107 protein-coding genes, 2 pseudogenes and 3 riboswitches (1 of these 112 running past the window's edge) are annotated in these 115343 nt (G+C 41.2%); of the genes and pseudogenes, 37 read left to right on the top strand and 72 right to left on the bottom strand.

The annotated features are described in order from the left end of the window. Both EBQ12_RS05520 and EBQ12_RS05515 read right to left on the bottom strand, forming a co-directional pair. A protein-coding gene (locus EBQ12_RS05520; protein WP_024719533.1) for a PTS sugar transporter subunit IIC crosses the window boundary here: on the bottom strand, positions 1-938 show its 5' portion. 373 nt of this gene lie to the left of the window's left edge; the window shows 938 of its 1311 coding nt (coding positions 1-938); the start codon lies at positions 936-938; its stop codon lies beyond the left edge, outside the window. 89 nt (positions 939-1027) lie between these two features. Further along, positions 1028-2986 (bottom strand): BglG family transcription antiterminator, encoded by a 1959-nt coding sequence (locus EBQ12_RS05515; protein ID WP_125589305.1) that lies wholly within the window; start codon positions 2984-2986, stop codon positions 1028-1030. Positions 2987-3124: 138 nt separating this feature from the next. Here EBQ12_RS05515 and EBQ12_RS05510 point away from each other — a divergent pair, with 138 nt between their 5' ends. Continuing rightward, positions 3125-3322: a hypothetical protein gene (locus EBQ12_RS05510; RefSeq protein ID WP_125589303.1), complete on the top strand. Its 198-nt coding sequence runs from the start codon at positions 3125-3127 to the stop codon at positions 3320-3322. A gap of 47 nt (positions 3323-3369) precedes the next feature. Here the strand turns inward: EBQ12_RS05510 and EBQ12_RS05505 are convergent, their stop codons facing one another. The 6 genes from EBQ12_RS05505 to EBQ12_RS05480 all read right to left on the bottom strand — a co-directional run bounded on the left by EBQ12_RS05505 (position 3370) and on the right by EBQ12_RS05480 (position 9082). Then, positions 3370-3795 carry a YwqH-like family protein gene (locus EBQ12_RS05505; protein ID WP_024719536.1) on the bottom strand — a complete coding sequence of 142 codons (426 nt, stop codon included), beginning with the start codon at positions 3793-3795 and terminating at the stop codon, positions 3370-3372. A 284-nt stretch (positions 3796-4079) separates the two neighbouring features. After that, positions 4080-4346, bottom strand: coding sequence for a YwqI/YxiC family protein (locus EBQ12_RS05500; RefSeq protein WP_008345634.1), 267 nt, complete (start codon positions 4344-4346; stop codon positions 4080-4082). A gap of 37 nt (positions 4347-4383) precedes the next feature. Further along, positions 4384-4797 carry a YwqH-like family protein gene (locus tag EBQ12_RS05495; protein ID WP_125589301.1) on the bottom strand — a complete coding sequence of 138 codons (414 nt, stop codon included), beginning with the start codon at positions 4795-4797 and terminating at the stop codon, positions 4384-4386. A gap of 295 nt (positions 4798-5092) precedes the next feature. Then, positions 5093-6499 carry a Na+/H+ antiporter NhaC gene (nhaC, locus tag EBQ12_RS05490; protein ID WP_017358666.1) on the bottom strand — a complete coding sequence of 469 codons (1407 nt, stop codon included), beginning with the start codon at positions 6497-6499 and terminating at the stop codon, positions 5093-5095. 143 nt (positions 6500-6642) lie between these two features. Beyond that, entirely contained in the window at positions 6643-8064 is a 1422-nt protein-coding gene (aspA, locus tag EBQ12_RS05485) for an aspartate ammonia-lyase (RefSeq protein ID WP_017368335.1), read from the bottom strand. Positions 8065-8092: 28 nt separating this feature from the next. After that, complete coding sequence (locus EBQ12_RS05480; RefSeq protein ID WP_017358664.1) at positions 8093-9082, bottom strand: asparaginase; 990 nt, start codon at positions 9080-9082, stop codon at positions 8093-8095. A gap of 206 nt (positions 9083-9288) precedes the next feature. Here EBQ12_RS05480 and EBQ12_RS05475 point away from each other — a divergent pair, with 206 nt between their 5' ends. Beyond that, a complete protein-coding gene (locus EBQ12_RS05475; protein ID WP_017368336.1) occupies positions 9289-9636 on the top strand; it encodes a helix-turn-helix domain-containing protein in 348 nt (115 codons plus the stop codon). A gap of 51 nt (positions 9637-9687) precedes the next feature. Here EBQ12_RS05475 and EBQ12_RS05470 read toward each other — a convergent pair whose 3' ends face one another. The 5 genes from EBQ12_RS05470 to EBQ12_RS05450 form a co-directional block, all read right to left on the bottom strand. Beyond that, positions 9688-10143, bottom strand: coding sequence for a helix-turn-helix domain-containing protein (locus tag EBQ12_RS05470; protein WP_017368337.1), 456 nt, complete (start codon positions 10141-10143; stop codon positions 9688-9690). A 96-nt stretch (positions 10144-10239) separates the two neighbouring features. Then, positions 10240-10767 carry a YfjD family protein gene (locus tag EBQ12_RS05465; protein ID WP_017368338.1) on the bottom strand — a complete coding sequence of 176 codons (528 nt, stop codon included), beginning with the start codon at positions 10765-10767 and terminating at the stop codon, positions 10240-10242. Between the two features lie 21 nt (positions 10768-10788). Beyond that, on the bottom strand, positions 10789-11547 hold the full coding sequence (locus EBQ12_RS05460; RefSeq protein WP_017368339.1) for a hypothetical protein: 759 nt from the start codon (positions 11545-11547) through the stop codon (positions 10789-10791). A gap of 12 nt (positions 11548-11559) precedes the next feature. Then, positions 11560-12756, bottom strand: coding sequence for a DUF6861 domain-containing protein (locus tag EBQ12_RS05455; protein ID WP_017358662.1), 1197 nt, complete (start codon positions 12754-12756; stop codon positions 11560-11562). A 4-nt stretch (positions 12757-12760) separates the two neighbouring features. Then, positions 12761-13084: a WXG100 family type VII secretion target gene (locus EBQ12_RS05450; RefSeq protein WP_017358661.1), complete on the bottom strand. Its 324-nt coding sequence runs from the start codon at positions 13082-13084 to the stop codon at positions 12761-12763. Between the two features lie 226 nt (positions 13085-13310). On the opposite strand from EBQ12_RS05450, the gene pepT reads away from it, so the two are divergent. Both pepT and EBQ12_RS05440 read left to right on the top strand, forming a co-directional pair. Further along, positions 13311-14543 carry a peptidase T gene (gene pepT, locus EBQ12_RS05445; protein WP_017368340.1) on the top strand — a complete coding sequence of 411 codons (1233 nt, stop codon included), beginning with the start codon at positions 13311-13313 and terminating at the stop codon, positions 14541-14543. Between the two features lie 288 nt (positions 14544-14831). After that, positions 14832-15011 carry a hypothetical protein gene (locus EBQ12_RS05440; protein ID WP_008345664.1) on the top strand — a complete coding sequence of 60 codons (180 nt, stop codon included), beginning with the start codon at positions 14832-14834 and terminating at the stop codon, positions 15009-15011. A gap of 79 nt (positions 15012-15090) precedes the next feature. On the opposite strand, the gene EBQ12_RS05435 is transcribed toward EBQ12_RS05440, so the two are convergent. After that, the gene (locus tag EBQ12_RS05435; protein ID WP_017368341.1) at positions 15091-15768 is read right to left on the bottom strand and encodes a DUF3298 and DUF4163 domain-containing protein; all 678 of its coding nucleotides are present in this window, start codon (positions 15766-15768) and stop codon (positions 15091-15093) included. A 161-nt stretch (positions 15769-15929) separates the two neighbouring features. Between EBQ12_RS05435 and EBQ12_RS05430 the strand changes: the two genes are divergently transcribed. The 5 genes from EBQ12_RS05430 to EBQ12_RS05410 all read left to right on the top strand — a co-directional run bounded on the left by EBQ12_RS05430 (position 15930) and on the right by EBQ12_RS05410 (position 22085). Next, positions 15930-16787 carry a MurR/RpiR family transcriptional regulator gene (locus tag EBQ12_RS05430; protein WP_206428012.1) on the top strand — a complete coding sequence of 286 codons (858 nt, stop codon included), beginning with the start codon at positions 15930-15932 and terminating at the stop codon, positions 16785-16787. A gap of 200 nt (positions 16788-16987) precedes the next feature. Then, the gene (garR, locus tag EBQ12_RS05425; protein WP_041091244.1) at positions 16988-17881 is read left to right on the top strand and encodes a 2-hydroxy-3-oxopropionate reductase; all 894 of its coding nucleotides are present in this window, start codon (positions 16988-16990) and stop codon (positions 17879-17881) included. 6 nt (positions 17882-17887) lie between these two features. Further along, positions 17888-19309: a four-carbon acid sugar kinase family protein gene (locus EBQ12_RS05420; protein ID WP_125589297.1), complete on the top strand. Its 1422-nt coding sequence runs from the start codon at positions 17888-17890 to the stop codon at positions 19307-19309. Positions 19310-19359: 50 nt separating this feature from the next. Beyond that, positions 19360-20679 carry a gluconate:H+ symporter gene (locus tag EBQ12_RS05415; RefSeq protein WP_125589295.1) on the top strand — a complete coding sequence of 440 codons (1320 nt, stop codon included), beginning with the start codon at positions 19360-19362 and terminating at the stop codon, positions 20677-20679. Between the two features lie 81 nt (positions 20680-20760). Beyond that, positions 20761-20873, top strand: a riboswitch (SAM riboswitch). A gap of 87 nt (positions 20874-20960) precedes the next feature. Then, entirely contained in the window at positions 20961-22085 is a 1125-nt protein-coding gene (locus EBQ12_RS05410; RefSeq protein WP_048002481.1) for a 5-methyltetrahydropteroyltriglutamate--homocysteine S-methyltransferase, read from the top strand. Between the two features lie 54 nt (positions 22086-22139). Here EBQ12_RS05410 and bglH read toward each other — a convergent pair whose 3' ends face one another. The 11 genes from bglH to EBQ12_RS05355 all read right to left on the bottom strand — a co-directional run bounded on the left by bglH (position 22140) and on the right by EBQ12_RS05355 (position 34551). Continuing rightward, entirely contained in the window at positions 22140-23558 is a 1419-nt protein-coding gene (bglH, locus tag EBQ12_RS05405; protein ID WP_125589293.1) for an aryl-phospho-beta-d-glucosidase, read from the bottom strand. After that, positions 23530-25437 (bottom strand): beta-glucoside-specific PTS transporter subunit IIABC, encoded by a 1908-nt coding sequence (locus EBQ12_RS05400; protein WP_125589291.1) that lies wholly within the window; start codon positions 25435-25437, stop codon positions 23530-23532. Before EBQ12_RS05400 ends, bglH begins: the two co-directional genes overlap by 29 nt. Before the next feature lie 325 nt (positions 25438-25762). Beyond that, positions 25763-26596, bottom strand: a complete 834-nt coding sequence (gene licT / locus EBQ12_RS05395) for a BglG family transcription antiterminator LicT (protein ID WP_017358647.1) — start codon at positions 26594-26596, stop codon at positions 25763-25765. A 224-nt stretch (positions 26597-26820) separates the two neighbouring features. Further along, positions 26821-27636 (bottom strand): YwqG family protein, encoded by an 816-nt coding sequence (locus tag EBQ12_RS05390; RefSeq protein ID WP_125589289.1) that lies wholly within the window; start codon positions 27634-27636, stop codon positions 26821-26823. Between the two features lie 173 nt (positions 27637-27809). Beyond that, entirely contained in the window at positions 27810-28265 is a 456-nt protein-coding gene (locus tag EBQ12_RS19685) for a methyl-accepting chemotaxis protein (protein ID WP_255201823.1), read from the bottom strand. Positions 28266-28798: 533 nt separating this feature from the next. Further along, on the bottom strand, positions 28799-29533 hold the full coding sequence (locus tag EBQ12_RS05380) for an energy-coupling factor transporter transmembrane component T family protein (RefSeq protein ID WP_024719222.1): 735 nt from the start codon (positions 29531-29533) through the stop codon (positions 28799-28801). Next, entirely contained in the window at positions 29523-31121 is a 1599-nt protein-coding gene (locus tag EBQ12_RS05375) for an ABC transporter ATP-binding protein (protein ID WP_125589287.1), read from the bottom strand. Before EBQ12_RS05375 ends, EBQ12_RS05380 begins: the two co-directional genes overlap by 11 nt. Next, positions 31096-31695 (bottom strand): ECF transporter S component, encoded by a 600-nt coding sequence (locus EBQ12_RS05370; RefSeq protein ID WP_019743666.1) that lies wholly within the window; start codon positions 31693-31695, stop codon positions 31096-31098. Before EBQ12_RS05370 ends, EBQ12_RS05375 begins: the two co-directional genes overlap by 26 nt. Continuing rightward, positions 31692-32378, bottom strand: coding sequence for a thiaminase II (tenA, locus tag EBQ12_RS05365; protein WP_125589285.1), 687 nt, complete (start codon positions 32376-32378; stop codon positions 31692-31694). The genes EBQ12_RS05370 and tenA overlap by 4 nt, the downstream gene beginning before the upstream one ends. A gap of 87 nt (positions 32379-32465) precedes the next feature. Further along, positions 32466-32569: riboswitch (TPP riboswitch) on the bottom strand. Positions 32570-32625: 56 nt separating this feature from the next. Then, positions 32626-33753 (bottom strand): hypothetical protein, encoded by a 1128-nt coding sequence (locus EBQ12_RS05360; protein WP_008345703.1) that lies wholly within the window; start codon positions 33751-33753, stop codon positions 32626-32628. 141 nt (positions 33754-33894) lie between these two features. Next, positions 33895-34551 carry a type 1 glutamine amidotransferase domain-containing protein gene (locus EBQ12_RS05355; protein ID WP_125589283.1) on the bottom strand — a complete coding sequence of 219 codons (657 nt, stop codon included), beginning with the start codon at positions 34549-34551 and terminating at the stop codon, positions 33895-33897. 224 nt (positions 34552-34775) lie between these two features. Between EBQ12_RS05355 and EBQ12_RS05350 the strand changes: the two are divergent. Then, positions 34776-34970 (top strand): annotated as a pseudogene (locus EBQ12_RS05350) (hypothetical protein); the annotation flags it as partial. 143 nt (positions 34971-35113) lie between these two features. On the opposite strand, the gene EBQ12_RS05345 reads toward EBQ12_RS05350, so the two are convergent. The 11 genes from EBQ12_RS05345 to EBQ12_RS05290 all read right to left on the bottom strand — a co-directional run bounded on the left by EBQ12_RS05345 (position 35114) and on the right by EBQ12_RS05290 (position 45797). After that, positions 35114-35485, bottom strand: a complete 372-nt coding sequence (locus tag EBQ12_RS05345; RefSeq protein WP_007498006.1) for a DUF1304 domain-containing protein — start codon at positions 35483-35485, stop codon at positions 35114-35116. Beyond that, the gene (locus tag EBQ12_RS05340) at positions 35482-35745 is read right to left on the bottom strand and encodes an ORF6C domain-containing protein (RefSeq protein ID WP_008345710.1); all 264 of its coding nucleotides are present in this window, start codon (positions 35743-35745) and stop codon (positions 35482-35484) included. Before EBQ12_RS05340 ends, EBQ12_RS05345 begins: the two co-directional genes overlap by 4 nt. Positions 35746-35952: 207 nt before the next feature. Continuing rightward, positions 35953-38334 carry an immune inhibitor A domain-containing protein gene (locus EBQ12_RS05335; RefSeq protein WP_099496956.1) on the bottom strand — a complete coding sequence of 794 codons (2382 nt, stop codon included), beginning with the start codon at positions 38332-38334 and terminating at the stop codon, positions 35953-35955. A gap of 189 nt (positions 38335-38523) precedes the next feature. Next, positions 38524-38817 carry a putative quinol monooxygenase gene (locus EBQ12_RS05330; RefSeq protein WP_008345714.1) on the bottom strand — a complete coding sequence of 98 codons (294 nt, stop codon included), beginning with the start codon at positions 38815-38817 and terminating at the stop codon, positions 38524-38526. A 25-nt stretch (positions 38818-38842) separates the two neighbouring features. Continuing rightward, complete coding sequence (locus tag EBQ12_RS05325) at positions 38843-39481, bottom strand: nitroreductase family protein (protein WP_025208240.1); 639 nt, start codon at positions 39479-39481, stop codon at positions 38843-38845. 13 nt (positions 39482-39494) lie between these two features. Beyond that, positions 39495-39938, bottom strand: coding sequence for a MarR family winged helix-turn-helix transcriptional regulator (locus EBQ12_RS05320; RefSeq protein ID WP_045033720.1), 444 nt, complete (start codon positions 39936-39938; stop codon positions 39495-39497). Between the two features lie 547 nt (positions 39939-40485). After that, positions 40486-41787 carry a pyrimidine-nucleoside phosphorylase gene (locus EBQ12_RS05310; RefSeq protein WP_035702607.1) on the bottom strand — a complete coding sequence of 434 codons (1302 nt, stop codon included), beginning with the start codon at positions 41785-41787 and terminating at the stop codon, positions 40486-40488. A 24-nt stretch (positions 41788-41811) separates the two neighbouring features. Further along, entirely contained in the window at positions 41812-42993 is a 1182-nt protein-coding gene (locus EBQ12_RS05305) for a NupC/NupG family nucleoside CNT transporter (protein WP_017358632.1), read from the bottom strand. A gap of 167 nt (positions 42994-43160) precedes the next feature. Next, complete coding sequence (deoC, locus tag EBQ12_RS05300) at positions 43161-43832, bottom strand: deoxyribose-phosphate aldolase (RefSeq protein WP_125589281.1); 672 nt, start codon at positions 43830-43832, stop codon at positions 43161-43163. Positions 43833-43916: 84 nt separating this feature from the next. Then, a complete protein-coding gene (locus EBQ12_RS05295) occupies positions 43917-44861 on the bottom strand; it encodes a sugar-binding transcriptional regulator (RefSeq protein WP_125589279.1) in 945 nt (314 codons plus the stop codon). Positions 44862-44921: 60 nt separating this feature from the next. Next, positions 44922-45797 carry an aldose 1-epimerase family protein gene (locus EBQ12_RS05290; RefSeq protein WP_125589277.1) on the bottom strand — a complete coding sequence of 292 codons (876 nt, stop codon included), beginning with the start codon at positions 45795-45797 and terminating at the stop codon, positions 44922-44924. A 239-nt stretch (positions 45798-46036) separates the two neighbouring features. Between EBQ12_RS05290 and EBQ12_RS05285 the strand changes: the two genes are divergently transcribed. Further along, positions 46037-47860 carry an acyltransferase family protein gene (locus EBQ12_RS05285; RefSeq protein WP_125589275.1) on the top strand — a complete coding sequence of 608 codons (1824 nt, stop codon included), beginning with the start codon at positions 46037-46039 and terminating at the stop codon, positions 47858-47860. A gap of 95 nt (positions 47861-47955) precedes the next feature. Here the strand turns inward: EBQ12_RS05285 and EBQ12_RS05280 are convergent, their stop codons facing one another. From EBQ12_RS05280 to EBQ12_RS05270, 3 genes are all read right to left on the bottom strand, one after another. Beyond that, positions 47956-49227: an MFS transporter gene (locus EBQ12_RS05280; protein WP_125589273.1), complete on the bottom strand. Its 1272-nt coding sequence runs from the start codon at positions 49225-49227 to the stop codon at positions 47956-47958. Positions 49228-49447: 220 nt separating this feature from the next. After that, positions 49448-50545: a saccharopine dehydrogenase family protein gene (locus EBQ12_RS05275; protein ID WP_125589271.1), complete on the bottom strand. Its 1098-nt coding sequence runs from the start codon at positions 50543-50545 to the stop codon at positions 49448-49450. Continuing rightward, positions 50542-51249, bottom strand: coding sequence for a class I SAM-dependent methyltransferase (locus EBQ12_RS05270; RefSeq protein WP_125589269.1), 708 nt, complete (start codon positions 51247-51249; stop codon positions 50542-50544). The genes EBQ12_RS05275 and EBQ12_RS05270 overlap by 4 nt, the downstream gene beginning before the upstream one ends. Positions 51250-51374: 125 nt before the next feature. On the opposite strand from EBQ12_RS05270, the gene EBQ12_RS05265 reads away from it, so the two are divergent. After that, positions 51375-52382, top strand: coding sequence for a helix-turn-helix transcriptional regulator (locus tag EBQ12_RS05265; protein WP_125589267.1), 1008 nt, complete (start codon positions 51375-51377; stop codon positions 52380-52382). Between the two features lie 35 nt (positions 52383-52417). On the opposite strand, the gene yidA is transcribed toward EBQ12_RS05265, so the two are convergent. Beyond that, complete coding sequence (yidA, locus tag EBQ12_RS05260; RefSeq protein WP_060781573.1) at positions 52418-53230, bottom strand: sugar-phosphatase; 813 nt, start codon at positions 53228-53230, stop codon at positions 52418-52420. Positions 53231-53541: 311 nt separating this feature from the next. Between yidA and EBQ12_RS05255 the strand changes: the two genes are divergently transcribed. Both EBQ12_RS05255 and EBQ12_RS05250 read left to right on the top strand, forming a co-directional pair. Then, positions 53542-53901 carry a MerR family transcriptional regulator gene (locus tag EBQ12_RS05255; RefSeq protein WP_007498034.1) on the top strand — a complete coding sequence of 120 codons (360 nt, stop codon included), beginning with the start codon at positions 53542-53544 and terminating at the stop codon, positions 53899-53901. Positions 53902-54045: 144 nt separating this feature from the next. Further along, positions 54046-55029: a Gfo/Idh/MocA family protein gene (locus EBQ12_RS05250; protein WP_125589265.1), complete on the top strand. Its 984-nt coding sequence runs from the start codon at positions 54046-54048 to the stop codon at positions 55027-55029. A 41-nt stretch (positions 55030-55070) separates the two neighbouring features. On the opposite strand, the gene EBQ12_RS05245 is transcribed toward EBQ12_RS05250, so the two are convergent. After that, entirely contained in the window at positions 55071-56585 is a 1515-nt protein-coding gene (locus tag EBQ12_RS05245; RefSeq protein WP_125589264.1) for a methyl-accepting chemotaxis protein, read from the bottom strand. Positions 56586-56903: 318 nt separating this feature from the next. Here EBQ12_RS05245 and EBQ12_RS05240 point away from each other — a divergent pair, with 318 nt between their 5' ends. Beyond that, positions 56904-58241, top strand: coding sequence for an amino acid permease (locus EBQ12_RS05240; RefSeq protein ID WP_007498042.1), 1338 nt, complete (start codon positions 56904-56906; stop codon positions 58239-58241). Positions 58242-58261: 20 nt separating this feature from the next. Here the strand turns inward: EBQ12_RS05240 and EBQ12_RS05235 are convergent, their stop codons facing one another. The 8 genes from EBQ12_RS05235 to EBQ12_RS05200 form a co-directional block, all read right to left on the bottom strand. After that, the gene (locus tag EBQ12_RS05235; protein ID WP_430384047.1) at positions 58262-59362 is read right to left on the bottom strand and encodes a DNA alkylation repair protein; all 1101 of its coding nucleotides are present in this window, start codon (positions 59360-59362) and stop codon (positions 58262-58264) included. A 108-nt stretch (positions 59363-59470) separates the two neighbouring features. Beyond that, on the bottom strand, positions 59471-60799 hold the full coding sequence (locus EBQ12_RS05230) for a GntP family permease (RefSeq protein ID WP_008347326.1): 1329 nt from the start codon (positions 60797-60799) through the stop codon (positions 59471-59473). Between the two features lie 24 nt (positions 60800-60823). Continuing rightward, the gene (gene gntK / locus EBQ12_RS05225) at positions 60824-62368 is read right to left on the bottom strand and encodes a gluconokinase (RefSeq protein WP_048002496.1); all 1545 of its coding nucleotides are present in this window, start codon (positions 62366-62368) and stop codon (positions 60824-60826) included. Between the two features lie 185 nt (positions 62369-62553). Then, a complete protein-coding gene (locus tag EBQ12_RS05220; RefSeq protein ID WP_206428015.1) occupies positions 62554-63387 on the bottom strand; it encodes a MurR/RpiR family transcriptional regulator in 834 nt (277 codons plus the stop codon). A 116-nt stretch (positions 63388-63503) separates the two neighbouring features. Continuing rightward, the gene (locus EBQ12_RS05215) at positions 63504-64439 is read right to left on the bottom strand and encodes a nucleoside hydrolase (protein WP_125589260.1); all 936 of its coding nucleotides are present in this window, start codon (positions 64437-64439) and stop codon (positions 63504-63506) included. A 93-nt stretch (positions 64440-64532) separates the two neighbouring features. Further along, the gene (locus EBQ12_RS05210; protein ID WP_025208255.1) at positions 64533-65015 is read right to left on the bottom strand and encodes a DUF1433 domain-containing protein; all 483 of its coding nucleotides are present in this window, start codon (positions 65013-65015) and stop codon (positions 64533-64535) included. Between the two features lie 60 nt (positions 65016-65075). Further along, complete coding sequence (locus tag EBQ12_RS05205) at positions 65076-65555, bottom strand: DUF1433 domain-containing protein (protein ID WP_048001200.1); 480 nt, start codon at positions 65553-65555, stop codon at positions 65076-65078. An 81-nt stretch (positions 65556-65636) separates the two neighbouring features. Beyond that, positions 65637-66143, bottom strand: coding sequence for a DUF1433 domain-containing protein (locus tag EBQ12_RS05200; protein ID WP_035704010.1), 507 nt, complete (start codon positions 66141-66143; stop codon positions 65637-65639). A gap of 129 nt (positions 66144-66272) precedes the next feature. Here EBQ12_RS05200 and EBQ12_RS05195 point away from each other — a divergent pair, with 129 nt between their 5' ends. The 3 genes from EBQ12_RS05195 to EBQ12_RS05185 all read left to right on the top strand — a co-directional run bounded on the left by EBQ12_RS05195 (position 66273) and on the right by EBQ12_RS05185 (position 69939). Then, positions 66273-67757: a lipase family protein gene (locus tag EBQ12_RS05195; protein WP_125589258.1), complete on the top strand. Its 1485-nt coding sequence runs from the start codon at positions 66273-66275 to the stop codon at positions 67755-67757. A 12-nt stretch (positions 67758-67769) separates the two neighbouring features. Beyond that, positions 67770-68180, top strand: coding sequence for a hypothetical protein (locus tag EBQ12_RS05190; RefSeq protein WP_024720438.1), 411 nt, complete (start codon positions 67770-67772; stop codon positions 68178-68180). Positions 68181-68262: 82 nt separating this feature from the next. Further along, on the top strand, positions 68263-69939 hold the full coding sequence (locus tag EBQ12_RS05185; protein WP_041508025.1) for a hypothetical protein: 1677 nt from the start codon (positions 68263-68265) through the stop codon (positions 69937-69939). Positions 69940-69954: 15 nt separating this feature from the next. Here EBQ12_RS05185 and EBQ12_RS05180 read toward each other — a convergent pair whose 3' ends face one another. After that, positions 69955-70854: a LysR family transcriptional regulator gene (locus tag EBQ12_RS05180; RefSeq protein ID WP_025208260.1), complete on the bottom strand. Its 900-nt coding sequence runs from the start codon at positions 70852-70854 to the stop codon at positions 69955-69957. 171 nt (positions 70855-71025) lie between these two features. On the opposite strand from EBQ12_RS05180, the gene EBQ12_RS05175 reads away from it, so the two are divergent. From EBQ12_RS05175 to EBQ12_RS05140, 7 genes are all read left to right on the top strand, one after another. Beyond that, positions 71026-72021 (top strand): LacI family DNA-binding transcriptional regulator, encoded by a 996-nt coding sequence (locus EBQ12_RS05175; RefSeq protein ID WP_125589256.1) that lies wholly within the window; start codon positions 71026-71028, stop codon positions 72019-72021. A 172-nt stretch (positions 72022-72193) separates the two neighbouring features. After that, a complete protein-coding gene (ganS, locus tag EBQ12_RS05170) occupies positions 72194-73459 on the top strand; it encodes a galactooligosaccharide ABC transporter substrate-binding protein GanS (RefSeq protein WP_035703994.1) in 1266 nt (421 codons plus the stop codon). Positions 73460-73604: 145 nt separating this feature from the next. After that, complete coding sequence (locus EBQ12_RS05165; RefSeq protein ID WP_045033662.1) at positions 73605-74843, top strand: carbohydrate ABC transporter permease; 1239 nt, start codon at positions 73605-73607, stop codon at positions 74841-74843. A gap of 1 nt (position 74844) precedes the next feature. Continuing rightward, positions 74845-75687: a galactooligosaccharide ABC transporter permease GanQ gene (gene ganQ, locus EBQ12_RS05160; RefSeq protein WP_007497274.1), complete on the top strand. Its 843-nt coding sequence runs from the start codon at positions 74845-74847 to the stop codon at positions 75685-75687. Positions 75688-75698: 11 nt separating this feature from the next. Beyond that, a complete protein-coding gene (locus EBQ12_RS05155) occupies positions 75699-76907 on the top strand; it encodes a glycoside hydrolase family 53 protein (protein ID WP_035703992.1) in 1209 nt (402 codons plus the stop codon). Positions 76908-76930: 23 nt separating this feature from the next. Beyond that, positions 76931-78997 (top strand): beta-galactosidase, encoded by a 2067-nt coding sequence (locus EBQ12_RS05150; protein ID WP_125589254.1) that lies wholly within the window; start codon positions 76931-76933, stop codon positions 78995-78997. Positions 78998-79292: 295 nt separating this feature from the next. Further along, entirely contained in the window at positions 79293-80621 is a 1329-nt protein-coding gene (locus EBQ12_RS05140) for a CitMHS family transporter (RefSeq protein ID WP_125589252.1), read from the top strand. A 43-nt stretch (positions 80622-80664) separates the two neighbouring features. Here EBQ12_RS05140 and EBQ12_RS05135 read toward each other — a convergent pair whose 3' ends face one another. The 7 genes from EBQ12_RS05135 to EBQ12_RS05105 all read right to left on the bottom strand — a co-directional run bounded on the left by EBQ12_RS05135 (position 80665) and on the right by EBQ12_RS05105 (position 87427). Then, on the bottom strand, positions 80665-81093 hold the full coding sequence (locus EBQ12_RS05135) for a DUF4064 domain-containing protein (protein ID WP_048002505.1): 429 nt from the start codon (positions 81091-81093) through the stop codon (positions 80665-80667). Positions 81094-81119: 26 nt separating this feature from the next. Further along, complete coding sequence (locus EBQ12_RS05130; protein ID WP_008347358.1) at positions 81120-82070, bottom strand: ABC transporter permease subunit; 951 nt, start codon at positions 82068-82070, stop codon at positions 81120-81122. Further along, positions 82067-82996 (bottom strand): ABC transporter ATP-binding protein, encoded by a 930-nt coding sequence (locus EBQ12_RS05125; RefSeq protein ID WP_099496972.1) that lies wholly within the window; start codon positions 82994-82996, stop codon positions 82067-82069. Before EBQ12_RS05125 ends, EBQ12_RS05130 begins: the two co-directional genes overlap by 4 nt. A gap of 328 nt (positions 82997-83324) precedes the next feature. Continuing rightward, on the bottom strand, positions 83325-83663 hold the full coding sequence (locus EBQ12_RS05120; protein ID WP_017359922.1) for a zinc ribbon domain-containing protein YjdM: 339 nt from the start codon (positions 83661-83663) through the stop codon (positions 83325-83327). A gap of 93 nt (positions 83664-83756) precedes the next feature. Then, positions 83757-84896, bottom strand: coding sequence for a glycerate kinase (locus EBQ12_RS05115; RefSeq protein ID WP_125589250.1), 1140 nt, complete (start codon positions 84894-84896; stop codon positions 83757-83759). 29 nt (positions 84897-84925) lie between these two features. Beyond that, entirely contained in the window at positions 84926-86197 is a 1272-nt protein-coding gene (locus EBQ12_RS05110; RefSeq protein WP_039962847.1) for a GntP family permease, read from the bottom strand. Between the two features lie 117 nt (positions 86198-86314). Next, on the bottom strand, positions 86315-87427 hold the full coding sequence (locus EBQ12_RS05105; RefSeq protein ID WP_017368391.1) for a CdaR family transcriptional regulator: 1113 nt from the start codon (positions 87425-87427) through the stop codon (positions 86315-86317). A 161-nt stretch (positions 87428-87588) separates the two neighbouring features. Here EBQ12_RS05105 and EBQ12_RS05100 point away from each other — a divergent pair, with 161 nt between their 5' ends. The 4 genes from EBQ12_RS05100 (at position 87589) to EBQ12_RS05085 (ending at position 92661) form a co-directional block, all read left to right on the top strand. Next, positions 87589-88239 carry a TetR/AcrR family transcriptional regulator gene (locus EBQ12_RS05100; RefSeq protein ID WP_008347371.1) on the top strand — a complete coding sequence of 217 codons (651 nt, stop codon included), beginning with the start codon at positions 87589-87591 and terminating at the stop codon, positions 88237-88239. A 69-nt stretch (positions 88240-88308) separates the two neighbouring features. Continuing rightward, positions 88309-89562 (top strand): MFS transporter, encoded by a 1254-nt coding sequence (locus tag EBQ12_RS05095; RefSeq protein WP_008347373.1) that lies wholly within the window; start codon positions 88309-88311, stop codon positions 89560-89562. Next, positions 89559-91886, top strand: a complete 2328-nt coding sequence (locus EBQ12_RS05090) for an FtsX-like permease family protein (protein WP_125589249.1) — start codon at positions 89559-89561, stop codon at positions 91884-91886. Before EBQ12_RS05095 ends, EBQ12_RS05090 begins: the two co-directional genes overlap by 4 nt. Positions 91887-91899: 13 nt before the next feature. Beyond that, complete coding sequence (locus EBQ12_RS05085; RefSeq protein ID WP_008347378.1) at positions 91900-92661, top strand: ABC transporter ATP-binding protein; 762 nt, start codon at positions 91900-91902, stop codon at positions 92659-92661. Positions 92662-92692: 31 nt separating this feature from the next. Here the strand turns inward: EBQ12_RS05085 and EBQ12_RS19430 are convergent, their stop codons facing one another. Then, complete coding sequence (locus EBQ12_RS19430; RefSeq protein ID WP_019743644.1) at positions 92693-92905, bottom strand: hypothetical protein; 213 nt, start codon at positions 92903-92905, stop codon at positions 92693-92695. 414 nt (positions 92906-93319) lie between these two features. Between EBQ12_RS19430 and EBQ12_RS05075 the strand changes: the two genes are divergently transcribed. Next, positions 93320-94498: a response regulator aspartate phosphatase gene (locus tag EBQ12_RS05075; protein ID WP_008347380.1), complete on the top strand. Its 1179-nt coding sequence runs from the start codon at positions 93320-93322 to the stop codon at positions 94496-94498. 92 nt (positions 94499-94590) lie between these two features. Here EBQ12_RS05075 and EBQ12_RS05070 read toward each other — a convergent pair whose 3' ends face one another. The 5 genes from EBQ12_RS05070 to EBQ12_RS05050 all read right to left on the bottom strand — a co-directional run bounded on the left by EBQ12_RS05070 (position 94591) and on the right by EBQ12_RS05050 (position 101019). Further along, the gene (locus EBQ12_RS05070) at positions 94591-95439 is read right to left on the bottom strand and encodes a PRD domain-containing protein (protein ID WP_125589247.1); all 849 of its coding nucleotides are present in this window, start codon (positions 95437-95439) and stop codon (positions 94591-94593) included. Between the two features lie 31 nt (positions 95440-95470). Then, a complete protein-coding gene (locus EBQ12_RS05065) occupies positions 95471-96937 on the bottom strand; it encodes a glycoside hydrolase family 1 protein (RefSeq protein ID WP_025208280.1) in 1467 nt (488 codons plus the stop codon). Between the two features lie 4 nt (positions 96938-96941). Then, positions 96942-98801, bottom strand: a complete 1860-nt coding sequence (locus EBQ12_RS05060; protein ID WP_125589245.1) for a beta-glucoside-specific PTS transporter subunit IIABC — start codon at positions 98799-98801, stop codon at positions 96942-96944. A gap of 344 nt (positions 98802-99145) precedes the next feature. Next, positions 99146-100024 carry a hypothetical protein gene (locus EBQ12_RS05055; RefSeq protein ID WP_125589243.1) on the bottom strand — a complete coding sequence of 293 codons (879 nt, stop codon included), beginning with the start codon at positions 100022-100024 and terminating at the stop codon, positions 99146-99148. 101 nt (positions 100025-100125) lie between these two features. Then, the gene (locus tag EBQ12_RS05050; RefSeq protein WP_047946699.1) at positions 100126-101019 is read right to left on the bottom strand and encodes a hypothetical protein; all 894 of its coding nucleotides are present in this window, start codon (positions 101017-101019) and stop codon (positions 100126-100128) included. 182 nt (positions 101020-101201) lie between these two features. Between EBQ12_RS05050 and EBQ12_RS05045 the strand changes: the two genes are divergently transcribed. Further along, positions 101202-101753: a PadR family transcriptional regulator gene (locus tag EBQ12_RS05045; RefSeq protein ID WP_125589241.1), complete on the top strand. Its 552-nt coding sequence runs from the start codon at positions 101202-101204 to the stop codon at positions 101751-101753. A gap of 4 nt (positions 101754-101757) precedes the next feature. Beyond that, on the top strand, positions 101758-102246 hold the full coding sequence (locus EBQ12_RS05040; RefSeq protein WP_125589239.1) for a DUF4188 domain-containing protein: 489 nt from the start codon (positions 101758-101760) through the stop codon (positions 102244-102246). A 10-nt stretch (positions 102247-102256) separates the two neighbouring features. Here the strand turns inward: EBQ12_RS05040 and EBQ12_RS05035 are convergent, their stop codons facing one another. Then, entirely contained in the window at positions 102257-102880 is a 624-nt protein-coding gene (locus EBQ12_RS05035) for an NUDIX hydrolase (RefSeq protein ID WP_052320578.1), read from the bottom strand. 170 nt (positions 102881-103050) lie between these two features. Between EBQ12_RS05035 and EBQ12_RS05030 the strand changes: the two genes are divergently transcribed. Further along, positions 103051-103257 (top strand): helix-turn-helix transcriptional regulator, encoded by a 207-nt coding sequence (locus EBQ12_RS05030; RefSeq protein ID WP_008347396.1) that lies wholly within the window; start codon positions 103051-103053, stop codon positions 103255-103257. Further along, positions 103254-103934, top strand: a complete 681-nt coding sequence (locus EBQ12_RS05025) for a DUF3169 family protein (RefSeq protein WP_125589237.1) — start codon at positions 103254-103256, stop codon at positions 103932-103934. Before EBQ12_RS05030 ends, EBQ12_RS05025 begins: the two co-directional genes overlap by 4 nt. 47 nt (positions 103935-103981) lie before the next feature. Here EBQ12_RS05025 and EBQ12_RS05020 read toward each other — a convergent pair whose 3' ends face one another. Continuing rightward, entirely contained in the window at positions 103982-105328 is a 1347-nt protein-coding gene (locus tag EBQ12_RS05020; protein WP_125589235.1) for an amino acid permease, read from the bottom strand. 162 nt (positions 105329-105490) lie between these two features. Continuing rightward, positions 105491-105570, bottom strand: a riboswitch (glycine riboswitch). A gap of 276 nt (positions 105571-105846) precedes the next feature. Here EBQ12_RS05020 and EBQ12_RS05015 point away from each other — a divergent pair. The 3 genes from EBQ12_RS05015 (at position 105847) to EBQ12_RS05005 (ending at position 109615) form a co-directional block, all read left to right on the top strand. Further along, positions 105847-106863: a LacI family DNA-binding transcriptional regulator gene (locus EBQ12_RS05015; RefSeq protein ID WP_125589233.1), complete on the top strand. Its 1017-nt coding sequence runs from the start codon at positions 105847-105849 to the stop codon at positions 106861-106863. A gap of 649 nt (positions 106864-107512) precedes the next feature. Beyond that, positions 107513-108694: an MFS transporter gene (locus EBQ12_RS05010; protein ID WP_024720467.1), complete on the top strand. Its 1182-nt coding sequence runs from the start codon at positions 107513-107515 to the stop codon at positions 108692-108694. An 18-nt stretch (positions 108695-108712) separates the two neighbouring features. Further along, on the top strand, positions 108713-109615 hold the full coding sequence (locus EBQ12_RS05005; protein WP_125589231.1) for a quinate/shikimate dehydrogenase: 903 nt from the start codon (positions 108713-108715) through the stop codon (positions 109613-109615). 46 nt (positions 109616-109661) lie between these two features. Here the strand turns inward: EBQ12_RS05005 and EBQ12_RS05000 are convergent, their stop codons facing one another. The 7 genes and pseudogenes from EBQ12_RS05000 to EBQ12_RS04970 form a co-directional block, all read right to left on the bottom strand. Continuing rightward, complete coding sequence (locus EBQ12_RS05000; protein WP_125589229.1) at positions 109662-110855, bottom strand: MFS transporter; 1194 nt, start codon at positions 110853-110855, stop codon at positions 109662-109664. A gap of 282 nt (positions 110856-111137) precedes the next feature. After that, the gene (locus EBQ12_RS04995; RefSeq protein ID WP_065461421.1) at positions 111138-111614 is read right to left on the bottom strand and encodes a YxiF family protein; all 477 of its coding nucleotides are present in this window, start codon (positions 111612-111614) and stop codon (positions 111138-111140) included. A gap of 327 nt (positions 111615-111941) precedes the next feature. Continuing rightward, positions 111942-112361, bottom strand: a complete 420-nt coding sequence (locus EBQ12_RS04990) for a hypothetical protein (RefSeq protein ID WP_125589227.1) — start codon at positions 112359-112361, stop codon at positions 111942-111944. Positions 112362-112518: 157 nt separating this feature from the next. Then, complete coding sequence (locus EBQ12_RS04985; protein WP_035390066.1) at positions 112519-112881, bottom strand: hypothetical protein; 363 nt, start codon at positions 112879-112881, stop codon at positions 112519-112521. Positions 112882-113324: 443 nt separating this feature from the next. After that, positions 113325-113911 (bottom strand): annotated as a pseudogene (locus tag EBQ12_RS04980) (pre-toxin TG domain-containing protein); the annotation flags it as partial. A gap of 224 nt (positions 113912-114135) precedes the next feature. Further along, positions 114136-114453, bottom strand: coding sequence for a hypothetical protein (locus EBQ12_RS04975; protein WP_017359949.1), 318 nt, complete (start codon positions 114451-114453; stop codon positions 114136-114138). A 21-nt stretch (positions 114454-114474) separates the two neighbouring features. Next, on the bottom strand, positions 114475-115343 hold an 869-nt coding region (locus EBQ12_RS04970; protein WP_241215621.1), incomplete at its 5' end, for a pre-toxin TG domain-containing protein.

Genomic DNA, 115343 nt, shown 5'->3' with positions numbered 1-115343 from the left:
AAAATGGCGATCAACAGACCAATCGTCACACCCGAACCACCAATGCTCATATACACATCCCAAAATGGCATCGTGATAATATTTGGAATCTCTTTGCCCTCTTGAAATGCTGTCATATTCACTGCAATTGATCCTAATAACAGCGGCTCGCGAATCGGTTTAATCATTTGGTTGCCATGAATACCGATCACCCAGAAAAATTGAGCCACAAACATTAACGTTAAAATACCAGGCAGTCCCTGCACAACACTTTCAAGTGGACGCTGCACGACGTTATACACCGCTTCATGCAAATAAATGCCTGTCACACGGTGAAACGCAAATCCGAATGAACTAATGATCGTAATCGTAATAATTGATGGGAAAAGTGAAGAAAAAGATGTCGCCACATTTGATGGAACAGAATCTGGCATCTTAATTTGCAGCCACTTCACCTCGGTAAGCTTACAAAAGATTTCTACAGAGACGATGGCAATGATCATACCCAAAAATAAGCTTTTTGGATCGGAGAATTGCCTCGCCAGCACATCGACAACCTCACGCATCGATCCATCGACTTCAAGAAGAAGTGTCGTCGGAATAACGGATATAAATGAAATCAATGCCATTAATCCTGGGAATAATGATTTATGTCCATTGATTTTCCCAAGCTCAATCCCGATGAGGAACACAGCCCCGATCGTTAAAAAGTTCAGCGTGGCATAATTGATTGCCTTCATAATTGGCTGAAGCTCTGCTAAAAACCTGAATATCTCAAAATGGGCAAGCCCCGTTTCCGGGCTCATGATCATATTTGCGACCAGTACAGCAAATGCCCCCGTAATGATAATTGGCATTAATGTGACAAATGCTTGCTTAATCGCCATAATATATTTCTGATTTGTAATACGATAAGCGACATGTCCCATGACGTCGGCCGCTCTCTCTTTAAAGCTCATGATCCGTCTCCCCCTTTACAAAAACTCGTGATCATCCTCCTTTTTGATGTTATTTTAAAAGCGCTTTCATTAACATCCAATCTTTTTCCTCACAGATGCGGAAATGGGTATCCTTTTTTTTCATCTGGCTGTTCCAACACGTGCAGCGCCGCCGTCAGTTCTTCAAATGAAGCAGCTTTGATGATTTGCTCCACCACTTCCTTCTGCTCTGTCAAACGCACAAGAAATTGATAAAGTGACTGCAATTCTTTCTGATACGTCTTCTGTATACTTAACAAACAGACGACCTGTACCCGATCGTCGCCCCACAGCACTGGTTTTCTCAACGTACAGATCGCACAAAACGTATCATCTGTTGCCGGTTTGATTGGGTGAGGGATCGCGACCAAATGACCGAACGACGTAGGTGACACTTCCTCTCTTTCCAGCAATAGCTGTTCAAAATCATCCGGGATTCGGTTTTGTTCCTGCAATACATTCACGAAAAATTGAAGAACCTCTTCCCTTGTTTGTAGATCTTGCTGAAAAAAAGTCATCTTCGGACTGATATATCGCAAGACACCCATTTCTTGTGACCCCTGCACAAATCGTTTCAGCCTCAACATATCGTCTTCACTGAGGATCGTATGTACATCAATCACTGGCACAGGTAGTGTGTTCTGAAGCGGGATGGTACTAATGATCAAATCGATACTTCTCAAGTCATACGACAAAAGGTCACTGACACTTGCAGTTCCAGCAATCTCTAGCCTTTCGCTAAAGGCGGCCTTCAGCTTATGGAGAAGAAGCTGACTGCTCGCGACACCCGTTGCACACACAATCAAGCATTTTTTTCTCACAGTCTGAGTTTTTGTCCGCTCTATGGCAGCACCAATATGCAGCGCCAAATATCCGATTTCATCTTCATGAATCTCTACATTCTCTTTTTCCTTCAGCCATCTTCCCATATAGACACCTGCTTCAAAAGCAATCGGATAATGCCTTTTTATGTCTGATAAATAGGGGTTACGGATGTTCATATCATATCGGAACCGATGAATCGCTGATCTCAAGTGAAGACTTAGTCCCACAATCAATTCCTTGTCTGTCTGAATATCAAGTGACATGTGCTCTTCGACATAACCAAGTAATTGGTGAGTTAAACGGAAATGCTCTTCATCTAGCATGTGAAATAGCGTGTGGCCCGTTTCTCCATACGCCATCATTTTTGCCCCCATTAAATGAATCGCAATATAGGCCATTTCAGATAATGGAAAATCTATACCGAGTACGTGACGCATATCTTCTGCCATTTGCCTCGCCACTTGAAAAGCGGGCTGTGTTTGAATGTCTTTGAGTTCTCCTTCCGGCATCATCACCAATTTTTTCTCTTCAATTCGTTTGCACGCAATGGCGATATGTGTCACTAAGTTGCTTAAACCGATCTCTGAGACATGAAGGCCGCTTGCCTTTGTACGTGAACGCACCATATCTTGAATCAATTGATACGTTTCTTCAGGTAAAAGGGCAGGGTTCGGATGCTCTTGCTGAAACACATGCTCAGCTAGACAATACCTTAATTTCATTTCATCTCCAGTCAGCCTCAGTCCATATTTAGGTCGGTGTGCAACAGAAAGTCCATGTAAAGAAAATAGATGCTTGACTGCTTTCAGGTCATTTTTCACAGTAGATTCACTCACAAATAATTCCTCGGCCAATTCATCTAATTTCATATAGTCTTCGGACAACAAAAGCCTTCTCAATAAATAAGAGATACGATCCTCCGGCTGATTTGGAATGACTTGATTCTTTTTTTCATTTCTTTCTCTCATTGAGTTTTTCAAAAAAGTACGAAATGCTCCATAATCTTCGACAGTCAATGTATACCCTGCTCCACGTTTCATATGAAGTGTTGCCCCATGTGCTTCTAACACTGATTTAAGCGCTTTCATATCTGTTCGAACTGTTCGTGATGTGACGCCTATCAGGCGTGCAATTTCTTCACCTGTCAGCTCCTGCTCTGCCTGCATTAACCGCCTCAACAGCTCCTCCTGACGTAGAGATAACATAGACTTCCCCTCCCTTGGTCAATTACTTTTGCCTATCATCATAAACGAAAATAGAACTCTTTGCCCAGTTTTTCTTTCCGACCGGGAACTTTGTTATGGATCAAACGTATGAATATGAAACAAGAGGAGGGATACATCATGTTTGTTATCATCATCATACTAGCTTCTTTAGGCGCCATTACCGCCCACATGTTTACACCAAAAGATAAGCGTTCATCTTCTAAGCATTCTGCACATCACAGTTCAACAACCAGTAACTATACTGATTCGTATACACATCACGCTTCTGATACCTCCTGCGGTGGTGATTCAGGTGGTAGCGGCGGATGTGACTAAACCCAAAAAAACAGCCGCTTGTTCAGCCGGCTGTTTCGTTTATTTTATTAAAGAGCTTTCCAGCCCCGTTCAATTAAATGTTTGACATCCTTTGCAAAATCCTCGCCTTTTTCCATCACATCTTGGGCTCTTCCTGCAAAATTACTAGCGACAGCGAGTTCCATTTTTTTTAACTCAAAGTGCATAATTTTTTGGTCTATCTCCGTCATATAGGTTTCATACTCATTGTTCACAATGTCGTGCAGCACGTGATAGGCTTCTTTCCGATGACGGTGAAAGTCCGTTCCTCTCTCACCTTTCCATGACGAATCTAGAGCAGGCTTCTTGATTTCCTTTATGTCAGACTGCGCAAGATCTTGTTCTGTTCGAATATTACTTTTGGCTGTCTTTAACCGAGAGATCATTTCGTCAAATTCTGCACGTTTGTTTTCAATTCCCATATGCAGATGGTGCAGCATCTCGGATAAACTCATGTCATCCACCTCTATTAGACCTCATAAGAAAGCACGGCGTCAGTGTTTTTGAAACCGGGCAGATCATCTGCTTTTTCCAGTCCTGACATTTCTATCGTTCGCTTTCATTAAGTATAGTATAAGGTGAAAAGCCTTAGGCTTAAATAGGGAAAAGGTGTCCTTTTAACATGGTGTTTGGAAGAAAAACGGAATAATCTAAGGTCATAAATCCCGAATTATATATGAGTCTTTACGACTATATTTTACATCGTACTCAGCTACGCTATCAATAAAACGATTGGGGCTTATGATTTTGCCGCAATCGCTTCATCCTGTTCTTTTAGCGTCTTCACATTTGAGCGTGTATCCTGAACGTTTTTGATTAAGGCTTCTTTAAAGCTTGAGACCATTTCGCCCACCTCTGCTTCACGTGCCGTCCATTTGGTTACAAATTCAAGGCTGTTTTCACCAGCTTTATCTGCTGCTTTTTTCATTGTTAAAGCTTCAACTGCTTGGGAGACTTCATCTAGTTTATCCATCACTGTTTGGTAGTTTAACTTAATTTGTCCCATTATGATATCCTCCAGATTGGTTCAGCATGAAGCTCGCTTACAAGCTGCTCCATGCTTTTGAGATCAAGCGTTTTGCGTCTTCTCCTTTTTCAGCCAAACGTGCGGCATCTCCAGCTAAAGAGCTGGCAAAGGATAAGGCAGCCTGCTCTGCTTCTAGTGTACTGATTTTGAATTCGATTCGGCTCACGTAGCGTGGATATTTATCGCTTACGATCGTTTGCAACGCATCATGCGCTTCATTTCGTTCTGATTTGAAATCTTGGCTCCGCTCACCTTTCCAAGAGGCCCCAAGCTTTGGCTGCTTGATTTGTTTTAGGTCTGTTTCTGCGGCATCTTGTTCACGTTCAATCTTACTTTTTGCCTTTTTGAGTCGAGCAATTTTCTCTTCGATCTCTGCCTTTTTATTTGAAATGCCACCGTTAAGGGCAGACAGCATATCCGATAAGCTCATATGGGTTCCTCCTCCTGTCAAAAATAAAAACGCTGCTTAGAGTCCCTCTAAACGAGCGTAATGGTGAATCGCACTTTTTCCAATATTGTTATTATAAGGTTCAAAGACTCATGTTTGAATAGGGATTTGTGCCCTTTTTATGGTATAAATATGCTTTCAATCTGCTTCACACCACACCTTAAGCCCTCTTTTATAGGGGGTCAAAATACACAACCACCCTTCTGGAAACACACATAGTCTTACGGTCCTAGGACAAACAAAAGCCGCCCGGGGGAGGGGCGGCTTTTGCAGTGGCTTATGATGCCGATTCTTCTGAGTCTTGTTGATTTTTCACGTACCAAATGAATTTCCCTGTATATCCGTAGATGATGGCAAGACCAATGGCAACAAAGCTCAGCCACATAAATGGTAAATAAGAGAATGTCGAGACGCCTAGAATCCCTGCCATGTAAATTCCGTTATCTGACCATGGAACCATACCAGACGTAAGTGTTCCACCAACCTCAGAGTTTCTAGATAACACACGTCTGTCTAATTTTAATTTGTCATAGCTTTTTTCCATGATTTTTGGTGTAAGAATTAATGAGACATACATTGCACAACCAAAGATATTCGCAAAGAATGCTACTACAAGTGTAGACAGTGTCACATTTCCTGCATTGTGCAATTTTTTCTCGAATGTTGCGACGATCACTTTTAACACGCCTAAGTATTCAAGAACTCCACCAAAACCAAGTCCAAGAATAATGACCACTAGAGATCCTAACATATTGACAATACCGCCACGGTTCAACAGTGTATTTAAGAAATCTACATCTGAATTAATAGAGAAGCCGTTATAAGCTGTACCAAGCGCATCAGCTGGGTTCATTCCTTGGAATGCCATCGCCCAGACTGCCCCAAGCAGTGCACCAATTGCGATAACAGGCATTGACGGTTTTTTCAATACAAGTAATAGGACAACAATGACTGCCGGAATGATCATCCAAATATTAATCGTGAATGTATCCTGCAATGCTTGTTTCAAAAACTCTACTTTATCTTGATCAATATTTCTTCCACCATACATAAATCCAGTAATTGTAAACATAATAGCCGTAATAACAAAGGCCGGTATGGATAAAACCATCATGGCTCTTACATGCGCCAGCACGTCCACTTTTGAAAGAGAGGAAGCGAGCACAGTACTATCAGATAGAGGAGATAATTTATCACCAAAATAAGCGCCAGATAAAACAGCCCCAGCTACGATCGGTAATGGGATACCCAATCCTTCACCAATCGCAATCATCGCAATACCTGCCGTTCCAACTGTACCCCAAGACGTACCAGTAGCAACAGACATAATAGAACAGATAATCAGTGTAGCTAATAAGAAGATATTAGGATGAATAAATTCCAGTCCGTAATAAATTAACGTGGGTACAACACCGCCAGCAATCCATGTACCAACAAGTGCACCTACTGCAATTAAGATTAAAACAGCCTCTAATCCATTCGATATCCCTTTTGTGATCGCATTTTGAAGGTCTTTGTACGAATGCCCTAAACGAATTCCTAAAGCAATAACCATAAACCATGAGATGAACAATGCTAGCTGAATATCTAATTTGAAGTAAAGAGTGAATGATAAAACAATTGCTAAAAATAAGCCAAGTACAGACACGACTTCTAAAATAGACGGTAGACGTGGTGTTTTCATTTTGCTTCCTCCCTTTGTGCGTGCGTTAAGCGTTTTCAAAATATTGTGAAAAAAGTGTGTCAATTCGAAAGAAAGTGAATTGCCTGTTTTTCTCTTTTTCACAGGCAATTCAACATATTAATAAAATAAAATTTTTGATATTATCATCGCTCTAGGAGCTCTGCACCCGCAATGCCAGGCTTTGTCATCTCGTAAGGATTCAAAATAATATCAAGTTCTTCTTCTGTTAACACATCATTTTGCAGGCAAAGATCTCTGATCGATTGTCCTGTTAAAATGGCTTCTCTTGCGATTCTAGCCGCGGCTTCATAGCCTAAGTGAGGGTTTACCGCAGTAATGACACCTGCACTTTTTTCGACATATTCTTTCAAACGTTTTTCATTTGCTTCGATGTCCGCTAAACAGTGATCTGTGAATGAGCGGAATCCGTTATTCATTATACTAATAGATTGAAGCAAGTTAAAGACCAGAACAGGCTCCATCACATTTAACTCAAGCTGGCCTGCTTCAGAAGCAAGACAGATGGTGTGGTCGTTCCCAATGACCTGGAATGCGATTTGGTTAATGAGCTCTGCCATGACTGGATTGACTTTCCCAGGCATAATGGATGATCCCGGCTGACGGGCTGGCAATGCAATCTCAGCAAGACCTGCACGTGGGCCAGATGCCATTAAGCGAAGGTCATTCGCAATTTTAGACATGTTCATCATGCATACTTTTAAGGCAGCAGATACTTCTGTGTATGCATCTGTATTTTGCGTCGCATCTACGAGGTGCTCTGCGCCTACTAATGGCAGTCCAGAAATATCAGCAAGCTTCTTCACTACGATTTCGATGTAGCGAGGATCTGCATTGAGGCCTGTCCCAACAGCTGTCGCACCCATATTCACTTCATATAAATGCTGTTTTGATTGGTTGATTCGTTTAATATCACGGCTGAGCACACGGCTGTATGCTTCAAACTCTTGTCCTAAACGGATCGGAACAGCGTCTTGTAAATGAGTACGCCCCATTTTGATGACATGATCGAATTCTTTTGCTTTCTTTTGAAATACGTCATGCATGGCCTGCATCGTCTCAAGTAAAATGTCTAACTGCTTGAGCACTGCAATATGGATCGCCGTTGGGAACGAATCATTTGTCGATTGTGACATGTTCACATGTGTGTTTGGACTTAAATGAATGTATTCGCCCTTTTGATGTCCCATGATCTCGAGGGCTCTGTTTCCAATGACCTCATTGGCATTCATATTCATAGACGTTCCTGCGCCGCCTTGAATCGGGTCTACGATGAAATATTCATGGAATTTGCCTTCAATCACTTCATCTGAAGCTTGAACGATCGCATTTCCAATTCCTTCATATAAACGTCCGACTTCCATATTGGCTTGAGCTGCTGCTTTTTTGACAATGGCAAATGCTCGAATGAGTTCTTCATGCATGCGATATCCTGTAATCGGGAAATTCTCTTTTGCACGAAGCGTTTGAACACCATAATACACGTCTGCGGGAATTTCTTTTTCACCTAGAAAATCCTTCTCGTAACGATAAGTTGCTTGAACCATCTCGTATGACCTGCTTTCTATAGAATAGTTAAATCACTAAATCTTCTGCGATTGGCGTTTCCATAATCTTTTTCACTTCTCGTGGATCTGTTGTTTTACCTAATGCCCACATGAGCTTTGGCACGATGGCTTCTGTGTTCATGTTTCTTGAACGAGCAACCAGTTCTTGATTGATTTTACGTCCTACTTCATACACACTCATGTCTTCTCCTTCTTCGAGACACTGAGTGGTGATCACAACAGAAATGCCTTCTTCCAGCAATTCGTTGATTTTTTCTAAAAGATTTCTTCCTTCGAAAGGAATTCCGCCGCTGCCGTAGCTTTCAATGACGACTCCTTTGTACAAACCTTTGATTGAATCTAAAAACTCAGGCTTCAGTCCTGGATGCAGTTTTAATAAACAAACGTCTGTGTTCAAGGATGCATCTAATTTAAGCGGTTTCATTGATGATCTTTTTACTTTGCTATTGTATTCAATTTGATGATTTTCAATCGATGCAATATATGGGTAGTTAATACTTTCAAATGCATCGTAGCTTTTCGTTCTTAGTTTGATTGCGCGAGTTCCTTGAATGACTCTGCCATCAAACACGACGTATACGCCGCCAACACCGTCACATGCAAAACGAATCGCATCTGTAATGTTTTTCTTCGCATCTGTTTTCTTAAACGTAATTGGAATTTGTGACCCTGTAATGACAATTGGCTTATCAGGATTTTGCAGCATATACGATAGTGCTGCTGATGTATAGGCCATTGTGTCCGTACCATGCGTGACGACAAATCCGTCATATTGATCATAATTTTCATAAATGGCTGTTGCGATATCAACCCAGTATTCAGGCTGCATATTGGTACTATCTATACTCATTAGGGACTTTGTGTCCATTGTGTAGTCTGCATTAATTTCGTTTAAATAGCTTAAAAGGTCCTCAGCTTTAACACCTGGAGCTAAACCATTTTCACTTTCTACAGATGCAATCGTCCCACCAGTGGTTAAAAGCAATAATTTCTTCAACAGGTCCACCTCTTTCAGTAAAATTACTTCGTTTGTCACACATATTATAAGCCAGCTTGTGCTATTCTATAATATACGCTTTACGCGTACCTTCATTGCCATTATAGTCACATAACGCGAATTAATCAAGAAATTATTACGCATAACGCGTACACTCTTTGTCAAAATATGATATACTGTTGTTGTATATAAAGGAGCGTTCATGTATGATACTCGATCGTTTAACCACCCTTAGAAAAAAGAAAAAATGGTCTCTCCAGCATACGGCAGATCGCCTAGGTATCGCCAAAAGCACCTATGCCGGTTACGAATCTGGGTACCGACGACCTTCGCTTGAAGCAGTGAAACTGCTGGCTGATTTGTATGATACGTCCATTGATTTTTTACTTGGTAGAACGGACGAGCCAGAGATACAACGCAAAATCTCTGATATCAAAATTGAGCTGACGGAAGCAAAAGAAGGAACCATCCATGTAGACGGCGTTCCACTAACAGATGAAGAAATCAAACAGCTTGTTGCCTTTATTCGGGCGAAAAACACTCTGAAAGTATAAACAACACAAAAAAGAGAGGTCCCTGTCATAGAGGTACCTCTCTTTTTCTGCTTACGACAGCTCACTTAATTCCTCTAACCGCCGCTTCGCTTCTTCTTTATTAAAGGAACTATAATAGCGATAATTCTCATCATCTAAGATGCGGTAATGCTGGCTTAGTACATTTTGCTGGAGACGAAACGTACCTTTTTTCACAGACGTCCGCCACCAAACCTTTCCGCCAATCGTACGTTCAACAGATAAATGCAATTCATCGTGGGCGACGACTTCCAAAATCTCAAGCGGATCATCCCCAAGTGTCCCTTTTAAAATGTCACTATCCCTGAATAATGCACATACGGCCGCAGATTGCGTCCAGTTGAGGCGAAGACGATTCTTTTCTACCTGCTGCAAATGCCGTTTGGATAGCCCAAGCACCTCAGCCATGCGGTCCTGTGTATAGTCTTTTTCTTTTCGAATTCGTGCCATTTGTTCTGTGACGAGGTCAATTACCATTTCTTTGTCCATCTCTCATCACCTCTTGATTGTTCAGTCTTTACTGACATCATACACGATTTCTTAAAAAAAGTGGCGTCTCACATCATGGAATGATGGCGAAAACATCTATTGATTCTGCTTTTCACCATGACCATGCTGCTGTTTCCAATTCTCTTGGGCAGTCTCATGTAAATATGGATAAATGTTTTGTTTCACCGTTTGCTCAAATACTTCTTCATCTAAAATACTGTACGCCGGAATCTTGATCAATTTCCCATCAAATTTCCGAATAAGCACATCCATGAACAGAAATCCCCTGATACTGTAACGATGCCTGCGCATATCAATAGATTGAATGTCTTGAAAAGGGATTGTTTGTTGCCGATATAAAACAGCGCCATTCTCTCCTCGCTGAATGCGAAAAATCACATTTCCCCTCTTCGTAAAAGCCGGAAGAATCATCAAAAAAGAGATCCACCCATAGACAATGCCTAATAATCCGCCTAAAAATAAAAACAACGTATAATTCGATTCAAATGTAAGAGCTTCCGAAAATAACCAAATACCGATGATGCCAAATCCGCCCGTTGCTAAGAATGCCCATACTCTTAGAAAGGGTCTGCTCCTCACTTCTATTACTTCACTTGGATTCAAGCGTCATTCTCCTTTTCTCCATTAGAATATAGAACGTAATCCGTCTCTATGAGCCGTCTCTATCCGAAATTCATTTTCCTTCATGCCCGACACTAGCCAAGAATGCTTCTGCCCCGGAATAACAAATATCATAGACTCTACATCCGGCGTATTATTTTTATCATAAGTGACCTTCATCAAAGAATCCATTTTTCCTTTTCTGACCCTTACATCAGAAACAAATGCCCTCACAAGCTCTTGGTTCTCTGCTTTATTTAGAAAAGAAGGCCAATCATCATTCCCTTGACTGGCTTGTTCTAACAGCAGTTCAAATTCTTCTGCCTGCAAATTGATGACTGGTGTGAGGTGTTCACTCATGTGTATGTTCAAAAAGGTTGTCACTTGCTCCACAGTCTGCTGATCGTCTTTTAGTTTGTGAATCTGATGCACTTGTTGATCATAAAGCGTATGATGCGCATACACACCTGCCTGAGTCGTATGAAAGGACGTACTGACCTCTTCATCTAATGCTCCAAACCTTGAAGCTTTCACGGTATGTGATGCATCGTTCATGGCTTGAATGAAATGCCGGTATTTTTCTTTATAACGGTATTGTCTATTTCGAAATTCCAGCACGTCTTTTGCCAGCAAAGAGCGACATGCAATTTCAAATAAAAATCCAAGACGTTCATCCTCTACATCTGGATAATAGGCTTCCTTTAAAGACATCCCTTGCTCAAAATAGCCTTCACTGTAAAAACTAAAGATGAGTTCCTCGATACTTAGACTTAGCTGATCCAACTTGATCTCTCCTTATCCAAAAGAAAATGCGCCCTTCAAGAAATCACCTGCACCTTTCAACAGCGAATCTGCGGTTTCTTTTGTTTTTTCTATTCCTTTATGTATCACCTGATTTGCTTGATCAATGGTGTCATTGACTGCTTTAACACCTTGACCTGCCAGTTCAAATGCTTTTTTTCCTTTATCGACAACCGCATGAATTGGGTCTTTTAATTTCACTGCGACCTGTTCTGCAAAACCAGAAGTAAGCTTGGCGACTTTTTCACCAATAAAGCCACCTACTGCTGATCCTATCGCACCGCCAACGACTGTTCCAATCGGTCCTGCAAAGCTTCCAAGAGCGCCGCCCACCACGGCACCTGCAACAGATCCGCCTGCAATAAAGACCGTATTATTCACTGCATTTCCAACAGCCTTTGCATTTTCACGCTTGAGAACTTCTGGCTGATCCCCAAATTCCGCATAGTTCTCCGCAATTTTCAGACCGCAGCCAACCGTTTCTGTTGCACCCGTGACGACCGTTGCAATGATGGCATTTCCTTTCGCAAACCTTGCACCATTTTTCAGAACAGACTTGATGCCAGCTGTGTCCTTCCAATTAATACTTCCTTTTGTGAAATCACGTACACTGTTCGTGAACGCAACTGTATCGCTAGGATAAAATTTCGTAAATTTCTTATGGACCAGGTCAGCCATCGACCAATTGGATCGTTTTAATAATTCTTTTTTACTCAGCCAAATCCTTGCCAACCGGTCAAATCTCGTTCCTTCTACCCGTCCGGTCACATCAAGAAGGAGCTTTGAATGCTGCGCAGCATAGCGGCCATTTTCTTTAATAAAGGTCGTCATGCCAAGTCCATAGTATTTTGCCTGCATCATCACAATACCAGCTAGGCTCGTGAGTGTACCATATTGATCATACAGACTGTACATTTTCCTTAAAATATCATCAGCTTCGACCATTTTATCCGTTGCATGACGAATGGCAATGTCGTCACTGCTCAATTTGCTCATTAAGGCTTGTCCAGAACCCCATGCATCTCCTACTCCAGAAAAACAGCTTCGATAACGGGGATCACAGCCTAGGATGAGGCCATCCAGTTCACTATGTAAATCGTGGTGCTTTGTTTCAATGGCCGAAAGCTCTCCTACAAAATCATTCGCCAGCCCTGTCAGCTGATCTGGATCTACTACAATGTCACGCGCCATCACATCATCTCCCTTCTCGGTTTCTTTCTCTCCGTTCTTCTCGCCTTTTTCGCTCAAGCTCTTCCATTCTGGCGATTTCAGCTTTACGTTCCTCGATTTTGACAGCAGCATCCCGCAGTTCCTGACTTGTTTCAAGCAAGTCCTTTTCAAATTGATCATAGCGTGCCACTGTTTCCTCAAAGCTTTGATCAAATTTATCTCTTGCTTCCCCTTGCCAGCCTGATCCAACTGCCTTCAGCCGATTCTCAAGCAGCTGCTTCGACTGCCGAATGCCATCAGCAGCTTCCTGGAACTTTTGAGCGAGTGCAAGTGTTTGACTAGAATCCAACTTTCGCACCCCTTTCTCCCAAATTAACGTACAAATGGATGATTTTATATGTCCTCATTATAAATAAAAAGACACCCAAAAAAATCACCCTAAAGAACCATTCAGCACATCGCAAAATAAAAGTAGGTCTTTTTCCTCTCTAATTGTCAGAGAAAGCCTTTCTTGTTATGAAGCGCATTCAAGACATGATAAAATGAACATATTCTACAAAAGGAGTGACGTATTGATGAAAGAGGAAATGATCCAGCGATTCACAAGTTATGTAAAAGTGGATACACAGTCTGATGCAGACATAGAGAGCTGCCCATCCACTGAAGGACAGCTGAACCTAGCAAGGCAGCTTGTTGAAGAGATGAAATCCATCGGCATTCAAGAAGTGACAATGGATGAAAACGGTTATGTCATGGGCACGATCCCATCTAACACAGACAAAGAAGTGCCAACCATTGGCTTCCTAGCTCATATCGACACAGCCACTGACTTCACTGGCAAGAACGTGAAACCGCAGATTCATGAGAACTATCAAGGCGGGGACATCACGTTAAACGAAGATCTACATATCGTATTATCTCCAGCACAGTTTCCAAATTTACAAAAATACCAAGGACATACGCTCATCACGACTGATGGCACGACCCTGCTTGGTGCAGATAACAAAGCTGGTATCGCAGAAATTATGACCGCCATGCATTACCTGATTGAGCATCCAGAAATCAAGCATGGAAAAATTCGTGTCGCCTTCACACCAGATGAAGAGATCGGCAGAGGACCTCACAAATTCGATGTTGATGCCTTTGGCGCTTCTTATGCTTATACGATTGACGGCGGCCCGCTAGGAGAGCTTCAATATGAAAGCTTCAACGCCGCAGGTGCAAAAGTATCAATTAAAGGAAACAACGTCCATCCAGGGACAGCAAAAGACAAAATGGTCAGTGCTGCAAAGATCGGCATGCTCTTTCACAACAAACTTCCTTCAGATGAATCTCCAGAATACACAGAAGGATACGAAGGCTTTTTCCACCTCACGAGGTTTGTAGGAGAAGTAGAAGAAGCAGAGCTGCAATATATTATTCGTGATTTTGATAAAGAGAAATTCAACAAGCGCAAAGCACTGTTTGAAAAAATCGCAAACGACTTAAAAGCAATCTACGGCGAAAACAGCATCACCCTTAGCATTCAGGATCAATATTACAATATGAGAGAAAAAATTGAGCCAGTCAAACATATCGTAGACATCGCTCATGAAGCCATGGAAAACCGCTCAGTGACACCTGTCATTGAACCAATCCGCGGCGGTACAGATGGCTCACAGCTTTCATATAAAGGACTTCCAACGCCAAACATCTTTACTGGCGGGGAAAACTTCCACGGTAAATATGAATTCATCTCTGTAGAGAACATGCTGAAAGCGTCAGAAGTGATCGTGGAAATTGCACGTTTATTTGAAGAAAAAGCATAAACATGTTTACAACCGTTCCTGTTCGGGAACGGTTTTTTAATAAAAGTTTACAATTTTCTGAAACTTTTATGACACTTAATCGTACTAATAGAGACAACCCCAGAAAAATTCTTCTTGACGAGTGAAATAACTGGAAATATAATAGTTAAAAACAACCAGTATTTTAGACCTAAAAAAGCAGCCAGAATAAACCTTTAGAACTAAACGCTATTTGCTAACTATTTTCAGTTATAAACATCACTCACCCTGTCTACACTTAAAGAATAGGATGAATTGGAGGAATGTCATATGATGATTTTATTGATTATCGCTTCACTTTGCTGCTACTTACTATTCTCTTTCAAAAAAGATAACCGCACCCAAAAACGAAAAAGCGCAGAGCTTTCGGAGTTTGAAATCTTTCGTATGCGCCGCCACTACAACGGCAAACGCCGTCACCCACTAAACGATGCACCCAAACAAGTATAAATGTAAAAAGAAGAGCCTCATCACCAGGGGCTCTTTTTATGTATAAAAAAACGACCAAATTCATGGCCGTTTCTCTTGTTTATTTATACACCTTCGCAGGTACTTGAATCATAGGAATTCCTACATAGTACGGTGAAATTTCATATGGCTGGAAGACAACAGCGATTCCCTTTTTCGTGAAGTAGTACTGCGTGTCGTAGCCGATTTGAATATCGCTTTTTTTCAGATTCGCATAGAATTTACTTTTATGCTTCTTTGTGTAGTTATAGATATAATCTCTTACTTTTGTACGCTTTTTCTTTGTTTTTACCACATCTGTAAAGTACAGTTGCTTTGTTTTTTTCTTTGTTAACACATAGTTCATGCTCGTAACCATCGTATCCCCGTGCATACTACCGTCATTCATGTAATCATAGTTTAGAATACTTAGTTTCTTCCCATTGTTAAATTTCGTTTTAAACGATCTCTCGTATGTGATCTTCCCAATACCTTCTTTTTTCGCTTCGTCCTTTAAGAACAAATACGTAGAGTAGGAAAATGCGATATCTTCTTTTAAATCATGGTTGATGGTTTTCATATGCGCTTTACTAAGGTTTTTCACCTGTGCATATTTAAACGTTTTTTTCTTTTTATAATAGTGTGTACTTACTTTTGCTTTTTTCACTTGTTTGGCATCCGCAGATCCAACTGGCGCAAACAATGAAACAATCAGCGAAAAAATGAGCAGGCTGATCGTTAGGCCTTTTTTCATTGTCATAGTAAAAACCCCCATTTTTGTCTATTACCAATTGAGTATACCATGACAAAAGAACCAAAAGAAGTGTTCTTTTCCATATTATTCTTTATTTTTCATGTGAGGTTTGTTTACCGTTTTCATAAGTTCCTGTATGCTTAAGATAGAATGTTAGATGAAGTGTGGTGTTTATCATAGAAGAGAATATTTTCAGTCATATCCGGACAACATTTCATAGTTTGTCCCCTACCCAGAAAAAGATTGCCAATTACATTTTACAAAACCCTCAGAAAGTTGTGCTTCATTCGATTAGTGCACTCGCTACTGAATGCAACACAAGTGAAACGACGATCTTCCGTTTTCTGCGAAAAATTGGCTATGAGTCCTATCAAGTGTTTCGTGTCCATGTCGCGCAGGATATTGCGACCAATACGCCTCAATCTATATACGGCGAGATCGAAGCATCTGATAGTGTCGCAGATATTAAACATAAGGTCATAGAGTTAACAACCAACTCTATTCAGGATATGAAGCATATTTTAGAAGACCAGGCTGTGACACAATTTATTGAGCAAATGAAACAGGCTCATAAAACCGTCTTCTTTGGAGCAGGTGCCTCCAGTTTTATTGCCGGAGATGCCTATCATAAGTTTCTCCAGCTTGGCTTTGAAGTGAGTCTATGTAGTGATCCTCATATGATGAATATGATTGCAACACATGCAACGGAACATGATTTTATCGTCGCGATCTCACATTCAGGGGAAAGTAGAGAAATCCTTGACGCCGTGCAATTTGCAAAGGAAAAAGGTGCAACGGTCGCCTCGATTACGAGCTATCCAAAATCAGAGCTCGCCAAGAAATCCGACTTTCATCTGCTCAGTTCATCGAGGGAAACAACCTATCGTTCTGACTCAATGATTTCTCGTATTAATCAGCTTGTGATTATTGATGTTTTGTACGTCGCAGCTGTTTTAGAATTAGGATCAAATGCGATCGACAACGTCAAACGTTCTCGATTAGCTGTAGCTAAAAATAAAACATAATCGACAATAGACCGGAGCTGTTTCCGGTCTTTTTTTTGTGACTTTTCTCATATTTTCCGTTGACACATTCCTATTTCGTCATGTACATTAAATGAACAATAGTTTATTTCCTACTATTAATTTAAATAGACAGTATATATACTAACAAAAAGAAAAGAAAGCGCTTTTTGTAAGGGGTTTCTAAATAGGAGGCGGACAAAATGGCAAAGCAAATTGGATTCATTGGATTAGGCATTATGGGGAAACCTATGGCACTCAATCTATTAAAAGCCGGTCATACTGTGACTGTTTTCGATATTCATACAGAAGCTGTTCTAGCATTAAAAGAAGTGGGCGCAAATGCCGCTGCATCAGCTGCTGAGGCAGCATCTGAAAGCGATATCATCATCACGATGCTTCCAAAAGGTGAGCATGTAGAAGCAGTTGTAGCAGGTGAACAAGGCATATTGGCTACAGCAAAACCTGGCACGATCATTATAGATATGAGCTCTATTTCACCTGTTACTTCTAGAGCTTTAGCGGCACTGGCAAAACAGCATCAGGTCGAATTTATCGATGCTCCTGTCAGTGGCGGAGAGCCAAAGGCGATAGACGGGACACTTGCGATTATGGCGGGCGGAGAAGAAGAGATCTTTGAACAAGTAAAGGATGTCCTCTATGCCATGGGCACAGATGTCGTATTAGTTGGTTCAAATGGAAGCGGGACAACCGCTAAGCTTGCGAATCAAATCATCGTCAACTTAAATATCGCTGCCATGTCCGAAGCACTCGTCCTTGCCGCTAAGTCTGGCATTGCGATTGATAAAATGTATGAAGCCATCCGAGGTGGACTGGCAGGAAGTGCTGTACTCGATGCGAAGGTTCCTCTCATTTTAGAACGAAACTTTGAGCCTGGCGGACGTATTGACATCAACTTAAAGGATTTAACCAATGTCATGGAAACTGCCCACGATATCGGCGTTCCTCTCCCGCTTTCTAGTCAGCTGCTAGAAATCTTCCACGCCCTCAAAGCGGACGGAAAGTCTGGACTTGATCACGGCGGAATCGTTCAATATTACGAAAAAATGGCTCATGTTGAAGTGAAGAAAGGATGAGGTTCTATGAAACAAAGCATTGAGTTACTAAATGCCATTCCGAAAGCGGATTCAGACCGCATTCAATCAGCATACGAACAAGCACTAAACCATTTTCACCATAAAGTGATTGTATTAGACGATGACCCAACAGGCATTCAAACCGTACACGGCGTCTCTGTTTTCACCGATTGGTCAGAGAAAAGCATTGAAGCTGGTTTTCTTGAAGACAGCCGTATGTTCTTTATCTTAACCAACTCTCGCAGTATGACAGAGAAAGAAACGGCGGTTCTTCATGAAACGATCGCATCAACGATTGTGAAAACGGCTGAACGGCTTGATCAAGATTTCATCATTGTCAGCCGGGGAGACTCCACCCTACGTGGACACTTCCCGCTAGAGACTGAAATTCTCAGAACGACCATTGAACAGCAAAGCTCCCGCCAATTTGACGGCGAAATCCTTCTTCCCTTTTTTAAAGAAGGCGGTCGCTTTACGATTGGCAATATTCACTACGTACAGGAAGGTCACGAATTAATTCCTGCTGGTGACACAGAATTTGCATTGGATCGTACATTCGGATTTCAATCTTCTCACCTCGGAGAATGGATCGAAGAGAAATCAAACGGATCGTTCACTAAGGAAAACACTACTTATATTTCTTTAGAAGATATCCAGGCTTTACGTATTGAACAAATCAAGGATCAGCTGATGACCGTGAAGGATTTTCAAAAAGTGGTTGTCAATGCAGTGGACTATGACGATGTCAAAGTCTTTGTCGTTGCCCTCATAGATGCTATCAAAGCAGGTCAGCACTTTCTATTTAGAAGTGCGGCCGCTCTCACAAAAGTGCTTGGCGGTGTTGAGGATCAAGCACTTTTAGCTAGACAAGACTTAATACAGGAAGAAAGCACGCACGGTGGCCTCATCATGGTCGGTTCCCATGTCAAAAAAACAACCGAACAATTGCGAGCGCTGCAGCAAAATAAAGACATTGCATTTATTGAATTTGATACACACCTCGTGTTAGAACCTGAAGCATTTCAAGAGGAAATGGACCGCGTGATTCAACAAACTGAAAGGCTTTTAACAACCGGGCAATCGGTTGCTGTTTATACAAGGAGAGAACGGCTTGATCTTGGAGACAATCGCCGAGAGGAAGAATTGAAGCTCTCTGTTCAGATTAGTGATGCGGTGACAAGCATTGTCCAGCGCCTCTCCATTCGCCCTAAGTACCTCATTGCCAAAGGTGGAATCACCTCAAGCGATATTGGAACAAGAGGACTCAGCGTCAAACGTGCGACTGTCGCAGGTCAAATCAAACCAGGTATTCCCGTTTGGCAAACAGGAGAAGAAAGCAAATTCCCATTCATGTCTTATGTGATTTTCCCGGGAAATGTTGGCTCAAAGGATACGTTAAAAGAAGCAGTAGACATACTTGAAGGATAAAGCAGAGGGAGCGTTCACGCTCCCTGATGCAGCACAAAGGAGGAAAGATCATGTCGTTAGTTTTTATCGGACTTGGCGTTTTGTTATTACTTTTACTCATGGTTGTCTTTAAGTTAAACGCTTTCATTTCGTTGATTATTGTCTCTTTAATCGTTGCCGTTTTAGAAGGCATGTCACCACTTGAAGCGATTGTTTCAGTCGAAAAAGGGCTTGGAAGTACACTCGGCCATCTGGCGTTGGTTCTTGGCTTTGGAGCGATGCTTGGTAAATTGATGGCTGATTCTGGCGGTGCTCAGCGTATTGCCATGACACTCATCGACCGCTTTGGTATCGGGAAAATCCAATGGGCGACGATGCTGACTGGATTTGTTATCGGAATTGCTCTATTTTATGAAACCGGATTCATTATTCTTATTCCATTAGTCTTTACCATTGCTCAAGCCGCAAGACTTCCTGTGTTGTATGTGGGAATGCCGCTCGTCGCTGCACTCATTACCACACATGGCTTCCTCCCTCCTCACCCAGGGCCGACAGCCATTGCCAATGTATTTGAAGCCAACATGGGACAAACCTTATTGGTTGGAATTATTTTAGCCATTCCTGCTGTTTTAGTAGGCGGACTTCTGTTTACGAAACTATTTAAGAAAGACCAACTGCATGCACACATTCCAAAGGACTTGTTTAATCCAAAGGAATTTACAGAAGAGGAAATGCCAAGCTTCGGCATTAGTATTTTCACCGCTATTTTACCTGTATTGCTCATGACATTCAGAGCATGTTTAGAAATTTTCTTCCCGTCCTCCCCGCTGCTACCGGCGGCTGAGTTTTTAGGTGAGCCGGCGATTGCCCTATTAATCTCTGTGTTGCTTGCCATCTACACATTTGGTCTTGGCAGAGGAAAGAGCATGCAGGACGTCATGAAGTCGATTACGGATTCAATTGGCTCCATTGCGATGATTCTATTGATCATTGCTGGCGGCGGCGCCTTTAAACAGGTGCTCATTGACAGCGGTGTTGATCAATACATTGCAGGGATTATGCAAGGAAGCACACTGTCTCCTCTGCTCCTCACTTGGCTGATTGCAGCTGTCCTTCGTGTCTCTTTAGGGTCAGCAACTGTCGCGGGTCTCACAGCAGCTGGCATTTCTGCACCGCTAATTGGTTTGACGGGAGTCAGCCCAGAATTAATGGTGATTGCAACAGGCGCCGGCAGTATAACATTCTCTCATGTGAATGATGCAGGTTTCTGGATTTACAAAGAATACTTTAATTTGTCGATGGCTCAAACTTTTAAAACGTGGACATTGATGGTGACTGTTCTATCACTTGTTGGATTAGCCGGTGTTCTCGTCGCTGATTTGTTTATGTAGGAAAATAAATAGGAAAAACCATTGACTTTTTCTCGAAAAGATTGAATAATTGTGTTTATTAAGAAAATTGAATCAAAGGTAACCTTATTAAGAGTGGTGGAGGGACTGGCCCTGTGAAACCCGGCAACCGCTGTTCCTAGGAACAGAATGGTGCTAATTCCTTAAGCAAGCTGAAGCTTGTTTGAAGATAAGGCAGAGATCTCACAGTATATGATGCTCTTCCTTATCCAAGGAAGAGCTTTTTTATTTGATTTATAACCTGAAGAAAGAAGGGATTCAGCATGACACAAGTACAAACCATTGGTAAGAAAACAACAAAGCCGCCATTTCGCGCAGATCAAGTAGGGAGTTTACTTCGTTCTGAACGCATCAAAGAAGCCCGCAAGCAAAAAGCAGACGGTACACTGACAGCAGAACAGCTCAGACAAATTGAAAACGAAGAAATCACTCGTATTGTAGAGAAGCAAAAGGAAATTGGATTAGAGGTTGTCACAGATGGAGAATTCAGACGTGCATGGTGGCATTTTGACTTTCTAGAAGGGCTTGATGGGGTCGAAGGATTTGAAGCAGACCAAGGCATTCAATTCCACAATACGACGACAAAAGCGAGAGGCATCAAAGTAACAGGTAAGATAGATTTTACTGATCATCCAATGCTGGAGGATTATCGCTTCCTTCACAGCATAGCGGGTGATCATACGGCTAAAATGACGATTCCAAGTCCGAATATGCTCTTTTTCCGTGGAAAGCTTGAAGAAGGTGTGTACGACAGCTTAGATGATTTTCACCATGACGTGGCACAAGCTTATAAAAAAGCCATTCGTGCTTTTTATGATGCAGGCTGCCGTTACTTACAGCTAGATGATACAGCTTGGGCTGTGTTCTTTTCTGAAAAAGGACATGAACAAATCAAAGCCTTTGGCCGAGAAGAAGATGAACTGCGTGAGTCATTTGCGAAAACAATCAATGAAGCGGTTGCCGATCGTCCAGAGGATTTGGTGATCACTATGCACATTTGCCGTGGTAACTTTAAATCAACGTGGGCAGCTGAAGGTGGTTATGAAGCAGCGGCAGAAACGATTTTTGCGGGTCTCGATTTGGATGGTCTCTTCTTAGAATTCGACGATGACCGTTCTGGCGGATTTGAACCCCTGCGTTATGTGAAGAATCCAAACCTTCAAATCGTACTAGGTCTTGTCACTTCAAAGTATGGGGAACTTGAACCCGTTGATCAGATCAAAAGACGAATCGAGGAAGCAGCTCAATATGTGGACATCAACCAAATCTGTTTGAGCCCACAATGCGGATTCGCTTCAACAGAGGAAGGCAATTTGTTAACAGAAGAACAGCAATGGGAAAAGCTGCGTCATGTGATTGAGATTGCGGATCAAGTGTGGACATCATAGTCCACTGACAATAAAAAGAGACAAACCGTTTGATCAGCGGTTTGTCTCTCTTTTTTATGCGTCTAAATGCTTTCCATTTGTCGCAATCACTTGTTTATACCAATCAAAGCTTTTCTTTTTCTTTCTATCTAATGTACCTTTTCCTTCGTTATCACGGTCGACATAAATGAAGCCGTAGCGTTTTTTCATTTCAGCTGTTGATGCGCTGACAAGGTCAATTGGGCCCCAGCTTGTATAGCCGATCAGATCAACGCCGTCTGCGATCGCTTCTCTTGCCTCAAGCAAATGGCTTCTGAGGTAATCAATTCGGTAATCGTCTTGAATGGAGCCGTCTTCTTCTACTTGATCCACAGCACCCAATCCATTTTCTACGATAAACAATGGTTTTTGGTAGCGGTCATATAGTTGATTTAGTGTTGTACGAAGTCCTTTTGGATCAATTTGCCAGCCCCAATCACTTGCTTCTAGATAAGGGTTTTTCACGCCTTCAAATAGGTTGCCACCAGTAACTTGTCCAAGAACCTCTGGATCTGTACTTGTCACAAAACTCATATAATAGCTGAAGCCAATATAGTCGACTGTATGGTTTCTTAGAATGTCTTCGTCACCGTCTTGGAACTCAATGTTGATGTTATTTTCCAGGAAATAACGTTTCATGTATCCAGGGTAATAACCTCTTGCCTGTACATCTGAGAAGAACAATGTTTTACGATCTTGTTCAATCGCAGCAAACATATCTTCTGGTCTTGAGCTGTACGGATAAGTTGTCATCGCTGCAATCATACAACCGATTTTCGCATCAGGAATGATTTCGTGTCCTGCTTTAACAGCTAGAGCACTTGCAACAAATTGGTGATGCGCTGCTTGATATTGAATGCTCTTCTCGTCTTCGCCTTCTTCAAATACAAGGCCGCCCCCTGTGAAAGGAGCATGTAAGACGACGTTAATTTCATTGAAGGTCATCCAATATTTCACTTTATCTTTAAAGCGAGTGAATAATGTTTTAGCGTATGTTTCATAAAGACCCACAAGCTTACGGTTTCTCCATCCGCCGTAGTTTTTCACAAGTGCAAGTGGCATTTCATAGTGAGAGATCGTGACAACTGGCTCAATTCCATGCTTATGCAGTTCATCAAATACTTTTTCATAGAAAGCGAGGCCCGCTTCATTCGGTTCCGCATCGTCGCCATTTGGGAAAATACGTGGCCAAGAAATGGATAGTCTGAAGCACTTGAATCCCATTTCTGCAAACAGGGCAATATCTTCTTTGTAGCGATGATAGAAGTCGATCGCATCATGATATAAGTTAAGGTCTTTCATTGATTCGTCAAATGGGTGCATAATACCGTGTGGTGATATATCGGCTGTCGACAAGCCTTTTCCATCTTTGTTATAAGCGCCTTCAATTTGGTTGGCGGCTACTGCGCCGCCCCATAAGAAACCTTTAGGAAATGTTTTTTCTAAATTCGTCATGTTGAATGCCCTCCTCATTTTCTTCTACACTGACTGTAAGCAATGTCTCTTTTACTGTAATCGCCCCATCTGTTTTCGCATTAACTTGTGCATAATCATTTGTGTTGGTGACGATAATTGGCGTTGTTACATCATAGCCTTCTTGCTGAATGCCCTCGATATCAAATTCAACTAGCAGATCTCCTGCTTGAACAAGATCACCTGACTCTACATGACTTGTGAAATGTTTACCGCCAAGTTTTACTGTATCAATCCCCACATGGATCAGAAGCTCTGTGCCTTGATCACTCTTTAAACCAATGGCATGTTTCGTTTGGAAAATGGTTTCAACCTTGCCGTTGAACGGGGCTACTACACGTCCAACTGTTGGGACAATGGCTGTTCCTTTACCCATGATTTCATTAGAGAATGTTGCATCATTTACTTGATTGAGCGGCTTTAGTTGACCTTCAAGCGGGCTTTGTACCACTTCATTTTGAAGCGCTACTGTATCTTTCTTTTCTTCTGGTTTGTCTGCTTTTGTATCATCTTTCACTGGTACATCTTTGAACCCTAGAACAAGTGTCATGATGGTTGCTACAACAAAGCCGATCACTAATCCAATGATGGAGTACACAAATGTCGGTCCAATGAACGTTGGGAGACCTGGAAGACCTGCTGATCCTGATATCACATATGACTTTACTTTGAAGATAGACATGAACACGCCGCCTGCTGCTGCACCAATGAGGGCTGCAAGGAACGGTTTTTTCAATCGCATGTTCACACCATACATAGCAGGTTCAGTAATACCCATTAACGCAGTGATACTTGTAGACATCGCCAATGATTTGAATGTTTTGTTTTTTGATCTTAAGAAGACACCGAATGCTGCGCCTGCTTGTGCCATATTCGCTACAAACATCATTGGAAGAATGAAGTCAAAACCGTTTAATGTAATGTTGTTGATCATAATTGGAAGTAGTGCATAGTGCATGCCCGTAATGATCAATGGTGACATAAAGCCACCGATTAAGAGTCCGGCCAAAATACCTGCATGTTTGAACAATAAATCAATTCCACCTGAAAGGCCATTTCCGATAATACCACCAAGCGGTCCAACCGCGATGAGCATAACTGGTACCACGACAAGAAGTGTAACTGTTGGAACAAGAATGATTTTTAGTGATTTCGGACTATATTTTTCCGCGAATCTTTCAACATATGAGCCGAGCCAGATAGTGAGTAGAATTGGAATCACCGATGAAGAGTACACAACGGCAACCACTGGTAGCCCTAGAAATTCTGTATTTCCTGCGCCTAGTAAAGCCGTTAACTGCGGGTGCAGTGCGGCTGCTGCAATGGCAGCGGCGATATACTGATTTGTGCCAATTTTTTTGGCTACGCTTACAGCAAGCAGAATCGGTAAGAAGTAAAAGGCTCCGTCTCCGATAGCTGTTAAAATCGCATATGTGCTGCTTTTATCTGAGATCCATTGGAACGTCAGCATTAATGCCAAGATTCCTTTGATCATACCAGCTCCAGCGATGGCTGGAAGAATCGGTGTGAAGACACCAGAGATAAAATCGAAAAGCTTTGAAATCACATTTTGTTTTGATGCTTCTTCTGAATCGCCTGACTTTACATCTGTTGATAACCCAGAATCAGCAATCATTGCTTGATAGACGTTTGATACGTCGTTGCCAATAATGACATGGTATTGACCGCCGCTTTGATTCACGCCCATGACGCCGTCTGTTGATTGCAGCTTCTCTTTATCCGCTTTGCTTTCATCGTATAAGTTGAAGCGGAGCCTTGTCATACAGTGCGTGACATGCTTAACATTCTTTTCACCGCCGACAAGCTCTAGAACTTCTTTTGCTGTTTGTTTGTGGTTCATTGTGTTACCCTCCAATCGTTGATTTCATCTTGATATAGAAAAAACCTAAACATCCATTAATGCCCGAAAAATAGCGATTCAGACATTAATCGATATTTAGGTTTTGCCTGCTTAACCAGTAACAATCCTTCATAGCGATTGATCGTTATTCAATTTTATAAGCCTTTAGATACAAAAAAACCTAAATCATGCCTTATCAAAGATAGGGACAATGATTTAGGTTTTGCCTGCTTGACCAGTAACAATCCTAAAAGATTGTGGGTTATTGAGTTTATAGTTATAAATTAGCATGTTAATTTTGATATGTCAACGCTTTCTTTTTGATTTATTTTCTTTTTATGACTCGATCGATGTGCAAAGTTAAGTATAACATCTCATCTTCTATGAGACTTCGGTTGTATTCTTTTTGAACATAGTCATTAATTTTCTCCGCACATTGAAAAGCGGCTGTATTTTTTTCCTTTACCACTTCATACAGAAACTCATTTTGATTTTCCATTTGTGTTTCGTTAAACAGACGCTGTCCAAAAAACTTCAAATGCGTGACAAAACGGAAATAATTTAATGATTCTTCGTCCAAATCAATTTGGAAATGATACTTTACGATGTTCAAAATATCTTGAATCAGTTTTGTAATTTGAATGACATTCGGCATTTCCTCATTCAGTTCTGCATTGACAATATGCATCGCAATAAAGCCTGCTTCATCCTCGGGAAGATGGATGTTGAGCTTGTCCTGTATGATCCGAATCGCTTCTACACCACACATGAATTCCTCTTTGTACAGCCGTTTGATTTCCCAAAGCAAGGCATTTTTTATGTCCATTCCTTTTTGATGACGTTCAATAGCAAAGGTAATATGATCCGTTAATGTGACATAGATGCTGTCATTTAAATTTTTGTTAAGGGTCGTTCTCGCGTAATCGATAATTGCCTCACACACTTGCATATACTCGATCGGAATATCATAAAGCAGGGTTTTGAATTTTTCTGATATATCTTTATTTTGAATGGAAAATACTTTTTCGATACGTTCTTCGTCAATCGGGTCTCCGCTTTTCTTTTGAAACGCAATCCCTCTACCCATAATGACCAGCTCATGCTGCTCGTCATCATACGCACTGACCACATTATTGTTGATTACTTTCGAAATGATCAATTGATCCCCCCCAGTACATTCCGCTTTTTCGAGCATTTCATTGTTGATTGATATGTCATTTTATTATTATTTTCAAAAAAGAGGACTTTAAGATGATTTTACATTTTTTTTTGATACGGTCAACTAGAAAGAATGACATATTACCTCTCAGAAATGACGATTTAGGGGCAAAAAGGCTAAAAATAGACAAAAAACACTCTTCAAAAAGAGTGTTTTTTACAAAATTAGGAGCAATCCCAGTTATAGACGACATTTTCGAAATGTTTTCGTTTGAGGTCTTCTGGTTTGATAAAAAAGTTAGCAATGCCGCAATCTCCCCATAACATGTCCACTTCATCATCTGAGTCAATTTGCAATAATAGCACACTATGTTCTTGGTCTACATAGGTACGCGGGTCTTCTTGTGTAAAACCTGGGTATCCGCCTACTTTGTGGCCAAAACCACTTGCTGTCTCATAAAATTCATCTAGTAAAGTATCTGCTTCATCACCATCAATACCAACAGCATCTTCGAATAGATCCCAGCTTCGCTTTCCTGTGACTTTTTCAAAGCGGAAATCTTCTACACTGATCGTTTCGCTTGATAATTCACCTGTAATCGCGCCTTCCTTCGTAACTGGAAAATAAAAATCGTCAGGAATTTTCACGAATGAAAAATCAGTCAATAAGTCTTCTTCAGCTAAGAAAGATTCCTCAATAAATTTGATCCGAAAATCTTTTTGCTCTGTTTTTTGGTCAATATTCATCCCATAAAGATCATCATGTACAGAAATAAACACTTGCAAAAGTCCTGTTTCTGGGTAATCTTTCAGTTTTGGCAGCTGGCCGAAATTGATTTGTGCCAGCAACTTCATAGGATGGCCTTCTCCATCAACGGGATATTCGTCGTTTTTTGGGAAATAAGGATCACCTGCTATTTTGCTGTCATATGGTCCTGTTTTTCCTTGTTTTATCTGTAATTGAATCAGTGGTTTTTCAGTTTGATCTAACAATGGACGGTAAGGCGCAAGTACTTCTTGCAGCTTTGCTGATTGTGTCAAGATGGGCTTCCTCCTTATGTATAGGTCTAATGATCAAAACAGGTCTCTCTTTTTCTATCATACAGAAGTGTAACTTCCCTGTCAGTGAAAAACCCGTCAATATCATGACAAAAAACTCACTTCAACACGTTAAAAAACCTCCGATATGGCTGGAGGTTTTGTGATTCGTTTATTTATTTCACTTGATAATTGACTAAGTCTGTTGCCAATGATTTCATCGTTTCGTTCGTTTCGTGCAGCCCCTCAATAATTTTTGTGAAAGTGCCAACGAGTTCTGCTTGATGTTCAGAAGAAGCCACGATTTGTGCTATTTCTTCTTCCATTCCTTTGATAGAGCCTTGCACATCTTTTAGCGCTGTTTCAATATCAGTCGTTGCCTGCTTCGCGTGAGTAGACAGCTTTCTCACTTCTGTAGCAACCACCCCAAAGCCTGCACCTGCTTCACCGACTCTTGCAGCCTCAATGGATGCATTGAGTCCAAGTAAGTTCGTTTGATCAGAGATACCTTTGATGAGATTAGACACTTGGTTGATTTTAGAGGAATTTTCGACAGTGGTTTTTGTATTTTGTAGAATTTGTTCACTTGTCGCTTGTAGTTCCTCTGAATGTGCAGCCACTTGCTGTACCATCGCGACTAGTTTTTCGGAAGCATCGTTACTTTCCGTCATAATGTGTTCTAATCGTTGTTGATTCGTTTGGTCATATGCTACACAGAAGGCAGCGATCACTTGACCATTGTCATCTTTAATCGGGACGGCGACGATGTCCATAGGAATTCCGTACACCTCTTTAGGAATCTGGATAAACGATGGCTCTCTCCCATTTTTCAACATCGAAAAGTTTTGGAACCCGGGAGCTACAACATCCCCAGCTTTAAACCCTAAGTCAATGTTCCCGTGCTGCTGATAATAAAGAACCTTCTCTTTCCCTAATACAGAAAAGGTTAGCTGCTCTCTCATAGCTAGTCCAACGATTGGTAAAGCGTCTATTATGTTATCAATTCTCTGTGACATTCGCTCACGTTCATCCTCTCTTTTTCTCAGTACACTCTCTTTATCGGTTCTTTATATGATCTATTACAGCCTGCAATGTGTACTAATATCAACCAAATGACCTAAGACATATAAAACAGCCACATTCCATCAAGAGAATGTGGCTGTTTTTAAAAGAAGAAGATGCATATCAACACACTAATGACGATGAAAAAAAGATACATGCAGTCGATCCATGAAGTGCTGATGACATGATAATACGTTCTCTCCCTCGTCCCTGTGAAGCCTCTTGCTTCCATCGCAATGGCTAGTCGTTCAGATTTCCGTACGCCTTGCGTGAAAAGAGGGAGTGCATAACGTATAAAGGCTTTCCAACTGTTTTTTTGCTTGTAACCTCTAATTTTATGTGCAGCCTTCATTTGCTTCAATTCACTTTGAAACAACGGGATAAACCGGAAGCCTGCCAGCATCCCATATGCCCATTTGGGTGACATTCGGCATTGATGGATTAAGCTCATCATAAAGGCCGTCAAATCAGTTGTTGATGTAAAAAGGAGACCAAATGTCACAAAGCCAAGCATTCTAAAAGAAATGGTCAGCCCATTTCTTAAACTCTCCTCTGTAATATGAAACCATGCCCACTTCCAAACTGTATGATCTCCCTTGCCAAAGGCCGCGATCATCCAAAACACGAGAATGAAAAAGAGCAGATAAGGTACAAGTCTGGTGATGAGGTATTTCAAATTCCAGCCGCCTAGGACAAGTCCAATTCCAAGTGCAAACAGCCAGATGATGAATGTCGTTTTAGGATCAGAAATCGCCATCAGACAGCACATCGCAAGGAGATGGGCGAGTAATTTCATGACTGGATTTACAGTGGATAGAAAGGAGTGATTACTTTGCAATCGTCATCACTTCCTTTCTTTCAGCCATATAGCGATAATGTAACGGCACTCTCAGCTCACAGGAAGTGACAAGTTCCTGATGAGAAAATAAATCAAAAGGCGTACCATCATAAACATGCTCCCCTTGATGAAAAACAAGAACCTGATCAGCGCACTCATCAACGAGTTCCATATCATGTGTGACCATGATAATGGTGGTGCCTTGTCGTTGACGTTCTTTTAAACGCCGGATTAACTCCCTCGCCGTTTTCTCATCCTGCCCGAAGGTCGGCTCATCTAAAATGAGAACATCCTGATCAAAAAGAAGCATCGTGGCAACACTTAATCTTCTTTTTTGTCCTAGACTTAAGGTGAAAGGATGCACGTCTCTATGCTTCTCTAGACCGAACTCTGCCAATAGCTGATTCGTTTTTTCTTGCACCACAGACTCTGGCCAATTTCGCTGTCTCCCACCAAATGCGATTTCATCAAACACTGTGTCCTGTATAAATTGAAGTTCTGGATTTTGAAATACAAAGCCTGCTTTTTCATATAATGTTCGGTCAGACCACTTTTTCAGGTGTTTTCCTTTTAAGAAAATGTGACCTTTCTTTATTGGTTCTAAACGGATGACATGTTTAAGAAACGTACTTTTTCCGCTGCCATTCTCACCAATGATCGCAACCCAATCTCCTGCTTTTATATTAAGGTGCAGGTCATCTATAATGCTTTTTTTCCCGTAGCTTAATTGTAGATGATCTGTGCGAATAATGACCTCTCGATCTGTTGATGACAATTTCTCATGACGTTCTTTTCTCGCCTCAAAGGTTTGCAAGAGTGTTTGACTCAGTGGATGAAACGAATCTTGTACGATAGTGGACCATTTCTCGGGAAATATTTTCGGACGCCAAATGCCGGCTTCTTTCATTTCTCCCTCAAATGTGTTCATCACGTCTTTTGGCGTTCCATCTGCTATGATACGGCCTTGATGATCTAATAAGATCACCCGATCCATCCACTCGATGACACCGTCTAACACATGCTCCACAAAAATCATCGTCTGATTCTGTTCAGCTGAAAGCTGCTGAAGTAATTGAAATATCTCCATTCTTCCTGCTGGATCAAGCTGTGCAGTCGGTTCATCAAAGAACAGGACATCTGGCTCTAATGCTAGTAAACAAGCAAGCGCCAACCGCTGCTTCATTCCGCCAGATAAGGTATGAATATCTGTGTTTGGGTCGACATCCAGCTGTACCTTTTTCATGAGATGTTGAATCATGTCATCCATTTGTTCTCGAGGGACAGATCGATTCTCTAAGCTAAACGCAATTTCTTCATTGACTCGGTGCATACAAAACTGCGAATCTGGGTCTTGAAACATGACACCAGTATGCCTTTGCCGCATCACTTCTCCCTGTACTTCAGCTTCCATATGCTCTGGAATAATACCAGCAAGCACAGAAATCAGCGTAGATTTCCCGCTTCCACTTGGTCCTAATATCAGCACCTTTTCCCCCTTTTGAATAGAAAGAGATACTTGATGAAGAACGGGATTCGGCTGTTCATAAAAACGGACAGTGAGATTACTGCACGCGAGAAATGAATCCATGCTGGTCACCCTTACTTCGTTTTTCTTTCATGATGGCATATTGATTCAGCACACCTGTTTTAGATAAAGCATCCACCACAACCTTTGCCAAGCAACCGCCGAGTAACATACCGCTGATGACTTGAGTGACAAGTGTCATGAGTAACACTTGAGGTGTGTAATAGCCGAATCCATTGGCAATGAGGCTATATGCCATTGCCCCTACTGCTGCAAAGGCACCAGACAACATGAGTGTCCACATACGATATCGCTTATAGCCAAATAGAGCGAAGGCGATTTCTGCTCCAAGTCCTTGGCATACACCAATCAAAAGCGCAGAAAGACCGAAGTGGCTGCCTGTCAGTAATTCCACGGCGGCGGCAGCTGTTTCTGCGATGAGAGCAGCGCCAGGCTTTTGGATAATGTAAGCAACGATTGGACTGGCAATGACCCAAATTCCGAACATGATGTTGCCTCCTGCTGGACCGACAAGGGCTGTAATCGGTAAATAAAGAGTCGACCACCCTAAATAGATGACTCCGCATGCCACAGATAAAATGACAGCAAGAACGACTTCTTTCATCTTCCATGTCATGAAGAATGCACCTCCATTTGGACAGGCCACTCTTCGACAGTAAAGGCCATGTCCCAGAATTTATACTCAAGCTGACAGCTTAAGATGAAGTGCTGTTTCATTTTCTCCTTTTCCTTCTCACTTGCTTCTTCCGCCCACTGATCAAGCCGTTTGCAAAGCTCCACTGTAACAGAGTCCGTTAACCCGCCATAAAACGTGATCCACTCATAGAATGGATGGGCAGGATCGGGCTCTACATCTCTGAGCATTCGTTTGCCTATTTCCCAATAGGTCCAAGGGCAAGGGAGCAAAACCGCAATGATTTCTCCTAGCGTCCCTTCCTCGGCGACTTGCAGCATGTGATGAATATAGTGATGAGCACTTGGCGCCAAAGATGCACCTTGCAGTTCATCATAAGCTACACCTGCCACCAGGCAAAGGTTTTGATGAGGATGTGTCTCACTATCAAGGACAAAAGCCATTTGTTGATGGAAAAAGGTAATGTCCTCTCTGTCTGTACATCTGCTAATGGCTGCCGCATAAATTTTAATAAAGGCATTTAAATATTCTGCATCCTGTTTGACATAATGAATGATCTGTTCCTTTTCGAGTTCTCCTGCTGCAAGTCCTCTCACAAACGGATGCTGATAAATCGCTTCAAATAATGGTTCTGCTTCTTGCCTTAATTGCGTTGAAAATGTCATAAAAAAAGCCTCCTCTTTTTCAGTTGAATAAATGAAAAAGCCACCCCAAATGGAGCGGCCTTCTTATCGATTCAATCATGAATAAGACAAGGTCCTGCTCCACTTCCCTCCGCTAGTACAAACTAGATCAGGTTCAAAGGGTCCAAGATTTTCTCTTGTCTCAGTCATACATGACTCCCCTAGTGGACTTTTGTCATTTAATTATCTTTACTCTACACATGTGGCGATTTGATGTCAACCGCCGATCTTAATTCAATGTATTGATCGTTGGCAGCTTCTCGATCCCTGCTGCATAGTAGAAATTAAGGACACTGAAGAAATCAATTGGCTTTCCTGTCTTTAAATCAACAGCCAAAATATGATCGCCGTAATTTGTCAGGTCATCAATGTCTAAACGCCTTGGCGTTGTCTTTCCGAGAGTATCAACAAAGCTGCTATGGTAGTACTGCCCACTAGCAAACGATGATTCATGATACATAAATAATGTCTCCACATCTAAGTAGACAAGAATGGCCTCAGAGGAACTCGCATATGGAGCAGAGTACGATACTGGTGCCGAAATACTTTTCACTTTTACACTGTCAACGGAATGCGTTCTCTGTTGATATTTTCCATCATATGAGAAATAAAATACACGCTCCCATTTATAATCGGCGGTCTTAGATTGTTTGTTATACACTTTTGTACCATTTGCGAAAACATCCCCATTAGCATACGAAGCAACAAAGTATTGCAATGTTGATGACAGGGATTCAGCACCTGTGAAATTTGGTGGGTTTTTTGCATTCACCTGTAATGTATATGAGTCTCCAAAGTCTCCACCGCTAGTAATACCAAACGCATAATCACCCGCTGGTAAATTGCTTAACGCAAGCAGACTGCCTGCCGGTTGAATCAGATCCGTTGGATAAGCTTGTCCTTCTTCATAATCAATAACAAATAACTGAACGAAATAATCAGCATTTGGAGAGGTAATCCTGCTGATGAGCGCCTGAGGGGACGATGTACTTAAGAACCATAAATCAACTGGATCTTCCTCGTTTAAAACTGCCGATTGATTAATGGCTAGTCCATCAATAGAGCGAACGGCAGACGTGCGCATCTTTCCATCTGCAGCCGCTTTTCGTTTAATACTTATTCCCTTTTTCTTATCTACTTTAAATGATTTTTTTACTTCCTTCTGTTGAACCGCAGTCCCTTTATCCTGCTTTTCAAACGACTCTTGCACTTGCTGAATGGCTTTTTCAGTCAGTGGCGATACTTTCTCACTTGATTTTGGTGCATCTTCTGCTTTGATTGCTGGTGAAAATAAACCTGTTGTGACCAATAAAATAGACAGTAAGGCGGCGGTGATTTTGACATAAAATGCTCTCACAGGAACATCCCCTTTTCCCTAATTTGGGTTTTTTACCCTGTGATTATTTTACCATTTTTCTAATACTTGTTTTGGACTTTTTTAGGAAATTTTTATAACAAAAAACCAGCCGTATGAGTCACGACTGGTTTATTTGATGATTTATGCAATGGTTTTGACAAATAATCGTGCTGTTTCTGCACTTGATCCTGGATTTTGTCCAGTAATGATTTGTCCATCTACAACAGCGAATGGCGAAAATGCATCGCCTTTTTCAAATGCTGCCCCTTGCTCGAGAAGTTTTGTTTCCAATAAAAATGGAACTTTAGATGTCAGCTGAACAGCATCCTCTTCTTCATTTGTGAATCCTGTTATTTTCTTGCCGTCGATAAATGATTTTCCATCACGATCCTTCACATCAACAAAGGCAGAAACGCCATGGCAAACTGCCCCAACGGCTCCATTTTTGTCTGAAATCGCTAAGATCGCATCGGCAACCAGTTGATTGGACGCAAAGTCGATCATTGGCCCATGTCCTCCAGCAAAGAAAATGCCATCATACTCAGCTGGGTTTACATCGGTCAGTGCCTTTGTGTCTTGAAGTAATTCATACACATCTTGATATTGTGCTGGAACTCCTTCAGGAATTGAATTTTTATCGATCGGTACTGTTCCACCTTTTATTGAAACAATATGCACGTTGAGTCCATTTTCTTTAAAAATATGAAATGGCTCGGCCAATTCTTCTAGCCATAAGCCTGTAGGGTGTCCGTTCATTTCTGAGCTGCTTGTTGATACTAATAAGACGTTTTTGCTCAACTTTATCATCCTTTCTATTTATCATGTGGCTATTTTATATTTTGCACAATTAAATATCAAGCAATCAGACTTAGATACAACTCTTTATGTTATACCCGATTTTTTAAAAAATATAGCCTCACTTCAAATCTAATCATTCTGTCACATTCTATTGACAGGGAATTTCATGTAAAATTGTGATGAAATGATATAATATGAGAAACAATTGACAGACCTCTTGCGCTAGAGGGAATTTAAAAGGAGTGGAAAAAGAGATGAAAACCTATTCGATTGTGATGATTATCATCACGCTCTGTATCATATTGGCTGTCTTTTTAATGAATCTTACGGGCGTCATGTATGGAAAAATCATATTGGCTGTCGCTGTTGCCCTTTGTCTTACGTCCATTATTCGTTTGATGGGAATGCGTAAAAGATAAAAGCCGCCCTCTGGGGCGGCTTTACCGTGTAGACAAACCCTCGCATTCGGTGTCAGTCCTGTGCTTCAGTGCTTACCAATGTCAAATTCGCTCCGATGCTCGTCCTTCCTAAACTGCAAAGGTTTTCTATCACGCTGATAGGATTATATAGCCAGGATAAGTGCAATTAATGCAAGAAAAGCTGGTAACCCTTGTTTGATGATAATCGATTTATTAGACGTCACACCGCCAAATACTGCTGCGATGAACACACAAAGAACGAAAAATAGCTGAATCATATATCCTACGGTATTCGAACCAAGAATGAGCCCCCAAATGAGTCCAGCAGCTAGAAAGCCATTGTATAGCCCTTGATTAGCAAACATCACTTTCACATTTGGATCCTTTTGTAAGTGTTCAGGCAGATTGAACGATCTTTTCGCCATTTTTGATTCCATAAAAAACATTTCTAGTAACATGATGACAATGTGCTCTAAAGCGACAATTCCTACTAAAATCATTGCTAAAATATTCAATTTAGTGAATTCCTTTCTGATAGACGGTCTCGTATTTGTATTTTGTCCGTATATAAATCAAAGTCTTGGATTAGCTCTAACGCCTCATGAAAACGACTTTGTGGAATGTCTTTCATTTTTCTTACACCAAATTCCTTTTTAATAAAAGCCATGATGGTATTAATATGAAGCTTACCGTGGCCATCATACTCTAAATGGCTGCAAAAAGTCTGCATCGTCCCTCGAATCACCTTTAATTGCTTGGCAGTGACACAACTCATTGGTAACGCTCATCCTTTCTTGGTTTTTTAACAACTAAAAAGAACATTGAATGAAAGAAAAACCTTCCAATCTCTATTATATAATGGTTTCATTCGGATATCAAAATAAAAAAGAACAAACATTCGACCAAAGACGAGTCATACGCTAAAAATCCATGTCTTAACGTATCAAAAAGCCGGATTCATGGATAGAATCCGGCTTTTTGTTTAGTTGCTTTTAGAAATTAATACCTTTCCAACAGAACGGTCCTTACTTTGTCCGACGACTTTAAAGGATAGGCCGTATGTTGGCACATCACGTCCTGCATCAGGGTTATTTGGATTCACATAGTTCTTTTTATCACTAAATGTACGCGTTGGGCGGATATAGCGATCCTCTAAGGTTAAGCCTGTTGTCGCTGTATAATCAATATTCAGCTTCGTGCTTGGATTCAAAGAGAATGCTGCATCATGTACTTGGAAACCTGTCGCTGCAATAGAGCCGTCACTCCATTTCAACACTTGTTGATCTGCATCTACGACTCCAAGGAAGCCGTTCCCTGGATGTTTTCCAACCCAGTTATCACTGTACGATTGATCGACGTACCACACGACCAAACCGTTATTATAGCTCATCAGACTTGCTCCTCGTTTGATATGCTTTAAGCCTTTATCGACATCAGCATAAGAGCGCCATTCTAGTAAATAATACTGAGCGGCATATTGTTTTCCATTAGATTGAGAGAATCCATTAAAAGTGAACGTGGACGTTCCCTCGGCATCATCTGACCACACTTTTGATCCATCTGCTGTAATCTTTAGATCATCTACAAATAAACCTGGCAGTGAATATCCTGCATCGGTTGTATAGCGGAATTGAAGATCGATCTTCTTCCCTGCATAAGCAGAAAGATCAAAGGATGCATCTACCCAGCCATCTGATTTTCCATCGATGCCATTGCCTTCATTCGCTCCTGCCTCATTTCGATCATTCGTAATATTACCAGCAATGGTTGTCCATTTGTCTGTCCCAGCTTCACGAACTTCTACATACGCATAGTCATAATCTTCTTCGATATCGTACCATGCTTTAAACGTAAGCTCGGCTTTGCTTCCCTTCGACAAATCAATCCCTGATGTCGTCATGGTAGCATTCAAATTGTCACCTGTTCCGCTGAAGTATGAATATTGCCCTTGTGCAGGCTGAGTGACCACAATCTCTTTATCTGGCAAATCGACTCGAACCGCATCATGGTTGGTTCCTTTTGTTGCTGCTTCATCGATTAAAACTGTTTTGCTTTTTGTTAATGTCTTACCATCAATGGTTTTTCCAGAAAGCCAGTTGCCGCCATGCAAGTTTTGAAGCATTTCTTTTGCATATGGACTAAAACCTGTTGGTTCCGTACCAGGTACTTTACCTGCCCAGCTTCCGCTTGACATGATAGACCAATAAGAAACGGGCTCTCCTCTGCCTGTGTATTGTGTATCGTATTCATCAGGCAGACCAAGATCATGTCCAAATTCATGTGTGAACACGCCTGCTGCGCCATCTTCAGGCTCAATCGTATAATCTAGAGCGCCTAACTTTCCGCCTTGACCCACTTCTGATTCAGTGTTTGGAATCTCAAATACATCACCAAGTGACCAGCGATGCGACCAAATCGCGTCAGAGCCAAGCTGTCCGCCGCCAGCTTCTTCACCTACGCCAGCATGTACAACCATGAGGTGGTCAATGATACCGTCCGGCTCATTATAAACACCGTCCCCATCCATATCATAGCGGTCCCATTGATCATATTCACCAAGGTCAATGTTTGGATCCTTTGCCGCTGCTTCGAGGGCTTCTTTCACCAATTCGCGCGGTCTGCCGTCACTTCCTGATTCGTCTGGTACGTTCCCGCCATAATATGCTGCTTCATGCTTGGCTGTATACCATCCAGCTACTGTTCCACTAATCGTGTAGCTTCCACCGGACTGCTTTTCATAATACTGCTTCATAGATACTTTTCTTTTACCATCTGGACCAATGTAGCCATTTTTTCCGAAAAGCATATCTTGGTAGTGCTGCTGATCGTACTTGTCATAGTACATATCAGTCTCTTCTTTTTTAATACTATTATGCTTATAATCTTTAAAATCTACTAATAAGACCAAAACTTTATCATTACGGACGTCGCCTTTATATTTTTCCTTTTTCACCGGCTTTACTTGATTGCCTTCTTTTCCTTTATGCTTCTTTAACTTTTTCTTTTTGGCTAGTTTATTATGTACATTTTGTTTGTATTCTTTTAGGAATTCAGGTTCTTCTGTTAAGGTACTTGCGCTTTGTTTCATCGCTGCTTCTTCTTTTTTCTTTAGGTAGTTCTTTAATGCTTTTTGGGTTTCTGCCTCATTGGCATTCTTTTTGATCTTTCCTTGTTTTTTCAAGGCTTTGATGAGGCGGTCTTCATTGACAACACTTGCGTCGAATGGAATACCTGAATAATGACCACCATCTGAGGATGTTGACTTTTCTGAGGTGTGGGCAGATAGAGGGGTGCTGAAAGCTGTCAATGTGCCTAAACTGAGGACAGCTGTTAGTGCGATGCTCGTCCATTTCCCTTTTTTCATATTGGTTCCTCCCTAATTTGGTAATAAATAATATCTAATTCTAGCATATTCCAATATACTTAAGTCGAAAAACATTTTATTTTCAGAAACTTTGTGGAAAATGCACAATACGAGATTGAAATAGGTGGAACGAATTGTCGAAAATAAAAGAACCCTAGGCTATAAATGCCTAGGGTGTTTGTTGTTTTTCTATGAAAGCTGCTCTCCTTGATATGCAACAACATCAAGTGGAGCGGCTAAAAATTCTTTTGCCTTTGCGACGAAAGCTTGGAAATGTGCACTTGCATTATGGCTTTGAACCGCTGCTTCATCTTTCCACACTTCTACCATTAAAAAGGTGTTTTCTTTCTCTGTATCCTTGAAAAGCTTGTAGGACACATTGCCTGCTTCTTCCTGTGAAGCTTTCATTAAACCGTTGATTTCTTCTAGAAATACGTTTTCTTTCTCTGGATGAATGGTCATCCCTGCATGAATAATAATCATATGATCGTCTCCCTTTTTTTAAAAATTATTTCCACTCTGTGATGCGATCGATCGGTAAACGGTAAGAAGCATAACCTTCGTCAGCTGCTTTCCCAATGGATAGAAGCATAACTGGTACATAGCGCTCTTTATCCCAGCCGAATGTTTCAGCGATGACTTCTTTGTCATATCCGCCAATTGGGTTTGTATCATAGCCATGCGCACGAGCAGCAAGCATCAGTTGCATTGACACAAGTCCACCGTCAATTAAGATCGTTTCACGATTCACTTGCTCTGGAAGAGCTTCAAAATGTGCAGTTAATGCAGCAATTTGTCTTTCTTTTACTTCCTGCGGCATGTAGCCATGTTCTACTGCTTTTGAATAAATTTCTTCTAAGTATTCATTGTTTTTCATATCTGCAAACACAGCGATGACAGCTGATGATGTAGCTACTTGTGTTTGGTTGAATTTTGCGAGTGGTGCAAGCTTTTCTTTTCCTTCTGGGCTGTCAATGACCATGAAGCGCCAAGGCTGTGCATTCACTGATGATGGTGCTGTTGTTGCCTCTTCTAAAATCTCCGTCATTTCTTCTTTGCTAATTTTCACTGCTGGATCATAGTTACGAATGGAGCGGCGCCCTTTCATAATATCCATAAAATCGTTTGTTTTTAATGTTGTAGCCATGTGTAACACTCCTTTAGGTTGTTTGAATCTTTTCTATGTTTTGTTGTATACGGATGAGCACATCAGTGAGAAGCTTTCGTTCTTCATCACTTACGTTTTCAAGCATTTCTGAGATAAATCGTTCTTTTTCTTTTTTAGAAGCTTCGATTCTTGTTCTGCCTTCATCTGTCAGACGAACAAGCGTGACTCGATTATCTTCCGGCTTTCTTCTGCGCGTGACCATTCCTTTTGTTTCTAACTGTTTTAAGTGACGCGTCACAGCCGCACTATCAATATTTACTTTTTTCTGCAAATCGGATTGGCTGATTTCGTCGGCTTGGAATAACAGTGATAGCAACTCCAGTCTTGATTGGCTGATGCCCGTGCATGCTTCGAACTTCACACCCATCATACGGTTCACGCACTGCAAACGATATAATACCTCTGCTTCTTCAGAGCAAAATGCAGTCAATGCCATCCCCTCTTTTCTATTCAGATCAATTAGTTGATATATCAATCATTGACTCGTCAACTAATATACACCCATTGTTTCATGATTGCAAGAGGTTTGTTTCATAAAGTGAAATTTTTTATTTCAATCAAAAAAGACGAGCTTTTGCTCGTCTCAGACAGTAGACAAAGGGCTAAAATGTAGTTTATTTTAGCCCTTTGTCTTCTTTTCAGCATGAAAGAAAACCTTTGCAGTCTAGGAAGGACGAGCAATGGAGCGGAATGAATTTGACATTCGTGAGAACCAGCGCGCAGGACTTACACCGAATGCGAGGGTTTGTCTTCACGCTGGGACGAGCTTTTGCTCGCCTTAAGAACTTGGTGTCGATGTTGGTCCCACATAGTAGCTGATAAATCCAATGATCATCAAGACTACAAAAATAAAGAGAATGAGTTTGAGCATTCTCATGGTTTATCCCCTCCCATTCATCTAACTTATCATATCTAGAAGAAGCGCTACCTAAAATTTACATAAAAAAAGACAAAAGCGATTCATCACTTTTGTCTTCTTCTCTTTATTCTGTAATCACTGTATGAATCAAAGTCGGAGCATCAGCATGGTCATCAATGCGGATGTTGTCATAAATTTTCTCCATGACATTCGCTACATCCTCACGATTTGCATGCAGCGTCACGAGAGATTCGCCTTTTTCTACACGATCGCCTACTTTTTTGTTAAGCATGATGCCAACAGATAGGTCGATATCGTCTTCTTTTGTTGCGCGTCCTGCTCCAAGAATCATCGCTGCAACACCAATTTCGTCTGCGACGATTTCAGCGATCACTCCTGATTCTTTTGCCGGCACTTCGATTTGATAAGGTGCTTGTGGCAGTTTTTCCGGTTGATCTACAATCGAGCCGTCTCCACCTTGGTTTTCTAAAAATTCCTTGAATTTCTCAAGTGCTTTGCCGTTTTTCATGACTTCAATTAGCTTTTCTCTTGCTTCATCAAGTGTCTCTGCTTTTTTCGCAAGAACGACCATTTGACTTCCTAATGTGAGCACAAGCTCGTTTAAGTCTTCAGGGCCTTCGCCTTTAAGCGTGTCAATCGCCTCTTTCACTTCAAGGGAATTTCCAATCGCTAATCCTAGCGGCTGAGACATGTCTGAGATGACAGCCATCGTTTGTCTGCCAACATTATTTCCGATACGAACCATTGCTTTTGCAAGCTTCTCAGAGTCTTCAGGTGTTTTCATGAAAGCACCTGCGCCTGTTTTCACGTCTAATACGATTGCATCTGCGCCAGCAGCGATTTTCTTACTCATAATCGAGCTTGCAATGAGCGGGATGGAGTTAACAGTTCCTGTTACATCACGAAGGGCATACAGTTTTTTATCAGCAGGTGTCAGGTTGCCTGATTGTCCAATGACCGCTACTTTATGACGGTTCACCAGCTCGATGAACTCGTCTTTTGTAATTTCAACGTGGAAGCCTTTGACTGCCTCTAGCTTGTCGACAGTTCCACCCGTATGTCCAAGACCACGCCCAGACATTTTTGCAACAGGTACATCAAGTGCTGCAACAAGAGGAGCGAGTACAAGCGTTGTTGTATCGCCTACACCGCCTGTTGAATGCTTGTCTACTTTAATGCCGTCGATAGCAGACAGGTCAATTGTGTCCCCTGAGTTTGCCATAGCGAGTGTTAAATCTGCACGTTCTTGATCCGTCATATCTTGGAAGAAAATCGCCATCGCCAAGGCACTTGCTTGGTAGTCAGGAATTGTTCCGTCCGTATAACCTTTGACAAAGAAAGAAATTTCCTCTGAAGATAATTCTTTTCCGTCACGTTTTTTCGCAATGATATCTACCATTCTCATTGTTTTCACCATTCCTTTTTTAGTTTAGTAAATCAAACCGACAACGCCTGCTGTTAAGAAGCTGACGAGTGTTGCACCGAATAACAGCTTTAATCCAAAGCGTGCGACAACGTTTCCTTGTTTTTCATTTAAGCCTTTCACTGCTCCAGCAATGATACCGATAGACGAGAAGTTCGCAAATGACACAAGGAATACAGAAATGATCGCTTCTGTACGAGCAGTGAAATGAAGACCGTCGCCAGATAGAGCAAGCATCGCTACAAATTCGTTAGATACCATTTTGGTCGCCATAATACTTCCTGCTTGTACCGCTTCACTCCAAGGTACACCAACAAGGAAAGCAAATGGTGCAAACACATATCCAAGTACATCTTGGAAAGAAACACCGATGGCAGCTGTGAAAATACCATTAATCATCGCAATTAATGCAACGAATCCAATCAACATCGCAGCCACAACAATGGCTACTTTGAAACCATCCATAATGTATTCGCCGAGCATTTCGAAGAAAGATTGTCTTTCTTCTTCTACGACTTCAAGCATGTCTTCGTCTTTAGACACTTCATATGGATTGATGATAGACGCAATAATAAATCCACCAAATAGGTTCAGCACAAGTGCTGTAACAACGTACTCCGGTTTAATCATTTGCATATACGCACCGACAATGGACATTGATACAGTCGACATCGCAGATGCACACAATGTATAAAGACGCTGTTGAGGTAATAATCCAAGCTGCTTCTTAATGGAAATGAACACTTCGGATTGACCTAAAATCGCTGACGCTACGGCGTTGTAAGATTCTAGTTTCCCCATTCCATTGACTTTACTAAGCAAATACCCAATTCCGCGTACGATCAGCGGAAGGATACGCCAATGCTGCAGGATACCAATCAAGGCAGAAATGAAGACGATCGGCAGCAAGACATTGATAAAGAAAGTTGACGCATTATCATTCATTAAACCACCAAATACGAAGTTGATCCCTTCACCAGCATAGCCTAGAAGCATTTGAAATCCTTTTGCAAAGCCCCCGACTAGGAAGTTCCCAACACCTGTATTGAGCAGAATATAACCTAAAATAAATTGCAGTACAATCATGACAATGACTGGACGGAATTTCACTCGCTTTTTCCCGTTACTTGCCAGCCATGCAATGGCGAGAATCACCAGCAAACCGATAATACCAATGACGTATTTCATGTTTTTCCTCCTTGAATGAATTCGTTTACATTAATGTGCTTGTATGGAACAAACCCTATTTCGCAAACAAATTGCGGAAGAAAATCCCAGAAATGAGATCCTTCCGCATATGACTTTTTCATCATCTAATGAGTCATGATTGTTATCCTACCATAGGATCGTATGAATTAATAGTCTTTAGAAGGAGCTGATTGATCCCCTTTAATAATGGAAACGCCTGCACTGGCACCAATACGGGTTGCGCCTGCAGCTGTCATCGCTTCTACGTCTTCTTTTGTTCTTACGCCGCCTGATGCTTTGACACCGATGTCAGGTCCAACTGTTTTACGCATTAATGCGATGTCCTCAGCTGTTGCACCGCCTGTACTAAATCCAGTCGATGTTTTGACGAAATCAGCGCCAGCTTTTACAGAAAGTTCACAAGCTTGTACTTTCTCTTCATCCGTGAGTAGACAAGTTTCAATGATGACTTTCACTAAGGCTTTGCCTTTTGCTGCGTCTACAACGGCACGAATATCTTGTTCAACTGCATCATATTCGCCATCTTTCAATGCCGCAATATTGATGACCATGTCCACTTCAGTTGCACCGTTTTCAATGGCATCCTTTGTTTCAAATGCTTTCACTGCTGTTGTGTTTGCACCTAACGGGAAACCGATGACTGTACATACATCAACGCCTGTTCCTTCTAGTTCTTTCGCCGCAAGAGATACCCAAGTTGGGTTCACACAAACGGAAGCAAATTGATATGTCTTTGCTTCTTCTAGTAACTGCATGATCGCACCTTTAGATGTATCTGGTTTTAGTGCTGTATGATCAATGAGCTTTGCTATTGTCATGATTCACACTTCCTTTTAAATATGATACTTTCATCTTAAATGACTATTGAACAATTGTAAATATAGTTATGAAATTTTGTTCATCTATTTTGTGACATTTAAAAGAGCTCTTGCTGTGTGCTGATCGATCACCAATACGTTCGCATATTTTCCTCTCAGCGCCCCATGGATAGAGGCAACCTTTCGATGTCCACCAGCCACAAGAATGGAGCGCTCTTTTGTTCTCAAATCATCCAGCTCCACACCGATTGTGCGATTGTTAATCGCTTCACTGCAAATGCGTCCTTCTTGATCATAAAAACGCGAACAGATATCTCCGACACTGGATGTCTTGAGCAGCGCCTTTTCTTCTTCACGGAAATAACCGAGTCTAAACAAAAGCGCCTCATCTCTTACCGTCCCAACAGTAAACACAGCGATATTTGCCTGTTTGCCCATTTCAATAATGCGCTGGATATGTCTGTCCTGTTCGACCATCTCTTTAACGGCGGCACTATCGAACACAACAGGCAGCGGCAAATAGCGTGGTGCCGTTTGAAAAGCTGATGCAAACAGCTGGATCGTTTCTGCAGAATATGTATTCACATGTGAATGGCTGATTCCACCTTTCAGCTGAACAACTTCTACCCCTTTTACCTGTTTAGGTTGCATCTTTTGAGCAATTTGATACATCGTGGTGCCCCAGCTCACTCCAACAATATCGCCGTCTTTCACCGTATTTTGAAGATAATCTGCACCAAACCGGCTCAAGTAATCCGTAATCGTTGGATAATCGTCCTTTGGTGAAAATACCACATGAGCCTCGAGCAGATCATATTTTTCTTTCAGCAATAAGGACAGCTCATTTAAATCCTCAAATGGGTCCATCACTGTAATCTGGACGTACCCTTTTTCCTTCGCATACTGAAGCAGACGAGACACCGTTGGCCTCGACAGGTCAAGCTGCTTGGCGATTTCCTGCTGACTGTAATCAGATAAGTAATAGAGCCTTGCTGCTTCAATACTTAATTGCTGTTTGTCCCGATCCATTCGTACGCCTCCTTTTTTCCTCTATCATAACAAATTGTTCACTTCACCATGCACAAATGTTCATTTAAAGAAAATGGTGTAAGCTGCGTGAAAGGTCTCTTGCTTCTCTAAGGTTTGAATGCCGAATTTCTCCTTATACTGCCCATTTGTCCCTTCCATATCAGCGATCCCATACCAAGGCTCAATACAAACAAAAGGAGCCATTGTTCCCTTTTCTTGATCATATGGAGACCAAATACCAACGAACGGAAAACCACTGAGATCGACCTCAACGCCGTGACCTGCTTGAGAAATCAATGATACTTGATCAATATGACTAAAGATCATTGCATCGTTCTGAAAAAGTTCTGGGCGAAGTTGAATCGGCTCAAACTCAACACCTTTCTCCTTCTCTCTCACAAGTGAATCATGAAGTTCATATTGGACTGGATCATGTTCGGTGGAAGGTGCCAATGTGAGTGAATAATCAGCTGTCTGCTCGCCTTCAACAAGCGGGACATGAAATGCCGGATGCCCGCCAATCGAGAAATACATCGTGCCATCTCCTTCATGAACAATTTCCCAGGAAATCGTTAGTCCATTTTCCGACAGTGCATAACTGATGCGCGCTGTAAATTCATACGGATATTGTGACGTGTGACGGCCATTTGATTGATATTGAAAAACCACCTGATCTTTTGCTTCTTCAAATAGTTCAAAATCAACATCACGCAAAAATCCATGCTGCGAGAGTTGATACGTTTGATCGTCTATCTTGTATTGATCATCCTTCAACCGTCCGACAATCGGAAATAAGACGGGCGACACCCTGCCCCAATAAGCATGGTCACCAGACCACATATATTGACGTCCACTTTCTTTATGAAGCACCTCTCTCACCTCGGCACCTCTCTCATTGATTTGAACCAATAACAGATCATTTTCAATCGTTTTCATTCAACACATCCCCTTTCCTTCTTCTTTTATTATGACAGGGATTTTCGGTTTGAGTATAAAAATAAGAATCCCTCAAGCCTTAGATTGTTTCTTCATATAAAAAAATTTTAAAAAAGACAGAAATTCGCCAACAAAATGTAATGCTGATTCGTCTAATCTTATATAAAATAAAAGAATCGTTGTTCTTTTGGAGTGACAACAAAAAAGACGCGTTTGACATTGATGGGGGATTCTTTTTCATGAACAGCAAGGAAAACCGTTTACGTTACATATTAGGATTAGATGGGCTGAGAGCTGTTGCCGTATTGGCGGTCATTGCTTATCACTTACATATTGAACCCGCAAGCGGCGGGTTTCTTGGCGTTGATTTGTTTTTTGTGATTTCTGGTTACTTGATTACAACCATCTTGCTGCATAAGCAGGATTTGGGCTATCAAGAGCTTCTGCCTTTTTGGATGGGCCGCATCAGAAGGCTGCTTCCAGCTGCCTACGTCATGATTTTTTTAATCGTCAGCTGGTGCGCCATTGCTGGTTCAAATGCATTAATGTCCATTCGTGGCGATGCCTTATCGTCCTTTTTTTATGTGAGTAACTGGTGGTATATTTTTCATCAGCTCTCTTACTTCGACAGCTTCAATGCTGTATCTCCACTAAAAAATTTATGGTCTTTGGCGATTGAAGAGCAATTTTATCTCATTTGGCCGGTACTGTTGATTGCTGGACTGAAATGGGTGAAAAATAGATCCCATCTTCCTATGATTACCTTTGGTCTGGCACTTGTATCTGCGTTATGGATGGCCATTCTCTATTCACCGGATACTGACCCAAGCAGGATCTATTATGGAACAGACACACGTGCGTTTGCACTCCTCATCGGGTGCAGTCTTGCATTTGTCTGGCCCATGCACAGACTTTCCAGCAGAAAATTACTTCCTGTCGGCAGACGTATGTTACAAATAGCCGGATTCGGTTCGATGGTCATTTTCCTCTTATGTGTTTATGCAGTCGACGAATTTGACGGCTTTCTCTACCAAGGCGGTATGCTTTTATTCTGTTTGAATGCAGCGATCTTAATTGCGTGTGTCTGCCATCCTGCCAGTCTTATTGGGAAATGGCTGTCTTTTCAACCACTCGTTTGGCTCGGAAAGCGGTCTTATGGCATCTACTTATGGCATTATCCAATTATCGTGCTGACCACACCGGTCATTGAGATTGGACAGCCTTCTATAGGACGTGTCACATTGCAGCTCATCGCAATTCTACTCATATCAGAGGCTTCCTATCGTTTGATCGAACAGCCGATTCGTAAACTCGGGTTTAGACACTATTTTGCCTCTTGGTCGATTTGGAAAACAGGAATCAAGCAATGGTCTATGTCCAATAAAGTGTTTCTTGGGATTGCCGCAGTCCTTTTGATTTTATTTACCATTGGCATGTCTAGCTCGTCTCATACATCCCCACATGCCAAGGAAGTAACACAAATTAAGACAGCGCCCCAAAAGGCAGGCGGTCAGACAGAATCAAAAGTGAAGAAAAAGAAAGACAAACATGAGAAAAAAGCAGCCGATCCTAAACAATTTCACCAAGTTCTTGCCATTGGTGATTCCGTCATGTTAGACATTGCTTCAAATTTAGAAAAGGCCTATGAACCCATCACCATTGACGCAAGGGTCGGAAGGCAAATGAACGAAGCCATCCGCATCGCCCCTCAATATGCTTCTTTTAACAAGGCTGATGCCGCTGTTATTATTGAGCTTGGCACAAATGGTTATTTTACAGAGGGGACTTTGACTTCATTCATTCAACATTTCTCGAAGGCACATATTTTTCTTGTGAACACTCGCGTTCCAAGATCTTGGGAAAATGATGTGAATGCAGTCATTGAGCGTGTGGCCAATCAACATCACAATGTGAGCTTAGTCGATTGGCATTCAGCCGCTACCGGACAGCCATCCTATTTTCAGCCAGATGGTGTTCACCTTTCCACAAAAGGCTCTGACACATTGACTGAGCTCATTAAAGCCAGTATCAAGAAAAAAGGAGATGTGTCCTCAGCATCATAAGAAGACTAGCATCCTGTGAAGAGAGATTCAAAAAAGACATGCTTTCCTATGATTGGAGGCATGTCTTTTTTGTGATGGATGAGCACAGAGCTGCATTATGTTTTACTTTTAAAAGACCAAATGATGACAGGGATGAGAATTAACGATAAAATTCCTCCGCTTAAAGATAATGTAGCATAACTCGTATTCGCAACGACCATTCCTGAAAGGGCACCGCCAGAAGCACCTGCTAACGCAACAAAAACATCGAGTGTTCCTTGGGTTTTTGCCCGGGATGATGGTTCTGTAGCATCCACTATTTGAGCAGTACCACTAATTAAACCAAAGTTCCATCCCAATCCAAGTAAAGACAAAGCAATGATTAATAGAATCATTGAATCACTTGGTGCGAATGCTGCCAATAAACCAGCAAGTAACAATGTGATGCCCGACGCTATGCTCATAGCTGTTCGTCCTAGTTTATCTACAAGTACACCCGTGATAGGTGAAGGAAGATACATAGCACCTATATGAAAACCAATCACAATGCCCACTTCGGCTAATCCATGACCATGATGCTGCATATGCACCGGTGTCATGGTCATGAGTGCAACCATGACAATTTGAGTTAAGATCATAACCGTGGCACCTACTGTAAGCCCTTTTTTATCTATTTTTTTATCAGCAGCATCTCGTTTATTTCCATGCCCATGTTCTGCTTTGTAAGCTGCTATTCTTCGGGCAATGTCTAACGGATCAGGACGCAGTAGAATAAAAAGGACAAGACCAGCTACAATTAGTGATGCTGCTGATAAAATAAAGGGACCAGCAAGTGCTGGAACACCAATTGATACTGCAAATTTACCCATCACTTCAACTAAATTCGGACCTGCTACTGCTCCAAATGTTGTCATGACCATTGTTGTACTAATGGCAGTTGCACGCTGTTTAGAATTCGCTAAGTCCGTTCCAGCATAACGCGCTTGTAAGTTTGTGGATGTTCCTGCGCCGTAAATGAAGAGCGATGCAAATAATAAAATGACACTATTCATCATAGCTGCCAGCACAACGCCAATTGCTCCGAGTCCTCCAGCAACAAAACCTGTCGATAAACCGATACGTCGTCCATAACGTTGCGAAAGTTTTCCTACAATGAAAGCTGACCCAGCTGACCCCAAAGTAAATAAAGCGATTGGAACTCCTGCATACGCTTCAGTCCCAAGCATTTGTTGCGCTAAAAGAGCACCTACCGTAATTCCTGCGGCTATTCCAGCCCCTCCAAATATTTGCGATAGACTGACAACGAACAATACTCGTTTATATAATTTTTTCAATTTTTGGGGTGAATCTATATAATTCTTCACTACATCTTGTTCTGTATCTAGCACTTGTAAACACCCACTTGAGATTTATTTTCCAAATATAATCATTATGTCAGTTCAGTCTACAATCCTCGATTTGAATCTCTTTCACCTCTCGGCCATTTACATGGAGAGCAAGCTGTTGTTTTCGGATCATAGACACCTTGTTTTTAAATGGATCATGAATAAAGCGCCCACATGACTGACCTGTACTTTTGAGCTGATGCGTATCTTTTGTCGTTTTCTTTTATGCCGTTAAAAGGCTGGCTCTCAATGCTAATGCGTGCTTTTCCTTCGTTTTTTGATCCACCAACGCAAAATCACCATTCTCATACGCTAATGAAAATAATTCTTCGATATGAAAGACACCTGCCTGAAACTTCCTGCTCAATACATGCAGTGCCGCAGCACTTGCGACTTGAGCCGTTGCTCGAGACTCATCGCGACCTTTTATTCCAAGCTCTTCCTGATGAATTTCGTTACCCTTCATTCCTACCGCTTCCACTTTCACTGCATATTGATCTGTACCCATTTGAGCAGATTGAATCAGTGAAATGGCTCGTTCCTTGATTTTCGGCATCGTGAGAAGGGACGTCATTCCGAGTTTCCTTGTGAGAGCAAATGCACGTGTCGCTACGCCAGAATCAAAACAGAGCCTTGTTGTCACAGAAGGCACATGGAGCGTCGAAGGCAATGTTTGCTGGTCAGAGAAAGGGAACTGATAGGCTTGCCGCTTTCCAAGCGTTTTGCCAAAATCAATGCGTTTCCCTCCAGTAAAACTTTTGACTTTCTTTCGCTGATGATTCTTCGTCAGCTCATAATCCGTATGCACATGATCAAGCGTCCATTCAATAGCTGCTTTTCCATGCTGGTCACCTAACCCAAGCATGATACTAATATCAATTTGCTCCACAGAGGTCAGAATAGATGCCGCCTTCGCTGCAAGCAAATTGGTGAGACCAGGTGCAAGACCTACGCTCAGCACAGCCGTTGCGTTCAATTGCTGTTGATGGACCTTTGCTAGCTTCTCAATATAGGCTCCTTTTGCTGAAATATCGAGATAATCAATGCCTGACCGTAAGCATGTTTCAGCAAATGACGTGTCATCTTGATCAAGACACATGATCACGAGTTTCGTTTCATCCATCCAGTCCGTATCCATTGGTTGTCTTACGTCTATCTGAAATGGACGTACACGCCCATTCGTTTGGCGTGCAAATTGTTCAGCCTTCTCATAACTTCGGCCAGCCGCAAAGACTTGGCCTGGATACACGTCACTTAATTGAAGACATATTTGCTGCCCCACATGTCCATAACCGCCTATCACCATCACTTTTGACCTCATTTTCCAACCGCCTTTCTATTGCCTCTTTTACAAACAATCCCTTTGATCATGCCAGCTTGAAAATAAGGTCTGATGTCTTGAAATCCTGCTTCGGTTAATTGTGCTGTCATCTTTTCTTCAGACACGGGATATGTTGTGACACCCAGCCTTTCTCGGAAGGACGTAAACACTTCCTTTCCCAAGCCTTGACGCTTCATGAATAGAGAAAGCATATGAAGCTCCTGCTGAAATGCAGGCGTTTCTGGGTCTCCTTGAATAAACGCCAGCACGAGCGGTGCCCCTGGCTGAAGCCGACGGGCGATCTCCTGTAAAAAGGGAAGCTGATCTTTTACAAAATGAATGACAAGCAAACTTACTGCTGCATCGTACGACTTTTCAACCGGCACTTTGTCTAAGGCCATCTCATACCATGTGACGCGTTCTTGCATATGAAGCTGTGCCACTCTGCGCTTGGCCATATCAAGCATAGTTGGAGATGGATCAACCCCTGTGATATGCCAGTCTTTATTTCTTTGAAGCATGTTGAAGATCTCTTCGCCCCCACCTGCTCCGACTGTTAACATGCGAGAAGCCGCTCCCATTAATTCGATTTCTACTCTATCCACTGTCAGCTCATGCAAAAGATGATAGCCCGGTACTTTATGTGCAATTGTCGCCGCATAGGATTCAGCAACAGGATCATGCCAATGTTGATTTACACTCATATGTCTTCTCCTCCAGTTTCCGCTTTGCTTCGTTTCCTTTACACTAACGGTATGTTATCTTCATTGTAAGAAGATAGATGAGAAAAAACGATCCCTAAAAGTGGGGATATTGAGGAGGAGATCAAATGAACAATCCAGCCGCTCATTTTCAGCAGCTGAGAAAAAGCATTCGAGATGAACTTGCTGCTATCTGTGATTTTGATGCTGCCTGTATCACAACCATTGATCCAGCTACTCTCCTCTCGACGGGTTCTTTTACAGATGAACCGATTGAAGCCATACATAACGAGCTGTTTCAAAATGAATATTTAAAAAAAGATGTGCACCAGCATGAAGATCTAGCGAAAGGTCCTGTCCACGCTGCCAGTCTCGTCCAAAGCGGAGAATACACCAATAGTGGTCGATACCAGAACATTTTGTTACCTAACGGATGGGCAGATGAATTGCGGGCAGCCCTTGTGATTCAAGGTGAATGCTGGGGAATTGCCAGCCTTTATCGGAAAAAGGAGAAAGAACCTTTTCATGAACAAGATATACAAGCGGTTAGTCGCCAAACACCAGCACTCGCAGCCAAGCTGAGAGATGAACTTTTTAAAAGAAGAGAAACGGAAGAAGATGAAACGGCGGAACACCAAGGCTTCCTCATTCTTTCACACGATTACCATCTTCTTTATGGAAATGAAACCGGACTTCATTGGCTCCACACCTTCCAAACCTTTGAGCAAATTCATGATGGTGCCGTCATGCCCCGTCCGTTTAGAGCATTAGGTGCTAAGCTTTTATATGGCGGCGGTGACCAAACAGCGGTCAGCATCACCAGAATGCCGACAGGGCGTTTTCTCTCTCTTCAAGCATTTCGATTAGCACAGGCAGCCGGGGAGGAAGAGGCTGTCATGATTCATATTAAGCGAGCTCAAACAAGTGACATCCTTCCTTATATAGCGAAAACATATCGGCTAACAGAAAGAGAAATGAACGTCCTTGACTGTTTAATAAAAGGACAATCCACAAAGGAAATTGCCAGTACGTTATTTATCTCGCCTCATACGGTGCATGATCATGTAAAGGCGATGCTCGAAAAAACAAATTTGAACAGCAGACGTATGCTTGTTTACTTTTTCTCACACATATAAAAAAGCGGCTACCTCATTGGTAGACCGCTCTTTCTTTATTTTCCGATGACTCGCTCATGCAAGATATGTGCGACTCCTGCTTCGTTATTGGATTTTGTCACAACATCCGCAACTGCTTTGACATCTTCAATGGCATTTCCCATCGCAACGCCACAGCCCGCAAATTCTAGCATTGACACGTCGTTCCCATTGTCACCAATCGCCATCACTTCTTCACGAGAAATCCCCAGTTCATGCGCTAGAAGCTTCACAGCATTCCCTTTGCTCACATCAGGATGAAGAATTTCTAGGAAGAAATCTGTGCTTTTTACCATCATGTACTGATCCTTCACTTCAGATGGAATGGCTTGTATCGTCTTTTCCAAACGTTCCGGCTGATCAATATACATCATCTTCGGAAGTCTCATGGATGGGTCTGCCTCTTCGACAGGTAAATACTTAAGCGGCAATTTCGTTAAATACGATTCAAGTACCGTGTATTCACTAATATCCCGATTTGGTGTGTATAGATGAGCCGAATCGAAATAATGCATAGGTGTATCCAGCTGACGGCTCAGTTCATATAAAGAAGTCAAATCATCATAGGATAAAGTTAATTCTGATACGACTTCATTTGTATGGCTGTTTTGTACAAGCGCTCCGTTATAGGCGATGACATAATCCCCCTCTTGATCAAGCTGCAGCTCTTTTAAATAGCGGTGCACCCCGCCAATCGGCCGGCCTGTACATAAAACAATTTTAACGCCTTCTGCCTTCGCCTGTTGAATCGCAGCAAACACCTCATCCGGCACCATATGCTGATCATTTAATAACGTACCATCCATATCAATTGCGACTAATTTATACATTCACTGCTCCCCTTTTCTCAGCAAAACGTGCTGTCACTATTTTGAGTGATCGTCTACATGATCACATGCTATTCATCATACTATATACCTATTTTAGCCTATCGTTTTTTTCTCACGCTGTCTACTTGTTCCTATCTGTAACAAAAAATCACTTCATCCTCATCTATTATAACCTATTCTATAGAATCCGCTGTGAATAGAAGAGACCTGTCATTTTAACAGTATGAAAAGGAACAAATGTTCATCGGAGAATATTTTGAAACTAGCAAATCTAATTGTATGATGGATAGCAAAGAAAGGAGGTGCAGGGAATGATTACATTTACGAGAGGAAAATTGTCAAAAATGTCTGGTGTACATATTGAAACCATTCGTTTTTATGAAAATGAGGGTGTGCTCCCCGAGCCTAAGAGAGCACATAACGGCTATCGTTTATATGATAAAAAATATGTACTCATGCTATCCTTTATCACTGAAGCAAGAAAGCTAGATTTCTCACTCAAAGAAATTCGAGAAATTATCACGTCACTATTCGAGAAACAGTCGAAAACAGAAGCGGAACAGCTGCTCGAACAAAAAGTAGAAGATATTCAAAAATCCATTCAAGAGTTAAAAAAGAGGAAGGCGGCCATTCAACTGTTAACGAAACAAACATTAGCTAACATTAGTTAATTGTAGAGACTGCCAAAGATGTGCCGGTATTTTTTACTGGCACCCCTCTGCGCCTAGCTGTTAAGTACACGTTGTATGAAAACATCAGGTATACTAGAGACAGCTTGACGTGACATCAATCGTATGAAAGGGGTTATGAATAGAATGAGAATAGCAACCATTGGAACAGGTGTGATTGTGGAAGGTTTCCTCCAGGCAATTGAACAGCTTGAAGGTGCTTCTTGCCACGCTGTCTATTCAAGAAAGGAAGCGACGGCAAAGAAACTCGCAGATCAATTTGGGGTGCAAACGACTTATACGGATTTAACCGCTATGTTCGAAGATCCCCACATAGAAGCGGTATATATCGCATCACCCAATCGTTTACATAGCGAGCATGCCACGGCTGCATTGAAACACGGAAAACATGTGATTTGCGAAAAGCCTTTTACCTCTAATGTGAAAGAGCTAGAAGCCTTAATCGCTCTCGCAAAGGAAAAGCAGCTCTTCCTATTTGAAGCCATTACGACCGTTCATATGCCCAACTATCATTTAATCAAAAAACACCTTCATCAATTAGGCAGAATCAAACTCGTTCAATGTAACTATAGTCAATATTCAAGTAAATATAATCAGCTGCTCGCCGGGGAGACGCCGAATGTCTTTAACCCAGAATTTTCTGGCGGTGCCCTCATGGATATTAACATTTACAATGTTCATTTCATTATGAATCTATTTGGTTCACCGAAAGACGTTCGTTACCAGGCCAACCGCCATCCAAACGGCATCGACACATCTGGTGTTTTAACTTTTACTTACAATGATTTCATCGCCACAAGTGTTGGCAGCAAAGATACAAGCAGTATGAATTTCGCTTTGATTCAAGGGGAAAAAGGGTTCCTGCATGTGAAAAATGGTGCGAATGGCTGTGAGGAAGTGTTGCTGCATATAGGAGACCAAGTCACTTCACTCAATGCACAAACCAATTCAAACCGCCTGTTTTATGAAGCGGAAGCATTTCAGCATATCATTGAAACAGGAAATGTCGAAAAGTGTTATGAATGGCTTGATGACAGTCTTTCTGTCATGAAGGTTCTTGAAGCCGCTAGGAAAGACGCCGGTATTGTTTTCCCAGCGGATCATGCTTAAATAAAAAAACCGCCTTCTGATGAAAAGGCGGTTTTTTGACATTAGATACTCTTTGAATATGCCACCAGACGCTGAGACATATGATTCACTTCATCAACTGAAGCGTTCACTTGCTCTGTTAAAGCAGCCTGTGTTTGCGTAAGAGCTGTCATATTGGAGATATTTTCAAGAATTTGATCGATTTGTGTTTTCATTTCAGTTAAACTAGATTCGATATTTTCTGTCGCATTGGCACTATGAAGCGCTAGCTTACGCACTTCATCGGCAACGACTGAGAAACCGCGTCCCTGCTCGCCTGCTCTTGCTGCTTCAATCGCGGCATTCAAACCAAGCAGATTCGTTTGGTTTGCCACTTCTTTGATTAAGTCTGAAATGTTCTTCGTCTCATCTGCACTGTTTTTCGCCAGATTAGCAGCAGACGTTGACTGCTCTTGAGCGACAGCAAGCTCTTGTGCTTGGTTTGTCACAGAACTGATGCCAGATACCATTTCACTAATAGAACTTGAAAGCTGCTCTACTTGAGAAGCCATTTCATTCGCTGTTTTTTCTTTATTTTTTTCTAACGTAATATCACGAATCGTTCCTGCGACACGTAAAGGGACACCCTTCTCATCACGAATGGTTTCACCGCCCGCATGATACCAGCGATACTCGCCATTTTTACTCTGCAATCTATAATCAATGTCAAATGGTGTGCGGCCAGAATGGTCATTTAAGTGATCCGCAAAAGCTTGGAGAGCCGATTCTTTATCTTCAGGATGCAAACGATCACTCCAGCTGCTCAACACGTTCGGGAAATCCTTTTCATCTGTAAAACCAAGCGTTTTTCTAAACTGTGGAGACCACCAGAATTCATTGTTTGGATTGACAGGATCGCCAGCCTCTACAACCATATCCCAAGGCGCTTCCACAAGCGCACGGTTGATCAAGTCATATCTTGTCACGAATGCTTGCAGCTCTTCTTCTTTCAATTTCTGATCATGAATATCAAAAAGAGCCCCTGCCACACGAAGAGGTACACCATTTCGATCTCGAATCGTCGTTCCAGTTGCTTTGAACCAGCGATACTCGCCATTTTTCAACTTCAGACGATACTCGATATCATACGGTGTACGGCCAGAATGATCCAATAAATGCGTAGAGAATGCATTCAAGGTGTATTCCTGCTCATCTGGATGAATTCGAGATGCCCAGCTGTCTAAGACATTCGGAAAATCGTTTTCATTTTGGAAACCTAGCATTCTGCGGAAATCATCCGTCCATGTGAATTCGTTTTTTGGATTCACAGGATCTCCTGCTACAACCGTCATATCCCATAGACCCACTTGAATGGCTTTTGTCACTAAATTCATACGCATATGAATATCTTCTTGCGCTTCTTGCATCTTTTGCAACGCTTCATTTATTTGAGCCACTGCTTCTATTGTTTGACTAAAAGAGAATGCAGCAGTATCAATTCTGGCTGAAAAATCTCCCTTCTCAATTCGTTCAACTAATTGACTGCTTTCACTTAGAAGGGCTCCCGACGATGAATCACTTGCTTTTCTCATAAACATCTTCAATAACTCCTTTCATTCTTTCATACATTTTTGAAATATTTTACAGTTATAAACAATTCTTTATTAGGACTTTAGTAATACAAAAGATATATCGACAAAAACTGAAAATTGTTTATGTCAGAATGAAGGCAAATGTTCATTTTTTCACGAAGTTTTAGATTTTGGGGATGGGTCATGGAAAAGATTTATGGAAGAAAATGGCTCATTTGATAGAATCAACCGCCTATTTTGTCTGAAAAATCTCTTTTTTTATATTGACACTGACCGCTCGAAAAAAGAAAATGGAACATAAGCATTTTAAAAAAGGAGAACGTCATGAGCGCGAATCAGGAACAACACGAATTAAAAAAGCTTTTATCGCCGCGTCATATTCGCATGATTGCGATGGGCGGGGTCATTGGTACAGGAATCTTTAAAGGAAGTGCCGATACAATCGGCTTAGCAGGTCCTGGAGTTATCTTTTCCTATGTATTTGCTGGATTGCTTCTTCTCATTGTCATGGCGGCTTTAGCTGAAATGGCCATCGTCTACCCGGGGAATAACCTTCGCGACCTCATACAGATTGCGCTTGGTCAACGTTTTTCATTTGTTGTCGGATGGGTTTACTGTTTTATGTGGCTCACTGTATGTGTCATTGAAATCATTGCAGCGGGGAGTTTACTTCAATATTGGATGCCAAACGTACCTTTATGGTCTTTATGTTTACTTTGCTCGCTCTTAGTCATCGGAATTAATTTAAATAATGTAAAATACTTTGGTGAAATTGAGTTTTGGTTCGCTGGAATGAAGATTTTCGTTATTATTGTGTTTATTATTCTCGGTGCTGCATTATTATTTGGAATCATTCCGAGCGAACAAAGCACGCCTGTTCTCACCAATTACCAAAACTTTGTCCCGAACGGATGGGGTGCTGTCTTTGCCTCATTATTAGTGGTGATCTTCTCGTATGGAGGCTCTGAATTGATCGGGCTGACCATTACAGAAACAAAGGATGCAGAAAAGGTGTTACCTGGTGTTGTCAAAAGTATGATGTGGCGCATCATCTTGTTTTACACACTGCCGATTTTGATTATTTGTGGACTCATTCCTTGGAATCAAATTGATCCGAATAACAGTCCTTTTGTCCAAGTCTTTTCAGCAGCTGGCATGCAAGGTGCCTCTCACTTCATTAATTTCGTCTTAATTACAGCCGTTCTATCTGCCGCCAACTCTGGTATTTACGGCACGACAAGAATGATTCATTCTCTATCTAAATCAGACGGCGGTCCAAAAAAGCTGGCACAGGTCAACAAAAGAGGTGTACCTATTTTAAGTTTATGGGTGACCGTTCTGTTTCTTTTAATCGGAACATTCTTTGCTTACTTGTACCCAGATCAAATTTTCAGCTATATGCTGGCTATTCCTGGTTTTGCGGTTTCTCTTATTTGGATCAGCATCTGTCTGGCACATTTGAAACTGCGTCCAAGATATCCACAGGAGCCGTATTTCAAAGTTTGGTTATTTCCGTATTTCACTTTATTTGCTGGTCTTGTACTCAGTGTCAGTTTTGTTCTGTTCCTATTCAGACCAGAGAACTTACCTAGCTCGATTATCAGTATCGGTTTCTTAGCAGCCGCCATCATTGCTTCATTCTTAATGAAAAAGAAAGCTTAGAAACGCAAGCAAAGCCCGCCTCAATGGCGGGTTTTTTCATGAGCAGCTGCTGCGACTTCGAAATCAACAGACGCTTTTGGGATGCCGTTGATGATGATGGTTAATGTATGAATGCCCTCATAGTGCTTTCTCGTTGTCATATTTTGAAACGACTGTGACCGGACAAATTCTCTATGCAGCGCCGATCCTGTTTCAAATTCTGTGATTTTAAATACCTTTTGATTGCGTGTACCACGAGCTTTCACGTAATCAATGGCATACTCTACGCGCAGCTTTAATGGCTTATCAACCTGAAGAATAAAATGAAAGGTCAGCTTCTCTCCAATACGTACGGGGTCTTGCGTCACCTTCAAATCCGTTACTTGGATAGACGGATCATCTCCATAGCCAAATAAAGCCATGATATCTGGATCGCCTTTTTTCAATAACGTACGGGATGCATGTTTGACAATCCAGTTTGTATGTTCATTGGTTCCATACCAGCTTTTGACCATTTGCTTCATGAGGTCTGGCTGAATTGCAGAAATATCATTTAAATGATTCGCTACACTTTTTTGCACATATTTGGCCGAATCTGACTTCAAATTTTCTAGAATGGGCAGCGTGACAGAAGGGTCCTTTTTCAGCGCAGGGACGGATAATCCCCACGGCAAACGAGGCCTGCATCCTTCACTAGCGAGACGGCGAATATGTTCATTTTGATCCTGTGACCACACAAGAATCTGCGCCAGCATTTTCTCTTGATCTTGTATGAGAAAAGGTCGAACGGCAAATTCAGCAGTGGAAAACGGTGTAAAGAATTCAAGTGCTTTGATCGAAATATCCCAATGGTCAACACCATATGTCTCGACATAGTCTGGAAATACGAGCGCACTGAGCCCTGTAAAATGCGGTGCTGTCTGACGCAGTACATCGATTGCCTTCTCATAATCCTCAGGCAGACAGGCGTGCATCGATTCAGTTACTCTTCTCATTCGTCCTTTCAACTCCAGCTGCTCCCAATCCTCTTGAAACACGAGCTGCTGAAAGTGATCAGCATCAAATACAGTTGACGCTTGCGCAAGTTTTTCTGCTAAATGTTGAATAAATGATTCATTATATACATGTTTTAAAGGTTCGATCGTGTCCGCCTCCCATAGCTCAATATCATTATTTTATCCTAAATTGTCAAAAGCGGCATAACAACAAGCTAAAACAGCCCAATTCCGAAGAATTGAGCTGTTGTCCCGTTATATAAACATATTAATAATCATAATAAATGCAATGGCGCTAACGGAAATGATGGTCTCCATAGCCGTCCATGTCAAGAACGTCTCTTTGATGGTCATACCAAAATACTCTTTGATCAGCCAAAAACCAGAGTCATTGACATGAGACAAAATCAGTGAACCCGCTCCTGTTGCTAAAACAAGCAGCTCTCTGCTCACATCCGGCATGGATGCAGCGATTGGGGCTACAATTCCGGCCGCTGTCATCATGGATACTGTAGCTGATCCTGTTGCCACACGAATAACCGCAGCAATCAGCCAGCTAAGTAAAATCGGTGAGATTGGGGAGTGTTTGGCTAAATCAGCAATATAATCCCCAACGCCTGAATCGATCAGTACATTATTGAACGCTCCGCCTGCACCAATCACAAGCAGAATGGAAGCGATTGGTCCCAAACAATCGTTACTGAATGACAGCACTCGGTCACGGCTCATCCCTTGTATAAAGCCAAGACTAAAGAAAGAATACACTGTCGCAATCAATAAAGCTGTTATGGGATCTCCAATGTACTTGAACATCTGATACCACATACTATCCTCTGGCAAAATAATGTCCGCCAACGTGGCAAGCAACATAAGAATGACCGGCACCAAAATGGTAAACATCGTATTCGCAAAACCAGGAAGCTTCCGATCAGCATGTCGTTCCGTGAATTGCTTTCTGAGCAGCTCTGGAACTGGTTTATGTATTCGCTTTCCAATCCACTTACCATACAACGGTCCAGCAATAATAGCTGTTGGCAAACCGACGATGATTGAAAAGAAAATCGTTTTCCCCACGTTGGCATGATAGATGCCTACTGCTGCCATTGCAGCTGGATGAGGCGGGACTAACCCATGCACAACAGACAAGCCTGCGATTAATGAAATCCCAATCGTCACAAGCGAAATGCCCGTTTCAATCGCAATGGTAAAGAGTAAAGGAATGAGAAGAACAAATCCGACCTGGAAAAAGACAGGTATCCCCACGATAAAGGCTACAAACATCATCGCCCAATGCACATTCTTCGTCCCAAAACGACTGATGAGTGTTTGAGCGATCCGCTCAGCGCCCCCTGACTCGGCCATCATTTTCCCAAGCATGGTCCCAAGCGCTAGCACTATCGCCAGTAATGATAACGTGTTCCCTAATCCCGTTTTAATCGATTGAATGATTTCCTGTAAATCCATTCCTGTAGCAAAACCTACTAGCATAGAGGTAATGATCAAACTCACAAACGGATTCAACTTAGCGACTGTAATGAGAATGAGTAAAAGGACAATCGCCGCAATCACAATGAATAAAAGCATGTTCTCCCACCTTTTCCCCGATGTTTAACGATTTTGTTTTAATTGCAACGCACTAATGACATCAAATTCATCCTTCAGTTTGTCATAGAGACGCTCATATAAATAAAATAGCTCTATGTATGTTTCGTTGTTCTCCATATTTGGTTCATGGCGAGCAGAAATACGAATCCATTCCTGTACTTCTTCTATCTCTTCCATATGACCTAAACTATGAAGTGCAAGGACAGCCGCCCCAAGTGCGGAAGCCTCGTAGCTTTCTGGAACGAGCACTTCTCTGCCCATCGTATCCGCCAAAATCTGCCTCCATAGCGGGGATCTCGCAAATCCACCAGAAGCCCGGACATCCTTCGCTGGACCTGTTAAATCTCTTAGTGCCACACCGATCGAGAAAACACTCATAATGACGCCTTCTAACACGGCTCTAATAAAGTGCTCGCGCTTATGCTGAAGACCAATCCCGAAGAACGTGCCTCTTGCGTTTGGATTCCAATAAGGTGCACGCTCACCTGTTAAAAATGGTAGAAACAGCAGTCCTTCTGAGCCAGCTGGAACCTTCTCTGCAATATCAATCATCAGATCGTAAGGGTCTACACCTAGACGCTTCGCTACCTCCACCTCTGACGACCCAAATTCATCCTTCAGCCATCTCAGCATAATCCCGCCGTTATTGGTCGGTCCTCCGACTACCCAGTGCTTGTCCGTCAATGCATAGCAAAATGTTCTTGATTGCTCATCTGTAATCGGCTGATCTACGACTGTACGTACTGCACCACTTGTCCCAATCGTGACTGCTACCTCACCTTTGCCAATCGCACCAACACCAAGATTCGCTAGGACACCGTCATTCGCACCCACAACAAATGGTGTATCTTCTTCAATGCCCATTCGCAGTGCAATTTCTGGCTGAAGCCCACGCAGCTGATGCGTCGTTGGAACAAGTTCAGACAGCTGATTCACCTGAATTCCTGCAATACGTAGGGCCTCCTCGTCCCATTGAAGCGTTTCCAATCGGAACAGTCCTGTTGCTGATGCAATTGAATAATCGACCACATACTGACCGAAGAAATGATAAAGAACATACTCTTTGATGGAAATGAATTTTGCTGCCTGATTGAAGACGTCAGGTGTCATTTCCTTGATCCATCGTATTTTTGAAAGCGGTGACATTGGATGGATCGGTGTTCCGGTTCTTTTATAAATTTGAAAGCCATCTAAGTCCGTTATGATTCGTTTCGCTTGTTCTGCACTTCTGTTATCAGCCCAAATGATACTGTTTGTTAATGCTTTTCCATTCTCATCCATGACGATTAACGAATGCATCGCCGTACTAATTCCCACACCTATGAGGTTTTTTGCATCAAATGCTGCTTTCGTCAATGCGCCTCTTACACTCGCAATCACAGCATCTAAAATATGTTCAGGGTTCTGCTCAACCCATGCTGGCTGGGGGTGAATGAGGTCATAAGGAACAGAATGTTTTGATATGACTTTCCCCTGTGGTCCAAATAGAACCGCCTTTGTACTTGTTGTTCCAATATCCAAACCAATTACCGCCTGGTTTCCCTTCATCTGTATCACGCCCAATCATTGATTTGAAATAAAGTGTCGTGGTGCCGGTGTACCTGATAAATCCCATTATAGGAATATTTTTTTCGACATTCAACGATCAAAAAGAAAATAATTTTCATTTAAAACCTTAGAATCGTTACCACAACAGCATTTTTCACTAATAGAAAAATTTATTTTTGAAACCATTACACTCTTTTTTGAGAAATGGTTTCTCTCATTTGCTTTAAGTTTGTTAATGTTTCCTGCTGCCTTAAATGTGCAAGCGCAAAATATAGCACATCAATCACAGTAAGCTGGGCAAGCCTAGCAGACATCGCTTCCGTTCGGAAAGCCGTTTCTTGCGTTGATGTATACAGCGTGACATCTGCAAGCTGACTCAATGGAGAACGCTGATAGCTTGTAATGCCAATGGTTTTCGCTCCTTTTTCCTTGGCTGTTTTCATCGCATCCAGCAAATCCTTATTTCGACCAGAATGAGATATACCAAGCACTGTGCTCTTTTGATCAAGCAGACCTGCCGACAACGCTTGAAAGTGAGAATCTGTATGAACAATACAGTTGATGCCTGTTCTCATAAATTTGTGAAAAGCATCTGTGGCGATGAGGCCAGACCCACCGCTGCCATAAAACTCTAAGCGCTCTGCTTCATGGATTAATTGTACGGCTTTTTCTACATCTTTTGGATTCAACAATTGAAAACTATCCTTTAATGCAGTGATGTTTGCCTGAAATACCTTTTGCATAAAAACGGCAGTATCATCGTCAAGACTCATCTCTTCATCTACATAATCAGGCTTCGTTTGGTCTATTTCCTGGGCAATAGCAATCTTCAAATCTTGATACCCCTCAAATCCAAGCCTTTTACAAAGACGAAAAATCGTTGCCTCTGAGCTCGCTGTCTTTTTGGCAAGCTCGACAATCGACAAATGGATGATGTCGCGGGGCTCACTTGTAATGTGCTCAGCAATTGCTTTCAGTTTTGGCGGCAATCCTCTGCTTGCTGCCCTTATCTTATCCATACTACTAAAACTGACAGAAGCCAATTGACTTCACTCCTTCCTCATTCATGTTAGCGCATACATTTCCTCATGTTCCCATCTTATAAAAAAGAAGCCTGTTTGCACAGACTTCTTTTTTAAGAATTCAAGACTTTGATCATTAAATCAAAAAACCCTTCAGCATCTACATCCATACACACTTGAAGATTGCGATCTTTTCCCCATTGGTGCTGAAAATCACATATCATTTGACCATCGCAGAACTCACTCTTCGTCTCCACTTCTACATGAAAAGCCTGTGTATTCACAAGTTGTTTATCAATTGCAAGACTTACAGCAAGCGGATCATGCATGGCACATGCCCACACCCCATTCCACTCAAAATAGCGCTGGCGGTAAATGCTTGTGCTCTCTCTGATATAACTGGCTAACGTTTCATTTTGAATGGCATTAATTCTCTCATCCGTTAACAAGACCTGTCTCGTGACATCCAGCCCTACTTGAGTCAATGAAGGGAAACCAGCCTCCAGCACCAATTTCGCCGCTTCTGGATCTGCATATGTATTAAATTCCGCAACTGGTGTGACATTCCCCTGTCCCTGCACGACACCCCCCATAAAAATGACTTCTTTCACATGATGAATCAGCTCAGGGCATTTTTTTACCGCAAGGGCTAAATTCGTTAACGGCCCTGTCAACACGAGCGTAACCTGCTTCGAATACTTCAGCACTTGGTCAATGATAAAATCAGACGCAAAACCTTCATCTGCGGTCTTCTTAGGCCGGGCGTCCTTTAAAGCGCCGCCAATTCCATCCTCCCCATGCACCCGATGTTCATAATGAGGGGCTCTCAAAAGAGGCGTTACTGCACCTTTGATGACAGGGATTTCCTCTGCCTCAACCAGCTCAAGCACTTTAAACGTATTCAACGTCGCCGCTTCAACAGACACATTCCCGCACACCGTTGTGATCCCCAACATATCAAACCGCTTACTTTTCACTGCAAGCAAAATACCAATCGCATCATCAATTCCAGTGTCTACATCCAAGATCAATTTCTTTTTATTTGCCATGTTTGAAAGCTCTCCCTTGTTTGTAAGTGTTGTTAGGGGAATGATAGCATATTTTGAAATTGATTTAGGGAATCAATCGGCTTTGTCGACTTGTTATTTCACTTTTTCTCCAATGTCTTTCAAATATTGTTCGCGTTCTTTTTTAGATAAACTATTTAAATAGTCTTCTTTCACTTGAGGATCAAAATCATCCCAGTTCTCAAAACGATCTCCTAGTTCTCCTGAATAACTCATTGAACCGATTTCTTTTGTTCTATACTTTAATGAAGCGGAGAACTCGTACTTTTCTGGCTCATCATTTATATATCCTCTAATTACGATGTAGCCCATAGGATTAATAGTTACCCTCTTCTTAAACGTTATGGTCTTAATAAAGTGATGGATGTCTTCTTTGCGTAAACATTCTTCTATTTTAGGCTTCATTTTTTCTGCAAGCTCTTCTGCTTTTTCTTGATCGCTCTTTTCTTTTACCACATCATTTGGTTTACTTTGCTTATTGTGCTGAGTGATTAACGAAGTCACTGAGACAATGATGATAACGACCAAAACAGATACAAGTTTTATTGTGTTTTTCATGTCTACCGTTGCCACCTTCTTAATAATGAAAAATAAAAAAGGTAATTTATCAACTTTTTGTTATTTATCCCCAATATCCTTGAGGTACTGTTCACGTTCTTTTTCAGAGAGTCGTTTAAGATAGTTTCCCTTTATTTCAGGCTCTTCTTTATATTTATCCCAGTTTTTAAAGCGATATGATAAATCAGGAGAATGACTCATCGAACCTATTTCATTAGATTTGTATATTAATGATGCAGAAAAATGATATTTTTCTGCATCGTTATTTATATATCCATCAACTGTGACATAACCCATAGGGCTTATAGATACATTTTTTTTAAATGTGATGGTTTTAATAAAATTGTGAATATCTTTTTCATGTAAATATTCTTCAATTTTTGGTTTCATCTTTTCTGCGAATTCTTCGGCCTTTTCTTGATCGCTTTTCTCTTGCACTACTTCATCTGAAAAACTCTGATGAATGTACTCTACAACAAACACAGTTACGGAGATGACGGCGACCACAATTATGATAGAAAATTTCATGATATTTTTCATAAAAAGCAAAACTCCTTAATGAACTTTAATCAGCTGACTATTGAATTTGACAAAATAAAAACAGGTAGGCTAGTACCTGTTTTACTCTTTTTCTCCAATGTCTCTCAGATACTGATCACGTTCCTCCTTAGTAAAACTTTTAAGGTAATTTTCTTTCACTTCCGGCTCATCTTTATATTCTTCCCAATCTATAAAGCGGTCTGATAAATCAGGGTCATAACTCATTGAACCGATTTTTTTAGCTCTATATTGTAAAGAAGCTGAGAAACCGTACTTTTCCGGTTCATCATTTACATAACCATCAATCGTAATATCTCCCATTGGGTTAATGGTCACATCTTTTTCAAACGTTATGGTTTTTATAAAGTTATGAATATCTCTTTTGTGTAAGTGCTCTTCAATCTTGGGTTTCATCTTCTCTGCAAACTCTTCTGCTAATTCTTGATCACTCTTTTCTCTTTCTTCCACGATATTTTTTCCTCCCGCATCGTTTGATTCTTTTTTCTTGTCAAATTCTAGAATAAGTAAAATCACTGAGATAACTATGACGAGAACTAGAACACATATAATTTTAATTGTATTTTTCATTTAAATAATATCCACCTTTTATTGATATAATAGAGATATTTTTTGTATAATAAGCGATAGATCTAAAATAGATATTTATACCACTACATAATATAATTACCAAATATAAAGATAACAGGAGTGTTAATATTGACCATAAAGTCAACTCGATTTAAGCTTACTGACGAAGACTATAAAGAAATATCAACAAAATCTTATGCTATTAAAAACTATAAGGACTATAAAGAAATAGAAATTAGCAATGATAGAAAAATGTATGTCATTGACTATAAAGAAACAGAAAAAGGGCTTAACTCACTAACTCTGGTATCAAAGGATGACTTTATTCGATCCGGTAAAGGCAAAGACCTCACCAAAATCAAAAACGCCGTCATCGCCTACCGCGGATCAGAACCAATTGGCGCAGGCCAATATAAAGATACCATTAAAAAACATGGAAAAAAAGAGTCAGATGATCTTCTTTCTACCATTTTGACAAAGCTGCCTCCTTTTAGCCAGTCACAGACGTCAAAGGAAGTCACGACGAAGGTGACGACAGGGACAACGACCTATACAAATGAGATTGTACAAGATTGGTTGATTTCAGATACGAAGTATTTGATTAAAAATATCCCCTTTGAACACGGTGCAGAGAATCAAATGGTGCAGGCGGACCGGTATGCAAAAGAGATCCATAAGAAAATGCCGAATGCGAAGATGTATGTGACAGGGCATTCACTTGGCGGGTCACATGCTTCTTATGTTCTTGTCAAAAATGATTTTATTAAAGGCGGGGTCACCTTTGAGAATCCGAATATTTACCCAAATCTATCGGATGGTCTGCAAGCCAAAGCATTAAAAGGTGATTACCGTAGTAGATTAACAGAATATATCAATCTCAATGACGGGCTATCTCTCTTAAATCGTCATACGACAGAAATCGGTCGTGTGAAAGTGATGTATGATGCCGCTTTACCTGAAGGCGTCGATTACACTGAGGACTCCTCAAAGGCCGTCCAATTTATGAAAAATCTCCTCAATCGGGCAATGAGTGTGAATCCTTCACTTGATGCGAATTTATTTCTTGAAGCCCTCGCCGGCAGCCATGGCTTAGACCGGTATTCCTTTTCGTCAGATGGCTCCGTTCAAACCATTGATGATATGTTGAGAAAAAACCCTTCTCTCACTGCCGCCATGTTACATCAATTGAGCCAATCAAATGTTCACCCGCAAAGTGTGGTAGCGATTTTAATCAAGTCGCATGTTCTCATGAACACAGGTCGTACATTCTCCACATATGCCGAGCACCATATGCAGCAAATCATTCGTAAAATTGAGAAACTCGATGACAAAGTGGATCAATCGGTGGAACGCGTTCGTTCAAGATACAAACAAATTGTCGGTTTTGGTTCGTATGACCAGCTGACGGCTTCAGATGTGGATGCTGTGATTCGCCACTTAAAAACAGAGGGTCTTGAAAATGAATTCTATTCGGTCAAAAAGTATGATGCAGCGATTGATCATGCGATGGATATGAAAAGGTGGATGGACTCAATATCAGATGATATGAGCCAGCTAGGAAAACAATACCACGATGCAGATACAACCCTTGCCAAGAATATGGGTATTTCTTAAGGAGTACGACAAATGGAATTTTCAAAGAAACAACCAACAGACGCAGATCGTTTTTTGCAGAGAGTCACAGATACGCATACATCTAGCTCCATCTTCTCTCAAGCAAACTTTAACACGGAAGATATGACACCAGCAGAGCTGGCTGCTTTGAAGGCAAAGATCAAGGAAGAACAGAAAACAGCGCTGATCAGAGCCATCCGGCATCAACTTCAAAATGAATTTGCAGAGGATCGTCAAGAAGCCAAAAAAATAGTAGATCTGATTGATGACCTTCTGATTAACGTGTACAAACATCAAAGGAACATCCAAACCCATATGTCAGGTGAAGCCATTGACGCCTTAATCGAAAAAATTGAAAAAAGACTCACATTTTTTGAGCTGAAAGAAGATGTTCAATCAGCCATTGATTCGATCGGCATTTAAATGAACCTTCCATCCGGTGAATCTTTTCCACGCCTCACTCGTATATACTAAAAGAGTGATTGATTTGAAAGGAGTTCTGTTTGTGGGATATATGTTGTTATTTTCGGTTGTGATCGGTCTTGTCCTGACCCTTTTGCTCACACCACTCAGGTTAATCGTTAGAAAGAAAGGGACTGAACAACAGGTGCCGCTTATGTGGATTGCGGGACTGGCACTGCTGTTTATCATTGGGATTTTCGGCTTCTACTACATCACCAATTTAGACCGCAACCCATCATCACTGTGGCTCATTGGACTTGTTGTGACAGCAGCAGGTGCCTTTTTATCAGTGGGATTGGAGCGGAAGATCAAGGGCGTATTATTTCTCATTTTATTGCTGCTCGGTGTTTATATGGCAACCGCTTTTCTATTTAATGCAAATGAGAAATTCGACGTGTCTAAGATGGAGCAAAAAGTCGAAATCAAAGCGTTCGATGAGACAGAAACACCTGCGAGTGTACCACCGCAATTTGCTCGCAATAAGATGAAGAAATCGTTCGGACAGGTGCCAAACACGAGTTACTACGAGCTTGGCAGCTTGCAAATTCAGAAGGTCAATGGTGAGTATGTGTATATCGCCCCCGTCGAGTTCTCCGATTTCTTTAAATGGATTCGTTCTGGTAGCACACCGGGTTACTTTACATTAAGTGCGACCGACTCATCTGCCAATCCAAAGTTTGTGAAAACTGAGATGGTCTATACGCCTTCTTCCTATTTCAATAAGGAAATTGAGCGGCATATCCGTCTTCAGTACCCAGATTTGATTTTCTATGGAGACACGCAGCTCGAGATCAATGATGATGGCAAGCCTTATTACATCCAAACATTTGGAGATTTCATCTCTGCACGAAACGGGTTTAAAGCTTCCGGTGTAGTTGTTGTGGATGCCAAAACGGGTGAAACGAAGAAATATTCCTTAGACAAAGTACCAGCCTTTATTGATGGCGCTGTGTCACCAGAGGCCGTCAGTCTGCAAAATAGTTACTTCGGCAACTATGTTCATGGTTTCTGGAACAGTATGTTTGGAAAATCAGATGTGAAGCTGCCTTCTGATGAGGGGACTGAAGCCAATGTAAGTCCGGTGTTTGATTCAAAAGGGGATATGTATTACTTCACAGATTTCACCAGTCCAAAAGAGGGCGTTGATTCCATGCTCGGGTATGCACTAACAAATGCCCGAACAGGAAAAGCCACGTATTATACGGGTAATCTTGAAGAATCCTACATGGATTCACAGGGAGCTTTGCAAATTATTGAGAAACGATTTATCGAGAAGAAATGGAAGGGCCGCATGCCGATTCTTTATAATTTCTACGGGGAAGCCAGCTGGCTTACACCTGTTCTCGATTCAAACGGATTCCTGCAAAACTACTTTATTGTTTCGGCAGCCAATCCTGAAATCGCCGCATATGCTTCTACACCAAACGAAGCACTAAGAGCCTATAAAACAGCTCTTCAAAAAGGCGGCGGTACCGTCAATAGTTCATCAAAGCAAGAAAAGAAAGAGTCGACAGGCAAAGTGAAGAGGGTGTATAAGGAAAAGACCGGTGATTATACAACCGTCACCTTCTTACTAGACGATGGGAAAAACTACACCATGTCATCTGAAAAAGAGCCTCTTATTATTTATTTAAAAGAAGGCGATCAAGTCAACATGAAGTACACAGATACAGGTGAGATTTTCCTCCCAGTCGATGAAATCAACATCAAAGGATTATAAAAAAAGACGTTTCTCCTACTGCGGAGAAGCGTCTTTTTTCTCTTTTCTCAACAACTCAACAAGCAATTCCTTATTTTTATTCCCACCTGTCATCGGGGATTCGACATAGGAAAATGTCCGTTTAAAGTCCATTCCCCTCACAGAAATGACAGCCAATTCCCCGCCAATGCTGCCCCGCTGGAGGACATATTTAGATAAAACAGACAGCCCCATTCCATGAATGACAGCTTCTTTAATCGCTTGATTGCTGCTAAATGTCACAAAGGTCCGCGCTTTCAGTCCATTTGATTTCAGGACGTGCTGTAAGTATTCTCCTGTCCCAGATCCTTCTTCTCTTGTGATCCATGTTTCATTTTGCAATTGATCAATGGTGACATCCTTTTTCTTTGCAAACGGATGGTCTAATGGGGCAACGATATACAGTTCATCCTCTAGGAACGTTTCTACAGAGAGTTCTTTGTCATTGGTTTGTCCTTCAATCAGTCCGATGTCGACATGGAACAACCGAACATGTCTAGCGATCGCCTCTGTATTATCAATGACTACCTCAATATCAACATGCGGATAGAGCTGATGAAATTGTGCCAAAATTTGTGGCAGCACATACTCCCCAATGGTAAAACTCGCTCCAATCGTGAGCTTCCCTCGTGCCAGATGATGATGCTCATAAATATCCTGCTTCGCCTGTTCATATAAACGAATGATTTGTTTTGATCGATGGTACAGCATATCCCCAGTTGGCGTCACCGTTAATTGCTTTGGCGAACGATTGAGCAGAACCGTCTGAAATTCCTGCTCCAAGTTCTTAATGTGAAGACTGACACTCGGTTGAGAAATCCGTAGCTTCTGAGCTGCTTTTGTAAAGTTTTTCTCTTCTACCACTGTCACAAATGTCTTCAGTGCATCATAATACATCTGTCCCTCTCCTATCAGAAATCTTAATCCTACATCTTCAATACATATATCTTACTAATTCCTTTCCAACTCGTAAAGAATAGCCTAAACCAATCAATTTAATAAAAATATTTACTAATTTTTTTAAAGACTCTATACTGAAAGGAGATATTTTCTATAGGAGGTGCTGACTTGGCAGCTAAAATAAAGGACATTGCGGAAAAAGCCGGATTATCCATCGCCACCGTGTCTCGCGTATTGAATCAAGATCCCAACCTATCGGTTACGGATCAAACACGTGAGAGAGTATACGCGGCAGCAGAAGCTTTGTCCTATCAAAAAAAGACATTCAAACATTCACTAAAAAAAATTGCCTTTCTCTATTGGATGACCGAAAAAGAAGAGCTTGAAGATATTTATTTTAAATCCATTCGTCTAGGCATTGAGGAACTCACCAATACCAGAAGCTTAAATGTTACCGCTTACAACCCGTCTGATGGTCTTCAATCGATTGATCCTTCTACAGAAGGCATCATCGCCATCGGTCGATTTAAAAAAACTGAGCTTGATCAATTATATGCGATCACAAAACATATCGTCTTTATTGATACATCACCAGATGAAGACCGCTTTGATTCTGTGAAACCAAACCTGAAACGAATTGTAGAAAAGATTATTGATTCTTTTATCGAAAAACAGCACACATCCATCGGATTTATTGGCGGGACAGATCTTGATCTCAATACAAATAGGCGGATTCCAGATATTCGTGAAACGACCTTCCGCCAGTACATGACAGCACACAACAAACTGGATGAACAATTGGTCTATATCGGCGACCACTTCTCTGTAGATGAAGGCTATTCATTGATGATGAAGGCGATCGACGAGCTCGGCGATCACCTGCCAACCGCTTTTTGTGTCGCAAGTGATCCTCTTGCGATAGGCTGTTTACAAGCATTAAATGAACGCGGTTTTTCTTTACCAAATCGAGTGAGTGTCTTTAGTATCAACGATATTCACGTCTCTCAATATGTGTCACCACCGCTCACAACTTATCACATCCATACCTCTTTACTTTGCGAAACAGCTGTCGATTTACTTTTAGAAAGACTTGTTGATGGCAGAACATTACCAAAAACCGTGCTGATTGCCTCAGAACCTGTCTTTCGGAAAAGCACGATATAAACAGCTGGAAGGCCTGCCGTATATGGTGGGCTTCTTTTCTCTTTATTTCAGTAAAAAATTTTACTTAATAAATTTAATAAAATGTGTTTACTTTTTTTACTCAAGTTGATATTCTCACATTAAGAAAGCGTTTTCTTATCATCTGTGAAAAAAGAACGAGAGGGGATTACGAATGAAAAAGGGAAAATGGGCGACATTATCGGCAGTCGTTGGTACTGCTGTGCTGCTACTGTCAGCATGCGGACCAGGAGATGACAATTCAAGCGGTACACAGCCGGCATCTACAGGTACAAAGACCTTGCTAGTGTGGGAGGATGTCAAAAAGTCTGATGGGATTCAAGACGCCGTCAAAGAATTTGAAAAACAAAACGATGTGAAAGTCAAAGTAGTCGAAAAAGCATATGCCGACCAAATTGAAGCGCTTCGTCTTGATGGCGCAGCCGGCACTGGTCCAGATGTCATCACCATGCCTCACGACCAAATTGGATCAGCTGTCACAGAGGGATTGTTACAAGAAATCAAACCAGATGAAAAAGTGATCAATTCCTTCACAGACGAATCGATTCAATCACAAACGGTAGATGGTAAGCTGTATGGCCTGCCAAAATCCGTTGAAACCACTGTGCTTTTCTATAACAAAGACCTTGTGAAAAAGGCACCTACGACACTCGATGGCTGGTATGACCTTTCGAAAAAGCTGACAAAGGACGGGAAATACGGTTTTGTTGCGAAGTGGGATGAAATTTACTACGCACAAAGTGTATTAGGCGGTTCAGGTGGCTATATTTTCAAACAGAAAAACGATGGGTCTTATGACGTCAATGATATTGGTCTTAATAACGATGGTGCCATCGAAGGCGGAAAATACATTCAGACATTCTTTAGCGAAGGACTTTTCCCGAAAGGCATCATTGGTGAGCAAGGAATCAATGTCCTCAATTCCTTATTCACTGAGAAAAAGGCTGCGGCTGTGATTTCTGGTCCATGGTCATTTGGTCCTTATAAAGAAGCGGGTATCGACTATGGCGTAACGGAACTGCCAACACTCCCTAACGGAAAACATATGAGCTCGTTCTTAGGTGTAAAGAGCTACAACGTCTCCTCTTATTCTAAAAATAAAGAACTTGCCGAGAAATTTGTTGAGTTTATCACGAACGAAAAAAATTCAAAAAAGCGCTTTGAAGTAACAGAGGAAATTCCACCAGTGAAAAAGCTGATGAAAGACCCAGTCATTACTGAAAACGCTAATGCGGATGCTGTTTCAAAGCAAACGAAATATGCCACGCTGACACCGAACAATCCAGAAATGGCAGAGGTGTGGAAGCCGATTGACAGTGCATTAGGACTGATTGCGACCGGCCGTACCGATGTGAAAAAGGCATTTGATGATGCGGTTAAACAAATCGACTCGCAAATTAAAGCGAATCACTCCAAATAAACATCAAGCGCAGGTAGCTGTTCATCTATCATGCTGCCTGCACTTGATCTAATTTCATATGAAGTAGGTGTTAGACGTGACGGGTAACCTTGAACTAGACCGCACACACATAGTGGAATCAAAGACACACCGGAGACGGGCGCTAATGTTCTCTCTTATACCCGGGATGGGGCAAATATACAACAAACAGTATGGCAAAGGGGCACTCTTTTTCCTGTTTGGCGTTTCTTTTCTACTTGTGTTTTATGATTTATTCAATATTGGCTTCTGGGGGCTGTTCACACTTGGTACGATGCTGCCTCGTGACAACTCTGTTTTCCTTTTAGCAAAAGGAATTATTGCACTTTTAACAGCTGGATTTGGCATCGGTTTTTATGTACTCATGATACGAGATGCATTTATGAACGGAAAGAAACGTGATCAAGGGGTTCCGCTTCATTCCATCCGTGCTCAATACCATCAGCTCATCGACCAAGGCTTTCCTTACTTAATGAGCACTCCTGCTTTCTTTTTACTTCTATTCTCTGTTGTCTTTCCTATTATGTTCAGCTTTGCGCTGGCCTTTACAAACTATGATTTATACCACTCGCCTCCTGCCAATCTCATTGATTGGGTAGGCATCAAAAACTTTCAAAATATCTTTTCAATCGATATTTGGAGAGACACATTCATTGATGTACTAGGCTGGACGGTCGTATGGACGTTGGCTGCATCGACCCTTCAATGTGCTGTCGGCATTTTCCTAGCGGTTCTGCTCAATCAAAAAGATTTAAAAGGAAAACGGTTTTTCAGAACGATTTTGATTCTGCCGTGGGCTGTTCCAGGATTTGTGACCATTTTGGTGTTTGCTGGATTGTTTAACGACACGTTTGGTGCGATCAACAATACCCTTTTTGCATCGATTGGAATTGATCCAAAACCATGGCTGACAGATCCATTTTGGAGCAAAATCGCTCTTATTGCGATGCAGACTTGGCTTGGTTTTCCTTTTGTGTTCATTATGACAACCGGCGTTTTACAGGCCATTCCTGAAGATTTATACGAGGCTGCAACCATTGATGGGGCAAATTTCTTTCAGAAATTCCGTTCCATTACATTACCGCTTGTCCTCTATTCAATTGCACCTATATTAATCACGCAATATACGTTTAACTTTAACAACTTTAATATCATCTACTTATTTAATGGCGGAGGACCGCCTGTGGCTGGCTCAACTGCTGGGGGCACAGACATCTTGGTGTCTTGGATTTACAAACTGACGATGCAATCTTCTCAATATGCACTCGCTGCCGCTGTTACGATCTTACTGTCGATCTTCGTCATTGCCATTGCACTTTGGCAGTTTAAGAGAACGAATTCATTTAAAGAGGAGGACATGATGTGATATGGGATCAAAACAAAATAAGCTCATTCGCCTGAGTATCACTTATTTCATCCTTTTCATCGCCTCCGTATGTATTCTATATCCACTCCTTTGGACGATCGGTGCTTCCTTTAATCCCGGGAATAGCCTGATGAGCACAAGCATGTTTCCGAAGAATCCAACGTTCAGCCACTTTACAGAACTCTTCTTCGGTCAGGGAGCACTTTATGCAAAATGGTATTGGAACTCAATGAAAATCAGTATTGCGACTATGCTCTTAACGTTGATACTTGTCAGCTTTACAGGTTATGCCTTTTCCAGGTTCCGATTCAAAGGACGCAAGAATGGACTGATGCTCTTTTTGCTGCTGCAAATGATTCCTCAATTTTCAGCGCTGATTGCCATTTTTGTATTGGCTCAAATGCTTGGACTCATTAACAGCCATCTTGCATTGATTTTGATTTATGCAGGCGGACAAATTCCGATGAATACGTATTTAATGAAAGGCTATCTTGATGCGATTCCAAAGGATCTTGATGAATCAGCCAGAATGGATGGCGCAGGGCATTTCCGGATTTTCATCCAAATTATTATGCCGCTTGCCAAGCCGATTTTAGCCGTTGTTGCCATCAACTCATTTACAGGACCGCTGGGTGATTTCATCATCTCCAGTGTCATTGTCCGTTCACCCGAAATGTATACGCTCCCAATTGGTCTATACAATCTTGTATCAGACAAAATGGGTGCCAGCTACACGACCTTTGCAGCCGGGGCTTTACTCATTGCGATTCCAGTTGCTTTATTGTTTCTTGTTTTACAAAAACAATTTGTATCCGGCCTCACACAAGGCGGGACTAAAGGATAAGGGGAGATTTGATGAAGAAATGGTTGCTTGTCACTGTTGTCGTTTTCTTTCTGATGGGGTTAGGTATTCTGCCTGAAGCAAAGGCTGATACGATTTCGGTGAAACCGATCAATGGATTGCAAGGTGATTTCATCAAAGGAGCCGATATCTCCATGCTCGCAGAAGTGGAGCGAAGCGGCGGCAAATACTACAACCAAAACTGGCAGCAGGTTGATCCGCTCAAGCTATTAAAAGAGAAAGGTGTCAACTATGTACGCATCAGACTCTGGAACCATCCATACGACAACCAAGGCCGTGCATATAACGGCGGGACAAACGATTTAAATACCGCCATTGCTCTCTCGAAACGTGCAAAAGCACAAAATATGAAAGTGCTGCTTGATTTTCACTACAGTGATTTCTGGACCGATCCCGGTAAACAGTTCAAACCGAAAGCTTGGACCAATCTCTCGCAAAGCGATTTAGAGAAAGCGGTTGGCACTTACACAAGCGATGTGCTCAAAGCGATGAGAGCACAAAATGCCCTACCAAATATGGTGCAGGTCGGGAATGAATTGAATTCAGGTATGCTTTGGCCGAACGGAAAAAGCTGGGGTGAAGGCGGCGGTGAATTTGACCGACTCGCTGCTTTGCTAAAAGCGGGAACAAATGCTGTCCGCTCTGTCGATTCAAACATCAAAGTCATGCTTCACCTTGCACATGGAGGAGACAATGGCGCATCTCGCTGGTGGTTTGATGAAATCACCAAACGAGGCGTTTCGTTCGATACGATCGGTTTATCCTACTACCCGTATTGGGACGGCGGATTTAGCGGTCTTACTAACAATATGAATGATATTAGCGCCCGCTATAACAAAGATGTCATCGTGGTAGAAACCGCCTACGGCTTTACAACAGCAAATGGTGACAACCTCGATAACTCATTTAACCAAGATTCAGTCAATACGGCCGGTTATCCAGCATCACCACAAGGGCAGGCATCTTTTATACGAGATCTATCAGAAAAAATTTCACAAGTGAAAAACAATCGCGGGAAAGGGTTCTTTTATTGGGAGCCGCTTTGGATTCCAGCAAAAGGTGCGCCATGGTCTAGTCAATACGGGCTCGCTTACATTCAAACAACCGGCACAGTCGGGAATGCTTGGGAAAATCAGGCCATGTTTGATTTCAACGGAAAAGCCCTGCCTTCTCTTGATGTATTTAAACAAATGACACCGTAATTAAACAGATAGGACGTGACAAAATGGGAAAGCGTTACCCACTCGTTCACCCAAATGTGAAAGGCTTTTTGCATGGTGGCGACTATAACCCTGATCAATGGCTTCATATGCCGGAGATCATTGACGAAGATTTTCGTTTAATGAAGCTTGCACACTGTCAAACATTCTCTATCAACATTTTCGCTTGGAGCAAGCTCGAGCCAAAAGAAGGGGAATATGATTTTGCCTGGCTGGATGATATCATGGACCGCTTGGCAGCGCAGGGAGCTCACGCCATTCTCGCCACGCCAAGCGGAGCAAGACCTGCTTGGCTCTCTCAAACATATCCAGAAGTCTTACGCGTTGAAGCAAACCGCCAGCGCAACTTACACGGACTTCGCCATAATCATTGCTTCACCTCGCCGGTTTATCGAGAAAAAACGAATACACTCAATCGTTTGCTCGCTGAACGCTACAAGGACCATCCAGCGCTGATCATGTGGCACATTTCAAATGAATACGGCGGTGAATGTCATTGTGATCTTTGCCAAGAAGCATTTAGAGACTATTTGAAAGACAAATACAACCATGACCTTGAAGCTTTGAACCAAGCATGGTGGACGGGATTTTGGAGCCACACCTTTACCGATTGGTCACAAATCGAGTCACCTGCACCGCATGGGGAGCACATGATTCACGGCATGAACCTAGACTGGAAGCGTTTTGTCACAGCGCAAACGATCAATTTTTATCAAAATGAAATTGAACCGCTACGAGAATTAACACCTCATGTACCAGTAACCACCAATTTTATGGGCGACTATCCGCATATGCGTCCATTCCTTGGACTGGATTATCATCAATTTGCAAAAGAAGTCGACGTGATCTCATGGGATAGCTATCCAGCATGGCATAGCGGCAGAGAAACCACTGCAGAATTAGCGTCAAACGTCGCCTTCGTTCACGATTTGTATCGTTCATTAAAGGGCGGTCAGCCGTTTCTTGTGATGGAAAGCACACCAAGCCTCGTGAACTGGCATGAAGTGAATAAGGTGAAGCATAAAGGAATGGCACACCTCTCTGCCATGCAGGCGATTGCCCACGGGTCCGACTCCGTCCTTTATTTCCAGTGGAGACAAGGCCGAGGCGCCTCTGAAAAATTCCATGGGGCCGTTGTGGATCATTCAGGACATGAACACACGCGTGTGTTTCAAGAAGTCGCTGATTTAGGAAAACAGCTGGAGCAGCTTCAACCGATTGCGGGTACATCCGTTCAACCAGAAGTCGCCATCATATATGATTGGGAAAACCATTGGGCAATTGATGATGCGCAAGGCTTAAATAATACCAACAAACGCTATGTAGAGGCTTGCCAAACTCACTATCGCAGTTTCTGGAAAAAGGGCATCCCTGTTGATATTGTCGGGATGGAAAAGGATTTCTCATCCTATCGAGTGCTTGTGGGACCAATGCTCTACATGATCAAACCAGGCGTGGCAGAAAAAATAGAAGCATTTGTCAAAGAGGGCGGCATTTTTGTGGCAACATACTGGAGCGGCATGGTCGATGAAAACGACCTCTGTTTCCTCGGTGGTTTCCCTGGCCCTCTCCGCCATGTACTTGGTGTTTGGGCAGAGGAAATCAACACATTGATGCCAGATGAACACGTCTTAATGACCACAGGAAATGGACGCACTTATCATGTCGGGCAATTTTGCGAATCCATTCACCCAGAATCAGCCTCTGTGTTAGGGCATTTTGAGAATGGCTGCTATGAAGGACAGCCCGCCCTTACTGTTCGTCCATTTGGCAAAGGGAAAGCATACTATATGGCTTCTGAAAATGAGCAAGCGTTTTATGATGATTTTTACGAAGATCTCATCACAGGAATAGGCATACAACCGATCCTCTCCTCTTCGATTCCAGAGGGCGTCAGCGTCCAGAAACGCACTGATGGATCGCAGGACTTTATGTTTATGATGAATTTTACAGAACAGCAACAGAACATTTCAATAGATTCAGCGGAAAGCTATGAAAATTTGCTGACTGGACAGCATACATCTCAACGGTTACAACTGAATCCTTACGAATACGTTATTTTGAAAAAATAGTGTGAAAGAAGCGTCCATCCAAAGGGCGCTTTTTACTTTTTGTTGAATCTAAATACCTATAAAATTTCTCCCGGCAGTAGATTATCAATAGAAGTATTATTTTTTATCTAAATTTTTTGACATATTGAACACCGCACCATGATTGGCCCCGCCATCCTTTTTTACCATTGTATAGGTATGAAAGCGGTTGCCTAATACTCATATTTTTGATACTCTTTTTTTCAATGCAAATGTGGGATTGCATTGGTAAAAAAAACAAACAAATGTAAACGGTTTATTGTAGGGGGAGGGGCTTATGTTAACGTTTGTTGGATTGTTGATTATTTTAACGATTGTTGTTTTGCTGATTTGGGGGAAAGCAAGCCCAATTGTCGCCATGGTCATGGTGCCTTTAATAGGGGCATTCATCGCGGGATTTGGTATCAATGACATTCAAACCTTCTTTGAAGAAGGGATTATCAAAGTATTGCCGGTGGCGACCATGTTCATCTTCGCCATTTTATTTTTTGGCATTTTACAAGATACAGGGTTCTTTGAACCTGTAATTAAAACGTTAATCAAACTGACAAGAGGGAATGTTGTCACAGTTGCGATGGGAACTGCCTTGATTGGAGTCATCGCACACTTAGACGGAGCAGGCGCTACAACCTTTTTATTAACTGTACCTGCACTGCTTCCACTTTATAAAAAATTACATATGAGTCCTTACTTACTGCTATTGTTAATCGGGACGAGTGCTGGATTAACCAATATGGTGCCTTGGGCTGGCCCCACAGGACGGGCAGCGAGTGTCCTTAATATGGACCCATCTGAACTGTGGGTACCGCTCATTCCCATTCAGCTGATTGGGGTCGTGCTCGTATTAGGAATGGCATTCATTTTAGGAAAAAGAGAAGAAAAACGAATTCGGGTGAAAATCGCGGCAAATGAAGTAGCTGCTGTTCAATTAGAAGGCGCTGATTGGGATCGTGCTATTCAATCGATCAGCGAAACAGGCGATGCGTCTTTAAAGCGTTATCACTTAATGTGGGTCAACCTCATTCTATTTTTAGCTGTTGTTGTCCTTCTCGTGCTGAACGTGATTCCTGCTAGTTATATGTTTATGATTGGTCTTTCACTAGCACTTTTGGTGAACTATCCGAATGTGAATGTACAAATGGAGCGAATTAAGGCGCATGCTCCAAGTGCACTAATGATGGCAGCTGTAATTTTCTCCGCAGGTTCTTTTTTAGGAATTCTTGAAGGAACGGGCATGCTGAAGGCGATTGCAGTGGATAGTATTCACATTTTGCCAGCTTTCTTACTGCCATTTTTACATATCATTGTGGGGATATTTGGGGTTCCGCTTGATATGCTGACAAGTACGGATGCCTATTATTATGCACTCTTGCCGATTGTCGAATCGATTACATCAGAGGTTGGTGTGTCAGGGACATCTGCGGCATACGCCATGATGATTGGAAATATCATCGGCACCTTTGTCAGCCCCCTTGCACCTGCTGTATGGCTTGCCATCGGTCTTGCAGGGGTCGATATGGGGAAACATATCCGCTACTCCTTCTTTTGGATGTGGGGGTTCAGTATCGTTTTACTCATCATCGCCAAACTGATTGGCATCATATAAAAAGAAAGACATGCGCAAACCAGCGCATGTCTTTTTCTTTGAATTATGAAGGATATTCACTCGTGTGAATGTCTGTTTTTGGTTTTCTAATGAGTGACATCAATCCAACGATTAGCAACAAGATCATCGGAACGAAAGCAAGACCAACAGTTCCAATTAAAAGAGTCACAGCCGAAACCAAGAAAAGAATACCAGAAAGCACGGCACGGCGGTCTGTTTTCAAAACAATCACACCAACAAGGGCTAAGACAGCCGCAATTGCGGAAACAACCATAAACTGAACGCCAAAGGCATGAACCGATGCCTCAAGTGTTTCAACTGGCAAGGCGCTGCCTTCCTCTTGTAAAATTTCATTCATTTCTTCATAAACTGCTGGGTCCACAGAGAGCATCAATGCCCCAAAACCAACACCAATTACGTTGAGGACAATACTGATGATCCCCATAATTTTTTCACCTTTACGCTTAATCATTAATAGAAACCTCCTAAAGAGTTAAATTAACCTGTTTTTACTTCTCGCTTTTGGAAGACGATTAAAGCAACCGCCAAGAAGATGGCCCAATAAATGACTAGGACCGTTAGTGAGAATCCTAGGGACATGCCTTCGATATAAGTAGGTGTTTCTGCGAAATACTGTACAGGATCGTTGGCAAACAATAAGTATTTCGCCCAATCAAAGAAGAACATCAAAATGCTTGTGATGGATGCTCCGACAACATAGGCTAATACACTAATCGCTATGGAAATGGCCTCACTTCTAAACACCGTTGAGATGGCAAAAGAAAGTGTCCCTAATACAACAAACATAGCACAATGCGCCAAATAATAAGAGACCATATTTGCAAACTGAGACCGTTCAATGACTTCACCATTTTGATAAGCCAAATACACATAATCATTGTTTAGTCCAAAGAATATCGCGCCTAAGATAAAGGATAAGATAAATAGGACAGCGATCAGGAAAAGTGAATATAGTTGGACGGTAAAGTATTTAGACAAAAGAACCTTCAACCTGGATGGCGGACGAATCAGTAATAATTTAATTGTACCATGCTTATATTCAGCCGAGACAATTGTGGCTGCAATAATAATCACAAATACACCGACCAGCTGAAGCAAATTAGCATTTGTTTTCACATAAGTCCATGCATTTTTACCGAATTGATCGGCTGGAGGTAAATCATGTTTGATTCGATACTCATTGATCGCTATATCGGTTTCAAGGGATCTCTTATAAAATCTTATATTATCCTCTTTCAATTCTTGCTTCTTTGCTTTATTGATTTCTTGCAACTCAGTTTTCCAATCACCGGATGCTTGATCTCCGTCATTTGTCTTAACAGCAAAAATCAACGTCGCAATCATACCTAAAACAAGAAGCCCAACCATAATCCAAGTACCCACACGATAACTGATTTTCATCCACTCGTTTTGAATGAGGCGAATCATACGTCTGCCTCCTTTTTACCTGTTAAGCTTAAGAACTTATCTTCTAAGGTTTGTTTTTCTACTTTGATTTCGTACAAATGAATAGAAGCCTCGCTCAAATGACGAATCAATTGTGGCATTTTCTCTTCTAGGATGGAGAAGAATAAGTACTGCTCCTCTTCTCTAACTGTGATGCCTTCCTCAAATGCTTCAATGAGCTTTTGAGCTTCTTCAAGCTCACTTGATGCTACTTTCATTCGATAATTGACCAAATCATCCTGCTTCGTCTCCGCACGCTGATCCTCAATCGCAATCAGCTTTCCTTTTTGGATAATGGCGAAACGATCACACATCAATTCCATTTCTGACATGAGATGACTTGAAACAATGACAGCAAGCCCTTCTTCCTTTGCCAGCCTTCTCAAGTAATCTCGTATCATACGAATTCCCTCTGGATCTAGTCCATTGGTCGGCTCATCTAAGATTAGCAGTTTCGGTTTATGTATCAATGCCTGAGCAATCCCCAAACGCTGCTTCATTCCTAATGAAAACGTACGGACACGCTTATGTTTCACATGCTGCAAACTAACTAGTTCTAGCAGTTCATCAATTCGACCTTCATCCACTTTTCCATTCATTCTGGCAAAATGAACAAGGTTTTGTCTTGCCGTTAAATGATTATACATTTCTGGGTTTTCAATAATCGCACCGACATCTTGGATGGCATGCTGATATGAGGTTTGAATACTATGACCATTAATCAGAATGTCACCGGATGTAATGGGAGAAAGACCGACCATCATGCGAATGGTTGTCGTTTTTCCTGCGCCATTCGGCCCTAAGAAGCCAAAGACTTCGCCCGCTTGGACAGAGAAACTCAAGTCTTGAACAATCTTTTTCCCGCGAATATGCCTAGATACATTTTGCAGTTCTAAAACGTTCGTCACGTTACCTCTCCTTCTTTGTCTAAGTATCATCTATCATCTATTTCCTGATAAACACCATGATCCGTCAAAAATAGAAGAACACTTCCATATGGTACAGCAATGCCCAAAAGTTGTGAAGGGGATTAGGCAAAATTTAGAGAATCATCTGCCTTTTTTAAGGTAGAGTTAAGAAAAGCGTGAATTTTTATAAGAAAAGAGGCTTGATTTTTTAAAAAAAGAATGATTTTCAATAGGTACATATGTATGAAATGATGTTTAAGATTATACCTTTCACCTATAAATATCGAAATAAAAAAGAGGCTGATGATCGACAGCCTCTTTTCATATATTATACTTTCTTCACAAACTCCGATTTTAACTTCATTGCGCCAAAGCTAGGAATTTTACAATCAATGTTATGATCGCCTTCGACTAAACGAATCCCTTTGACCTTCGTCCCTATTTTTAAAACCGAAGAAGAACCTTTGACTTTTAAATCTTTAATCACAGTGACCGTGTCACCATCACTTAATAGATTTCCATTCGCATCTTTGACAACTAGCTGCTCCTCTGCCGCTTGTTCTTGTTCTAGCGACCACTCATGCGCACATTCTGGACAAATAAGCATGCTGCCATCCTCGTATGTATAGGTTGAACTGCACGATGGACAATTCGGTAGATTAGACATTTGTGTTTCCTCCAACTTTCTTTTTCATTTAGAACCATTTTACCACATTTCTATAGAAAGGAATGTGATAGAAAAGGAAACATTTTTCATCATTTACTTATCTCTTCCAAATGTCATGACAGCCGCAATATTCCTTGCTGTTCTCTCTACATGCACACTAGCATCATGCATGGCTTCAGCCAGAGTCGTGACGCCAGGGACAATACTAAAAAGTGCATCAATGCCATGATCATGTACGACTGCACTGTCTTTTGAGAGGGACCCAGCGATGCCAATGACAGGGAGTCCATATTGTTTCGCAGCTTTGGCTACACCGATCGGCGTTTTGCCGTAAATGGTCTGCTGATCAATCCGGCCTTCCCCTGTAATGACTAGGTTAGCGTCCTTTAGTACGTCAGCAAAATGTACGGCTTTCAGTACAATATCGATTCCCTTTTGCAGATCAGCCTGTAAAAAGCCTAATAAACTCGCGCCCAGTCCTCCTGCCGCTCCTGCACCTGCTGCATCACCAAAGGAGACATGAAGATGCTGCTTAGCCACTTGTGCAAAATGAGATAAATTCTTGTCCAACAGTTGAACCATTTCTGCATCTGCTCCCTTTTGAGGACCGAACACAGCAGACGCTCCTCTTTCACCCGTTAAAGGATTATCCACATCACACGCCACTTCCAGACGGACGGATCGCAATCTTGGATCCAGTCGAGATAGATCAATAGAAGCTAATTGATTCAGTGATCCACCGCCCGGCGTGAGGTGTTGGCCTGCTTTATCGAGAAAAGAAGCACCTAAACCTTGCATCATGCCAACGCCGCCATCATTTGTTGCGCTTCCGCCAAGCCCAATGATTAAATGCTTCGCTCCTTTATCCAGCGCTGCAAGCATTAATTCTCCTGTCCCTCTAGACGTCGTGAATAAGGGGTTCCGTTTTTCTGGCGGGACAAGATGTAATCCTGATGCTGCTGCCATCTCTATGACAGCTGTCTGCCCATCTCCCAACATACCAAAAAAGGCATCTACAGGTTTGCCAAGCGGGCCTGTGACCACTTGCTGGACAATGGTTCCGCCTGTCGCATCCACTAACGATTGAACTGTGCCTTCTCCTCCATCTGCCATTGGGATTTTCATATATTCTGCATATGGCAAAATAGAGCGAAATCCTCGTTCGATGGCACATGCTGTCTCATAAGCAGATAAACTTTCTTTAAATGAATCTGGTGCGATCACAATTTTCATCCAAAAACCCCTCGTTTCTCATTAAGTCCTCAGCCGAACAGCTGGAAAATACCAAAGATAATGGTCGATACCACAGTTAATGTCAAACCAATTAACGATTCAAAGGGCATTAATTTCAACCGTTCTTTTATATCCATTTGAACACTTCCCGCCGTTGCATGGAAAAAGCTTCCGTGCGGCATATGATCGAGAACAGTTGCGCCAGCGTGAATCATAGCTGCGCCTGAAAGGGCAGATACACCAAGACCAATAAGAGTTCCGCTAAATACACCACTTGCAACTGCCGTCCCTGCAGTTGTCGAAGCTGTGGCTGCCGACATAAAAATTCCAGACGTTGGTGCAAGCAAGTAAGGAGGTAATCCCGAAGCGTCAAGCGCTTGAATAAATACCTCTTTCATGGAAGAATTCGATACAATTCCAGCTAATGTGCCTGTCCCTAGTAACATGATCGCTACACCTGACATTTTATGCAGCCCTGACATCGCATAATCATTGAGAAACTTCCCTTTTTTCATGAAAAGAGCGCCGACAATTCCTCCTATTGGTAAGGCAATCATTGGATCAATATTTATTTGAAACAACGGTCTCAAGGCTAACAAGAGAATGGTCACAAGTGGGCCGACAAGCGCTTGTAGAAAACCAGGTACTTGAACCTCGCCTTGGTCAGCTCCCTCTTCCAAAACAGGTGTCCCTTTATTCGCAAGCTTTTTGGCTAATACATACGTGACGGCTATCCCGAAAATAGCCGGTATAACACCTGCCGCCATCAGGGAAGTAAGCGGTACACCAAAGGCATCAGAGGCTGCAATGGCATTCGGATTCGGTGACATGATATTCCCCGCCTTCCCTCCTCCAATCATCGCAAGTAAAATCCCCGTTTTAGAAAGTTTTGCACGCTTGGCAATGGCAAGTGCGATTGGTGCTACTGTAATGACTGCTACATCTACAAAAACACCCACCGTTGTTAAAATCATTGTTGCAAGTGCGAGTGCTAAAAGTGCCCTCGCCTCTCCAAGCTTTTTCACGATGGCCTCCGCAATAGATAACGCAGCACCCGACTCAATTAAAACCCCTGCCAGTACACCTGCCGCCATGATTCGAAGAACAGCCGGAATCATGTCCTTTGCGCCTTCCATCATGACGTTCACGGTCTGCACAACATCTACACCGCCAACCAAGCCGCCAATAAATGCGCCTGCCAGCATGCCATAAGCAGGTGATACTTTTTTTAGAATAAGAACAATAGCGATCACAAGCGCAGTCAATGCGCCCAATGTACTCACTGTCACATCTCCACCCATACTCCATCCCTCCTGATTGTCTTTTCTTAATTGTAAGCGTTTACCCATTGGGATCGAGTTGTGAATCTAGATGAACTTCTTTTATTTATTTCTTCATCCAGTTGTGCAAATGCACAATTAAGACAGTTGATTGTCCAATTGTGCTATGTACAGCTCCATCAACTGTTTCACATGACGAGGATCTTTTCCGGTCAATGCCTGGATTTTATCTAAACGATATCGCAGTGTATTACGGTGAATAAATAGACGATCAACGATTCTTTGTAAGTCCCCACCCTCTTCAATGTAAACCTTTAACGTTTGAACGAGTTCCGTTTCTTGTATCAGCGGATGATAAAAATCACTCCACCGTTTGCCCTCTTTGGCGGCTCTCGCTTTTATAAACAAGCTTTCAAGCTGATAAGATTCAAAAACATATATGCTTTCCTCTGGATGGAGCACCTTTCCTAACCGCAGGGCTTCTCTCGCATGCTGAAAGGACAAAGGTAATTGACTCATGTCCTCAGCGACAGTTCCTACACCCACTAGCACTTGTCCATCAACTGCACCTGCCATTGTTTGCTGTAGCTGTTCGATCACATGCTTGAGTTGATGGTCACATATCGGCTGTCTTAACAGGATCAATTCATGACGGAAGGTCATGCCTAGTAAATCATCCGCATTCTTATCGTATTGAATGGCGTGCATCATTTTGTGTACAGTATCCTCGGACGATGGAATCGGCTGAAAAACAATAGCCATTCGCCGCTTGTCTAAATCCATTCCAAGCCAGTCAGCACGGTGCTTCAGCTGATGATCACCCATGTCAGACTCGGAGATGAGCTGATTCACAATTTCACTCTCTATTCGCTGCCGCCACTGGAAGCGTTCAAGCAGAAAAGATTGCTCTAAAACGAGCTCAGCTGCCATTTTCACCAGCTCAGCATGATGACGAATGTTCTCTGGCTCACCCGTAATCCCAATGACACCAACAACTTGTTCCCGAAAGCAAATAGGCAGATTGATTCCAGGTCTCACGCCTTTTAAGCGGCGGGATGTCTCCTGATCAATCTCCACACTATCTCCGCTTGACAGCACTAGACGTGCTCCATCATGTTTTTGTCCAATCCTTTTTCGTTCACCAGACCCAATAATGACACCATCTGCATTCATGACATTGATGTTTTGATGTAAAATATGCATCGTACGTTCAACCATCTCTTGCGCCAATTCACTGGTCAAAAATTGCATTCAGCATCTCTCCTGAAGGGGTTTTCATTCAATGTATCATAGTGTCATTGCACAATAAATGCAAAGCTTCAAAAAAACAGCCGTTGACAAAGATACGCCAAAAAGTGTTTAATCAAATCAAGGGATCGACCGACAGTCTAGTCAAAAGAAAGGATGGCTTTATGAGAACCGTTAAACATCCTGAGGAACGCAAAAATGACATCTTAAATGCAGCAGAGAAGCTTTTTTCAACCAAAGGCTATCAGCAAACCACAATTATTGACATCCTCAAAGCCGTTGGCATTGCAAAAGGCACATTCTATTATTACTTTACTTCCAAAGAAGAAGTGATGGATGCAATCATTGACCGGATCATAAAAGCAGATATCATCGAGGCAAAGCGTATTGCCGCTGATCCAGATATCTCAGTGGTCGATAAATTATTTCGCATCATCATGGCACAATCTCCTAAACAGGGCAGCCATAAAGAAGGCATGATCGAACAATTTCATCAGCCTGCTAATGCAGAGATGCATCAAAAAAGCTTGATCAAAGCCATTACAGAGCTATCACCCGTTTTAGCAGAAGTCATTCAGCAAGGGGTAGAAGAAGGGATATTTCAAACGGATTACCCGCAAGAAACTGTCGAATTTCTCCTCGCTTCTGCACAGGTTATCTTTGATGAGGGACTTTTCCAATGGACCACAGCGGAAAGCATACAACGGGCGCTAGCATTTATCGCAATCCTTGAAGCCTCTTTACATGCAGAAAAGGGAAGTTTCTCCTTCCTTCTCCAACGTTTAACTGGAGAACCGGAAGACAATAATCAGTGATTGGTCACTTCAATACCAATCCTGCATACATTATAGACTGACGGTTGGTCTAAAAGGAGAGTGATTTTCATGTCGTCATCAGCCAAAAATGGTTCCACCCACTTTATCTACCTCGTTCTCGGGCAAATTATTTCCGTTTTCGGGTCTTCCTTGATTCGTTTTGTTCTATCTTTACACGTCTTGGATATGACACATCGTGTTGATTTATATGCCCTGCTTTTTGCTTTATCCAATATCCCGCTCCTCCTTTCGCCATTAGCAGGAGCAATTGCTGACCGGTTTAACAGAAGAAATTTGATGATATTATTCGATGTTCTTACTGGCATTATGATTCTGGCTTTTTATTTCTGGTTATTTTCAGGTCATGATTCACTTTATATGATTGGAGCCGTCATGATTCTCCTTGGTGTCATGAGTACATTTTATGCTCCTGCTGTGATGTCGAGTATTCCTCAGCTAGTGAAAGAAGAAAAATTAGAACAAGCAAATGGCATCGTGAATGGCGTGCAGGCCCTTTCAGGTGTTGTCGCTCCTATCATTGGCGGCGTTTTATACGGACTCATTGGGAGCCAGGTCATCATAGGTGCTAGTAGCATTGTATTTTTTCTATCAGCATGCATGCTTTTACGGTTAAATATCTCTTTCTCACCTAGCCCACTCGCAGAACCGATGACCAAAGTACTCTTGAAAGATATGAAACAAGGATTTTCCTATATCGGAAGCCAGCCATTTTTAAAAAGAGCCATGCTGCTTGCAGCGCTGCTAAATTTCATCCTCACACCATTTTTTATCGTTGGAGGTCCCATTATTTTAAGGGTCACAATGAAAAGCAGTGACATCATGTATGGAATAGGAATGGGCATCATTGAATTTGCCGTCATCGCAGGCGCCCTGCTAGTTGGGCTTGTAGCGAAACATTGGCGCATTCCTACTTTGTATCGCTGGCTGCTCGTCATCGCAGTCATTTTGCTGCCTGTTGCTTTTTCAACATCCAAGGTGGCTCTTCAATTTGGGACATTTCCAGCCTATTTTCTCTTTTTAGCAGGGTGTCTCCCAATTGCCATGCTGCTCACCATGATTTCGATCGTTGTCATCTCACATGTGCAAAAGAAAACACCCAATGCTCAATTAGGAAAAGTCATGGCCAATCTGACAATGGTCTCTCAATGTGCTGCACCGCTCGGTCAAATGATGTACGGGTTCTTGTTCAACACTTTTTCCGCCAGCATGTATGTGACCGTGTTAATCGTCAGTGCCTTGATGTTTGCACTTGCCTTCCTTACAAAAAATATGCTTCGACATGAAGGAGAATCAGCCTCATGAGATTGACGTTTATCAAGAAAGACCTAACCCGCCACCGTCTCATTTCAATCGGCTTAACCCTTTGCATCATGATGACATCATTTTTAGCAACAAGCGCTGCGCAAATGACAGTCCAGTTGAATGGTTCCATTTCTGATTTACTCCAATCAGCCAAAGCACCAGACTTTGTCCAAATGCACGATGGGAGCTTAGATGAAAAAGCGGTCGATACATTTTCAAGTAAACAGTCGATGGTGAAGGCACATCAAATTGTTCCAATGATTCCGATCGAACATGTCAGCATCAAGTTCGGGCAGAAGCCTGCTCAAGCGGGTGTGATGGATCATTTATTTGTAAAGCAAAATCGCTATTTTGATTTCCTTTTAAACGAACGAAATGAAAAGCTCACTGTAAATAAAGGAGAAGTAGCAGTCCCTATTTATTTTCAACAAAAATACCATTTAAAGATTGGCGAAAGGTTACTCATTACAAAAGGCTCTCATCAATTCTCTTTTCAAATCAAAACGTTCTTACGAGATGCCCAAATGAATCCAAGTCTTGTCAGTTCAAAGAGATTTCTTCTGCATGATGCGGACTGGGCGGCACTGAATCAAGTGTTTCAAAAAAAGGAGTACTTAATTGAATTTTTATTGCATGATGCTGGTCAAGCAGATGCTTTTCAATCACTCTATCAATCATCTGAGCTGCCACAACAGGGGCCTGCTGTCACATTACCCCTGCTTCGCATGCTGAATGCCCTAACAGATGGTATGGTGATCGCCATTCTCCTTCTTGTCTGCTTTCTGCTCATTAGCATTTCTCTCCTCTCTCTTCGTCTCGCTATGACCGCCGCTATAGAAGAGGATGAACGTGAAATTGGAATCTTAAAAGTACTTGGAATCCCTTTATCAAAAATCAAACAATTATACGTTGGGAAATATGCTGTGCTTGCCTGTATAGGGTGTATAGCAGGATATTTAATGACGCTCATGTTTGGTGATTTGTTTACAGCCAATATTCAGCAATATATGGGGAATCGCCTCTCTTTTATTCATCAGGTGATCCCGCTTTTGGTGTCAATTTTGACGGCAATGATCGTCATCTCATTCAGCTATGCTGTCCTAAGGAGATTTGGACAAATATCAGCCGCTCAAGCCATTCAAGGCGGCATAAGCTCACCAAGCCATAAAAAACAAATTCCTATGCACCTCCAGAAAAACAGATTCCTCCCAGTAAATTTTTGGTTTGGTTTGAAAGATCTGTTCTCGCGAATAAAGATGTATTCAACAATTACTTGTATTATCGCGCTTTGTACATTTTTAATGTTGATGCCGATTCAGTTATGGTACACATTACAATCACCAGATTTCATCACATATCTTGGCTCTGGAAAAAGTGACCTTCGAATTGATATTCGGCAGGGAAATCATTTAGAGAAAAGTACAAATAAAATAGAGTCTATGATTAGCGAAGACCAAGACATTCAAACATCTGCCGTCTATGAAACAACTTCTCTACAAGCCAAAACAATGGAGAATACATTAGAAACGCTCTATTTAGAAACAGGTGATTTTTCAGCATTCCCTCTCACCTATTTACAAGGAAGGGAACCGTTGAAGGAGGAAGAGATTGCTTTATCGGTGTTGAGTGCTGACTCACTTCAGAAAAAGATAGGCGAAAAAGTCACTCTCGCCACAAATGGGCAGCAAGTTCAAAAAATGGTTACCGGCATTTATCAAGACGTCACCAACGGAGGGAAAACTGCTAAAGCATTATCTCAGCCTTTTCCTCAATCATCCCTTTGGAAAACCATTCAAATACAATTAAAACAAGGAATAGACATGGCAGGAAAAAAAGCAGCACTTGAAACAAATATGTCTCCTGCAAAAGTGACAGATATGAAAGAATATGTGCATCAAACAATAGGAAGCACCGCATCTCTAGTAAAAGTGATTGCATTATTTTCAACCATCGCAGCTTTTGGAACAGCCAGCCTCATGTTAATGATGTTTCTACACATGTTAAGGGCGAAAGATTTAAATCGTACTCACTTGTTAAGGACGATTGGTTTTTCTCAAAAAGATTTAACCTATCAATACTTAACAAGTTTTATCGTCGTTCTCTCTATTGGTGCCTTCATTGGAGCAATCGCTGTTCATACTATTGGTCCGGCGTTAATGAGTGCAGGCGGAGCATCATTAGGAGCATCCAGCCTTCAGTGGTTAGCCCCGAAATGGGTTTGGATCGTGTATCCTCTCCTGCTGTTTATGGTGAATTTAACTGTCATCTCGTGGTTATTGAAGTCCTTTTTTTCTAGTAAAATCAGCCGTCATACACTTTCATAAGGAGATGTTTCACATGGAACAATTAATTGAAGCGAAACAATTGTCTTTACAAATTGATTCATTAAAAGGACAAAAACAGACCATTCTTAGAAATATTCACTTATCAATTAAACGTGGAGAATTTGTCACCATTATGGGACCTTCAGGATGTGGAAAAACCTCTTTGCTTTATCAACTTAGCGGTATAGAGACATCCTCCAGAGGGGAAATCAAATATAAAGGTCAACTGCTATCAGAAATGACAGACAAACAGTTAACAGCTTTGCGCTTATCAGAGATGGGATTCGTCTTTCAACACAGCCACTTACTAAAAAACCTCAATCTATTTGATAACATCATTGCTGCAGCTTACTTAGCGAAGAAAATGCCGAGAAAAGAAGTCAATGAACGAGCAAAATATCTAATGGAGAAACTTGATATTGATCATTTAGCTGATAGATATTTATCAGAAGTATCAGGAGGACAGCTCCAAAGAGCCTCTATCTGTCGAGCTCTTATGAATGAACCAAACATTCTTTTTGCAGATGAGCCCACAGGTGCTCTTAATTCAAGAACCACAAAGGAAGTCATGGATATTTTTTCACAAATCAATTCTGAAGGAACAACTCTGCTTCTCGTCACCCATGATCCAAAAGTGGCCCTTTGCTCTGAAAGAATTTTGTTTATGAATGACGGTGAAATTTCAGCTCATTTAAATTTAGGAAAATACGACCGCTTCACCGCTGAGAAACGAGAGGCCTTGTTAAACAAGTGGTTACAAAACTTAGGGTTTTAATTGGTGTCAAACAGGCAGCTTTCTGCCTGTTTTATTTTTTCTTACACTCAAAGGAGTAATCCATAGTCAAACTATTTGTTTCTAGTATGATTTTGCCGTCTTCTTGTTGACAAGATTCTGTCAGCAACTCAATTTCTTTGCTATAAAAGTATCTCTTTGAGATATAAAGAGTGACTAAAACAAGTAAAAGCGTAGTAATCACAATTGTCATTTGCCAGTTTAACATTTGAAATCTTTTTTTCATTTCAACATCCTTTCTGAAAGGTCAACACTTGTCTCGGATTTTCACCTTTCTCAGTAACTACCAGTTTCTTTCCCAAAATCATCTAGCAACATCATAACTGAATTTCCCTTCTAGATCGACCTTTCATTGTTCTTCTCTCATAGCTAAAATAGCTTTATTTCATATATTCAGATGGTATTTTCGACCATAAACTTAAAACTAATAGTATATATCACGTTTTTAGACTTCCAAAAAAAGATTTTACTCATTTGAATAAACAATTAATGATCATTACAATAACGTACATCTCATGACATAAGGTCCTTTTTATTACCTCCTGTCAATCACCTCTCTGAAACGATTATATTTTACCAAAAATTGTGATATCGTTTTTTATTGAAACAGGCGAAAGGATGTTAAAGAGGTGAAATTTCCATGACGATCATTTCAGCTGAACAGGTGGGGAACCGTTTAAATGATTGGCGAATTGCCATTCGTAAGCATGATGTACACAATGCAAAGACAATCTACACAGAATTAAAGGAATTACTTCAAGAGATGGAAGAGAATCAGGAGGTCTTGACCTACTATTCATTGCTAGAAGGCAAGTTTAAGCTCATGTTATATGAACGAAGGGGTAAAAAACTGAATGAACCGACAGTGCTAGAATACCCTTCTAAAACAAACGACTTAATTGAATACTATTTTTACCTATATAAAGCCCTTTACGCTTCATATAACAGAGACTATGCATCAGCCATCGGACTGTTTAAAATTGCTGAGAAAAAACTGCAAAACATTCCTGATGAAATAGAAGTAGCAGAATTCCATACGAAGGTCGCAAACCTATATATGATGCTTCGCCAAAGCCTGATTTCACTTCATTATATTCAGAATGCCATCGATATTTTCAAAGGTCATGATGGCTATGAAAGAAGACTGGCAGCAGCTTTTGTGATCGCAGCCACCAACTTCATGGATATTGGCGATTTCAAAAGAGCTGAGAATTACTACACAAAAGCATTACACATCTCAAATCAATTAAACGATCATTTTCTAGCATCACAGCTTTATCACAATATCAGTATTCTATATGCCGAAGCTGGAGAATCAAAAAAATGTATTGATGCCCTAGAAAAGGCTCTTAGTGATGATGACTACCTTTCATCTTGTTATTTCGAACACTCCATGTTTATGTTACTAAAAGAGCTGCTCTCCATTGATGAAAAGTCGCAAGCTCTCTATTATTTTGAATTAGTCAAACAAAAACAAGAAATAGACAGAAACCCCATCTATACAGCAAAAATGAATTTTCTCTATCACCTATATTTCACTGAAGACATATCCAAAAAAGCTCAAACCTGTTTCGATGACATCAGTATTCTGAAAGAATTAAAGGATGTTGAAGGTGCCCGTGAATTAAGTGCACTAGCTGCCAAACACTTTGAAGAGCTGGGTTCAATTCACCAAGCATATCTCTTTTTGAAGGATGCCTATCAATTGGAACACACTACACTTAATTGGAGGAATTATGATGAAAAAAGTGAGTTTACTCATTTTCGCTTTAGCCATCGTTGTTTTCGGACAAACGGTGTCTTACAATTCGTTAAATGATACAAATCTTAACCCAACAGAACGACCTATTGGAACATAAACCGTACAATACAAATAACCACTTGCCTCATTACAAGGCAAGTGGTCCACATTTATTTTAGTTCTTGATAAGAAATGAGGCGGTGAATATGTACCGCCAGATACGTAAGTTCGTCATTTGGAATAACAATACTGTGCACCTGTTTAATATAATCTTTGATTTTGAAAGCCACATCCATCGCTTGAGGATACAAGTGTGCAATTTGTTCAAACAACTCATTTTCTTGATCTGATAATAATTTATTTGCGTAAAATCTTTCAACAAAGAATTTCACATGTGTAATAAATCGGCTGTAATGAATATTCTCTTGATCCATTTTCATATTCAACGTATAGCGGACGAGATTCACAATACTTCCGATCATCTTGGCATACTTCATGCCATCTTTGGAATCGGACTCTTCACCTAACGCATTAATTAAATGGAAGGCGATATTGGCCGCTTCTTCCTTTGGTAATTGTATGCCCAATGTATTGTTGACTAACTCAAACGCATAATTACCTACTTCAAATTCTTCGGTATAGTAGTTTTTGATTTCCCAGTATACTCGATTTGTAATATTAATATTCTTCTTGTGCCGTTCTACTGCAAAATTCAAGTGGTCCATCAAGGTAAAATAGACACCAGAATTCAGACTCGAGTTTAAGCGTTTTTCAGCATATTGAACAATATGCTGAGTTAAATCGATAAACTCTTGTGGCATTGAATCTAATAGTTGGAGAAACTCCTTCGCTCTCATGTTATCGACAGACATAAACACTTGATCTGCCTTCTTTTCTTCAATCATTTGACCTGGTTTTTGTCCATAACCAATCCCCCGGCCGAATAGAACCATCTCCTGTTGGTTCTGATCTTCAGCCAGAACCACACTCGAGTTTAAAACTTTTTTGATTTTAAACATCGTCATCACCTGTTTTCATGATTGTGGTTTTTCAATCAAGCGATTCACCATTTGTTTCAATGACCTTTTTGTACCAATAAAATGAGTCTTTACGAGAACGTTTTAATGTACCGTTTCCATCGTCATCTTGATCTACATGAATAAACCCGTATCGTTTTGACATCTGTGATGTACCTGCACTAATAATATCAATTGAGCCCCAGCTCGTATATCCGAAGAGGTCAACGCCTTCTTCCACCGCTTCTCTCATTTGGCGGAAATGCTCTTTGAAATAGTTAATACGATAATCATCGTGAATTGATCCATCACTTTCAACAACATCTTTTGCACCCATGCCGTTTTCTACAATGATCAGTGGTTTTTGATAACGATCATATAATTCTATTAAAGAAATTTTCAGACCAACCGGATCAATTTGCCATCCCCAATCAGTAGATGGAAGGTAAGGATTTTTGACCCCACGGATGGTATTTCCATCCGTTTTTTCTAATCCTTCATCAGCTGATTCAGTTAAAGACATATAGTAGCTGAACGAGATAAAATCTACTGTATTTTCTTTTAAAATAGAAAGATCATCTGATTCCATTTGGATATGAATGTTTTTTCTCTCAAGCATGCGCTTGATAAGCGGAGGGTATTCACCAAATACCTGAACATCTGCATAGAAATAGTTTTCTAAGTTTTGTTTCAATGCCCGCTCCACATCATTCGGATGACAAGTGTGCGGATACGTTGTTAATTTTGTCAGCATACACCCTACTTGACTGCCTGGTATGATGCGATGACAATCTGCTGTTACGAGTGCAGAGGCAATGAATTGATGATGGAGTGCTTGATAAACCGTCTCTTCCTCTTTCCCTTCTGGGCAGCGATCAGGAATAATTCCTGCTGTAATAAAAGAGTGGCGGTGAATACTATCTATTTCATTAAAGGTCAGCCAATATTTCACATCATGTTTATAGCGTTCAAAACATACATTGGCGAACTTAACAAAGAGATCAACGACTTTTCTTTCAACCCAGCCATTATATTTCACGCTCAGTGCTAACGGCATTTCATAATGTGACAGCGTCACAATCGGTTCTATGTTGTGTTTTTTCATTTCTGCAAATAAACGATCGTAAAATTGGAGTCCTTTTTCATTTGGTTCTTTCTCTTCTCCAGTTGGGAAGATACGGCTCCATGCAATAGAAATGCGAAGAGTTTTAAAACCCATTTCAGCAAATAGAGCCAAATCCTCTTTATAGTGATGATAGAAATCAACACCTCTGCGTTTTGGATACTTTTTATCATCTGGGTCTTTCATCGCTCGATCTATATTTTCAGAAGTAACAGCTAGATGCCCTTCATAATCTTCTACACTCAAATTAGACCGGTACATCGCAATATCAGCAACAGATGGGCCCTTTCCATCTACATTCCAAGCGCCTTCTGCTTGGTTGGCGGCAATGGCGCCGCCCCATAAAAATCCTTTTGGAAAACCTTTTATTGTCGTCATATGTTTAGCCTCCTAATTGGGTGATAACCATCAATGTATCTTGGCGATTGACCTCTTGTAATGGCTGTACCTTAATATCATATTGATCTGTATTCGTGATGACAGCAAGCGTAACTGGATCGTATCCTGCTTCAATGATTTTTTCTACATCAAATTCAATGAGTAAATCCCCTGCTTGTACACGATCTCCTGCCTGCACTTTTGGATAAAAATACTGTCCTTCCAACTGTACAGTATCAATGCCAATGTGGAATAATACTTCCACCCCTTTGTCCGTTTTCATACCAAGTGCATGGTTTGTTTCGAACAGCAAGGTGACCTCACCATCTACTGGTGCATATAACGCTCCTTCTGAAGGAACAATGGCAATTCCATCTCCCATGACCTTTGAAGAGAAAATATCATCTTTTACTTCAGATAGAGAGATCATTTGACCAATCACAGGGCTTTTGAAAGTTTCCCCTGCTCCAATTTGTTCAGCAAATGCTTCTTGATCATTTGTCTTTTCTTCTACTTTTTTATCCTTACCTAATACAAAAGCAGCGATAAAAGCAACAACGAAGGAAATGACAGCTCCAATGACAGCAAACATTAGATTTCGTGGAAGCTCATCTGATATAAACATCGACATACTGGCTAATCCAGGACCAACAAGTACAAAGGCTTGTATACCAACTAATCCAATGAAGATTCCACCAACAAACGAACCAATCATGACACTTCCAAGTACACGTTTATTTTGAAGTGTCACACCATACAAAGCAGGCTCTGTGATGCCAAAAAATGCTGAAATTCCTGCCGAAATGGCTGTTGATCTGAGTACCTTGTCTTTCGTGCGCAGTGCCACTGCGAAACATGCTCCACTTTCCGCAATATTATGCGCAAGGGATGCAGGTAAATAAAGAGCTTCTTTCCCGAGGTTCCCCATCGTTGTCACTGCATAAGGGACCATTGCTTTGTGCATGCCTGATGCAACCATAAACGGGAGTACCGCTGCTAAGATTGCGACAGCTACCCATCCTACTGTATTAAACATCGCAAGAATAACAGATGAAAACCCTTGTCCTGCTGTAAAACCAAGTGGTCCTAATAACAGTAACGTAACTGGTACAGTAATGACTAATGACATCATTGGGACAAAGAAAATCCGAATTGGTTTTGGTGAAAATCGTGTGAAGAATTTTTCCATTTGAGCGTAAAGCAATACAGAAAGGATTGCTGGAAACACTTGATACGCATAAGCTATATTTTTTACGTCGAATGACATTAATTGCGCACCTTCAGTAAGCATGGCTGTCATGTTCGGAAGAAGGAGTGCACCGACTGCTGATAATGCGACCAGTGGGTTTACCTTTAGTTTATTTGCCGTTGTGACAGCGACTAGTAATGGCAGGAAGTATAGTGGTGCGTCACCCACCATGTTCAATATTTGATAGGTTTGGCCTTTTGCATCCACCCAGCCTAATAAAGAGAAAAGGAGAAGAAATGATTTTAAAATCCCTCCGCCTGCGATAGCCGGAACAAGCGGCTGGAAGACACCCACAATGAAATCTAATAGAACTGTGCCTGCTTTTCTTTTTTCTTTTGGCTGATTGGATGGCACGCCTTGCCCAGACGAGCTGCCGCCCATTAAATTTGTTACCTTTTGATACACTTCAATCACGTCATTCCCAATGACTACTTGGCATTGTCCTGACATTCTAACTGCTATGACACCTGGTGTTTTTTCTAATGCCTGTACATCTGCTTTTTTCTGATCAATTAGTGTGAAGCGAAGTCTTGTTGAGCAGTGCTCAAGGTGCGCAATGTTTTCTTTACCACCTACATGCTGTAAAACGTCTTTGGCGACTTGTGTGTAATCCATTTTTTCTCCTCCTTTTCTCATACACGGGACCTATATTTTGGCAATAAAAAAAGGATCTAAAACGACAAATTAAAGAAATTCATCGTTTTTAGATCCTGCCTGCATGACCAGTCACATGTCTAATTTATTTATATTGGATTTGTTTTTAGTATATATTGATTATATGAAAGCGTCAACATTTATTTTTCTAAAAATTATTAAGGTCTATATACCTAAATTAATTTTCTTTAATTTAGTTGAAGCAACCTTTCTCACTTTTTTTATACACCAATATTTTTTATCATCAATAAGAACTCTTTATTAATAAAAAACCAGATAAGTTCACTCATCTGGTTTCTTATCATCTATTTTTTTCTTTCTTCCGCCTGCTTTTTGAATGCTTTCGCTTGTTTTTGGTATTCCTGTTTCGTAACTGCTTTTAACTCTACAGTACCGCCTGTCATTTTAAATGGAAGTTTGATTGATTTTACATCTCGATCAGTGGAACCTATAATGATTCCATCTTCAATTGAAGGCTCATAGCCCATAAAAAAAGTTCTTCCATCCGTTTCACCCGAGACTTCTAATCTCATTTCTTTATAAGACTTACAATCTTCTTCAGGAACAGTTGTGATTAGAAGGGAGCCGGTCCATCCAATCTCAATATGCATGGTTTTCACCTGTAAAAATAATTGTTTGTCCTTTGCCGTATAGAGAAAGCCATATACCTTTGCCACTTTCTCCTTGAAGTTTCTCATACTATCATAAAACCTATCTTCAGCGGTATCGAATAGATAATCATATCGTTTTTGAATCTCTTTATGATATTTATCTAGCTTTTTTTGATTGATTGCCTTATATATCATACTTTTCTTTTCGCCTTGTTTTTTTACTGAAAGGTCTTTTCCTGAAAAGTGAACTTCGTATACGATCGTTTCTTTACCTTGTGTGACTTTGAATTCATACCCATTTTCTTTTGAACTGCCAGATACGACAAATTGTTTTTTATAGATTTGCGGATCCCACCTTACTTCTTCTATATACTTTTCATTCAAATGCCCCGTTACTTTGCCTTTATTCTCAGATATCTCAAACCAGCTCATTCTATCCTTCGTTTTATACGCAAATGCATAGGCATGATTCAATGAATTCTTTTTTGCGATTGCTTGATATGCTGTCCAGCCGCCTCCACCTAAGATGAGTACTGCCAGGATAGACACGACCCACATTTTCAGTTTACTCATACGTACCTCCACTCAAATATGTTTTGAAAAACCTTCATGATCCCTATTTATTCTGATCGCCCTGAAATGCCATTCACAACATTCATCTGTTCCAACACGATCTACTTTTGCCATTCTTTCGCCTTCTTTTTGAATGCTTCTGTTTGTTCTTGATATTCCTCTTTCGTGACCGCTTTAAATTCTATTGTCCCGCCTGCCATTTTAAAAGGAAATTTAATGTATGTTGCGTCTCGGTCAGTTTCACCTAAAATAAAACCCTTTTCAATTGCAGGATAAGTACTCAAATCAAACATCATCCCATCTGAAACTCCACCAGCTGTATGTTTCGTTTCTTTATAAGGTTCACCACCATCTCCTGGGGCCTTTCTCATTAGAAAAGAACCTGCCCATTCAGACTGCATATACATTCGTTTTACTTTTAGAAATAGTTGGTACGAACCATCCTCTGCCGTATACAGATAACCATAAGCGCCTGTTACTTTCTTAATGAAGTTTCGTACATAATCATGAAATCTATTTTCCGTGTCATCCATCAGTTTCTCATATCGAGTATGAATGTCCTGTTGAACAGCACGTAGGTTTTTTTGATCAACTGCTTTGTATGTGATGCTGTGCTTTTCACCTTGTTTTTTCACAGAAAGATCCTTTTCGGCAAGGTGCACTTCATATGTGACCGTTTCTTTCCCTTGCTTCACATAAAATTCGTAACCGTTTTCAATTGATTTCCCAGTTAATTGATATTTGTTGATAAATAGATTGGGATCATAATGCCTTTTCGGATTTTCCTCTAAAATGGTTTCATTCAGATGACCTGTTACTTTTCCGTTTCTTTCCGTTACCTTGAACCAGTTCACACGATCATGAGTCTTATATGCAAAGGCGTAGGGATGATTCAAACCACTCTTTTTTGCGATTGCTTGATAGGCTATCCAGCCGCCTCCACCAATCAGTAGTACCGCCAGAATAGTCATGATCCAGATTTTCGATTTACTCATATGTCCCCTCCAAACTATGATCGTTCACTCTATATGAAGGATTCATCTTATTGATTAACCAATCAGTGATCTCTTCACCTCCTTTCTAGCATTTATTTTTTTCTCATACCTCTTGTATCTGCAGTTATACATCGTTTATTATATATCTAAATGATATATCTTTTAGATAGGTGTGTTAATCAATGAAAAAATACAATGATACGACGTATGCGATTTTGGGGATTTTAACGACAGATTGTAAGTCTGGGTATGAAGTGAAGCAATTAATTGATAGGAGCTTGCATCACTTTTGGAAAATTAGTTATGGACAAATTTATCCAGCTTTAAAGTTAATAGTCGAGGAAGGGCTTGCGAAGGTTTCACCCGCTTCTACAACTGGGCGCTCAGACAAGCGGGAGTATCATCTGACTGAAAAAGGGCTGGACACGTTGAGGCAATGGCTGGCGCAGCCGCTCGATCAAGTACCATCAGAACGAAATGAAGTGTTATTAAAGTTATTCTTTGGTCAATATCTTTCGTTTGAGAAAAAATTGGTGCTTTTACAGGATTATGAGAGGCAGCTCCGTATCCGTTACGAGACATATGTTGCGATTGAACAAAACATTCATGAGCTGTATCCAGATGAAGCTGATGCGAAGTATTGGCTGTATACGTTAGATTACGGAAAGAAAGTGGCGCAGGCTGGAATTGATTGGTGCGTGGAGACCTGTGAATCGATGAAGAAAGAAGGATGAACAAATGAAAAAAAATATACGTGCTGGCAGGTATACAACAGACAATTCTGAGCCGATTGTTGTGTTCATTATCGGAATGAGAATCAATAAACGCTGGGCTGTCCATCAATGGCTGCCAGTATTTAAGGCGATGCCGGGGATGATCAAAGAACTTTATACACATCAAGAAGAACTTGGTTTTCTAGGGACAGAAAATTACTTCGGTTTACGCACCACCACCATGATCCAATATTGGAAATCAACAGAGGACCTCCTTGCCTACGCCAAGATGGAGAAGCATTTGGCTGCTTGGAAAGGATTTAACCAAAGAGCACGAAATAATGACGCGGTCGGAATTTATCATGAAACGTATCAAATTCAAGCCGGCTCATATGAATCTATCTACGTGAACATGCCTTCATATGGATTGAGCCAAGCTAAAGCGCCCATCCTAATTGGAAAAGGGAATGGAAAAGAAACCGCAAAAGAACGCCTTTCTACAACAAATTCCTAGAGCTAATTCTCTAGGAATTTCTTTTTGCAACCATCACAAAATGTTTTAATATGCGGGCAGTTAATCCCCAAATGGTGTAACGATCGTAATCATAAAACCACTCCTCAATCGAACGACTCCCCCAGCTGTATTTTTCACCATTCATGATTTTTTCATAAGGAAAGTCCTCTCCTGGTGTTGGCTGCACCGATACATGGTGTAAGTACGGTTCGTATTGGCTGAGCCATGATAGAGGCACAGTAAAGGTCTCCTCTACTTCTTCTTGATTAAAGGAATGTTTGACCTGCTGTTCATCAATGATTCCGACAAATGGATATACCACAAAGGATGGAGAGGCAATATAAGGACTGAGCTGTCCTAACACCTTGACGGATTCGGGCGGAATCCCTAGTTCTTCATATGTTTCCCGCAGTGCAGCTTCTTGTGCGGTTTCGCCGCCGTCGAGTTTGCCTCCTGGGAAGCTAATATCGCCAGGCTGTTTTCTCATCGTCAGTGATCGCACTTCAAATAAAACATGCCATTCCCCGTTTACTTGCACCAAAGGGACAAGGACTGCCGCTTTGAACGCTGTCTCTTCTCCGATAAATAGCGGCTGTGATTGATGTAAGTCACTTTTTAATTGATCAATGAACATGGGCATCACCTATTTTCCGTTTCTCTTTTCTTTAGCGTATCATTGATTCCCTTTTGAATAAAGGCGATCTTTCTGACAATTATTTTTATCATTTTGACAACTATACTTGTCAAAATGAATATAATACTTTACAATCAAGATAACATTTTGATCAGAGTTGAGGTGACAGAATGAAAAATCGGCTAAAAGAGCTGCGGGCACGTGATGGTTTAAACCAAACGGAGCTTGCGAAACGGGCAAAGGTTTCCCGCCAGACGATCAGCTTAATGGAACGAGATGAATTAATGCCGTCTCTCTTACTTGCTATGAGGCTTTCACGTATTTTTCAAGAACCCATTGAACATATTTTTCTATTCGAGGAGGATGAACTCACATGAAAACTGTATACAAAATGCTCTTAGGTGCTCTCCTTGGTTTTCTCGGTGCTTACTGTTTGCTGGCAGCCGAATTTGAGCTGACACTTCTGCAAGCTGCATTTGAAGCGACTCTTGTCATCACTGGCTTGACAGTTCTATTCATCATTTATTGTTTTTCAGGCATTTCGCGCATGAAGAAAAGAGTCTCTCTTTCAGTATCTGGTGATGAGGAGGATGAACTCGAGGTAAAACAGTACCGAACTTTTACTGATGTAACGTTAGCTAATACGGTGAGTACCATTTTATCGATCATTGTAATTGGTATTTCCATCGTGACTGAGCAGCCACTCTGGCTGATTCTCACAAATGCTGCCTTATTTTTGATCACCGTCATTCTTTCTTATGTGTCGACCTCTGTCCTAAAGCTAGTCTATCCTAATCGTCACCTACCTAGTCCAACCGATAAAGATTATGGCAAAAAACTGCTCGCCATTTCTGATGAAGGCGAAAAGCATGTGATGCTCGATGGGCTTTTTCACACTTTCCAAATGATGAATATTTTATTGACAGGTGCCATGTTTATTTTGATTGTCTATTCTCTTGGCGCCAATCACTCTCAGCTCTTCTCCATCATCGTCGTTGGACTTGTTCTGATCATTCTTAATGCATACTATATGTTGAAGATTCGAAATCGTTAAATAAGCAAAAGCACAGACCTTTAAAAAGGCTGTGCTTTTTTCGTTCATTATGCTGAACGGCGTTTCTTTCGTGCATAAATCAAAAATAGGAACCCAAACCATACGGGTGTCAATAATAGTGCTGGCCGTGTTGCATCAGCGAAAAGCATGATGACAAGAATGGAAGCAAAGAGCACAAGAACCGCTATATTCACAAAAGGTGTAAATGGCGCTTTAAAGGTAGACGCCTTATGCAGTTCAGGACGTGTCTTCTTATATTTCAGATGGCATATTAAAATAATACTCCATACCCAAATGAAACAAATGGCACTGATCGTTGTCACAATACCAAAGGCTTGTTCAGGAATTAGCTTGCTTAAAAGAGCCCCTACTGACACCACAATCGTCGACACAAACAGGGCATTACTTGGAACAGCATGCTTATTTAGACGGCCAAAAGATGCCGGTCCTTGTTTTTGATGACTGAGATTATACAAAATTCGGCTCGTTGAGAACATACCGCTATTACAAGCAGACGCCGCAGATGTCAGGACGACAAAGTTGATGAGTCCCGCTGCTACTGGTATTCCAATGAGCCCAAAGGTTTTCACAAAAGGACTTTCTGATGCACTCAGTTCTGTCCATGGGTTGATGCATAGTAATACAAAAATCGCACCTACATAGAAAAATAGAATTCTTAATGGAATTTTATTAATTGCAGACGGGATATTTTTTTGCGGATTCGCTGTTTCTGCTGCTGACACACCGACAAGTTCCACGCCCACATACGCAAAAATCACCATCTGGAATGACAATAAGAAGCCTGTCAAACCATTTGGAAATAATCCTCCGTGTGACCACAGATTCGTTACCGTCACGGGTCCTGAATCTGTTTGAAAACCAATGATTAACAGGACAATTCCAACGCCAATCAACAGTAATATCGTAATCACTTTAATCAGTGCAAACCAAAATTCCATTTCTCCAAAAAGCTTCACCGTTAATAAATTAAATCCTAGTAAAATCAATAAACAAATAATAGCAGGAATCCACTGCGGTATATCAAACCAATACTGCACATACACCCCTACCGCAATAACATCTGCCATCGCTGTCATAATCCAGCAAAACCAATACGTCCAACCTGTCACAAAGGAAGCCCATGGTCCAAGATAATCCTCTGCTATATCCGTTAAAGACTGATAGCCCGCCTTAGATAAGAGCAATTCTCCAAGTGCCCTCATGACAAAAAAGATGGCCATTCCGACAATTAAGTACGCAAAAATGATCGATGGTCCTGCCAATTGAATAGCCTTTCCAGACCCTAAAAACAACCCAGTTCCAATCGTTCCGCCAATGGCAATTAGTTGAACATGACGGTTTGATAAATCTCGCTTTAACTCTTGTTGTGCCAATTTCAACACCCTCCTACGACACGATCCTATACTGAAATAATGAACTTTCAAAAAGTCCATAAAAAAAGAGATTGGATGCGCTCCAATCTCACGGTCATAAAAGAATAGCAAAATAGAGAAAAGCAATACACAGTATGATCCATGCATCACAAATACAATATTTCGTACTCTTCTGTCCTTTTGCCTGAGATTGTGAACCCTTCGGCGCCGCACATACATGCGGTCTCTCCAGAAGCTGCTCCTGCCATAGTGTGACCCACAGCAATCATAGCCTTCGATATTTACTTTAAATGTTGCTATTTCTGAATAATTTTATATTTTACGCCTCTAAAAGAAAGCTGTCAATGGTAATCTTTTAAGATGTTGTTTCCTCCTTATCTGAAGCTGATATGACATCACTTCATCAACACCCCTTGATTAAGGTATAATGAAACAAAGAATGTTCGGCTCGTTTGGTGGAGACATCCATCTTGATGATGAACCATAGTTAGGCAATCCAATGAAGTTGGTGAAGACAAATGAAAAAAATGAACAAACAGCGTGTGACATTACAAGAAGTCGCTCGGCATGCCGGTGTATCGACTTCAACGGCCTCACTCGTTGTTCGCAACAACCCTAGGATCTCTGAAGCCACCCGGAAAAAAGTGCTGCAATCCATGGAGGATTTGGGATACGTGTACGATCGCGTCGCTGCCAACATGCGGTCGAAAAGTTCAAATATTGTAGGTGTGATCGTCACGGATATTTCAAACACCTTTATTTCTGAATTTTTAATCGGTGTGCAAACCACACTTGAATCACTTGGCTATACCGTTTTACTTGGGACAACCTTTGATAGTGTAGATAAGCAGGAGCGGCTCATCTCCACAATGGTAGAGCACCGAGTGGGTGGAATTATCTTAAATCCAGCATCGAAAAGTTCGACACGAACGGTCAAACAATTAAACAACATTCGCACACCAAAAGTATTGGCAAATCGTGAATTAGCAGATGTCCATTGTGATTATGTCGGTGTTGATTATGAACAAGGCACTTGGATGGCGGTCCGTCATCTTCTTCAAAAAGGGCATCGCCGCATCGCCTTCTTAGGTGGAATCAAATCCTCCTCAACTTGGATTGAACGGATGAAAGGGTTCAAAAGAGCCCATGATGATGAAGACTTAACGATAGATGAATCTCTTATTATCGATATGGTGCCTACCCGTGAAGGCGGGAAAGAAGCCCTTGCCCAAGTGATTGACCTTCCCGAACCACCTACTGCTATTTTTTGCTTCAGTGATTTAGTGGCGTTTGGGGTGATTCAAGAATTGGCAGCGCGTGACATCAAGCCTGGTGAAGACATTGATGTAGTTGGGTTCGATAACATCCCTGAAGCGGAGATGTATCACCCACCGCTCACCACAGTCTCATCTTTTCCACGATCCATTGGAGTCAAAGCAGCCAACCTTTTGTATCATAAAATGAACGAGCAGGATGAAGAACTGCAGCGATTGATATTAAAGCCTCAACTTCATATTCGAGAAACCTCGACATGATCATGAAAAGGAGAATTGCAAAGCGATTCTCCTTTCAGATTGTTGACAAAGGGCTAAAATGAACTTTATTTTAGCCCTTTGTCTTCTTTTCAGCGTGATAGAAAACCTTTGCAGTCTAGGAAGGACGAGCACCGGAGCAGAGCGAATTTGACATTCGTGAGCACCGGAGCGCAGGACTGACAAAGAATGCGAGGGTTTGTCTACACGCTGAAAGGAGAATTGCAAAGCGATTCTCCTTTTTTTATTGAGCAAGTCAACTATTTCTTTATTACATTTTTCTTTTTTTAAATCGCAAAGTCATAAACTTGACACATTTTATACACAGGAGTATATTTATCTCGTTGCTTCTTTTAGTATATCGTTATACCTTTTTATGAACATATCATTATTTATGATATCAACTACAGTTAAAGATGGATCTTTTGATTCTGATCAAATCGAGGAAGTCCATCAACTTATGATAACTGTTATTATTTTTAATTTTTTAGTAGAACGATGTACTTATTTGAAGAACAGATGAATATTCATTATTTTTTCATCAATCACACAAGGGGTGTTGTGATGGACTTAATATTATTTACGTTTAAGGAAATAACAAAGGGTAACAAGAATTTGGCCCGAACAGGGTTTCAAATATAGGAGTGGGAACATGAAAAATCCATACATTAAATCATCACTTGGCATGTACTTAAACTATTTCATGCTAGGCATGATCAATATTATTGTGGCATCAAACATGGAAAGCTTATCTGAACGCTACCATGTAGATATTCCGAAAATCAGCTTGCTTGTATCAGCAATCGGGATCGGTAAATTAATTGCTCTCTTTTTCTCTGGCCGGCTTGCAGACAGCTGGGGGCGAAAACCTGTCATTATTACAGGTAACTTTCTCTACTTATTATTCTTAATAGGGATTCCAATAACGACCAATTATACATTGGCTTTCATTTTCGCCATTTCCGCAGGGATTGCAAACTCATTGCTTGATTCAGGAACATATCCTGCTTTGACAGAATCATTTCCTAAAAAAGCAAGTTCAGCTTCTGTATTAGTGAAGGCGTCTGTATCAATTGGTGCGACTGTTCTTCCATTTATCTTGGCATTCCTTATTGCACATGACATCTTCTGGGGCTGGGCATTCTTTGGGCTAGGACTTCTTTATTTACTTGTAGGCATTTACTTGATCTTTATGCCGTTCCCAAATCATAAGCAAACGGCTTCTCAAAACGATCTTCCCGTTCAAGAGCAAATGAAGGAAGAACCGAAAATGTTTGGTGAAGGTCTAGCTGTTGTACTTATGGGATTCACGTCTACTGCATTATTTGTTGTATGGCAAACTTGGCTTCCACAGCTCGGGTTGAAATTGATTGGGCTTGGCTCAGGACAAGCGACACAGCTTCTTTCTTATTTTAGTATTGGTGCACTCGTATCTGTTCTATTGCTTTCAATCGTATTAGATAAATTCATTTCACCAATTATGGTCGCTATTATTTACCCAATCGGGGCATTCCTTGCCATGCTTTCACTATTTCAAATTGAAACGTACGGCATTGTCATTGTTAGTACCTTTTTCTTAGGATTATTTACAGCCGGCATTTTCCAGTTGGCGATGAGTATCATGATGAAATTATTCCCTACAAACAAAGCAACGGCTTCATCATATGTCAACATTGCGGCAAGTTCAGCGTTTATCCTTGTTCCGCTGATTACAAGCGGACTCGTTAGCACGTACGATATTAAAATGACTTTATTCTTCGATATGATCATTGCGGTCATCAGCGTATTGTTAGCAGTCTTTGTTTTACGACGCATGAAAAAATTGTTTAGATAATTAAAGGAGATGTCAATCATGACAAACATACACGAACGTAATATTGATGGAAAAACAAAATTAGTCGGTCTTCTTGCAACACCAATCGGACACAGCCTGTCACCACGGATGCACAACCTTGGCTATACACTAACAGGAATCAACTATGCTTACCTTGCTTTTGAGGTAGGAAATGATGAACTAGAAGCTGCAGTAAACGGGATGAAAGCGATGGGTGCAGCTGGATTTAACGTATCCATGCCGAACAAAATGAAAGTGCTCGATTACTTAGATGAACTAGATGATTCTGCAAGACATACTCGCGCAAGCAACACAGTTGTGAACAAAGATGGCAAGCTGGTTGGTTACAACACAGATGGCCTTGGTTACGTAAGAAACTTAATTGAACACGGCGTTGAATTAACTGGACAAAAGGTTACACTCGTTGGATCTGGCGGCGCTGCAACTCCGATTGCCATTCAGCTTGCACAATCAGGTATTCGTGAAATTAGTATTTTTGCTCGTAATGACCAATACTTTGTTCAAGCAGAAGAAAATGTAAATTACATCAACAACGAGATGAAATCATTCGGTGTCAAAGCGAATATCTTCCCACTTGAAGACAAAGACGCTTTCCGTCGTGAAGTAGCTGAAAGTGCGATCTTAGCAAACGGGACAAGCCTTGGCATGAAACCATTAGATGAACTCAGCATTATTGACGATACCCTTGATGTATTACGCAAAGACTTAATCGTGACAGATGTCGTCTACAACCCGCAAAAAACAAAACTTCTTGCTCAAGCACAAGAAGCTGGTGCCAAAACGATTAACGGTCTTGGCATGATGCTATGGCAAGGTGCCCTTGCGTACAAACTGTTTACTGGCGAGGATATGCCTGTTGAACAAGTGAAACAAATTCTATTTGAAAATGACCGTTTCTAAACGAAACACAGAAAAAAGACGACCTCCGCTTTGGAAGTCGTCTTTTTTATTCGTGTATCATCACACGGCGATATCGATAAAGGATATACACCGCGCCGAGGATCGCCACAACAGCCACACCCGCATCAAATATAAAGATTTGCAAAATCGTCGAGTGGGTTTCGATCAAACCAGTGACGACCGGAATCACAATGGCGGACACTCCGCCTGCTGTTGAGATAATTCCTGTCATCGTCCCTTTGTTTTTCCAGAAGAACTCAGCCATTACGGTTAACGTCAGCTGAAAGACACCCGCTGTTGAAAAGCCCAATACAAATGCATTGACGGTCCCAATGACTGGAGACTTCACAACCAATAGCACACAGATAGAGGCTAATGTAATGATCGGATAGAGTAGCAGCACGGTGACCGAACGGACAATGCGGCGCAAAAGAAATGCGAGCAATAAGACAGACAGCAAACCGCCCATGCTATAGTAACTAAGCAGCTTCACAGCACTGCCAGAAGCCATCCCCAAAATTTCCTCACCGTACGTAGGCAGCCAAATTTGCGGCAAGGCGTACAGACCATTTGATGTAAAACTGATCACAATCAGTGCGACCCCTTCTCTCCAAAACGTAGGCTCTGATGAGAAGCGCGGAAGTCCATCATGCTCCGTCACCTGAACTTGCTCCACCTTGCGATGATTCGGAAATGGCAATGTCCACAACATCATCACATTCACTAAATAGATAAAAGCAGGTACAAAAAACGCAAATCCATAAAACAGATCATGCTCTGCTAAAAAGAAAATAGCGAGCGGCAGAATGGTCGCCCCAATCGAAATAAACGCCTTCACCATCACATTTGCAGATCCCGAGTTTTGAGGAAAAGCTTCCATTAAAGCCGGATACGTCCCTGCATCCATCGCCGAATTCGCCACCCCTGCCAAAATCGCAAACGCAAACGCGATTTGATAATTCGGAGACAATGGGATTCCAATGAGGAACACCGCCATCAGCACCCCCGAAACCAAAATGACCGGCTTTCGTCCAAAACGATCTGACAGTACGCCCGATAAACCATACGTGAGCACCCTGCCAATACCGAGTGCAGATATCATATAACTTATCCCCGCACTATTTGTATCTAATTGTTTGATCAAAAATGGCATATTAGAAGCCAAAATAATATTAACCATACCTAATAAAAAATAATTGATATAAAGACTAGAAGCCGTTCTCAAATACGGATTCCTCATGCTGACACACCCCTCAACACATTGCAATGAAGTGACAAATAATGGTTACGCTTACAAGATTCATGCGTGAGGAGAAACAGCTTTGCAACCTTCACGTACTTGAAACATCTCATCATTTCATGCGGCTTACATGCCCTTCATTTATCAAGCATCTCTTCAATTTTTCACTAGCTCTTATTTTATATGAATGTGAAAGGTAATGATAGTGAATTGCTTAAATTTGAGGGAAATGGTGATAGAGAAAAATCCCTGTCATTTTTTGAAATGAAGCTTGATCTAAACTCACATTCCCCAAAAACTAAACTCATAAAAATATTCTGTACGCTCTATGCATAATCCAAAATGAAAATCCTCTGCTATTAAAATGAAATCTCCGTATCCACTTAAAAATTTGGTTTGCTCAAGAAGTTGATTTAAATGATGAAACACTTCATCCACATTCACTAAAAGCGCTTCAATTTCATGATCTCGGAAAAAAAGCAATCTCCCTTGTTTAGGAGTCTCTTTTATCCTCCCGACCATTTCATTTAACATTTGTGTAGACTTTTCAATATGCTCTAGATAGTTGTCTCCATGTATTTGACTTTTATGTTCTCTCGATTGCAGGAAAGTAAATACCTTCTGACAAAAAAATTGATTCTCTTCGACCTCCAAAAAAGGGGGTTCTGGAAGTGTCATATAGCTTAATTCGTTTATTAAGTGCTTTCTTCTGCTTTTTCTTTTTAAGGTTTCGATTTTAGTTTTTCCTTTATTATTCATAGGAGCACCTCCACAATGCGTAAACATTGCTCTCTAGACATCTCCCCTTTGAAAATTCCAGCAGGCTACACGGTGGAATGAACTGATTTCTAGATAACTATGCTTTTTTTCAAAATTTCCGGATATAAATAAATCAATATAAATGGGGACTTTGTATAATTAAATGTACGTAATAATGAATCTTATGTTGTTTAAAATCCCGAATAAATACATTCCTACTTACTCTTTTTACAACGTGACATTTTTCATCAGTGTAAATTAAATAATCTTGATCAGTATAAAACCAATCAAGATCTTATTTCATCATTAAATTTCAGCAATAACGGACTAATTTGAATGTATTTTTGAAATGAAATCTCGAAGAACTGTCTTTGCTGGTAGGTTCGCAGTAGTAGTCAACATTTGATTTATACGTTCTGTAATCTGAGGATGTTTCAGTACTATTTTTTTACCCTCTTCAATAGGATAACTTCTTAATGTATCAATACAAATCTCAAATAATTCCGCATCATTAGTATTCAGCAAATCCAATAAAATATGAAACTCATATTCATTGCACTCATTATCGAGACAGTACGCAATTTTTCGCTGCCACTCTATTGGTTTATTGAGTACCTGTTTTGATAGTTCTTCCCAATCGTTTAGGCTAAAATACGAGAGTATTTCACTTACTAGTATATACCCTTCATCGTACCAAGAATCTACCGTTGTATCAGCGGATAAAAGTTTATCCAGTTCTATATACATTTTTAATGCTCCAATGATGGTTCCACATATTTTTCTTTTTAAGCATTGTTTGGTTTTTATTCATTATAAGACCACCACCATCAAGCATGTACTGCTCTTAGAAACGGCAAAACAGAGAAGCACTAGCTTTATTAACCTCGTAGAAATACATACAGTTTTATTTCCACCAGTTAGATGTAATTTCTTTTAAATGAAATTCTATAAAATCTATCACTTTGCTATAGTCATCAGAGCTAAACTCCTGAATAGGATTGTCCCAATCTGTATTTTTAACTATTAGAACAAGATAGTTGCCATCTGAAGATAAATCGGGATACCAACCTAAGTCCAATGTTATTGATGATTTCTCATGATAAAGCTGCAACAAACTTTCAGTGAACATAAACCATCTTTCATCTTCTGTTTCTAACTTTCTAGGGTCAATTTCCCAAAAATGATTATAACGGACATTCCAACCTTCAGTTATCCTCAAGGGATGAATGTTTACTTCCGGAATATCAAGTTTCACATGCTTTCTCATCTTTATCCAACCTCTTTGTTAATTTTATAGTTATTTTATTCCTAATTTGTTTAAATACTTATTTAATCTATCACCAGCTATTGGATGACCGTGATACACATTACCACTCGTTAGTTCTCCTCTAATCCAACTAGTAGATTTTCCATTATCATAACCAACAACTTTACCAGTATCATAAATGAATTAAAAATTATTATTGCCATTATCAATAATATGCCCTCTTTGAAGAGCTTCTTTTTCTATCACTTTATTATTTATTTCAGGTAGGTATTGAGCATTTCGTCTTCCGGTTTCACTAAAACGTTTCGCTTCTTCGGCAGTTCTAGCCTTTAAATGCTTATTATCATGATGAGAATATACTGCACTATTATTCTAAAATCTTTTCTACCATAATAACTTTTATGAGCAATTTCATCATGTCTTTTTGAAATATTAGGTATACCTGAACTCTTTACACCCATCTTCCCATGAAACCCTTTCGCCCCAAATGGCAAAAGCATCCCCAAAGCCGCATTCATACTCGCTTCCTGCTGTTCTTTCGAGACTTTATTTCCAAACATATCTCGACCCGTAATCGCTTCGCTGAATCCGTTTGTGGCGTTGAGTCCATTAATCCTTTTTGAGATGTTTTCAGGGCGTCAAAAGACTTCTGTGATGTCTTGTAAATGTCTACCGCTCTTACTGCGGCTGAGGTGGCTTGAGTCGTTTTATAAACGGCTTTTCCGCCTTTGAAAATACGGCCCGCCCAGCCGACAATCGGGATGTAGCCTGCTGCTGCCATGCCTCCTGCGGCGACTCGCTGTCCTGCGGTGAGTTCTTCTCCTGTGATCGGATCGACACCTGTTGCGGCACGTTTTGCATCGTTTACGCCTGTCAGTTCATTGACGATATTTCCTCCGTAATCAAGAGCTTTTTCATACCACGGACGGTTGGCGAGCGCTTCTTGTTCCTTTGCGATCTTGCGGGCTTCTTCTTGATCTTTTTTGATTTTTAGATATTCAGAAGTTTGCTTCTCAATAGTGCTCAATGCGTTCGTTTTGCTTGTCTCTATCATACGATGATCCACTCAGGAAAAAAAATCACCATTTTATCGGTTTTTTCTCGGTATGAAGGCCAATAAACACAAAAACCTTGAAAGGCATATAGCCAGTCAAGGTATGATAACAATAACATTAAACAACTACTTCACCTACTGATTTATCTGAGAGAATATCATAATTGTTTTATATTTCTTTCTAATACAATAAGGCTATTTTAAAGTAACTCCACTCCAACTTGTTTATAAAATTTAACTTTTAACCTCTCTTCTTCGTCCACGTTCATTACCATAGCTTTTTCATCTTTTTTTATACTTGTTACATTATTAAAATCACCTGTAAATACTATAGAATCATTAAATGTAATACTTAGACTACTCGTTTGCTTATATACATCTAAAGTTAAAATCACCTTGAAATTTTGGTCATCTTTGTAAGTATAAATTAATTCTCCATCATCTATATTGCCTGTTATACTCACCGGCTCACTTTGAAAAAGTTCTAATAGATCATATTCATCATACTTAATAAACATTCGTATTCATCCTTTTATTAATTATTTCGGTATAACTGTGATAACATCGCCTGCTTCATTTATAATAACTTTAACATCCAGTGTTTCATGAACAAACGTTCCACTTCTATTACCAGGTATCTTTTTCGTATTCATTATAGCGTCTTCAATAACTGAAGGTGGAATATTTCTTGGATCAACATATTTTTTGATGAAATCACTAAATTCTTTTGTTTGTGGTTTAAACCCTAATTCTTCAGCTTTTTTAATTGCTCTACTTGTTAAAGTAGCTTTTACTTCAGGACTATCAGGTGCCATTCTTTCCAAAGCATGCTGAGAATAACTTCTTCCATTTATTTCTCCTCCGCCTTTTGACATATTCCAACCAATTTCACCCGTACCCTTAATCCCCATTTTACCATGAAACCCTTTCGCCCCAAATGGCAAAAGCATCCCCAAAGCCGCATTCATACTCGCTTCCTGCTGTTCTTTCGAGATCCTATTTCCAAACATATCTCGACCTGTAATCGCTTCGCTGAAGCCGTTAGTTGCGGTGAGTCCATATAAGCCTTTTTGAGACGTTTTCAGGGCGTCAAAAGACTTTTGTGATGTCTTGTAAATGTCGACTGCTCTGACTGCGGCGGACGTGGCTTGAGTCGTTTTATAAACGGCTTTACCGCCTTTGAAAATACGTCCTGCCCAGCCGACGATCGGGATGTATCCTGCTGCTGCCATGCCGCCTGCGGCGACTCGCTGGCCTGCGGTGAGTTCTTCTCCTGTTATTGGATCGACACCTGTTGCGGCACGTTTTGCATCGTTCACGCCTGTCAGTTCATTGACGATATTTCCTCCGTAATCAAGAGCTTTTTCATACCACGGACGGTTGGCGAGTGCTTCTTGTTCCTTTGCGA

Origin of the sequence: Bacillus sp. 2B09, from assembly GCF_003946835.1 — a bacterium.
GTDB lineage: Bacteria > Bacillota > Bacilli > Bacillales > Bacillaceae > Bacillus > Bacillus altitudinis.
Note: the sequence above shows the minus strand (reverse complement) of the source record. Positions and strands in the feature narration are given on the sequence as shown.

What these genes read in the sequence shown, in the direction of transcription:
- EBQ12_RS05255 (WP_007498034.1), top strand. Translation starts at nt 53,542, where the DNA reads ATGATTACATTTACGAGAGGAAAATTGTCAAAAATGTCTGGTGTACAT.
- EBQ12_RS05150 (WP_125589254.1), top strand. Translation starts at nt 76,931, where the DNA reads ATGGGAAAGCGTTACCCACTCGTTCACCCAAATGTGAAAGGCTTTTTG.
- ganS (WP_035703994.1), top strand. Translation starts at nt 72,194, where the DNA reads ATGAAAAAGGGAAAATGGGCGACATTATCGGCAGTCGTTGGTACTGCT.
- EBQ12_RS04975 (WP_017359949.1), bottom strand. Translation starts at nt 114,453, where the DNA reads ATGTTTATTAAGTATGATGAATATGATCTATTAGAACTTTTTCAAAGT.
- EBQ12_RS05285 (WP_125589275.1), top strand. Translation starts at nt 46,037, where the DNA reads ATGAACAGCAAGGAAAACCGTTTACGTTACATATTAGGATTAGATGGG.
- EBQ12_RS05065 (WP_025208280.1), bottom strand. Translation starts at nt 96,937, where the DNA reads ATGACGACAATAAAAGGTTTTCCAAAAGGATTTTTATGGGGCGGCGCC.
- EBQ12_RS05085 (WP_008347378.1), top strand. Translation starts at nt 91,900, where the DNA reads ATGGAACAATTAATTGAAGCGAAACAATTGTCTTTACAAATTGATTCA.
- EBQ12_RS04985 (WP_035390066.1), bottom strand. Translation starts at nt 112,881, where the DNA reads ATGAGAAAGCATGTGAAACTTGATATTCCGGAAGTAAACATTCATCCC.
- EBQ12_RS05270 (WP_125589269.1), bottom strand. Translation starts at nt 51,249, where the DNA reads ATGAGTGTAAATCAACATTGGCATGATCCTGTTGCTGAATCCTATGCG.
- EBQ12_RS04990 (WP_125589227.1), bottom strand. Translation starts at nt 112,361, where the DNA reads ATGTATATAGAACTGGATAAACTTTTATCCGCTGATACAACGGTAGAT.
- EBQ12_RS05295 (WP_125589279.1), bottom strand. Translation starts at nt 44,861, where the DNA reads ATGGATCGGGACAAACAGCAATTAAGTATTGAAGCAGCAAGGCTCTAT.
- EBQ12_RS05200 (WP_035704010.1), bottom strand. Translation starts at nt 66,143, where the DNA reads ATGAAAAATACAATTAAAATTATATGTGTTCTAGTTCTCGTCATAGTT.
- EBQ12_RS05040 (WP_125589239.1), top strand. Translation starts at nt 101,758, where the DNA reads ATGAAAAAAAATATACGTGCTGGCAGGTATACAACAGACAATTCTGAG.
- EBQ12_RS05340 (WP_008345710.1), bottom strand. Translation starts at nt 35,745, where the DNA reads ATGAGTTGTGTCACTGCCAAGCAATTAAAGGTGATTCGAGGGACGATG.
- EBQ12_RS05335 (WP_099496956.1), bottom strand. Translation starts at nt 38,334, where the DNA reads ATGAAAAAAGGGAAATGGACGAGCATCGCACTAACAGCTGTCCTCAGT.
- EBQ12_RS05500 (WP_008345634.1), bottom strand. Translation starts at nt 4,346, where the DNA reads ATGGGACAAATTAAGTTAAACTACCAAACAGTGATGGATAAACTAGAT.
- EBQ12_RS05250 (WP_125589265.1), top strand. Translation starts at nt 54,046, where the DNA reads ATGAGAATAGCAACCATTGGAACAGGTGTGATTGTGGAAGGTTTCCTC.
- EBQ12_RS05070 (WP_125589247.1), bottom strand. Translation starts at nt 95,439, where the DNA reads ATGTTTAAAATCAAAAAAGTTTTAAACTCGAGTGTGGTTCTGGCTGAA.
- EBQ12_RS05435 (WP_017368341.1), bottom strand. Translation starts at nt 15,768, where the DNA reads ATGACAATGAAAAAAGGCCTAACGATCAGCCTGCTCATTTTTTCGCTG.
- EBQ12_RS05050 (WP_047946699.1), bottom strand. Translation starts at nt 101,019, where the DNA reads ATGAGTAAATCGAAAATCTGGATCATGACTATTCTGGCGGTACTACTG.
- aspA (WP_017368335.1), bottom strand. Translation starts at nt 8,064, where the DNA reads ATGGTTCAAGCAACTTATCGTTACGAGAAGGATTTTCTAGGTGAAAAA.
- EBQ12_RS19430 (WP_019743644.1), bottom strand. Translation starts at nt 92,905, where the DNA reads ATGAAAAAAAGATTTCAAATGTTAAACTGGCAAATGACAATTGTGATT.
- EBQ12_RS05100 (WP_008347371.1), top strand. Translation starts at nt 87,589, where the DNA reads ATGAGAACCGTTAAACATCCTGAGGAACGCAAAAATGACATCTTAAAT.
- yidA (WP_060781573.1), bottom strand. Translation starts at nt 53,230, where the DNA reads ATGTATAAATTAGTCGCAATTGATATGGATGGTACGTTATTAAATGAT.
- EBQ12_RS05090 (WP_125589249.1), top strand. Translation starts at nt 89,559, where the DNA reads ATGAGATTGACGTTTATCAAGAAAGACCTAACCCGCCACCGTCTCATT.
- EBQ12_RS05055 (WP_125589243.1), bottom strand. Translation starts at nt 100,024, where the DNA reads ATGAGTAAACTGAAAATGTGGGTCGTGTCTATCCTGGCAGTACTCATC.
- EBQ12_RS05105 (WP_017368391.1), bottom strand. Translation starts at nt 87,427, where the DNA reads ATGCAATTTTTGACCAGTGAATTGGCGCAAGAGATGGTTGAACGTACG.
- EBQ12_RS05475 (WP_017368336.1), top strand. Translation starts at nt 9,289, where the DNA reads ATGATACTCGATCGTTTAACCACCCTTAGAAAAAAGAAAAAATGGTCT.
- gntK (WP_048002496.1), bottom strand. Translation starts at nt 62,368, where the DNA reads ATGAAGGGAAACCAGGCGGTAATTGGTTTGGATATTGGAACAACAAGT.
- EBQ12_RS05330 (WP_008345714.1), bottom strand. Translation starts at nt 38,817, where the DNA reads ATGATTATTATTCATGCAGGGATGACCATTCATCCAGAGAAAGAAAAC.
- EBQ12_RS05400 (WP_125589291.1), bottom strand. Translation starts at nt 25,437, where the DNA reads ATGAACCACAAACAAACAGCAAAAGAAGTTCTAGAGCTTGTCGGCGGT.
- EBQ12_RS05035 (WP_052320578.1), bottom strand. Translation starts at nt 102,880, where the DNA reads ATGTTCATTGATCAATTAAAAAGTGACTTACATCAATCACAGCCGCTA.
- EBQ12_RS05505 (WP_024719536.1), bottom strand. Translation starts at nt 3,795, where the DNA reads ATGAGTTTATCCGAGATGCTGCACCATCTGCATATGGGAATTGAAAAC.
- EBQ12_RS05440 (WP_008345664.1), top strand. Translation starts at nt 14,832, where the DNA reads ATGATGATTTTATTGATTATCGCTTCACTTTGCTGCTACTTACTATTC.
- EBQ12_RS05015 (WP_125589233.1), top strand. Translation starts at nt 105,847, where the DNA reads ATGAAAAAAATGAACAAACAGCGTGTGACATTACAAGAAGTCGCTCGG.
- EBQ12_RS05415 (WP_125589295.1), top strand. Translation starts at nt 19,360, where the DNA reads ATGTCGTTAGTTTTTATCGGACTTGGCGTTTTGTTATTACTTTTACTC.
- EBQ12_RS05310 (WP_035702607.1), bottom strand. Translation starts at nt 41,787, where the DNA reads ATGAGAATGGTAGATATCATTGCGAAAAAACGTGACGGAAAAGAATTA.
- EBQ12_RS05005 (WP_125589231.1), top strand. Translation starts at nt 108,713, where the DNA reads ATGACAAACATACACGAACGTAATATTGATGGAAAAACAAAATTAGTC.
- EBQ12_RS05230 (WP_008347326.1), bottom strand. Translation starts at nt 60,799, where the DNA reads ATGCTTTTATTCATTGTGATTGCGGCGATTGTCCTTTTACTCATTCTC.
- EBQ12_RS04995 (WP_065461421.1), bottom strand. Translation starts at nt 111,614, where the DNA reads ATGAATAATAAAGGAAAAACTAAAATCGAAACCTTAAAAAGAAAAAGC.
- EBQ12_RS05000 (WP_125589229.1), bottom strand. Translation starts at nt 110,855, where the DNA reads ATGAGGAATCCGTATTTGAGAACGGCTTCTAGTCTTTATATCAATTAT.
- EBQ12_RS05135 (WP_048002505.1), bottom strand. Translation starts at nt 81,093, where the DNA reads ATGATTAAGCGTAAAGGTGAAAAAATTATGGGGATCATCAGTATTGTC.
- EBQ12_RS05120 (WP_017359922.1), bottom strand. Translation starts at nt 83,663, where the DNA reads ATGTCTAATCTACCGAATTGTCCATCGTGCAGTTCAACCTATACATAC.
- EBQ12_RS05370 (WP_019743666.1), bottom strand. Translation starts at nt 31,695, where the DNA reads ATGACATGGAAGATGAAAGAAGTCGTTCTTGCTGTCATTTTATCTGTG.
- EBQ12_RS05010 (WP_024720467.1), top strand. Translation starts at nt 107,513, where the DNA reads ATGAAAAATCCATACATTAAATCATCACTTGGCATGTACTTAAACTAT.
- EBQ12_RS05060 (WP_125589245.1), bottom strand. Translation starts at nt 98,801, where the DNA reads ATGGATTACACACAAGTCGCCAAAGACGTTTTACAGCATGTAGGTGGT.
- EBQ12_RS05220 (WP_206428015.1), bottom strand. Translation starts at nt 63,387, where the DNA reads ATGGATAAGATAAGGGCAGCAAGCAGAGGATTGCCGCCAAAACTGAAA.
- EBQ12_RS05375 (WP_125589287.1), bottom strand. Translation starts at nt 31,121, where the DNA reads ATGGATTCATTTCTCGCGTGCAGTAATCTCACTGTCCGTTTTTATGAA.
- EBQ12_RS05205 (WP_048001200.1), bottom strand. Translation starts at nt 65,555, where the DNA reads ATGAAAAATATCATGAAATTTTCTATCATAATTGTGGTCGCCGTCATC.
- EBQ12_RS05215 (WP_125589260.1), bottom strand. Translation starts at nt 64,439, where the DNA reads ATGGCAAATAAAAAGAAATTGATCTTGGATGTAGACACTGGAATTGAT.
- EBQ12_RS05245 (WP_125589264.1), bottom strand. Translation starts at nt 56,585, where the DNA reads ATGTTTATGAGAAAAGCAAGTGATTCATCGTCGGGAGCCCTTCTAAGT.
- EBQ12_RS05030 (WP_008347396.1), top strand. Translation starts at nt 103,051, where the DNA reads ATGAAAAATCGGCTAAAAGAGCTGCGGGCACGTGATGGTTTAAACCAA.
- EBQ12_RS05410 (WP_048002481.1), top strand. Translation starts at nt 20,961, where the DNA reads ATGACACAAGTACAAACCATTGGTAAGAAAACAACAAAGCCGCCATTT.
- ganQ (WP_007497274.1), top strand. Translation starts at nt 74,845, where the DNA reads ATGGGATCAAAACAAAATAAGCTCATTCGCCTGAGTATCACTTATTTC.
- EBQ12_RS05045 (WP_125589241.1), top strand. Translation starts at nt 101,202, where the DNA reads ATGAAAAAATACAATGATACGACGTATGCGATTTTGGGGATTTTAACG.
- EBQ12_RS05110 (WP_039962847.1), bottom strand. Translation starts at nt 86,197, where the DNA reads ATGGGTGGAGATGTGACAGTGAGTACATTGGGCGCATTGACTGCGCTT.
- nhaC (WP_017358666.1), bottom strand. Translation starts at nt 6,499, where the DNA reads ATGAAAACACCACGTCTACCGTCTATTTTAGAAGTCGTGTCTGTACTT.
- EBQ12_RS05130 (WP_008347358.1), bottom strand. Translation starts at nt 82,070, where the DNA reads ATGATTCGCCTCATTCAAAACGAGTGGATGAAAATCAGTTATCGTGTG.
- EBQ12_RS05240 (WP_007498042.1), top strand. Translation starts at nt 56,904, where the DNA reads ATGAGCGCGAATCAGGAACAACACGAATTAAAAAAGCTTTTATCGCCG.
- bglH (WP_125589293.1), bottom strand. Translation starts at nt 23,558, where the DNA reads ATGACGAATTTAGAAAAAACATTTCCTAAAGGTTTCTTATGGGGCGGC.
- EBQ12_RS05515 (WP_125589305.1), bottom strand. Translation starts at nt 2,986, where the DNA reads ATGTTATCTCTACGTCAGGAGGAGCTGTTGAGGCGGTTAATGCAGGCA.
- EBQ12_RS05265 (WP_125589267.1), top strand. Translation starts at nt 51,375, where the DNA reads ATGAACAATCCAGCCGCTCATTTTCAGCAGCTGAGAAAAAGCATTCGA.
- EBQ12_RS05320 (WP_045033720.1), bottom strand. Translation starts at nt 39,938, where the DNA reads ATGGCATTGACTGCATTTTGCTCTGAAGAAGCAGAGGTATTATATCGT.
- EBQ12_RS05025 (WP_125589237.1), top strand. Translation starts at nt 103,254, where the DNA reads ATGAAAACTGTATACAAAATGCTCTTAGGTGCTCTCCTTGGTTTTCTC.
- pepT (WP_017368340.1), top strand. Translation starts at nt 13,311, where the DNA reads ATGAAAGAGGAAATGATCCAGCGATTCACAAGTTATGTAAAAGTGGAT.
- EBQ12_RS05165 (WP_045033662.1), top strand. Translation starts at nt 73,605, where the DNA reads ATGTTCTCTCTTATACCCGGGATGGGGCAAATATACAACAAACAGTAT.
- EBQ12_RS05095 (WP_008347373.1), top strand. Translation starts at nt 88,309, where the DNA reads ATGTCGTCATCAGCCAAAAATGGTTCCACCCACTTTATCTACCTCGTT.
- EBQ12_RS05305 (WP_017358632.1), bottom strand. Translation starts at nt 42,993, where the DNA reads ATGAAATACGTCATTGGTATTATCGGTTTGCTGGTGATTCTCGCCATT.
- EBQ12_RS19685 (WP_255201823.1), bottom strand. Translation starts at nt 28,265, where the DNA reads ATGGTACAGCAAGTGGCTGCACATTCAGAGGAACTACAAGCGACAAGT.
- garR (WP_041091244.1), top strand. Translation starts at nt 16,988, where the DNA reads ATGGCAAAGCAAATTGGATTCATTGGATTAGGCATTATGGGGAAACCT.
- EBQ12_RS05275 (WP_125589271.1), bottom strand. Translation starts at nt 50,545, where the DNA reads ATGAGGTCAAAAGTGATGGTGATAGGCGGTTATGGACATGTGGGGCAG.
- EBQ12_RS05140 (WP_125589252.1), top strand. Translation starts at nt 79,293, where the DNA reads ATGTTAACGTTTGTTGGATTGTTGATTATTTTAACGATTGTTGTTTTG.
- EBQ12_RS05495 (WP_125589301.1), bottom strand. Translation starts at nt 4,797, where the DNA reads ATGAGCTTATCGGATATGCTGTCTGCCCTTAACGGTGGCATTTCAAAT.
- EBQ12_RS05190 (WP_024720438.1), top strand. Translation starts at nt 67,770, where the DNA reads ATGGAATTTTCAAAGAAACAACCAACAGACGCAGATCGTTTTTTGCAG.
- EBQ12_RS05115 (WP_125589250.1), bottom strand. Translation starts at nt 84,896, where the DNA reads ATGAAAATTGTGATCGCACCAGATTCATTTAAAGAAAGTTTATCTGCT.
- EBQ12_RS05510 (WP_125589303.1), top strand. Translation starts at nt 3,125, where the DNA reads ATGTTTGTTATCATCATCATACTAGCTTCTTTAGGCGCCATTACCGCC.
- EBQ12_RS05180 (WP_025208260.1), bottom strand. Translation starts at nt 70,854, where the DNA reads ATGTATTATGATGCACTGAAGACATTTGTGACAGTGGTAGAAGAGAAA.
- EBQ12_RS05420 (WP_125589297.1), top strand. Translation starts at nt 17,888, where the DNA reads ATGAAACAAAGCATTGAGTTACTAAATGCCATTCCGAAAGCGGATTCA.
- EBQ12_RS05075 (WP_008347380.1), top strand. Translation starts at nt 93,320, where the DNA reads ATGACGATCATTTCAGCTGAACAGGTGGGGAACCGTTTAAATGATTGG.
- EBQ12_RS05470 (WP_017368337.1), bottom strand. Translation starts at nt 10,143, where the DNA reads ATGGACAAAGAAATGGTAATTGACCTCGTCACAGAACAAATGGCACGA.
- EBQ12_RS05290 (WP_125589277.1), bottom strand. Translation starts at nt 45,797, where the DNA reads ATGAAAACGATTGAAAATGATCTGTTATTGGTTCAAATCAATGAGAGA.
- EBQ12_RS05455 (WP_017358662.1), bottom strand. Translation starts at nt 12,756, where the DNA reads ATGGCGCGTGACATTGTAGTAGATCCAGATCAGCTGACAGGGCTGGCG.
- EBQ12_RS05210 (WP_025208255.1), bottom strand. Translation starts at nt 65,015, where the DNA reads ATGAAAAACACAATAAAACTTGTATCTGTTTTGGTCGTTATCATCATT.
- deoC (WP_125589281.1), bottom strand. Translation starts at nt 43,832, where the DNA reads ATGACAATAGCAAAGCTCATTGATCATACAGCACTAAAACCAGATACA.
- tenA (WP_125589285.1), bottom strand. Translation starts at nt 32,378, where the DNA reads ATGACATTTTCAACGCAATTAAGGCAAGAAGCAGAACCATTATTTGAA.
- EBQ12_RS05325 (WP_025208240.1), bottom strand. Translation starts at nt 39,481, where the DNA reads ATGGCTACAACATTAAAAACAAACGATTTTATGGATATTATGAAAGGG.
- EBQ12_RS05155 (WP_035703992.1), top strand. Translation starts at nt 75,699, where the DNA reads ATGAAGAAATGGTTGCTTGTCACTGTTGTCGTTTTCTTTCTGATGGGG.